At 27.6% G+C, this 115343-nt stretch carries 115 protein-coding genes, 5 tRNA genes, 1 other RNA gene and 1 pseudogene (1 of these 122 only partly in view); 43 read left to right on the forward strand and 79 right to left on the reverse strand.

Features of this window, described 5'->3' with window-relative positions; all coding sequences use genetic code 11:
• A protein-coding gene (locus tag JRV97_RS07260) for a response regulator (RefSeq protein WP_280997597.1) crosses the window boundary here: on the forward strand, positions 1–188 show its 3' portion. Its footprint begins 94 nt before the window's first position; 188 of the gene's 282 nt are visible here — the last part of the coding sequence; the start codon falls outside the window, past its left edge; it ends in the stop codon at positions 186–188.
• Positions 189–309: 121 nt separating this feature from the next.
• Here JRV97_RS07260 and fabD read toward each other — a convergent pair whose 3' ends face one another.
• From fabD to fabF, 6 genes are read right to left on the reverse strand one after another with little or no spacing between them, the layout of a single operon-like run.
• Positions 310–1197, reverse strand: coding sequence for an ACP S-malonyltransferase (gene fabD, locus JRV97_RS07265; protein ID WP_280997599.1), 888 nt, complete (start codon positions 1195–1197; stop codon positions 310–312).
• A 4-nt stretch (positions 1198–1201) separates the two neighbouring features.
• Positions 1202–2116, reverse strand: coding sequence for a nitronate monooxygenase (locus tag JRV97_RS07270; RefSeq protein ID WP_280997601.1), 915 nt, complete (start codon positions 2114–2116; stop codon positions 1202–1204).
• Positions 2109–2990, reverse strand: a complete 882-nt coding sequence (locus JRV97_RS07275; RefSeq protein ID WP_280997603.1) for a 3-oxoacyl-[acyl-carrier-protein] synthase III C-terminal domain-containing protein — start codon at positions 2988–2990, stop codon at positions 2109–2111. The genes JRV97_RS07270 and JRV97_RS07275 overlap by 8 nt, the downstream gene beginning before the upstream one ends.
• 1 nt (position 2991) lies before the next feature.
• The gene (gene fabZ, locus JRV97_RS07280; RefSeq protein ID WP_407081578.1) at positions 2992–3411 is read right to left on the reverse strand and encodes a 3-hydroxyacyl-ACP dehydratase FabZ; all 420 of its coding nucleotides are present in this window, start codon (positions 3409–3411) and stop codon (positions 2992–2994) included.
• Entirely contained in the window at positions 3411–4256 is an 846-nt protein-coding gene (locus tag JRV97_RS07285; protein ID WP_280997607.1) for a DegV family protein, read from the reverse strand. The genes fabZ and JRV97_RS07285 overlap by 1 nt, the downstream gene beginning before the upstream one ends.
• A gap of 14 nt (positions 4257–4270) precedes the next feature.
• Positions 4271–5500 (reverse strand): beta-ketoacyl-ACP synthase II, encoded by a 1230-nt coding sequence (gene fabF, locus JRV97_RS07290; protein ID WP_280997609.1) that lies wholly within the window; start codon positions 5498–5500, stop codon positions 4271–4273.
• Between the two features lie 290 nt (positions 5501–5790).
• On the opposite strand from fabF, the gene JRV97_RS07295 reads away from it, so the two are divergent.
• Genes JRV97_RS07295 through JRV97_RS07350 form a run of 12 tightly spaced genes read left to right on the forward strand, consistent with a single transcriptional unit; the run spans position 5791 to position 18971 of the window.
• Positions 5791–6468, forward strand: a complete 678-nt coding sequence (locus JRV97_RS07295; RefSeq protein WP_280997611.1) for a PilZ domain-containing protein — start codon at positions 5791–5793, stop codon at positions 6466–6468.
• On the forward strand, positions 6465–7682 hold the full coding sequence (locus tag JRV97_RS07300; RefSeq protein WP_280997613.1) for a hypothetical protein: 1218 nt from the start codon (positions 6465–6467) through the stop codon (positions 7680–7682). The genes JRV97_RS07295 and JRV97_RS07300 overlap by 4 nt, the downstream gene beginning before the upstream one ends.
• Complete coding sequence (locus JRV97_RS07305; protein WP_280997615.1) at positions 7669–8613, forward strand: hypothetical protein; 945 nt, start codon at positions 7669–7671, stop codon at positions 8611–8613. Before JRV97_RS07300 ends, JRV97_RS07305 begins: the two co-directional genes overlap by 14 nt.
• Before the next feature lies 1 nt (position 8614).
• On the forward strand, positions 8615–9202 hold the full coding sequence (locus JRV97_RS07310; protein ID WP_280997616.1) for a hypothetical protein: 588 nt from the start codon (positions 8615–8617) through the stop codon (positions 9200–9202).
• Between the two features lies 1 nt (position 9203).
• Positions 9204–10610 carry a GT4 family glycosyltransferase PelF gene (pelF, locus tag JRV97_RS07315; RefSeq protein WP_280997617.1) on the forward strand — a complete coding sequence of 469 codons (1407 nt, stop codon included), beginning with the start codon at positions 9204–9206 and terminating at the stop codon, positions 10608–10610.
• Position 10611: 1 nt separating this feature from the next.
• A complete protein-coding gene (pelG, locus tag JRV97_RS07320; RefSeq protein ID WP_280997618.1) occupies positions 10612–12030 on the forward strand; it encodes an exopolysaccharide Pel transporter PelG in 1419 nt (472 codons plus the stop codon).
• Positions 12027–14333: a DUF2194 domain-containing protein gene (locus tag JRV97_RS07325; protein WP_280997619.1), complete on the forward strand. Its 2307-nt coding sequence runs from the start codon at positions 12027–12029 to the stop codon at positions 14331–14333. Before pelG ends, JRV97_RS07325 begins: the two co-directional genes overlap by 4 nt.
• Entirely contained in the window at positions 14330–14875 is a 546-nt protein-coding gene (locus JRV97_RS07330) for a 5-formyltetrahydrofolate cyclo-ligase (protein WP_280997621.1), read from the forward strand. Before JRV97_RS07325 ends, JRV97_RS07330 begins: the two co-directional genes overlap by 4 nt.
• Positions 14872–15654 (forward strand): nitrilase-related carbon-nitrogen hydrolase, encoded by a 783-nt coding sequence (locus tag JRV97_RS07335; RefSeq protein ID WP_280997623.1) that lies wholly within the window; start codon positions 14872–14874, stop codon positions 15652–15654. The genes JRV97_RS07330 and JRV97_RS07335 overlap by 4 nt, the downstream gene beginning before the upstream one ends.
• 11 nt (positions 15655–15665) lie before the next feature.
• Positions 15666–16571 carry a carbohydrate kinase family protein gene (locus JRV97_RS07340; protein WP_280997625.1) on the forward strand — a complete coding sequence of 302 codons (906 nt, stop codon included), beginning with the start codon at positions 15666–15668 and terminating at the stop codon, positions 16569–16571.
• Positions 16572–16581: 10 nt separating this feature from the next.
• On the forward strand, positions 16582–17511 hold the full coding sequence (locus JRV97_RS07345; RefSeq protein WP_280997627.1) for an MJ1477/TM1410 family putative glycoside hydrolase: 930 nt from the start codon (positions 16582–16584) through the stop codon (positions 17509–17511).
• Positions 17508–18971 carry a glycosyltransferase gene (locus tag JRV97_RS07350; RefSeq protein ID WP_280997629.1) on the forward strand — a complete coding sequence of 488 codons (1464 nt, stop codon included), beginning with the start codon at positions 17508–17510 and terminating at the stop codon, positions 18969–18971. The genes JRV97_RS07345 and JRV97_RS07350 overlap by 4 nt, the downstream gene beginning before the upstream one ends.
• Before the next feature lie 30 nt (positions 18972–19001).
• Here the strand turns inward: JRV97_RS07350 and ssrA are convergent.
• The 7 genes from ssrA to JRV97_RS07385 form a co-directional block, all read right to left on the reverse strand.
• Positions 19002–19362: a transfer-messenger RNA gene (gene ssrA / locus JRV97_RS07355) on the reverse strand.
• Positions 19363–19436: 74 nt separating this feature from the next.
• Positions 19437–20696, reverse strand: coding sequence for a hypothetical protein (locus tag JRV97_RS07360; protein WP_280997631.1), 1260 nt, complete (start codon positions 20694–20696; stop codon positions 19437–19439).
• 13 nt (positions 20697–20709) lie between these two features.
• Positions 20710–25776 carry a fibronectin type III domain-containing protein gene (locus JRV97_RS07365; RefSeq protein WP_280997633.1) on the reverse strand — a complete coding sequence of 1689 codons (5067 nt, stop codon included), beginning with the start codon at positions 25774–25776 and terminating at the stop codon, positions 20710–20712.
• Positions 25777–25828: 52 nt separating this feature from the next.
• A complete protein-coding gene (gene pgl / locus JRV97_RS07370; protein WP_280997635.1) occupies positions 25829–26524 on the reverse strand; it encodes a 6-phosphogluconolactonase in 696 nt (231 codons plus the stop codon).
• A complete protein-coding gene (gene zwf / locus JRV97_RS07375; protein WP_280997637.1) occupies positions 26521–28023 on the reverse strand; it encodes a glucose-6-phosphate dehydrogenase in 1503 nt (500 codons plus the stop codon). The genes pgl and zwf overlap by 4 nt, the downstream gene beginning before the upstream one ends.
• Before the next feature lie 4 nt (positions 28024–28027).
• Entirely contained in the window at positions 28028–29005 is a 978-nt protein-coding gene (gene gnd, locus JRV97_RS07380) for a phosphogluconate dehydrogenase (NAD(+)-dependent, decarboxylating) (protein WP_280997639.1), read from the reverse strand.
• 297 nt (positions 29006–29302) lie between these two features.
• Positions 29303–30022 carry a hypothetical protein gene (locus JRV97_RS07385; RefSeq protein ID WP_280997640.1) on the reverse strand — a complete coding sequence of 240 codons (720 nt, stop codon included), beginning with the start codon at positions 30020–30022 and terminating at the stop codon, positions 29303–29305.
• 62 nt (positions 30023–30084) lie between these two features.
• Here JRV97_RS07385 and JRV97_RS07390 point away from each other — a divergent pair, with 62 nt between their 5' ends.
• From JRV97_RS07390 to JRV97_RS07405, 4 genes are read left to right on the forward strand one after another with little or no spacing between them, the layout of a single operon-like run.
• Positions 30085–30972, forward strand: a complete 888-nt coding sequence (locus tag JRV97_RS07390; protein WP_280997641.1) for an RluA family pseudouridine synthase — start codon at positions 30085–30087, stop codon at positions 30970–30972.
• A gap of 4 nt (positions 30973–30976) precedes the next feature.
• Positions 30977–32248, forward strand: coding sequence for a DUF5693 family protein (locus tag JRV97_RS07395; protein ID WP_280997642.1), 1272 nt, complete (start codon positions 30977–30979; stop codon positions 32246–32248).
• Complete coding sequence (locus JRV97_RS07400; protein ID WP_280997644.1) at positions 32232–33032, forward strand: RMD1 family protein; 801 nt, start codon at positions 32232–32234, stop codon at positions 33030–33032. Before JRV97_RS07395 ends, JRV97_RS07400 begins: the two co-directional genes overlap by 17 nt.
• A 15-nt stretch (positions 33033–33047) precedes the next feature.
• Entirely contained in the window at positions 33048–35222 is a 2175-nt protein-coding gene (locus JRV97_RS07405) for a TIM-barrel domain-containing protein (protein WP_280997646.1), read from the forward strand.
• A 27-nt stretch (positions 35223–35249) separates the two neighbouring features.
• Here JRV97_RS07405 and JRV97_RS07410 read toward each other — a convergent pair whose 3' ends face one another.
• Both JRV97_RS07410 and yfcE read right to left on the reverse strand, forming a co-directional pair.
• Positions 35250–37031 (reverse strand): 5'-nucleotidase C-terminal domain-containing protein, encoded by a 1782-nt coding sequence (locus JRV97_RS07410; RefSeq protein ID WP_280997648.1) that lies wholly within the window; start codon positions 37029–37031, stop codon positions 35250–35252.
• A 67-nt stretch (positions 37032–37098) separates the two neighbouring features.
• Positions 37099–37656 carry a phosphodiesterase gene (gene yfcE, locus JRV97_RS07415; protein ID WP_280997650.1) on the reverse strand — a complete coding sequence of 186 codons (558 nt, stop codon included), beginning with the start codon at positions 37654–37656 and terminating at the stop codon, positions 37099–37101.
• Positions 37657–37819: 163 nt separating this feature from the next.
• Between yfcE and JRV97_RS07420 the strand changes: the two genes are divergently transcribed.
• Positions 37820–38641 (forward strand): MBL fold metallo-hydrolase, encoded by an 822-nt coding sequence (locus JRV97_RS07420; protein WP_280997652.1) that lies wholly within the window; start codon positions 37820–37822, stop codon positions 38639–38641.
• Positions 38642–38673: 32 nt separating this feature from the next.
• Here JRV97_RS07420 and malE read toward each other — a convergent pair whose 3' ends face one another.
• From malE to JRV97_RS07445, 5 genes are all read right to left on the reverse strand, one after another.
• Positions 38674–39882 (reverse strand): maltose/maltodextrin ABC transporter substrate-binding protein MalE, encoded by a 1209-nt coding sequence (gene malE / locus JRV97_RS07425; RefSeq protein ID WP_280997654.1) that lies wholly within the window; start codon positions 39880–39882, stop codon positions 38674–38676.
• Positions 39883–40030: 148 nt separating this feature from the next.
• Entirely contained in the window at positions 40031–41083 is a 1053-nt protein-coding gene (locus JRV97_RS07430) for a hypothetical protein (protein WP_280997655.1), read from the reverse strand.
• 2 nt (positions 41084–41085) lie between these two features.
• Positions 41086–42063 (reverse strand): DNA-processing protein DprA, encoded by a 978-nt coding sequence (dprA, locus tag JRV97_RS07435; RefSeq protein ID WP_280997657.1) that lies wholly within the window; start codon positions 42061–42063, stop codon positions 41086–41088.
• On the reverse strand, positions 42050–42409 hold the full coding sequence (locus JRV97_RS07440) for a DUF1622 domain-containing protein (RefSeq protein WP_280997659.1): 360 nt from the start codon (positions 42407–42409) through the stop codon (positions 42050–42052). Before JRV97_RS07440 ends, dprA begins: the two co-directional genes overlap by 14 nt.
• A gap of 79 nt (positions 42410–42488) precedes the next feature.
• Positions 42489–43217: a WecB/TagA/CpsF family glycosyltransferase gene (locus JRV97_RS07445; RefSeq protein ID WP_281001047.1), complete on the reverse strand. Its 729-nt coding sequence runs from the start codon at positions 43215–43217 to the stop codon at positions 42489–42491.
• 221 nt (positions 43218–43438) lie between these two features.
• On the opposite strand from JRV97_RS07445, the gene lon reads away from it, so the two are divergent.
• Complete coding sequence (lon, locus tag JRV97_RS07450) at positions 43439–45802, forward strand: endopeptidase La (RefSeq protein WP_280997661.1); 2364 nt, start codon at positions 43439–43441, stop codon at positions 45800–45802.
• Positions 45803–45804: 2 nt separating this feature from the next.
• Entirely contained in the window at positions 45805–46383 is a 579-nt protein-coding gene (yihA, locus tag JRV97_RS07455) for a ribosome biogenesis GTP-binding protein YihA/YsxC (protein ID WP_280997663.1), read from the forward strand.
• Between the two features lie 79 nt (positions 46384–46462).
• On the opposite strand, the gene JRV97_RS07460 is transcribed toward yihA, so the two are convergent.
• The 13 genes from JRV97_RS07460 to JRV97_RS07520 all read right to left on the reverse strand — a co-directional run bounded on the left by JRV97_RS07460 (position 46463) and on the right by JRV97_RS07520 (position 56997).
• The gene (locus JRV97_RS07460; protein WP_280997665.1) at positions 46463–46888 is read right to left on the reverse strand and encodes a Fur family transcriptional regulator; all 426 of its coding nucleotides are present in this window, start codon (positions 46886–46888) and stop codon (positions 46463–46465) included.
• 104 nt (positions 46889–46992) lie between these two features.
• Positions 46993–48018: a transcription termination factor NusA gene (nusA, locus tag JRV97_RS07465; RefSeq protein WP_280997667.1), complete on the reverse strand. Its 1026-nt coding sequence runs from the start codon at positions 48016–48018 to the stop codon at positions 46993–46995.
• An 11-nt stretch (positions 48019–48029) separates the two neighbouring features.
• Positions 48030–48494: a ribosome maturation factor RimP gene (locus JRV97_RS07470; protein ID WP_280997669.1), complete on the reverse strand. Its 465-nt coding sequence runs from the start codon at positions 48492–48494 to the stop codon at positions 48030–48032.
• A 106-nt stretch (positions 48495–48600) separates the two neighbouring features.
• Entirely contained in the window at positions 48601–50895 is a 2295-nt protein-coding gene (gene dnaE / locus JRV97_RS07475) for a DNA polymerase III subunit alpha (RefSeq protein ID WP_280997671.1), read from the reverse strand.
• A gap of 90 nt (positions 50896–50985) precedes the next feature.
• Entirely contained in the window at positions 50986–51180 is a 195-nt protein-coding gene (gene rpmB / locus JRV97_RS07480; protein ID WP_072862122.1) for a 50S ribosomal protein L28, read from the reverse strand.
• Between the two features lie 116 nt (positions 51181–51296).
• Complete coding sequence (gene lysS / locus JRV97_RS07485) at positions 51297–52811, reverse strand: lysine--tRNA ligase (RefSeq protein ID WP_407081544.1); 1515 nt, start codon at positions 52809–52811, stop codon at positions 51297–51299.
• Positions 52798–53298, reverse strand: coding sequence for a transcription elongation factor GreA (gene greA, locus JRV97_RS07490; RefSeq protein ID WP_280997680.1), 501 nt, complete (start codon positions 53296–53298; stop codon positions 52798–52800). The genes lysS and greA overlap by 14 nt, the downstream gene beginning before the upstream one ends.
• Positions 53299–53310: 12 nt before the next feature.
• Positions 53311–53769 (reverse strand): transcriptional regulator NrdR, encoded by a 459-nt coding sequence (nrdR, locus tag JRV97_RS07495; RefSeq protein WP_280997682.1) that lies wholly within the window; start codon positions 53767–53769, stop codon positions 53311–53313.
• Positions 53766–54686, reverse strand: coding sequence for a DNA-binding protein WhiA (gene whiA / locus JRV97_RS07500; protein WP_280997683.1), 921 nt, complete (start codon positions 54684–54686; stop codon positions 53766–53768). Before whiA ends, nrdR begins: the two co-directional genes overlap by 4 nt.
• 4 nt (positions 54687–54690) lie before the next feature.
• Entirely contained in the window at positions 54691–55563 is an 873-nt protein-coding gene (gene rapZ, locus JRV97_RS07505) for an RNase adapter RapZ (protein WP_280997684.1), read from the reverse strand.
• Entirely contained in the window at positions 55557–56336 is a 780-nt protein-coding gene (gene murI / locus JRV97_RS07510) for a glutamate racemase (protein WP_280997685.1), read from the reverse strand. The genes rapZ and murI overlap by 7 nt, the downstream gene beginning before the upstream one ends.
• Before the next feature lie 20 nt (positions 56337–56356).
• Positions 56357–56626: a hypothetical protein gene (locus JRV97_RS07515; protein WP_280997686.1), complete on the reverse strand. Its 270-nt coding sequence runs from the start codon at positions 56624–56626 to the stop codon at positions 56357–56359.
• A gap of 29 nt (positions 56627–56655) precedes the next feature.
• Positions 56656–56997 carry a hypothetical protein gene (locus tag JRV97_RS07520; RefSeq protein ID WP_280997688.1) on the reverse strand — a complete coding sequence of 114 codons (342 nt, stop codon included), beginning with the start codon at positions 56995–56997 and terminating at the stop codon, positions 56656–56658.
• Between the two features lie 144 nt (positions 56998–57141).
• Here JRV97_RS07520 and yajC point away from each other — a divergent pair, with 144 nt between their 5' ends.
• The 3 genes from yajC to secF are packed head-to-tail and all read left to right on the forward strand — an operon-like array spanning position 57142 to position 59863.
• Positions 57142–57525 (forward strand): preprotein translocase subunit YajC, encoded by a 384-nt coding sequence (gene yajC, locus JRV97_RS07525; protein ID WP_280997690.1) that lies wholly within the window; start codon positions 57142–57144, stop codon positions 57523–57525.
• A 20-nt stretch (positions 57526–57545) separates the two neighbouring features.
• Positions 57546–58958, forward strand: coding sequence for a protein translocase subunit SecD (gene secD, locus JRV97_RS07530; RefSeq protein WP_280997692.1), 1413 nt, complete (start codon positions 57546–57548; stop codon positions 58956–58958).
• Positions 58955–59863, forward strand: coding sequence for a protein translocase subunit SecF (secF, locus tag JRV97_RS07535; RefSeq protein ID WP_280997694.1), 909 nt, complete (start codon positions 58955–58957; stop codon positions 59861–59863). The genes secD and secF overlap by 4 nt, the downstream gene beginning before the upstream one ends.
• 117 nt (positions 59864–59980) lie before the next feature.
• Here secF and JRV97_RS07540 read toward each other — a convergent pair whose 3' ends face one another.
• The gene (locus tag JRV97_RS07540; protein WP_280997696.1) at positions 59981–61183 is read right to left on the reverse strand and encodes a flagellin N-terminal helical domain-containing protein; all 1203 of its coding nucleotides are present in this window, start codon (positions 61181–61183) and stop codon (positions 59981–59983) included.
• 120 nt (positions 61184–61303) lie between these two features.
• On the opposite strand from JRV97_RS07540, the gene JRV97_RS07545 reads away from it, so the two are divergent.
• Positions 61304–62086 (forward strand): alpha/beta hydrolase, encoded by a 783-nt coding sequence (locus tag JRV97_RS07545; RefSeq protein ID WP_280997698.1) that lies wholly within the window; start codon positions 61304–61306, stop codon positions 62084–62086.
• A 2-nt stretch (positions 62087–62088) separates the two neighbouring features.
• Here the strand turns inward: JRV97_RS07545 and JRV97_RS07550 are convergent, their stop codons facing one another.
• Positions 62089–62955, reverse strand: coding sequence for a hypothetical protein (locus JRV97_RS07550; RefSeq protein ID WP_280997700.1), 867 nt, complete (start codon positions 62953–62955; stop codon positions 62089–62091).
• A gap of 14 nt (positions 62956–62969) precedes the next feature.
• A complete protein-coding gene (locus JRV97_RS07555; protein ID WP_280997701.1) occupies positions 62970–64382 on the reverse strand; it encodes an Rne/Rng family ribonuclease in 1413 nt (470 codons plus the stop codon).
• 120 nt (positions 64383–64502) lie between these two features.
• Between JRV97_RS07555 and JRV97_RS07560 the strand changes: the two genes are divergently transcribed.
• The 14 genes and pseudogenes from JRV97_RS07560 to csrA all read left to right on the forward strand — a co-directional run bounded on the left by JRV97_RS07560 (position 64503) and on the right by csrA (position 77776).
• Positions 64503–65372, forward strand: coding sequence for a hypothetical protein (locus tag JRV97_RS07560; RefSeq protein WP_280997703.1), 870 nt, complete (start codon positions 64503–64505; stop codon positions 65370–65372).
• A 131-nt stretch (positions 65373–65503) separates the two neighbouring features.
• Complete coding sequence (gene fsa / locus JRV97_RS07565; RefSeq protein WP_280997705.1) at positions 65504–66163, forward strand: fructose-6-phosphate aldolase; 660 nt, start codon at positions 65504–65506, stop codon at positions 66161–66163.
• 1 nt (position 66164) lies between these two features.
• The gene (locus tag JRV97_RS07570) at positions 66165–67079 is read left to right on the forward strand and encodes a methyltransferase domain-containing protein (RefSeq protein ID WP_280997707.1); all 915 of its coding nucleotides are present in this window, start codon (positions 66165–66167) and stop codon (positions 67077–67079) included.
• A 13-nt stretch (positions 67080–67092) separates the two neighbouring features.
• Complete coding sequence (locus JRV97_RS07575; RefSeq protein ID WP_280997709.1) at positions 67093–67683, forward strand: hypothetical protein; 591 nt, start codon at positions 67093–67095, stop codon at positions 67681–67683.
• Positions 67680–68477, forward strand: a complete 798-nt coding sequence (locus tag JRV97_RS07580) for a hypothetical protein (RefSeq protein ID WP_280997711.1) — start codon at positions 67680–67682, stop codon at positions 68475–68477. The genes JRV97_RS07575 and JRV97_RS07580 overlap by 4 nt, the downstream gene beginning before the upstream one ends.
• A 34-nt stretch (positions 68478–68511) precedes the next feature.
• Positions 68512–69486 (forward strand): phenylalanine--tRNA ligase subunit alpha, encoded by a 975-nt coding sequence (pheS, locus tag JRV97_RS07585; RefSeq protein WP_407081579.1) that lies wholly within the window; start codon positions 68512–68514, stop codon positions 69484–69486.
• Between the two features lie 13 nt (positions 69487–69499).
• Entirely contained in the window at positions 69500–71860 is a 2361-nt protein-coding gene (pheT, locus tag JRV97_RS07590; protein WP_280997715.1) for a phenylalanine--tRNA ligase subunit beta, read from the forward strand.
• Positions 71861–71935: 75 nt separating this feature from the next.
• The gene (gene flgM, locus JRV97_RS07595) at positions 71936–72226 is read left to right on the forward strand and encodes a flagellar biosynthesis anti-sigma factor FlgM (RefSeq protein ID WP_280997718.1); all 291 of its coding nucleotides are present in this window, start codon (positions 71936–71938) and stop codon (positions 72224–72226) included.
• Position 72227: 1 nt separating this feature from the next.
• A complete protein-coding gene (flgN, locus tag JRV97_RS07600) occupies positions 72228–72710 on the forward strand; it encodes a flagellar export chaperone FlgN (protein WP_280997720.1) in 483 nt (160 codons plus the stop codon).
• A 9-nt stretch (positions 72711–72719) separates the two neighbouring features.
• Entirely contained in the window at positions 72720–75644 is a 2925-nt protein-coding gene (flgK, locus tag JRV97_RS07605) for a flagellar hook-associated protein FlgK (protein WP_280997722.1), read from the forward strand.
• A gap of 5 nt (positions 75645–75649) precedes the next feature.
• On the forward strand, positions 75650–76546 hold the full coding sequence (gene flgL, locus JRV97_RS07610; protein WP_280997724.1) for a flagellar hook-associated protein FlgL: 897 nt from the start codon (positions 75650–75652) through the stop codon (positions 76544–76546).
• Positions 76547–76560: 14 nt separating this feature from the next.
• Positions 76561–76971 (forward strand): annotated as a pseudogene (gene fliW / locus JRV97_RS11640) (flagellar assembly protein FliW); the annotation flags it as partial.
• Positions 76972–77025: 54 nt separating this feature from the next.
• A complete protein-coding gene (gene fliW / locus JRV97_RS11645) occupies positions 77026–77541 on the forward strand; it encodes a flagellar assembly protein FliW (protein WP_407081580.1) in 516 nt (171 codons plus the stop codon).
• A 1-nt stretch (position 77542) separates the two neighbouring features.
• Positions 77543–77776 (forward strand): carbon storage regulator CsrA, encoded by a 234-nt coding sequence (csrA, locus tag JRV97_RS07620; protein ID WP_280997726.1) that lies wholly within the window; start codon positions 77543–77545, stop codon positions 77774–77776.
• A gap of 15 nt (positions 77777–77791) precedes the next feature.
• Here csrA and tsaB read toward each other — a convergent pair whose 3' ends face one another.
• On the reverse strand, positions 77792–78469 hold the full coding sequence (gene tsaB / locus JRV97_RS07625; protein ID WP_280997727.1) for a tRNA (adenosine(37)-N6)-threonylcarbamoyltransferase complex dimerization subunit type 1 TsaB: 678 nt from the start codon (positions 78467–78469) through the stop codon (positions 77792–77794).
• 28 nt (positions 78470–78497) lie between these two features.
• On the opposite strand from tsaB, the gene JRV97_RS07630 reads away from it, so the two are divergent.
• Positions 78498–79037 (forward strand): metal-dependent hydrolase, encoded by a 540-nt coding sequence (locus tag JRV97_RS07630; protein WP_280997730.1) that lies wholly within the window; start codon positions 78498–78500, stop codon positions 79035–79037.
• Here the strand turns inward: JRV97_RS07630 and JRV97_RS07635 are convergent.
• The 7 genes from JRV97_RS07635 to rsmG all read right to left on the reverse strand — a co-directional run bounded on the left by JRV97_RS07635 (position 79022) and on the right by rsmG (position 86746).
• Positions 79022–80404 carry a tetratricopeptide repeat protein gene (locus tag JRV97_RS07635; RefSeq protein WP_280997731.1) on the reverse strand — a complete coding sequence of 461 codons (1383 nt, stop codon included), beginning with the start codon at positions 80402–80404 and terminating at the stop codon, positions 79022–79024. The genes JRV97_RS07630 and JRV97_RS07635 overlap by 16 nt on opposite strands.
• Before the next feature lies 1 nt (position 80405).
• On the reverse strand, positions 80406–81419 hold the full coding sequence (locus JRV97_RS07640; protein ID WP_280997732.1) for an AI-2E family transporter: 1014 nt from the start codon (positions 81417–81419) through the stop codon (positions 80406–80408).
• Position 81420: 1 nt separating this feature from the next.
• Positions 81421–82407 (reverse strand): asparaginase, encoded by a 987-nt coding sequence (locus JRV97_RS07645; RefSeq protein WP_280997734.1) that lies wholly within the window; start codon positions 82405–82407, stop codon positions 81421–81423.
• A gap of 17 nt (positions 82408–82424) precedes the next feature.
• On the reverse strand, positions 82425–83696 hold the full coding sequence (locus tag JRV97_RS07650) for a transcription antitermination factor NusB (protein WP_280997736.1): 1272 nt from the start codon (positions 83694–83696) through the stop codon (positions 82425–82427).
• 278 nt (positions 83697–83974) lie between these two features.
• A complete protein-coding gene (locus JRV97_RS07655; protein ID WP_280997738.1) occupies positions 83975–85123 on the reverse strand; it encodes a type III PLP-dependent enzyme in 1149 nt (382 codons plus the stop codon).
• Positions 85124–85253: 130 nt separating this feature from the next.
• Entirely contained in the window at positions 85254–86042 is a 789-nt protein-coding gene (locus JRV97_RS07660) for a lipoate--protein ligase family protein (protein WP_280997740.1), read from the reverse strand.
• Complete coding sequence (gene rsmG / locus JRV97_RS07665; RefSeq protein WP_280997742.1) at positions 86042–86746, reverse strand: 16S rRNA (guanine(527)-N(7))-methyltransferase RsmG; 705 nt, start codon at positions 86744–86746, stop codon at positions 86042–86044. The genes JRV97_RS07660 and rsmG overlap by 1 nt, the downstream gene beginning before the upstream one ends.
• Positions 86747–86781: 35 nt before the next feature.
• Here rsmG and JRV97_RS07670 point away from each other — a divergent pair.
• Positions 86782–86870 (forward strand) — tRNA-Ser (locus tag JRV97_RS07670).
• Between the two features lie 36 nt (positions 86871–86906).
• Here JRV97_RS07670 and lepB read toward each other — a convergent pair.
• From lepB to ffh, 8 genes are read right to left on the reverse strand one after another with little or no spacing between them, the layout of a single operon-like run.
• Positions 86907–87839 (reverse strand): signal peptidase I, encoded by a 933-nt coding sequence (gene lepB, locus JRV97_RS07675; RefSeq protein WP_280997744.1) that lies wholly within the window; start codon positions 87837–87839, stop codon positions 86907–86909.
• Positions 87840–87845: 6 nt separating this feature from the next.
• Positions 87846–88193, reverse strand: coding sequence for a 50S ribosomal protein L19 (rplS, locus tag JRV97_RS07680; RefSeq protein ID WP_280997746.1), 348 nt, complete (start codon positions 88191–88193; stop codon positions 87846–87848).
• A gap of 31 nt (positions 88194–88224) precedes the next feature.
• Positions 88225–88788, reverse strand: coding sequence for an RNA methyltransferase (locus tag JRV97_RS07685; protein WP_280997748.1), 564 nt, complete (start codon positions 88786–88788; stop codon positions 88225–88227).
• Positions 88778–89542, reverse strand: a complete 765-nt coding sequence (gene trmD, locus JRV97_RS07690) for a tRNA (guanosine(37)-N1)-methyltransferase TrmD (RefSeq protein WP_407081581.1) — start codon at positions 89540–89542, stop codon at positions 88778–88780. The genes JRV97_RS07685 and trmD overlap by 11 nt, the downstream gene beginning before the upstream one ends.
• The gene (rimM, locus tag JRV97_RS07695) at positions 89514–90080 is read right to left on the reverse strand and encodes a ribosome maturation factor RimM (protein WP_280997751.1); all 567 of its coding nucleotides are present in this window, start codon (positions 90078–90080) and stop codon (positions 89514–89516) included. The genes trmD and rimM overlap by 29 nt, the downstream gene beginning before the upstream one ends.
• 4 nt (positions 90081–90084) lie before the next feature.
• Entirely contained in the window at positions 90085–90315 is a 231-nt protein-coding gene (locus JRV97_RS07700; protein WP_280997754.1) for a KH domain-containing protein, read from the reverse strand.
• Between the two features lie 17 nt (positions 90316–90332).
• Positions 90333–90608 carry a 30S ribosomal protein S16 gene (gene rpsP, locus JRV97_RS07705; RefSeq protein ID WP_280997756.1) on the reverse strand — a complete coding sequence of 92 codons (276 nt, stop codon included), beginning with the start codon at positions 90606–90608 and terminating at the stop codon, positions 90333–90335.
• Between the two features lie 49 nt (positions 90609–90657).
• Positions 90658–91986, reverse strand: coding sequence for a signal recognition particle protein (gene ffh / locus JRV97_RS07710; RefSeq protein WP_280997759.1), 1329 nt, complete (start codon positions 91984–91986; stop codon positions 90658–90660).
• A gap of 905 nt (positions 91987–92891) precedes the next feature.
• On the opposite strand from ffh, the gene JRV97_RS07715 reads away from it, so the two are divergent.
• Positions 92892–93314 (forward strand): hypothetical protein, encoded by a 423-nt coding sequence (locus JRV97_RS07715; RefSeq protein WP_280997761.1) that lies wholly within the window; start codon positions 92892–92894, stop codon positions 93312–93314.
• Here the strand turns inward: JRV97_RS07715 and JRV97_RS07720 are convergent.
• Entirely contained in the window at positions 93294–94442 is a 1149-nt protein-coding gene (locus JRV97_RS07720) for a CD0519/CD1768 family membrane protein (RefSeq protein ID WP_280997762.1), read from the reverse strand. The two genes, JRV97_RS07715 and JRV97_RS07720, sit on opposite strands and share 21 nt — an antisense overlap.
• 191 nt (positions 94443–94633) lie before the next feature.
• Here JRV97_RS07720 and JRV97_RS07725 point away from each other — a divergent pair.
• Both JRV97_RS07725 and JRV97_RS07730 read left to right on the forward strand, forming a co-directional pair.
• Positions 94634–94724, forward strand: a tRNA-Ser gene (locus tag JRV97_RS07725).
• Between the two features lie 30 nt (positions 94725–94754).
• Positions 94755–96785: an alpha-amylase family glycosyl hydrolase gene (locus tag JRV97_RS07730; RefSeq protein ID WP_280997764.1), complete on the forward strand. Its 2031-nt coding sequence runs from the start codon at positions 94755–94757 to the stop codon at positions 96783–96785.
• A 119-nt stretch (positions 96786–96904) separates the two neighbouring features.
• Here the strand turns inward: JRV97_RS07730 and JRV97_RS07735 are convergent.
• The 26 genes from JRV97_RS07735 to JRV97_RS11650 all read right to left on the reverse strand — a co-directional run bounded on the left by JRV97_RS07735 (position 96905) and on the right by JRV97_RS11650 (position 115235).
• Positions 96905–96980: transfer RNA gene (locus tag JRV97_RS07735), tRNA-Phe, on the reverse strand.
• A gap of 11 nt (positions 96981–96991) precedes the next feature.
• Positions 96992–97067: transfer RNA gene (locus JRV97_RS07740), tRNA-Val, on the reverse strand.
• A 9-nt stretch (positions 97068–97076) separates the two neighbouring features.
• A tRNA-Glu gene (locus JRV97_RS07745) sits at positions 97077–97152 on the reverse strand.
• Between the two features lie 85 nt (positions 97153–97237).
• Entirely contained in the window at positions 97238–97843 is a 606-nt protein-coding gene (gene rdgB / locus JRV97_RS07750) for an RdgB/HAM1 family non-canonical purine NTP pyrophosphatase (RefSeq protein ID WP_280997766.1), read from the reverse strand.
• The gene (rpe, locus tag JRV97_RS07755; RefSeq protein ID WP_280997768.1) at positions 97840–98499 is read right to left on the reverse strand and encodes a ribulose-phosphate 3-epimerase; all 660 of its coding nucleotides are present in this window, start codon (positions 98497–98499) and stop codon (positions 97840–97842) included. The genes rdgB and rpe overlap by 4 nt, the downstream gene beginning before the upstream one ends.
• Positions 98490–99389: a ribosome small subunit-dependent GTPase A gene (gene rsgA, locus JRV97_RS07760; protein WP_280997771.1), complete on the reverse strand. Its 900-nt coding sequence runs from the start codon at positions 99387–99389 to the stop codon at positions 98490–98492. The genes rpe and rsgA overlap by 10 nt, the downstream gene beginning before the upstream one ends.
• Positions 99386–99898, reverse strand: coding sequence for a PASTA domain-containing protein (locus tag JRV97_RS07765; protein WP_280997773.1), 513 nt, complete (start codon positions 99896–99898; stop codon positions 99386–99388). Before JRV97_RS07765 ends, rsgA begins: the two co-directional genes overlap by 4 nt.
• On the reverse strand, positions 99895–100935 hold the full coding sequence (gene rlmN, locus JRV97_RS07770) for a 23S rRNA (adenine(2503)-C(2))-methyltransferase RlmN (RefSeq protein ID WP_280997775.1): 1041 nt from the start codon (positions 100933–100935) through the stop codon (positions 99895–99897). The genes JRV97_RS07765 and rlmN overlap by 4 nt, the downstream gene beginning before the upstream one ends.
• 12 nt (positions 100936–100947) lie before the next feature.
• Positions 100948–101757 carry a radical SAM protein gene (locus JRV97_RS07775; protein ID WP_280997776.1) on the reverse strand — a complete coding sequence of 270 codons (810 nt, stop codon included), beginning with the start codon at positions 101755–101757 and terminating at the stop codon, positions 100948–100950.
• On the reverse strand, positions 101747–102469 hold the full coding sequence (rnc, locus tag JRV97_RS07780) for a ribonuclease III (protein ID WP_280997777.1): 723 nt from the start codon (positions 102467–102469) through the stop codon (positions 101747–101749). Before rnc ends, JRV97_RS07775 begins: the two co-directional genes overlap by 11 nt.
• A complete protein-coding gene (locus tag JRV97_RS07785; RefSeq protein WP_280997778.1) occupies positions 102462–104354 on the reverse strand; it encodes a transketolase in 1893 nt (630 codons plus the stop codon). Before JRV97_RS07785 ends, rnc begins: the two co-directional genes overlap by 8 nt.
• A gap of 39 nt (positions 104355–104393) precedes the next feature.
• On the reverse strand, positions 104394–104615 hold the full coding sequence (locus tag JRV97_RS07790; protein WP_280997779.1) for a DUF2905 domain-containing protein: 222 nt from the start codon (positions 104613–104615) through the stop codon (positions 104394–104396).
• 1 nt (position 104616) lies between these two features.
• Positions 104617–105450 carry a PSP1 domain-containing protein gene (locus JRV97_RS07795; RefSeq protein ID WP_280997780.1) on the reverse strand — a complete coding sequence of 278 codons (834 nt, stop codon included), beginning with the start codon at positions 105448–105450 and terminating at the stop codon, positions 104617–104619.
• A gap of 2 nt (positions 105451–105452) precedes the next feature.
• Complete coding sequence (locus JRV97_RS07800; protein ID WP_280997781.1) at positions 105453–106454, reverse strand: hypothetical protein; 1002 nt, start codon at positions 106452–106454, stop codon at positions 105453–105455.
• 4 nt (positions 106455–106458) lie between these two features.
• Complete coding sequence (locus JRV97_RS07805; RefSeq protein WP_280997783.1) at positions 106459–106920, reverse strand: YaaR family protein; 462 nt, start codon at positions 106918–106920, stop codon at positions 106459–106461.
• An 80-nt stretch (positions 106921–107000) separates the two neighbouring features.
• The gene (jag, locus tag JRV97_RS07810; protein WP_280997785.1) at positions 107001–107651 is read right to left on the reverse strand and encodes an RNA-binding cell elongation regulator Jag/EloR; all 651 of its coding nucleotides are present in this window, start codon (positions 107649–107651) and stop codon (positions 107001–107003) included.
• A 20-nt stretch (positions 107652–107671) separates the two neighbouring features.
• Positions 107672–109015 (reverse strand): membrane protein insertase YidC, encoded by a 1344-nt coding sequence (gene yidC, locus JRV97_RS07815; RefSeq protein WP_280997787.1) that lies wholly within the window; start codon positions 109013–109015, stop codon positions 107672–107674.
• Positions 109012–109275 (reverse strand): membrane protein insertion efficiency factor YidD, encoded by a 264-nt coding sequence (yidD, locus tag JRV97_RS07820; RefSeq protein WP_280997789.1) that lies wholly within the window; start codon positions 109273–109275, stop codon positions 109012–109014. The genes yidC and yidD overlap by 4 nt, the downstream gene beginning before the upstream one ends.
• Positions 109272–109622 carry a ribonuclease P protein component gene (gene rnpA, locus JRV97_RS07825; RefSeq protein WP_280997791.1) on the reverse strand — a complete coding sequence of 117 codons (351 nt, stop codon included), beginning with the start codon at positions 109620–109622 and terminating at the stop codon, positions 109272–109274. The genes yidD and rnpA overlap by 4 nt, the downstream gene beginning before the upstream one ends.
• 1 nt (position 109623) lies before the next feature.
• Positions 109624–109758, reverse strand: a complete 135-nt coding sequence (gene rpmH / locus JRV97_RS07830; protein ID WP_072863658.1) for a 50S ribosomal protein L34 — start codon at positions 109756–109758, stop codon at positions 109624–109626.
• Between the two features lie 128 nt (positions 109759–109886).
• Positions 109887–111563, reverse strand: coding sequence for an HD-GYP domain-containing protein (locus JRV97_RS07835; RefSeq protein ID WP_280997797.1), 1677 nt, complete (start codon positions 111561–111563; stop codon positions 109887–109889).
• On the reverse strand, positions 111556–112272 hold the full coding sequence (locus tag JRV97_RS07840) for a LysM peptidoglycan-binding domain-containing protein (RefSeq protein WP_280997799.1): 717 nt from the start codon (positions 112270–112272) through the stop codon (positions 111556–111558). Before JRV97_RS07840 ends, JRV97_RS07835 begins: the two co-directional genes overlap by 8 nt.
• Before the next feature lie 44 nt (positions 112273–112316).
• Positions 112317–113051: a Nif3-like dinuclear metal center hexameric protein gene (locus tag JRV97_RS07845; RefSeq protein WP_280997801.1), complete on the reverse strand. Its 735-nt coding sequence runs from the start codon at positions 113049–113051 to the stop codon at positions 112317–112319.
• A gap of 61 nt (positions 113052–113112) precedes the next feature.
• A complete protein-coding gene (locus JRV97_RS07850; RefSeq protein ID WP_280997803.1) occupies positions 113113–114216 on the reverse strand; it encodes an ABC transporter ATP-binding protein in 1104 nt (367 codons plus the stop codon).
• A gap of 14 nt (positions 114217–114230) precedes the next feature.
• The gene (locus JRV97_RS07855) at positions 114231–114494 is read right to left on the reverse strand and encodes a type II toxin-antitoxin system Phd/YefM family antitoxin (protein ID WP_280997805.1); all 264 of its coding nucleotides are present in this window, start codon (positions 114492–114494) and stop codon (positions 114231–114233) included.
• A gap of 438 nt (positions 114495–114932) precedes the next feature.
• A complete protein-coding gene (locus JRV97_RS11650) occupies positions 114933–115235 on the reverse strand; it encodes a cupin domain-containing protein (protein ID WP_407081582.1) in 303 nt (100 codons plus the stop codon).
• Positions 115236–115343 lie beyond the last annotated feature (108 nt).

A 115343-nucleotide genomic window follows, 5' to 3' on the forward strand; every position in this document is an offset into this window, starting at 1 on the left:
CAGAAAATGGGAAAGAAGCTATAAATATGTACTTTAAAATATATCCGGATATTGTATTTATGAATTTAATAATGCCTGTGATGGATGGACTAGAAGCAATGAAATTTATATTGGAAAATGATCCAGAAGCTAAAATAATTGTGACCTCTTCATATTCGGAAAAAAATACGTTAAAGAAGCTATATTAAATGGCGCTAAAGATTTTCTAGCTATTCCTATAAAAAAAGAAAAATTAATAGAGATTTTAGAAAAAATATAATCCCAGAAGCTCTGGGATTATATTTTTGGCTGTCTTGTGATTTTGTATATTTATACTTTTAATATATTTTTTGGATTTAAGCTTTTATCTATTCTTTTTACTAAACCAGTAAGAACTTTTCCTGGGCCAACTTCGTATACTTGAGTAACCCCAATTTTCTTCATTTTTCTAATGCTATCTACCCATTTTACTGTTCCAGTAATTTGCTTAATTATATTTTCTTTTATTTTTTCTGGATCATATTCTAAGTCACCAATATAATTTTGTATAATTTTGTATTTTGGGTTATTAAATTTAATATTTTCTAATTCATGTTTCATTTTTTCTTGAGCGGGTTCAACGAGTTTTGAATGAAATGGTCCACTCACGTTTAATTCAACAACTTTTTTTGCACCTTTTTCTTTTAGTACTTCAAGGGCTTTTAAAACTTCTTGTTTTTCACCACTAATTACAATTTGTTCTGGGGAATTATGATTCGCAATATTAACATTATTAAATTGAGATAAGACTTCTTGTATATTTTCTATATTTAATCCAATTACTGCTCCCATGCCACCAATTCCAGGGGGGCAAGCTTCACTCATATATTTACCTCTAAGGCGGACTAATTTTACAGCATCTTCAAAAGAGATAACTTCTGCCGTTGTTAATGCTGTCCATTCGCCCAAAGAATGACCAGCAACAACATCAGGAATAATATTTAATTTTTCAACTGCATACATATACATTATATATGAAATAGTCAATAATGCAGGTTGAGCATTTTCTGTTAGAGTTAAAGTTTTTTCATCATCTCCAAAAATAATAGATTCTAAATTTACACTAATGGTTTCAGAAGCTTTATCTAAATACTTTTTATATTCAGGATATTTTTCTAAAATTTCTTTTCCCATTCCAAGAGATTGAGATCCCTGACCTGGAAAGACAAATGCTATCATTTTATCACCTCTCAAAATATTTTTTGAGTTCTTCGCCAAATTCTTCAACAATTTCTTTAACGCTTTTTATTTCATTGATCAATCCAGCACTTTGTCCAGCCATGAAAGATCCATTTTCTAAGTCTCCATCCATAAAGGCTTTTCTCAAACTTCCGACAAGCATTTCTTCTGCTTCTTCTGGTGAAGCAACTTCGAGTTGCTTTATCTTCTTAGCAAATTTTGTTTTTATGACTCTTGCTGGATGCCCAATTGATGCACCAGTAACAATAGCATCTCTTATGCCAGCTTTTAAAATTAATTTTTTATAATTTTCATGTGCCTCACATTCATGAGTAGCGACAAATCTTGTTCCCATTTGAATTCCTTCAGCACCCAATGCTAAAGCAGCTCTTGCACCTCTTAAATCAGCAATACCTCCTGCTGCAATAACAGGAATATTTAAAACATCAACGAGCTTTGGTATTAAAACCATAGTAGAGACATCACCTATATGTCCTCCACATTCCATTCCTTCACCAATAATGGCATCAACTCCAGTTTTTTCTAATCTTTTAGCCAGATTTTCTGATGAAACTACAGCTAAAACTTTTATATTTTTTTCTTTTAATTGAGGAATGTATTTCCCTGGATTACCAGCTCCAAAAATTACTACAGGAACATTTTCTTCTTTTACTATTTCAACTAATTGATCGGCATAAGGGTTTACTAATATAATATTTACAGCAAAAGTTTTATCAGTTAATGTTTTTATTGTCTTAATAGATTCTTTTAAAATATCAGGGGTCATACTTCCAGCACCAATGGTTCCAAGGCCACCAGCTTCAGAAACTGCTGCGGCTAATTTTGCTGTTCCAACCCATGCCATTCCACCTTCTAAAACAGGATATTTGATATTAAGTAGTTCTGTTACTCTATTCATTGTTGCACCTCCAGGTTATTGCTGATGTTGTCATTCCTCCACCAACTGAAATAAGTAAATGATCTTTTAATGAAATTTTGGTATTTCCATAAGTTTTAAATAAAGTCAAAGGAATGCTTGCAGCGCCAGTATTTCCATATTTTTCTATAATATCTAAAAATTCAAAATCATTAAAGTTTTTTTTGACGCTTTCTAATATTCTCTTGTTTGCTTGATGGGGGACAATAATTTTTTTACCATAATCATTAATATATTGTGATAACATCTTTTTCATATTATTTACAGCAAATTTATATACTCTTTTACCATCCATTATAATTTTTTTATTTTCATTTATATTTAAAGCATCTAAATATTCTGAATCATACATAACTCTATGATCGCAAATACATTTGTCATGATTTTCCAAAATCATAGCAACAGCAGCATCAGAAAATAAAATTGCAGTATTGATATCATTTTCTTCGACAAGATCTGATAATTTTTCTGAAACTATTAATAAAATTTTATTTGCAATATTTTCTCTGAACATGACATCTGCAATATGTAATGAGGTTACAAAACCCACAAATCCATTTGATACGTCAATACCATAACGTGAATTTTTAATCTTCAATTTTTCAAATATTCTGACATAAAAAGGAACATAATGTGCTCCTACAGAAGAAACGAATAGTACAGTATCAACTCCATCAATATCTAAAACTTCTGCTGCTTTTATTCCCATTTGAAATACATCTATTTCAGATATATACCTATTTTTTATACCAGTTCTTTTATATATCCAATCTTCAGAGACATTGAATTTTTTGGCTAAAATTTGATTATCCAATTTTTTTTCTGGGATAAAAGCATTAATTTGTGATATGTGCATATTATCCCTTCTTTATTCCAACCATTAATTCTGCACTGGTAACGGTTTTATTTTCAACCTTAGCATTCGCTTTTAATTTGAACATACCCATTTTTTCTTGAATTACTTCAATTTCATATATTAATTTATCTCCTGGTCTAACTTCCCTTTTAAATCTTGCTTTATCAATTCCAAGAAATAAAGGTATAGAATTTTCTTTTAAATCTTTCATCAATAATAATCCTGCAGTTTGTGCCAATCCTTCTATTATTAATACGCCCGGCATAATAGGATAATCCGGGAAATGACCTTGAAAATGAGGTTCGTTTATACTAACGTTTTTATATGCAATTATTTTATTTTCAGTTATTTCGATAACACCATCGACAAGCAAAAATGGATATCTATGTGGTAGTATTTTCATTATTTCATCAATATTCATTATTCCCATTGTGTAATCACCCCCACAGCATCTGGACCTAAATGAGTACCTATTACAGGATCAAGTAGAGAATATATGATATCATCATCATGAATTCCTTTATTTCTGAGTTCTTCAATTATTAATCCACCATACTTTAGGTTGCTTGTATGAATAACAGCAATTTTTTTTAACCTTAAAGTGTCTATTCTGGCGAGAGATTGATTTACTACTTCTTTTATCATTTTGTTAATTCCTCGAGAGTTTTTTACCGGTATTATTTCACCTTCCTCCAAAGAGAGAATAGGCTTCATATTTAATAAACCGCCCATTAATGCTTTTGCTTTTCCAATTCTTCCGCCTTTATATAAATAATCAATGTTGGTTACACTAAAAATAGTTTTCACTGTAGTATAAAAATTTCGTGCATATTCCAATAATTGTTCTATTTCATAAATTCCAGATTCAATTTTATTTTTTAATTCTAATACTAAAAATCCCAAGCCAAAACTGGTTAATTTGGTATCAATAGTAAAAATTCTTTTTTCATCTACTATAGATGCCGCAAGTCTTGCTGAGTTTAAGGTTCCGCTTAATTTTTCTGAAATAGTGAGCGTGATCAAATAATCATATCTTTTTAACATATCTCTATAAACTTCTTCGAAGTCCTTTACAGATGGTTGAGAAGTTAAAGGTACATATGAACCTACTTTTAGTTCTTCGTAAAATGTAGTAGGACATAAATCTACAGCTTTTATATGTTTGCTTTCTCTCAAAATATAAAGAGATGCATATCCAATGTCATTTTTTTCTAAAAAATCTGTAGGTAAATTACAGGTATTATCAGTTACAATTCCAATTTTCATTTCGCATCAACTCCTTATAAACCCCTATACACAATTGAAACATTATGTCCTCCAAATCCAAAAGCATTTTTAATTGCATATTTTGCTTTAAAATCAATAGTTTCTTTGGGTATTTTTAAATCTTTTAATTCATCATTTGGTTCTACTAAATTTGGCATACCGTGTATGAATCCTTCTTTCATTTGTAAAACAAGTCCAACAAATTCAATTGCAGCTGCTCCACCAAGTGCATGTCCAAATAGTGTTTTAGATCCTTGAATAAAAATATCTTTAGCGTGTTCACCTAAAGCATTCCTTAAAGCTCTGGTTTCTGCAATATCTCCTGCTGGGGTTGAAGTTGCATGACAGTTTGCTAAATCAATTTTTTCTGGTTCAACATTTGCATCCTTTAAAGCTAATTTTATAGCTTTAGCAGCTCCAGTTCCCTGTTCGTCAGGTGCACTAATATGATATGCATCACCACTCATACCGAATCCTTCAATATATCCATAAATATCTGCATTTCTTTTTTTAGCATGTTCTTCAGATTCTAAAATAATTATACCGGCTCCTTCACCCATAACAAATCCATCACGTTCTTTATCAAAAGGCCTTGAAGAACCCTTTGGATCATCATTTCTTGTAGATAAAGCTTTCATATTAGCAAAAGCTGCTATTGGCATTGGGTCTATAGTAGCTTCTGCTCCACCAACAATAGCAACATCAATATATCCATGTCTAATTAACATACTTCCCATTGCAATTGCATGTAAAGAAGAAGCACATGCGCTTACTGTATTGAAATTAGGTCCTTTTAAACCAAATTCTATTGAGACAACTCCAGACGCCATATCCGAGATCATCATTGGTATTAAAAATGGACTTACAACTTTTGGGCCCTTTTTTTCCATTTTTTGGAATTCTTTATATAATGTTTTAAATCCACCAATTCCAGAAGCCACAATTACAGCGGCATTTTCTTTCCATTCTTCACCTTCAAGATTACTATCTTCTAAAGCTTCTTTAGTAGCTGCTATAGCGAATTGTAAAAATCTATCATATCTTCTGGCAAGTTTTTTATCCATATATAAAACTGGGTCAAAATCCTTTACCTCGCCTGCAATTTTAACTTTATGGTCTGTTGTATCAAATTGAGTTATATGGTCTATACCAATAGTCATCTTTTTTAAATTCTCTTTAAACTCATTTTTTGATTTTGCTATTGAATTAATGGTACCCAACCCTGTTACTGCTACTTTATTCATTTTTCTACCTCCTAAAATTTTTTATTTTAAATTAAAATAATTGAATGCCATAATTACATATAAGCAACACTATGCCAACCGTATTTATATAGAACATATGTTCCATGTAAGTATAAAAATTATACTCATAACAAAAATTCAATTAGGAATGAGTATAAAATTTGTACTCTAAAAATATATTCAACAAAAAATGTTAATAGTAGTCACATACTTTTTTAGCACTTCCTGGAAGGATATGTTATAATATTATATATATAACTTTGAAATTAAAGATAAAAAGGAGAAGAATTATGAAGCATAATGAAAGTGTTTTTATAGAAAAAATAAAAGTAAAGAAGATATTATCTATTGGCGATTTGGTTGATGTAGAGCTACCGCATCAACATATTATTGGTAATAGTCGAGTGATATTATTAAATTTTTTAGGTAAATATGCACAGATACTGCCTCCTATATATAGAAATTCAAGGATTAAATTATATACAGGAGAAAAATTGAATATACGAGTATATGAAAATGGTTCAAATATAATGATAAAATCCAGTGTGTTGAAAATTGAAAAAGAAAAAATAACAGTTTTTTTACCTAAAATTGCTTTTAAAATTCAGAAAAGATTATTTTTTAGAATACCAATAATAAGAGAAGGAATATTAATAGATAATGAAGAAAATAAGTTAATTCCTTTTGAAACAAGGGATTTTAGTGCTGGTGGAATGCAGATTGTTGTAAAAGAATATCTGGCTGAGGAAAGAGAATATATTATAAAGACTTTAATTATGGATGATAATTTAATATTAAAAGAAATAAATACAAGGGCTGTTAGACTTGTAGGTGAAAATATATATGGTGAAAAAATATATGGAATGAAATTTATGAATATAGATTATAAAACAGAGAAGAATATTGTTCGATATGCTAACTTATATTCTATAAAAGCAAAACATGGAATTTTGGGGGATGGAAAATGAAAAGCACTAAAATTTATGCAGTTTTTGAAATAATAATAATTTTAACTTTGTTGTTTATTTTGGATTTAAATAGAAAATATTTTGGTTATATTTATATTTATCCAAATCCATATTTTATATTTTCGATTTTTATTGCAATAAGATATGGTATTAATTTTTCTTTGTTTACAGGCGGATTGAGTGCTATTTATATTTTTTTATCAATATTTTTTAATGTTAAAGAGGATTTTTTTAAAATAATAATTTCGTGGGATGTTTTAAAAGTTCCTCTTTTTATTTTTGCTTTTGGATTTATTATAGGATTTTTTAGGGATATGTATGTTCAAAAAATAGATTCTCAGAAAGAAGAAATAGATTTATTAAAAGAAAAAATAAAATCTCTTGAAGAAGATATACGAAAGTATAAAAACATTACGGATGACCTTGAACATAAATTGGTTTTGGAAAAACAAGGGGTGTCACTATTAGTTGAAAAACTAAAAGATATTGAATATAATAGTTCAGAAGATATATTTAATGAAACAATAGATCTTATATCAGAATTTATTTATGCTAAAACAGTATCTATTTATACTTTAGGAAAAAATAATTTTTTAAGATTAAAAGTGAGAAAAGGTTCACAGTTTTTGCCTAATTCATTTCCTATGGAAAAATCAATTGTTATTTCAATGGCTAAAGAATTTGGAAGTGCAAATGCTAATGTTTTATATTTAACAGAGATGGAATATGATTTTGAATATGAACCTGCTATGGCAGTAAGTGTAAAACACAATGAAGAAATATTGGGTTTTATAATAGTTGAAATAATAGATCCGGAAAAAATAAATAAGAATACTGAAATTTATTTGAAAATTTTAGCAAATTGGTTAAGCACGCTTCTTTTAGCATCGAGTGATTTAACAGAAAATGAGAATATGATTTTTAAACCAATGGAAAAATTTAATAGTATATTAGATAAGATAGAGGAGAGAAAGGAAAGATTTAAAATTCCATATTCAGTGATAATTGCTGAATATAATAATGATATTTCAATAGATATATTAAAATCATTTATAAGAGACACTGATTTTCTTTTTTTAGATGAAGAAAAAAAAGAATTTAGAATTATTTTAACTTCCTGTTCTGAAAAAGGTTTAAAAAGAGTTTTAAACATTATTTCTAAATATTCTGGAATAAAGATTTTGGAGGCATATTCGAAAAATGAAAATGAATAAATATATTTATTTTTTTACAATATTAGCTTTAATATTAGGAATAATTGATATATTTTTATTTATATTTCATCATTATAATCTAGGATTTATTGTATTGGCGATATATTATCTTATTTTATTTATATTTAATTATTTAAGTGAGAAAAAACTTTTTACTGCTTTGATAAAAACTTTTTTAGCTTTTATCTTATTTCCTTTTTATCCTTTGATTTTATTATTACAATATAAAAGGATTGAACCATTATATAAACCTATTAATTTTTATGAACATAAATTGGTAGATACAAGTAATATCGGATTTTCTTCTGTTGATTTAGCTCCGTTTAATATCATATTAAAATATGGTGACCCCAATCAACGAAAATATGTTGTAAGACTGGTATATAATTCTATAAAAGAAGAAAAAATAGACTTTATTGGAGGTATAAATTTAATCAGGAATGCTATTAAAGAGGATACACACCCAGATGTTATTTTATATGCTTCTGATGCTTTGACAAATTTGGAAAATCATTTAATTAGCAAGATTTCTCACTATATGGGAAATTTAAATACACTAGAAGATTATATTAATTATGCTAAATATTCATATTATTATGCTAATTCAGGATTTCTTGCAGGGGAACATAAATTTGAGGTCTTATGGCAAAGTTCTATAATTTTACGAACAGCAATAGAAATGTTTCCGGAAAGTCCATTGTTAATTGTTTATACGTTAAGAATACTTGAGTCTTTGAATGAATATGAAAATTTAGAGGAAGTGCTAAATGAAAAAATCAATAAAATTAGAGCGCAGGAATTATATGAATATGCTATTATGTATTATATAAAAAGAAGAAAGCCAAAAAGTGTTCAAAAATTGGTTTCTGAATTTATAGATCTGGGGTTTTCTCCGGAGCATGAGTCGATAAAATTTTTATTGGGGGGATAAAATGAAATTCAAAATAAAATTGTTTCAGCCATATTATTTATTATTTGCATTGACTTTATTATTAATAGCTGTGATTATAATTGTCAATTATAATAGTAATTATAGTTTTGATCCAGATTATGTAAAAAATCTTCCTTGGAACAAAAGGTCTTCATATATAAGACAAAAAGAAATTTTAACAAAATTAGAACATAAAAAAAGCTATACAGATAAAGATTTACTCTTAATAAATCAGTTAATTTCTATTTCATTTGCTTTAGAAGATATAGATACGCTTGAATATGCTCAAAAACTAAAATATGAATATTTGATAACTTCTTTTAAGCAACTATCTAATGAAAAAAAATTTGAAGATTTTATAGATAAATTAAATTTTAAAAATAAATTGGGCTTGTATTTGCTTTCTGATAATGAAAAGTTTTTAATTAAATTAATAAGAAAGTCATCTAGAACTGAGAAGCTGCAGATATTGTTTATATTAAATCTTTTTTATCCAGAAAAGTTGAAAAAAGTATCTTATTTATTTAGTAAAAAAGATATAGAAGATGTAAGGTTAATAGTTGAATATCTTAAATTAAAAGGTGAATAATATGAGAGTGGGAATAATATTTGAAGGGACATATCCATATGTTACTGGAGGAGTTTCAAGTTGGGGAAATACTTTGATAAAAAACATGAAAGATGTTGAATTTTGTATAATTCAGATTGGTGATGTACCAAAAATAAGAATACCCAAATATACCTTTTCTGAAAATGTAGTAGATTATTTTGAATATTTTTTATTTGCTAAATATAATTTTTCAAAAAAGCAAAAAATAACAAAAGATTTTGGTAAGAAATTACAGGATATTTTAAAATATCCATTTGATGAGAAAGTTATGTCAGATAAATTATATAAACTTTTTCATGATTATTTTAATTATGATTTTACGAGTATTTTAAAATCAGAAATTTATTGGGAAGTTATGCTTGAGTTTTATAAAGCATATATACCGTATGAAAATTTTACCAATTATTTTTGGACGCTACAGTCGATGCTTTTGCCTTTTTTAAATTCAATGACAGTAGATTTTCCAAAATGCGATATTTATCATACAATAACTACTGGTTATGCGGGTATATCTGCTATTATGAATGGAATAAAAAATAATACGCCTGTAATATTGACGGAGCATGGTATATACCATAGGGAAAGACAATTAGAAGTATTAAAAGCTGGATGGATAAAAGATGAATATAGATTGGCATGGATTAAGCTATTTAATACAATTAGTTCTTTGGTATATAAAGGATCAAAAAAAATTACAACATTGTTTTCTAAAAATCAAATATTTGAAAAAGAATTATGTGACGATGAATCTAAAATGTATGTAATACCAAATGGAATTGATTATGAAAAATTTTCAAAATTAGAATATAGAAAAGAAAAAGAACCTTATGTAGTTGGATTAGTTGGAAGAGTTGTTGAAATTAAGGATATAAAAACAGCAATTAAAGCTGCAAAAATGGTGAAAGAGAAAATACCGCATTTTAAATTGCTTATAATAGGGCCTACAGATGAAGAACCAGAATATTATAAAGAATGTCAGGAAATGATAAATATATTCAGACTTGAGGATACAATAGAATTTACTGGAAAAGTAAATGTTTTGGAGTATTATCCAAAACTAAACGTGTTGTTATTATCCAGCGTTAGTGAAGGGCAACCACTTGTGATTCTAGAAGCATTTGCAGTGGGGATTCCAGTGGTAACTACTGATGTTGGAGCATGTTCAGAAATGATACATGGTTCAAAAGAAGATATTATAGGAGAAGCGGGAATAGTTGTAAAACCTAAAGATTTTGTTGGATTAGCAAATGGTATGATAAAATTATATGAGGATGATGAGTTTAGATATAATGCATCAAAAATAGCTAAAATTCGTGTGGAAAAAAGATATAAACTTGAACAGATGATAAAAAATTATCGTGACTTGTATCTTTCGGTGGTGAAATAAATTGGCTGGAGTTGGTTTTAGATTAAATAAAATGTTCCATAAAGGTGGTGTATCTACAGATTTATTAGCTATTGCCTATTCTGTGGTGGTTTCATCTGGCCCATGGATAATTACAACGATCTCTTTATGGATAATATTAAATTTTTTTAAAATTACAAATCTTTATTTTAATATAGCTATAGTATATTCTTTTGTATTTTCTATAATAATTTCAGGATTATTTATTATGTTTGAATCAAGGCGAATCTCTGATCTGATTTATATGAAACAGTATAAAAAAATTATACCAGAAGTGATGGGAATGCTGGTATATGCTATTTTATTTACAATTCTATTTTTACTTGTGTTTTTTCTATTCAACAAACATGAATTATGGTTTGTTTTATCCTTTGCCTATTTGTTCATTTCTTTATTAACATTGTGGATAATTTCTATAGCTTCTGTTTCTACAGATGCAGTAAATTGGTATATAATGGCATATTTGATTATGGGGTTTTTCTCTATAATACTTTCTAATTATTTTGGATCTGAGAATAATCCATTGGGATATATTTTGGGATATGCGTTTGGGGTTAATATTGGGACGTTCGTTCATTATATGATAACTTTAATTTATTTTGGAACTGAAATGAATATAACTTTCGAATGGATGAAAGAGATAAAGAAGTATTGGCAAAATATTTTTATAGGATTTACATATTATTTGGCATTGTGGATTGATGATTTTATCACATGGCATTCTAAGAATTTTGGAGAAATTCCATTAAAAGGTTTTCATTTTTCTTTTATTTATGATAGTCCGATGTTCTTAGCTTACCTGACAATAATTCCTACAGCTACAATGTTTATACTGGTTTTGGAAACAAGATTTTATAAAACATATAAATTATTTTATGATTCACTTATAGAAGGTTATAACTATTCCGAAATTCTTATTAGACAAAAAAATATGGAAAAGGAATTAAAATTCGATATAAATTTAACAGTAAGAGTTCAGATAATTATTACCCTTATATTATTTTTTTTGAATGAAATGAATTTATTACCTTTTGTGTCAGAAATGTTTAAACCAGTTTTAAGACTTGGATTGATTGGTGCTATGATGAATTCGTTTTACTTAATGATTATGTTGTTACTTTTATATTTTGATTTTAGAAATATAGCTTTATATTTGAATATAGGCGTTTTTTTGATAAATTTTCTTTTAAGTATAATATTTATTAATAAATTTGGGTATTATACATTAGGAGCAAGTTATTCCTTTGCATTTGCAATAGGGACTTTTATAGGCTATAAAATATTAATTAAAAATGTTCAAAACTTAATTAAAATAGAATATTATAGACAAAAATTAGCAGTTGAAGAAGGTTTTTACATTAAATATAGTGATATAAAAAAAATAATGGGGGAAGAGAGATGAAAAAAAATATTTTGATTTTCTTGATATTTCTTATGACAATAACTTTATTTGGGCAAAAGGATTTATTATTATTGTATAAAAAATCAGAACAATATGGAGAATTTATGTTTAAATACCATATAATACCTATTTTAGAAAAATATCATATAAATTATGAACTAAAAAATATAGAAGATATGAACTATTATAGGATTGATAATAGTAAATATTTTGGTGTTATTACATGGTATTATTCTCCAAATTTAAAAAATTCACATTTATATTTAAGGCAATTATCGAGTTTTGTAGAAAATGGTGGTTTTTTCTTTTTCTTTAATAATTTAGGTGTAACATCAGACATTAGAGAAATAAATAATTTATTAAATAAAATCGGAATTCATTATATGTATGGATATCGTGAATTAAAAAATTACACAGTTAATTATAAAAAAGAGTATTTTTTAACTAGTCCACCAACTTCATTAAAAGAACCTGTTGAAAGATATGTTGTTTTTGGTAATAATGATGAAATTTTATTATCCTATAAAGCAAATAATAACATGGAATATCCTATGATAATATTATCAAAAAATGGTGGTGGTGCAATATTTGGAAGTTTTATAAATGAGAAAGGTGATATTATTTTAAATATTGAGAAAATAATATCAAGTTTAATTAATCAAAAAGTTGGTATTGAGGATAAGGTTTTAATTATAAAAACAAAGTTTGATAATATGCAATATTTAAAATCACAGCAAGAATTGTATAAAATATTTGAATATGCAAAGATAAATTATGAATCTATTAATGTAAATGAATTTTATAACCTGTCTTTAATAGATTTAATCCCATATAAATATATTATATGGGATACAGATGCCGAATATGTTGAAACTCGAACAATAAAAAATTTTATTGAAAATGGAGGAACTTTTATATTTACAACACTCCTTTCCAATACACCATGGAAAGAAGGAATAAAAAATGAATCTATTAGTATATCTAAAATAATATTTGTAAAAGATTTATTTCCTATTGGGAATATGAAAAATGGAGAAAGCATCATTGAAAGATATTTTAATATCTCTTTTAATATAGACCTTTCTAAGGAAAATATAGTTTTAGCTTATTTAGGTGGTAATGATATAAAAGTTCCAGCAATATGGTATAAAAAAGTAGATTCTGGATATATGGGGTATATATATCCGGGAATTATTGTGAAAGAATTAAGAGGGTTAATTTTACAATCAATTTTAGAAATGCAGGATGTTTCAATTGCTGGTATATTAAATTCATTCATTTTTTATATAGATGATTTTCCTTTACCTTCATATAATGTAAAAAAAGCAAAAGTTGATAATAAAATGATTACAGATGATGAATATTATTACAATATATGGTGGCCATCTATAAAAGTATTTGCTGAAGAATATAATATAAAATATACGTTTGTTACGCCATTGAGTTATAATGGTTCAAGTACTCCGCCTTTTGAATTTACAGAGTTTTTTGTCAGTAAGAACAATAATCCTTATAAAGCTATGAGGGAAATTGATAAATCCGATTTTGAGCTTGGACTTCATGGGTATAATCATAATTCCTTAACTAAGGATAGATGGGCCAATCCTGAAAATATTATATCAAGTTTGAATGCGGCGAAAAGATTTATAAGTGAAATACTTGGGCACCCTGTAGTTATAAGCAGTTATGTGGCACCAAACAATATTATAGATGAATTTGGAGCAAAAAATTTATTAAAAGCAATACCAACAATAAAAACAATAGGTACATCATATGAAGGGAAAAATGAATTTTCTGAATATAGAATCACAAATAATTTTGTGGTGGTTATTCCACGATCGACATATGGTTATTATCCTTTAAAAAGAATATATTTATCAACTATAAATACCTTGGCGAATTTTGGAACATTTCAACATTTTATACATCCAGATGATTTATTTGCAACAGATAGAAATCCTGAGAATAGATCATGGGATGAAATGTATAATAATTTGAGAACATTTTATGATACAATAAAACAGAAGTTCCCATGGTTAAGAAATCAAACGGCTTCTGAAGCGTATCCATATTTTTTTGATTATTTAATTCAGACTGTAAAATATTATTGGAAAAATAACGGATTAAATGTGATATTACCTGATTCAACTATATTTCCAAAATATTTTATGATAAAATCAAAAAAGATAATAAAAAAAGTTAATGGTGGAAAAATAGTTAAATACTATAGAGAAAATAGATTATATATAATTGAAATGAATAAAAGCATTATGCACATTGATTTTATGGATGTGAGAAAATGAAAGATGGGATAAGGAAAAAGATATTAGAAAAAAGATTAAATTTGGAGGAAAAGTTGTATAATGAATATAATTTTTTAATTATAAATAAAGTTTTTAATTTTATTAAAGATTTTGAATTCCAAAGCATAGCTATGTATTATCCATTTAGAAAAGAAGTAAATCTTTTGAATTTGGTTGAATTATTGAAAAACAGAGATATATTATTTCCAAAAATAAAAGGTAAAAGTATGCAATTTATAAAAGTTAGAAATTTTGATGAATTTAAAAAAGGAAAATTTGGTATAATGGAACCAATAGGTGAATATTATGATAAAGAAATAGATATATTTTTGGTACCTGGAGTAGCTTTTGATAAAAAACTATATAGGTTGGGGTATGGTGGAGGATATTATGATAGATATTTTTCAAATCATAAAAAAGGTTTTTTAATAGGAGTGGCTTTTGATTTTCAAATTTTAAACGAACTTCCAATTTTTGAACATGACATAAAAATGGATGTTATAATTACAGAAAAAAGAATTTTGAAGGGTGAAAAAATATGAAAATAGGATTAGTTCAATTTAGGCCAGAACTTTTTCAAGTAAAAGAAAACGTTGAAAAAGGAATAAAATTAATAGAGAATAAAGATGCAGAATTATTTGTTTTCCCTGAATTAGCTTTTACAGGATATACTTTTAATACAAAGAATGAAGTTGAATGGGTTTCCGAAGACAAAAATGGTTTTTCGGTGAAAATGTTCAAAGATTTTGCAATTTCTAAGAAAACCAATATTGTTTTTGGATTTGTTGAAAAGTATGAAAATAAATATTATAATTCTTCTATACTTATTAAATATGATGGAAGCTATAAAATATATAGAAAAACACATTTGTTTTATGAAGAAAAATTATTTTTTGAGAAAGGAGATACCGGTTTTTGGGTTGAAGATGTTAATGGTGTTAAGATTGGTTTAGCTATTTGTTTTGATTGGTTTTTTCCGGAATCATTTAGAACGCTTGCATTAAAAGGAGCACAAATTATTGCACATAGTGCAAATTTGGTAATGCCTTATTGCCAGGAAGCAAATAAAATACGATCTCTTGAAAACAAAGTATTTATAGTAACCTCAAATAGATGGGGAGAAGAGGTAAATCTCTTAAACTCAAATATCTTTACAGGTATGAGTCAGATTACCAATCCGAAAGGTGAGGTAATTATAAGATTTCCTCAAAAAGGGGATAAAGTAAAAGTTGTTGATATAAATCCCGATGAAGCTCTTAATAAAAATATTAATAAATATAATAATATATTTGAAGATAGAATAGAAAAATTTTATAAATAGGAGAGGAGAGAATGTTTTTATCAATAGGAGAAGTATTAATAGACATGATAACAGAATCTGATTCATTATATAATGCAACCGTTTTCCAAAAATTTTTTGGCGGGTCACCAGCAAATATTGCTATAAATGTGGCTAGGCAAGGAATTGAAAGCCATTTGTTATCAACTATAGGAAAAGATCCTTTTGGCAAGTTTATAGAAGATTTCTTATTAAAGAATAATGTAAAAATAGACTATTTAGTGGAAAGAGAAGATATATATACTGATATTGTTTTTGTCAATAAATCAAAAAAAACACCTGAATTTAAGGCTTATAGAAATGCATCATTAAAATTAGAAATTCCTGATAATTTAGATCTGGAAAAAATTAGAATTATCCATATATCATCATGGGCAGTATCTGAAACGAAACAATTTGAAAAGATATATGAATTGGTAAAAGAAGCAAAGAAAAAAAATATTTTAATAGGATTTGATCCAAATTATAGAAAAATATTATGGAATAATAAATATAGCATAATTGATGTTTTAAAAGTGTTAGGGCCTTATATAGATATATCTAAACCATCATTTGATGATGCAGAAAATATTTTTGGAAAAGACACTATTAAAAATTATATAAAATATTTTGAAGAAAATGGAATAAAGAATATTATATTTACACTAGGGAAAGATGGTGCTTTGATACATAATAAAAAATATGAAGAAAATATTCCAACTTTTGCTACAAAAGTTATTGATGTAACAGGTGCTGGGGATGCTGTTTGGTCTGGAATATATACAGGATTGTTGAATGATCTTAATATTATTGAATCAACAAAATTAGGACTGGCTTTTGCAGCGGAAAAATTAAAATATATTGGTGCAATTACACCTATCGAACATTGGGAAATATTAAAAGATAAATATGAAATATAAGGTGAAAATTATGTCAAAAGAATTAATTATTATAACATCAGTATTTATATTACTTATATCTTTCTTTTTTATACCTAAAAAGGAAATTATTGAAGTTCCTATGATCTATCAAATAAATGGCCCTAATATTGATAATATAATTAGCAATTATAAACCCAAATTTGCAATTTTAGATTATTCTAAAGATGGAACAGAGGAAAAAAAATTTACGCATGATGAAATAAATAAATTAAAAAATATGGATATAATTCCTTTAGCATATTTAAGTATAGGCGAAGCTGAAGATTATAGATATTATTGGAAAGATTCATGGAATGAAAATCCACCATCATGGCTAGATGGTGAAAATCCCAGGTGGCCTGGAAATTATAAAGTGAAATATTGGTATAATGAATGGAAAAATGTAATTTTTGATTATTTAGATAAGATTATTGATCAAGGATTTATGGGAGTATATTTAGATTTGATTGATTCTTATAAATTCTGGGCAGAAAATGGATATGATATTGAATCAACAGCTTCTGAAATGATTAAGTTTGTAATTGAAATTGCTGAATATGCTAGAAAAAAGAATCCTGTATTTTTAGTAATTCCTCAAAATGCAGAAGATATTTTAAAATATGATAAGAATAATCAATATTTATATTCCATATCAGGTATAGGAGTAGAAAGTTTGTTTTATAAAAAAACTAGAAAACGTTCTGAAAAATATGTAAATAACAGACTTAAATACATATTAAAAATTAAAAATGTTGGAAAGTTTGTGCTTGTTACTGATTATGTGTATGATCAAAAAAATCCCAGCGAAAAGATAATTCTTGACTTTATAAATTTATGTGAGAAATATGGTTTTTATGGTTATCCCGCGAATGTAAACCAAAAATTAAATGATATATCTGGTGCATTAAAATATTATAAAGTAAAAGAGGTGAAAAAATGAGAATAGCATTTTTTAATCCCCAGGGAAATTTTGATAAAAACAGTTCTAGATTAACAGAACATCCTGATTTTGGAGGTCAGTTAATATATGTAAGAGAGGTTGCTATGGAATTATCAAAATTGGGAATTGAAGTGGATATTTTTACAAGAAAAATAATTGATGAGAATTGGCCAGAGTTTAAAGAAACTTTTGATTATTATGAAGGATATAATAATTTGAGAATTATAAGAATACCTTTTGGCGGAAATAAATTTTTGAGAAAAGAGTTATTATGGCCACATTTAAAAGAATTTGCAGAAGGCATTTTAAAATATTATGATTCTATAGGTAAAATGCCAGATTTTGTAACAACACATTATGGAGATGGGGGGATTACTGGAGCGATATTTGAAGATATTACTCATATCCCATTTTCTTTCACAGCACATTCTTTAGGAGCGCAAAAAATGGATAAATTAGGAGTAAATAAATTTAATTTTGATGGATATGATGAAGAATATAATTTTTCTATAAGAATAAATGCAGAAAGAGTTTCCATGAATCGTTCGGCATTTAATATAGTAAGTACCAATCTTGAAAGATTCGAGCAGTATGGGCATCAACTGTATAATGGCGCTATAGATATAAATGATGACTCTAAGTTTAAAGTTATTCCACCTGGAGTAAATGTTAAAACATTTTCATCAGAAAATAAGGAATTAGATAATGATTTTTGGAATGAAATAGAAAAATATTTAATTAGAGATATAGAAAATAGAGAGAAGCAATATATAGTTGTTTCCAGTAGAGTGGATGAAAAAAAGAATCATCTTGGTGTGGTTAGAGCATATGCAAGGTCTAAAGAACTTCAAAAAATGGCGAATCTGGTTATTTTTGTTAGAGGTTTAAAGAATGGTTTTAAGGATATGGACAAATTATCTGAAAAAGAGCAAAAAATAATAGGAGAAATAAAAAGAATAGTTGAAGATCATCAATTATATGGTAAAGTATCATTATTTGATGTGCCTGGACAAGAGGAATTAGCCAGCGCTTATAGATATTTTGTTAGAAAAAAATCTGTTTTTGTTTTGCCTGCTTTTTATGAACCATTTGGATTAGCTCCTATTGAGGCAGCAGCAGTGGGGCTTGCTGTTGTTGCAACTAAAAATGGCGGTCCTATGGAATCATTTGATAAAGGTAAATATGGGGTATTGATAGATCCATTTGATATAAAAGATATAGAAAAAGGTATTTTAGATGGATTGAAAAATTTTGATAAATATTCTGAATTAGGTAAAAAGAGAGTTTTAGAAAATTATACATGGGAAATTACTGCTAAAAGATATCTTAAAAGTATAGAAGAATATTTAAAAAATCCTATTAGAAAAGAGAATTATTTGAAGATACCTGGATTCTTTTTTAATGAAAAAAATGAAGTAGATAAAAGCTTGATATTAGAATATTTGAAAAGTACAAATTAAAAGGAGCCGGAAGGCTCCTTTTAATTATGATGGTGGAGACGGCGGGAGTCGAACCCGCGTCCGAAAGTAAAGTAAGCCGGACATCTCCGAGCGCAGCCTGTGTTTTAAATTTTGCCTTTTCTTCTCCCACAGGCAGGATAAAAAAAGGCTATCTCCCTGAGATTTCCCCAAAAACCCGGGAGAAAGGTTTTTAGGTAAGGGTCATAATTATGACGTCCTATTTAACCATTTGACCCAGAACGGTTAATAGGACGGCTGCTAATTAAATTAAGCAGCTAAAGCGTAATTTTCTTCGGCAACTCTCTTTTTTGACCGATTATTTAACGTGGTAACAGTCTTCCACGGCTCGCTTTCCGACTTACTCTACCCCCGTCGAAACCGTTTCGTCCCCAGCGCTATACATTATAACATAAATGATTTTGTTTTTCAACTCTTTAGACGATAAAAATTTAAATGAGGTTTTAATTATTCTTTAATATTTATTGTTTTTTTGATTATTGAGTTGTAATTATAATACGTACATTCTATTTCAAATATATATGTTTTAGGAAAGTTTTCATTTATAGGAACTTTAAATTTATTCTTATATATTTGAATTTTTTCTTTATTATAAAAAATCCCAAAATTATTTATAATTTTTTCCTGTGCATTAGAAAATAAAATTTTTGGATTTTTTATTTCAAAAATTGCATAATTTCCTTCTTTTCCCAAATAATTAATTTTTACATCTATTTTTTTTATATTTTTTGGATTATTTTTTATTTCTATAGTTTTTATGCCATTAATATATTTATCATTAACTTTAGTTTCAAAATATAAATCATAAATTCCTGCATTTTTAAATGGCACCAAAATTAATGAATTATTTAAATAAGAATAGTTAATTTCCCTGTAATCACCTAAGATTTTAAATTTCCAGAATTTAATATTATATTTTTTTATTTCATTGGAATATTTATCATATACTTTTATATTTTTAAGTTTTAAAAGATATTCGTTATCTGTGAAAATAACATTTTTATCAAAGTCAAAAGAAACTTTTGAAGGCTCTTCTGGTAATATATTTAGCTGTATTTCCTTTACTTTATTATTATCAGCAAAAATAGACAAACTATATTTACCAGCTTTATATATAGCAGGAATAGTTATTTTTATCTCTCCAAATTCATTTGTTTTTCCTGCATAAACTTTTTCTTCATCATTTATGCTGTAAAAAATATTGACATTTTCTGAAAAAAGATTGTTATATGTGGCGATTAATTTAATATTTTCTTTTTTCCCAGCAGGTATTTCTAAATAATTTGGACCGTTAATATAAAAAACTTTATCTTTTCCGAATTTTATAATAGGCATAGATAAACCAATACCGAAATACTGAATCATGTTTTTATTTAAATTATAGTTCAAGTAAAAATTATATAATCTTGCCATTACACCAATTGAATACATAGAATCATATTTGATATATGGTTCTATATAAAGTTTTCCAAAACGGGCAAAAGTGGAAATAATACCTGTGGGTTGTAAGTTTGAATAGCTTCCAACCTGTAATTTTAAAGGTACATTACCAAAATCATATCCGGCATAGAATGAATGTATGTTTGTAGGGATAAAAGAATTATCATATTTGAAAAAATCATAGTTATAATTAATAAAAATATTATTTAAACGACCAAAAGAAATTATTGAAAAAACTATCATTATTAGAGTTAAGATCTTTTTCATATTATCCTCCATTCTATTCTGGTGTATTCCATCCTATAAGATTTGAATCTGTTTTTATTAAATAGGCATTGCCGTTTTCAGTATCGCTAAATGATTTAGTTGATCCAAAAATAATGTATCCATTATCAGAAGCTTTTATTATACCATTTGCAATATCTTCATTTTCTCTGCCAAATGTTGATTTTTTTATGACATTAAGCGATTTATCAGTTTTTATAACTTCTATATCTCCGTTGTTATTATTTAAAATTATTATATATCCATCATCATTTTTTAATATTTTAGCAAAATTGTTCTTGAAGTTATTTTCATAAATAGGAGTCCATTCTTCATTGAGTCTATAACTATATTTTTTAATAATCAAATTATTATTCTTAAATCCTGACACTATAAATCCATCTTTTGTATCTTCAACATCAAATAGAGCATCTATATCATCAAGTGTTTTTTCAGATTCTTTGTTGAAGTTTTCATCTGTTTTTAATATATAACCTTGATTGTTTGAAGCTCCAATAATAATAAATTTTTTATTACTATCTTCATCTGTTATTCCTATAATAGCATTTAAAGTAATGTCGCTATAAGAAACAGTATTTAATAATGTTGAACCGTTGGATAAATTAACTTTCGAAATAAAACTATTTCCAGAATTATTTCCGATAATAATATATGAACCATCAGATAATCGCAAATGATCTTTTATAGACGTAGCATCAATATTAGTTGGAGTAGCATTTTTTAATGTTAAAGAATCATTATACTCTTCAAAAGAAACTTTGCCAGAATTAATTCCTGTTACTATAATATTAGAATTATAGTAATCAAGTAATTTAGGATCAATACCGCTTAAAACTGAAGAAGTTTCAGTTCCAGAGGAATCGAATTTTATTAAAGTATAATTTGAATTATCTTTTTGTATAGCGATGATCTCGTTATTTATATCAAGAGCATTAATTATTTCATTTTTTTCAGATGTGTTTCCTCTTTCGATTGTAAAGATGTTCGTATCTGATTTTTCTGTTTTAAATGAAATAATGTTTTCGCTTTTGCTTTCTTTTGAATCTATAGCTCGAAGTTTCCAATAGTATGTAGAATTTGGTTTTAATCTTTTTGCGTAATATTCAAGCTGTGTTGTATTATATAACACTGTACTATAGTCAGTTCCATTTGAAGAAATTAATAAATCATATGTTAAATTTTGACCTTCTGGGTCATAAGCCTTCCAGGAAATTGTTGATTCTAAACCGTTTTGTAAAACATATGTTATATTTGGGATGCTTGGCGCTTTGTTAACAGTAAAGCTCATAATATCTGATACAGCATAACCATCATAATAATCTTTTGCAATAACCTTCCAATAATATGTAAGTCCTTCAGTTAAAGAGCTTAAATTATAAGAATTGTAGATATAATCAGTTGCGATTTTGGTTAAATTAAGTTTATTAGTTCCAAAATATAAATCATATTTTAAAGTATCATTATCATTATCGCTGGCATTCCATTTCAAAGTAACGTTTTTTTCTACTCCAAGAGCATTATTAGAAGGATAAAATTTATCTTCTTCGAAAACGGGAACTGCGTTAGTTTTAAATGATTTTATTTCAGATTCGGTTTTTCCTCCTTTATCATCATAAGCAATAATCTTCCAATAATATGTTTGATTATATTCTAGATTAGTTAATGAATATTCCGATAAAGTAGTAGAGCCAATCAAATTTAAATTGTTTTTAGAGGTTCCTAAATATACTTCATAGGTTAGATCATCACCATCTTGATCATAGGCATTCCAATAAACATTATTACCATTTTTCATATGATCTAAGCTATCTGAACGTAATGAATCATTATAGATTATAGGTGCTTTAGTTGTTGAAAAAGTTATTTCTGTTGAATCAGAAGAACCTTTATCATCTTTAACTGTGATTTTTAATATATAATTTGAATTAGATAATAACTTTAAAGAATAATCATTATTAGATGTAGTGGCTTTTAGAGTTTCATATCCATTTCTACTTAAATTAATATCAAAGGTTAATGGATCACCATCATTATCAGTAGCATTCCAAGTTATATTTGTATTTAAAGAAACATTAGTTGAACCGCTGGATAAATTTATAAAAGTTATATGTGGTTTATAAGTAGTGGTGAATTTTCTAAAATTAGTTTCTGTAACACCATGCATTTCATCTTCAAGTTTTAATTTCCAATAATATGTAGTTCCTGGTTTTAATATTTTATTAATTGTATAATCATTTGTTCCATTTGCATTAGAAATATATTCACTGTTTAAATTATTAACAGTTTCTCCAAAATAAATATATATGTTAAAAGTAGAAGAATCATGATCATCAGCGTTCCATATAATTTTTGGTGTTAAAGGTATATTTGTTTCATTGTTTTGTGGTGAAAAATCTAATAAAATTGGTGGTTCATTGATATTTAAAGCAATAGAATTTCCTTTTAAATAAAATCCCTTATTATTGAATGCTTTTACATAAATATTATAAATCCCGCCTTCTGGGATATTGATAGTTGTATAATTTTCTGTAACATTGGTAGCAATGGGGGTTTCTATACCATCTTTCTCTTTATATACATTATAATATATGGCATTTGAGCTGGTTAACCATTTTATTTTCATTTTGTTAGGATATTTATTTTCATTAAATGTATATTCTTTTGAAGGATCATAATAATCGTAAATATTTGTAATATCAGGATTATTAAATGGATTGGAATCAGTAGTGAATGTTGATTCATCAGAAATGGATGTTGCAAAATTACTATCTATTGTCATAACTTTCCATATATATGTTTTATTTGCAGTTAAATCAGTTAGTGTATAATTTGAATTTGTTGTTGTTGCGATTTCAGTATCATCAAGATAAATTTTATAATATAAATTATCATTATCTGGATCATAAGAATTCCATTTTAGAGTAACTGTAGCCCCTAAGTTTTCTTCAGAAATAGGATAAGTTAAAGTGATTGTTGGCTGATGTGTTGTTTTAAATGTTTGCGTTGCTGAAATTATTGTGGCCATATTGCTATCTCTTACTAAAACACTCCATGAATATTCTGTATCTGGTAACAAAAAACTATCATACTCTAAAGATGTAGATTTTGTTGTTTTAGTTATCGTTTTATCTGGAAATACCAGATTTAATGTATATTCTAATTCATCATTATCTGTGTCTGTTGAACTCCATGTAAATACTGGTTTTAAAGACACATTATTTCCTTTTGGAGATTTTAATTCTATTTCAGGAAGTGACGTTGTAGTGAAATAACTTATTTTACTTGTTGCTGAGGCATTTTTGCTATCATAAGCGACAACTTCCCACTTATACGTGGTTTGAGGAAATAAATAATAATTAAATTTATATCTATTTTCTGTTAATGTAGCTATTAAAGATAAACTTTCAGAACTTTTTGAAAAGTATAGATTGTAATATAAAATTTCATCATCGGGATCCTCAAAATTCCATTTTAATTCTGGCATCAAATTTATATTTTTTTCATTATTTTCAGGGGAAATATCTTTGAAAATAGGTTTTTCATTTGTCATAAAGGTTGCTATATCACTTATAGATGTAGCATTATTTGAATCAATTGCTTCAACCTGCCAATAATAAATTTTACCATAATCAAGATTGTGAAGTATATAATAATTATGGTTAATATTTTCTTTAAAAGCTATATTATCCGCGCTATTCCCAAAATAAATATTATAAGTTAATTTATTATTATCTATATCATATGATTCCCAGGTTAAAGTAGCAATGTCCGTTGGAATATTTATTTTATTATTCGGATATAAATCATATGGTTTGGCAGGATTTGAATTTGTCCTGAATTTTATAATGTTGCTTTTGGCTATATTTCCTTTGTTATCATCGGCCAATATTTGTAAGGCATAATATTGATTCTTTTTTAGTTGAACATCATAAAAATTATTTTTAATTTTTTCATCAATCAATAGATCTGTGGAAAAATCTATGTTTTTAATATCAATTTCAGGATTTTCTGAAATGTTTTTTAATTTAATGTTATAGGTTAAATCATCATCATCAGCATCGGTGGCATTCCAAGTTATTTTTGTATCAACAGGTATGCCAATGGCATAATTTTCTATTTCTGTATTTTTTATAGGATAAGTTATTTCAATTTCAGGTTTATAAGAGGTTGTAAAAGTTAAAATAGGACTTTTGAAACTATTGTTTTTATCAATAACTTCCCAATAAAATGTGGTTCCTGGAGGCAAATTTTTAATAGTATAAGAGTTTTTTGAAGTTTCTATTTGCTTATAATATTTACCATCGTCAAATGAACTGCTAGTAGAAAATAATAAAATATAATTTGAATTAATTGTATAATCCCATTTTAGTGTAACTTCATTTATAGGCACACTTTTTTCGTTATTTGAAGGATAAAAGTTGTAAAAACCGAAATCAGCCACATTAATTACTAATACTTTTTCACTACTTTCATCAATATTATCAAAAGCTATTAATTTAATATAATAAGTTTTTCCGTAAGATAGATCTTCTAATCTGAAACTTGTATCTTTTCCAGAATAAGAAAGCTCCTTATCCGAAAAATCGGGAGTTGTACTTTTATATAATTCGTATTTTTTAATTCCATCTTTGTCATATCCACTCCATCGTAATTCTACATAATTTTTATAAATAGTAGTTTTGTCTATAATAAAAGATATTTCAGGTTTATCAGTAGTTTTAATTTTATAAATTTCAGAATCAGTGTATTCATTTCCTTTAATAGTTCTGATTTTTATGTAATATTCATTTTCAGGTTCTAAATTTTCAAGTCTAGTAAATGTATTAGAGGTAGATATTTTATTGTCAAATGATGTTTCAGATTTGCCATAATATATTTCAAAGTTGAAGTCATCATTTTTTTCACTTCCTTCCAGTGTCCAGAATAAATCGATGCTTGTAGGAAGGTTATTGAAATTTGTTGGATATGTTAAAATAGCCTTTGGAGGCCTAACTTTAAAAACACATGAATTTAATAGCAAAAATAAAGATATTAATAATATATAAAATAATAATTTTTTCATTATATCACCTCGTTAGATTATTCTATACGAGGGAGAAAAATTCTTAAAGTAATTATTTTTTTGAAATAAAATACAACAAATTTTCTTTTGGTTTTACAAACCTCGTTGGATAATCTTTGCCTTCAAAAATTTCTTTTAAAATTTTTATCTTTTTTTCTCCAGATAGTAGAAACATAACATTTTTGCTGTTATTAATGGTCTTGTATGTGAATGTTATTCTTGGGATTTTGGGGGTTGCATTTTTGGGATAAGTTATATCAACGTATTTATCGTCTGAAACCGGGGTATCTGGGAAGATAGAAGCTGTATGTCCATCATTTCCCATACCCAATAGGATTAAATCAAAAGAAACATCTTTCTTTTTCGACTTGAAAAAGTCTAGTATTCTGTTTTCATAATCTTTTGCACATTTTTCTATAGGTAAAATTTCTGTTTTAACTCTATATACATTAGTTTTCGGAATATCAATTTTTGAAATCAATGTTTCCGTTGCCATGTTATAATTGCTATATACATCATTTTTATCAACGTATCGTTCATCACCAAAAAATAGGTGTACATCATTCCAATTTATTTTATTTTTATATTCAGAAGATAAAATCCCATATAATAATTTAGGAGTATTTCCACCTGCTAACACCAGTGTGAAATAATTCTGTTTTTTTATATAATAATTATAAAAATTATAAATCGTTTTTGCAGCATCATAACTCATTTCATTAATATTATTATATTCAAATATCCTCATAATTTCCTCCACTTTCTTCCATCCTTTTCAATTAAAATATCCGCTTCTTTAGGTCCCCAACTTCCGGAAGGATAATAATATATTCCATCGTTATTGTTCTCCCAATACTCTAATACAGGAGTTACTAACTTCCAGGATTCTTCCATAACATCATTTCTTACATATAAAGTTTGATCGCCTAATAAGGCATCTAATATTAATCTCTCATATGCGTCTTGTGGCTCATAGTCAAAAAAGTTTCTGTATTTAAACTCCATACTTAATGTATTTATACATATTTTTGATCCGGGCTGTTTTGCTTGTAATATAAGATTAAAACCTTCATCTGGCTGTATCCTAATAACAAGTGCGTTGGGTTCTATCTTTACAGGATAAAAGTTTGAAAAGATTGAATGAGGGACATCTTTAAAGACTATTGCAACCTCTGATACTTTCTTTTTTAATCTTTTTCCTGTTCTAATATAAAATGGAACTCCACTCCATCTCCAATTATCTATAAGCAATTTTGCAGCCAAAAATGTTTCAGTTGTTGAAGTTTTTCCAATCTCTTCAATATAAGATGATTTTTCTTCATTGTTAATAATTCCTTTTGTATATTGTCCTCTAATTATAAAATCATTTAAATTTTCAATATCAAAAGGTCTAACAGATTTTAAAATTTTTATTTTTTCATCATGTATCATATCTGCATCAAGTGAGGCTGGAGGTTCCATAGCTATTAAAGTTAATAGTTGTAATATATGATTTTGAAACATATCCCTTAATAGTCCGGTATTTTCAAAATATCCTACTCTATTTTCTACACCTAAATCTTCTGCAACAGTAATTTGAATGTGATCTATATATTTATAATTCCATATAGGCTCAAATACTATATTTGCAAATCTCATCATTAATATATTTTGTACCGTTTCTTTACCTAAGTAATGGTCTATCCTATATATCTGATTTTCGTTTAAATATCTATGCAATTCAAAGTCCAGTTTTTGGGCAGTTTCTAAATCTCTACCAAATGGTTTTTCGATTATAATTCTGGAATAGTTTTCATTTTCTTTTGTTAATTCAAATTTCCCTAGATGTCTAATAATAGACAGATAAATATTTGGTGGTGTTGCAAAATAAAAAAGTTTATTATCTTTTGTATTATGTTTATTGTTTAAATTTTCTAATCTATTTTTTAAGTTTAAATACAATTCATCATTATCATAATTACCAGATAAAAAATATACGTGGTTTAAAAATTTTGATATTAATTCATTATTACCCAACGATTCCCTTATTTTTTCTCTAAAATCTTCATCGCTATAATTCGTTCTGCCGACACCTAATATATAGAAATTTACTAACTTTCTATTTTTAAACAATTTAAAAATTGAAGGGAAAAGCTTTCTAAAACTCAAATCTCCAGAGGCACCGAAGATAATAATTCCTGCAGGATCTGGAGTGGGATCTTCGCAAAGCTCCACGATAGATCCTAATTTATTTTCTACAAATCCCATTATATCACCTTCTAAACTTTTCATCAGGATTTGCAGCTTGAACTTTTCCTGCGCCAGCTATATTTTTTTTCACTTCTTCAGATTTTTTGTATACAGCATGACCACCAAATTCCCTTCTAAGAGCTGCAACTACTTTATCAGAAAATACATCTTTTTGCCTTGATTGGAATCTTTTAAATAATGAATTAGAAATTATTGGAACAGAGACACCACTTTCTACAGCTTCTAATACTGTCCATCTTGCTTCTCCAGAATCTTCTACATAACCCTGAATTTCTTCTAAGTTTCCATCTTCTTTAAATGCATTTTCTAATAATTCAAGTAACCAGGATCTAATTACACTTCCTTGGTTCCATAAATGAGCTACTTTATGTAAATCTAAATTTTCTCCATATTTTGATGCTTTTAAAAGTTCAAACCCTTCACCATATGCTTCCATTAAACCATATTCAATACCATTATGTACCATTTTAACAAAATGTCCAGCTCCAGTTGGGCCACAATACAAGTAACCATCTTTTGGTGCTAACGTTTTTAAAATAGGTTCAATATAATCAAAAATTTCTTTCTCTCCACCGATCATTGTACAATAACCTTCTTTTAACCCCCATACACCACCTGAAACTCCAGCATCCATATAATGAATACCATATTTATTTAATTTCTCAGCTCTCTTTAAATCATCTTTATAATAGCTATTTGCACCATCAATTATGATGTCACCTTTATCTAATAATGGAATTAAATTATCAATATTATTATCTGTTACTTCGCCAGCAGGTAACATAAGCCAAATAACTCGTGGTGTATCTAATTTTTCTATGAATTCTTTCAAAGAGTATGCACCAATAAGTCCTTCCTCTTGCATTTCTTTAACTTTTTCTTTGGTTCTATTATACACAACAACATCATGTCCGCCTTTAAATAATCTTCTGGCCATATTTTTACCCATTCTACCTAAACCAATAATGCCTATTTTCATACTATCACCTCTCCCATAATTTATAATAAAATTTATAGTAAAATATATAATAATAAATTTCAGTTTATAGACAAAGGACAAAATAAAATATTCAAAATAATATTTGTTCATCCGGTGAAAATTCTTATTCCTCAAAAATTCTTATTCTTGCCTGTCGCTCAAACTCACATCCATGTTCGGTTTCGCTCAATTTTGCATCCATGCAAAATTGTCAGGCTCCATTCGCATTTTTTCGGGAATTTTCAAGGATTCTCTCATATTATTTTTTCATATTTTATTTTGTCAACAGTCCGAAATTTATAATAATAAATTTTTTAATATTTCTCTATATCTTTCATTAATAATAATTTTTCCTTTTTCTCCAAAAATAATTTTTTCTTTATTTTCTGGTGAATTTCTTGATATTGCACTGGTAAACGCAGAAACAGATCGAGTATCTTTTAAACTTAAATTTTTTATTAAATCATCTTTAGTACTTTTGCCATTTATTACAATATATTTTAAAAATTCCTTGGTAGAATCAGTTAATGAATTAATTAAACTTTTTAATTCTTCTTCAGTCCATTTTTCCTCTGTTATATTTGAGCCATATATTAATTCTTTAAAATATTTAATACGCTTTGAAATATCATCAGATAATATTCCAAAAAGATATTCTGTTGGTAAATTTCCATAATCAATTAATTCAATTAATTCTTTTAATATTGGTTCCATATATATTATACCTTTATTAAGACCAAAAATATCCAAATTAATCTTTTCATTACCATATATTAAAATTCTCTTTTCAATATCAATAGATATTCGTAATCGGTTAAATAATGATATAATAAACAAAGAGAGGAATTTTTCTTCAACTTTTTGGGAAAAAGTCTCAGATTTTAAAAATTCTAAAACTTCATAAAAATCATTTTTAGAATTTAATTTGCCAAAAATTTCGTTTTTTAGTTTTTCTTCTTCATTTATGATATTGTCACCGAGAAAAGAATATAATGTTTTGAGTATTTCTTTGTACAAAATTATCACCTCTTTATAATTTTATATGATTATATATATTATATCAAAAAGGGAGTGTTTATATGCAAAAGGTTATAATTGTAGATGAAAAAAATTATTATAAAAGATTGGATAAGTTTTTGAGAAATTATTATAGTAATTTAAAATTAGGATTTATATACAAAATGCTTAGAAAAGGATTTGTCTATGTTAATAATAAAAAAGTAAAAAAGCAAGATTTCGAATTGAATATAGGAGATACTGTTGAAATAAGATATAATGGCCCATTAGATGAGAGGAAAAAAGAAGAAAAGATATTACCAAGACCTTTAGATTTAGATATTGTTTTTGAAGATGATAAAATAATAGCTATAAACAAACCGGCAGGTATTTCAGTTCATCCAGGTAGAAACGAAGAAAAAGTAACTGTAATAGAAGGATTGTTATATTATGCGAACGGAAATTTTGAACCACATTTAGTACATAGACTGGATAAACATACTTCCGGAGTGTTAGTGATAGCAAAAAATAAGATTGTTTCAAGAGAATTGACAGAAATAATAAAGGGAAGAAATATAACAAAGAAGTATCAGGCATTGGTTGTAGGTAAATTAAAAGGGGAAAAAAATAAATTAGAAAGTGTTTTAGAGGATAAAAAAGCACTTTTATATTATGATGTTTTAGGAAATTATAAAGTGAAAAATATAGATTTAACATTGGTAGATATAGAATTAAAAACGGGAAGAAAACATCAAATTAGAAAGCAATTTTCAGAAATCAATTCTCCTGTTGCAGGGGATAATAAATATGGGAATTTTGAAGTGAATAGAATATTAAAAAAATCAATTGGTCTTAAAAGATATTTTCTGCATTCGTACTTTTTAGAATTTGAATATAAGAATAAAAGATATACATTAATTTCAAATCTAACGCCTGATTTGAAAAAAGTTTTAAATAGATTAGGAGAGTGATTCTTTGAAAAAAATAAAAAAGTATATATTTTGGATTTCAATATTATATGCAGTTATAGTATTTATATATATATCTTTTAATGATTATAATTATTTAAAAAGTGGATATCATATCATAGACAATAATAATCTAAAAAAACAATCAATTATGATTGATAATAAGGTTATTGAATATTATAATTATGAAGGATATGCATTAATAAGTGAAAATTCTACTAATATTGAATTAGATGATTTTAAAAAATTTATTCAAAAATTTGATTATATTATTGTAGCAGAATTTTCTGATTTTGGATATTTATTTGATAAATATAAGGTATTTCTTAGTAAAAAGGAATTAATGAAAATAAGATATGCCCATTATATTAAACCAAGAGAAATGGATAAATATAATATTTCTCAAATAGTACAAAGGTTTTGGAGAGCATTTAATGAAAGAAGAATAAATATATTTTATATTCCAGATCATGTAAAAAGGAATGAAATAATAAAAGCAATAAAAAAAAGGATGATAAACTATAATGAAAAAATACCTGTAATAAAATCTCCACCTATAAATATTAGAGTAATTTCAGTTGCTGTAATTTCAATATATATGTTAATGATAAGTCCTGCAATATCATTGTTAAATATATTGTTGTATATATTCTTAAATTCATGGTCGTATGTATTTATTGCAATAATTTTTTCCTTTATATCCTGGATGAAATGGAAGAAGTATAAACAGATTTTCAAAATAATGTTATTAAATATTATGTATGGAGTTTTAATTTATTCTACAGGATATACTTATTTTTATATTTATAAAATATCTGTAATCAGAGGAATAAAGTTATTATTAGTATCCTTACCTTTTATTTTGTTTATTGTTCAAATTAAAAATTTTAAATTAAAGAAAAAAGATATATTTTTATCAGCAATATTTCTTGGAATTATAGCTGTTTATTATATTTTAAGAAGTGGTAATTTTGGATTTTCAACGATGTTTGAAAGAAATATAAGAGATTTTCTTGAAAAAGCATTAATAGCAAGACCAAGATTTAAAGAATTATTTGCTTATATTTTTGTTTTTACAAAATCACCAACGATATTTTTTGAAATATTCTGGAATATTGGGCAATCTATACTTTTTGTATCAATTTTAGATACATTTTTACATTTTCAAACACCTTTATATCTTGGAGTATTAAGAACCATAAATGCATATATGCTAGCATTTATTATTTATAGGGTTATATCTTTAATATGGAGGAGAAAAAATGGAAAAAGAAATTAAAATAAAAACTCTAGATGCAGGTGGAAATATTGACATACAGATGATAGCTGCCAAATTACAATTACCAATAGCAACAAAGTGGGAAATGCCATTAATTTTAAATTATAATCAAAAGGATGTTCATATATATCAATTTGGTTCGTTTGTTTTTTTTAATTTTCTCGATAAAGAGATAAAAGAATTTATAAATTATTTGGAAAAATTATTGGAAATAGAAATTAAAACAAAATTTGAGGATGAATTAACTATAAATATAGTAGAAGACATTGATAAAAATTTTTATATGGATAATAACAATGAAATTTTGTTTATAAAAAAAGAAATTATTTCAAGTGAAATATATGCTTTAATATCTCTTTCTATATCTCAAAGTGTTGCATTGGAGAGATATGAACAATTATCAGACGATTTAGAAGAAGATATAGAAAAAATTATAAATAAATATAATAAATATAAACATTTTTTACCAATTATGAGAAATGTTGCTATAGGAAAAGCATTAAATTTGATAAAAACAAGGCACGAAATTATCTCTGATATTATGATTTTAGATAAACCTTCTATAACATGGGAATGGAATGTTTATGATGAATTATATGAAATTCTTGCAAGATTTTTTGAATTAACCAGGAGATATAAGATACTTTCGCATAAATTAGATAGTGCGTTAGAGAGCTATACAGTTTTAAATGAAATCAATGAGGGAGCACGTGCAAATTTTCTTGAATTCTTAATAGTTGTTTTAATTGTATTTGAAATTATAATGGCATTTTTTCATATATAAGAAAGGAGCGTGGCAATGCGTTTTACAAGATTGTTGAATTTTACTAAATTATACAGATTTGGGAAACCATTTGCAACTGATGCAACGGTAATAAAACCTGAAGAAAAAGATTTGAAAAATTGTGAAAAAGTAAATTATTTTGATATCAAAGTAAAAGAAAATAAAACTGTATTAACCTTAAATTTGGATTATGAAGATAGAATATATGGATTAGGCGAAACATTAGGAGGATTAAACAAAAGAGGAAAGATATATAAATTATATGCTACAGATGATCCTGTTCATAGTCCGGAAAAAGAGTCATTATACAGTTCTCATCCATTTGTAATTATAGATAAAAAATTTGGATTTTTTATTGATTATCCATCAGAAATAATTTTTGATATTGGATATACCAAATTTGATGAGATGATTATAACTATTAATTCAAAAGATTTTGACTTATATATATTTGAGTCAAAAAGAGCTTTAGAAGTCATTCGAGAATATTTGAGGTTAACAGGAATACCCTATATTCCTCCAAAATGGGCTTTTGGATATCAGCAATGTAGATGGAGTTATCCAGATGCAAAAACTATAAAAAATATTGCTAATAATTTTAGAGAAAAGGGCATTCCATGTGATGCCATTTACATGGATATAGATTATATGAAAGATTATAAAGTTTTTACCATAGATGAGAATAAATTTCCAAATTTTCCAGAATTCGTATCAGAAATGAAAGAAAAAGGGTTTAATTTAGTTCCTATAGTAGACCCTGGTGTAAAGATAGAAAAAAAATATGATGTGTATGAAGAGGGAGTGGAAAATAATTATTTTTGTAAAGATGAAAAAGGGGAAGAGTTTGTAGCAACGGTATGGCCAGGTTTTACTCATTTTCCAGATTTTTTAAATCCAGAAGTTAGAAAATGGTGGGGAGAAAAATATAAATTATTTACAGATTTAGGAATTAGAGGTTTTTGGAATGATATGAATGAACCTTCTATATTTTTTGTTCCTGAAAGGCTTAAAAATTATCTTGATAAGATATATGAATTAAAAAATAAAGAAGTAGGATTAGAATTTTTTATGATAAAAGATAAAATATTATTGTTATCAAATAATAGAGATGATTATAAAAGCTTTTATCATGTAACACCATATGGAAAATATTCAAATGATCAATTACATAATTTATATGGTTATTATATGGCGAAGGCTACTGTTGAAGAAGGATTTGAAAAAATAATTCCTAATGAAAGATATTTATTATTATCCAGGAGTAGTTATTCTGGGCACCATAGAATAGCTACGATATGGATGGGAGATAATATGTCGTGGTGGGAGCATATGCTTGTTAATATAAGAATGCTTATGTCATTAAACATGGCAGGATTTTTCTATACAGGTGCAGATATAGGTGGTTTTGGAGCAAATTCATCACCAGAATTAGTTGTAAGATGGATGCAATTAGGTATATTTTCACCTTTGTATAGGAATCATTCGGCATTAGGAACGAGAAATCAGGAACCATGGGTATTTGATGAAAATATAGAAAAAATATTAAGAAATACAATAAAATTAAGGTATGCTCTTATTCCATATCTTTACTCGGAATTTTTTAATTCAATAAATAATCTAAAACCATTCATTTCTCCATTATTTTTTCATTTTGATGATAAAATTTCTAAGGAAGTTGAAGATCAATTTATGATAGGAAATTCCATAATGGCAACGCCTATTATTCAACCTAATGCCAGAGGAAGATATGTGCATTTGCCAGAAGCAAAGTGGTTATATTGGAGCGCATCAAACTTTAAAGAAAGAAATATGAAAATATATGAGCCAGGAGATTATTATATAAAAGCTGAGTTAAATGAGATTCCTATATTCATAAAAGAAAATTCTTTAATCCTATTAAATGAAGAAGAAATAAATTATGTAAATGAAAAACCGATAAAAGAATTAACAGTAATTGGTTTTGTTACTGGTAGTGCGGAATTTACATATTTTGATGATGATGGAGAAACATATAATTTTAAAAATGGAAAATATGTAAAAATAAATATAGTGGTAAAGAAAACAGAAAATGGATATAATTATGAAATAGAAAAAGATGAGTCTGAAGATTTTGTAAGTACAGTAGAAAGAATTAAATTTGAAATATATGATGAAAAAGGAAATAAACACACACAAATTTTTGAGATATAGAAAATCCCCCTTTTCAGGGGGATTTTATTAATTATTAGAAATTATTGGTTTATAAATTATCAATTTTTGACCAACAAAGATTAAATCAGGATTTTTAATATTATTCCATTTTGCAATAGTATAAGGATTTACATTATACATTCTACCTAATTTAAATAATGTATCTCCAGATTTGACATTATACATAACATCTGTTGCAACATACCAATTATGATCAACTTTTGCTTCTATAACTTTATGCTCCATAATATAATCAGCCATCAATTCTGAAACTTCCATCATAACTTCTTTTACAACAGGTTTTCCGGCGAACATTGAGTATCCACCACCGCCACCTGCTCTATAATTATTTAATACAATATCATATTCTTTATCCATTTCAACAGGTTTTCCCTCATATTCTAACCAAACAACTCTTTCTCCAACAGGTTTTTCAACATCAATAATGTAATTGATACCTTCCCACATATCATAATTATAATGCCTTGGTTTTGGTTCTACCCATGATTTGTTTACATCTACTTTACCATTTTTATATACAAAGTAATCTGCGCTTTTTTCTATAGCATCTTTTATATCTTTTCCTGTAACTCTTAATACTTTTAATGTGTTTGGATAAATATATACACCATTAATATCTCTTAATGTAATAGGACCTGACTTCCAACCTTTTATATCATTGTTAAATAATGCAGTTGAAGAAATTTTAACTCCGGAATATGTTTGTTGAACTGTGTTTACAAATTCAATTAAAGGGTGATCTGCCAATCTGACTTTTAATGGATCATATACATAAAAATCGCCTTTAGCTGTACCTACTGGTTGATCTAACCATTTTTGAACTTTATCTTCATAATCTTGCACAAGAGCTAATACTTCTTTATCTGATTCTACTGTTTTTGAATCTAATAATTCAGCTTTTTTAGAAACTACTTTCCATTTACCATCAGAATTGTCAAGAGTTAATTCAATTCTACCAACCTTTTTTCCCCAACTACTTGGCATTGTAACTGCTACATTATTATATACACCAGAAATAGATCTGTGTTGGTGCCCTGTTAATAATACATCAATACCTGGAACTTCCATTAATAACTGATAACCTTCATTTTCTCCGGTTAATTCTTCAGTTGGTTCTCCTGTATTCAAATCTCTTTCAAAACCGCCATGATATCCTACAATTAAAACATCAACTTTTTCTTGATCTCTTAAGATTTTTACATATTTTTTTGTGACTTCAACCGGATCATAAAAATCTAAATTTCTAATATTTTTTGGATCTTCCCAGTGAGGAATATACTTTGTGGTTAAACCTAGTATCCCGATTTTTACACCTTTATAGTCTATAACCATATAAGGTTTAAATATGGGCTTTCCAGTGTCTCCATCTACAATATTCGCGCTTAAAAATGGGAAATTGGCTTCTGAAATAGCCTTATTTAATACTTTTTTTCCATAATTAAATTCATGATTTCCTATAACAGATGCAATATATCCCAGATGATTCATAACTTTAACCATAGGATCTATAGGTTTATTGTCTATCCTTGCATGGTAGTATTCGAGTGGAGTTCCCTGAATGAGATCACCTGTATCAATTAAAAGAACATTAGGATTTTTCTCTTTTTCCATATTATAGAAAGTAGCAACTCTACCCAAGCCAACATAATAAGGTTTATTTGTTGCATAGTTAACAGGAAAAATATTACCATGTAAATCACTTGTGTGGAGAATAACTAAGTTCATCTGTTCAGCAAAAACAAACAAACCGAGAATTAAAATACTAAACAAAATAAGCACTTTTTTCATTTTTACACCCCCTGTTTTTTTAGTGCAAATTTATTATATCACTTTTTACAAAATAATAAAATATATATTAATAATATATATGTTTATATATTTCATCTTTTATTATATCAATAAATTTGAAATTAATTTTGTTTTCGAGTATATCAATTATTAAAATACTATGTGGAGTATTTTCTTTTGGAATAGAAACACTTCCTGGGTTTATTATGATTAATCCATTTTGTTCTTTGTATTTAGAAATATGCGTATGTCCGTGAATTAAATATTGACATTTATATTTTTTTGCTAAAGAAATAGAATCCTCTAAGTTAGGATCCCAACCATGTGTGAAGAAAAAATTATATGGACCATAACTTTCTACAACATAAGGTGTAGGTTCTGGAATGTTGACTAATTTTAAATCAATAGGAGAGTCACAGTTTCCAGTTATAAATGTCCTTTTTTTAAAGTTTTTCAATAATTCAGCTAATTTCATAGGATTATAGCCTTCGGGCAAAGGATTACGGGGGCCATGATATAAATAATCTCCTAAATGGATTATTCTATCAACATCTTTTAAATAATTAAAGGCTTTTTTAAAATAAAATAGTGATCCATGAGTATCGCTTAAAATTCCAAGTTTCATTTTTGTACCTCCTATTATATAAATAATATTGTTGATAGTCAATAATATTTTATCATAAAAACAGAATATAATAAATTACACTAAATTTTTTTAAGATTTAGTGTTTTATATATGTAAAATATGATATAATTAAGAAAAATCATAATTTTGAGGGGGAAATGGTATGGAAATTTTATTTTTGGGTACAGCAGCATCTGAAGGGTTTCCAAATCCTTTTTGTTCATGCGAAAATTGTACAAAAGCACGAGAAGAAGGGAAAAAAAGTATTAGGTTGAGATCAAGTGTATTAGTTGATGAAGAGTTATTGATTGATTTTGGCCCTGATATTGTTTCTTCGACAAATAGATTTGGAAAAAATTTATCAAATATCAAGCATATATTAATAACTCATGGACATTCAGATCATTTGTTTTTAAAGAATTTCGAGTATCGAAACCCTATTTTTTCAGGTACATTTGAAAACTTATATCATTGTGATTTAATTGTTCCAGATAAGTTAGGAACTGTTATTAAAGAAAAAATAGAACTTCCCAAAGTTAGTTTGATGTCTGTTGAACCATATAAAACACTGCATTTGAACGGTTATGTTATTCATACATTAAAGGCAAACCATACATCGGAATATGGAGAAACCCCGTTAAATTATATTATTGAAAGGAATGGAATTAAGTTATTATATGCAGTTGATTCTGGGAAAGTATTACCAGAAACATTAGAATTTATAAAGAATAATATACATTATTTAGATATTGTAATATTAGATGCAACAATGGGATTTAATAAAAAATATGAATTCCACATGGGATATGAAGAAGTTTTAGAAACTAGAAAAATATTGCAAAATGAAGGAATTACCGATAGTAATACAAAATATATAGCTACACATTTTTCTCATTTACATAATCCTGTTCATTCTGTACTTGAAGAAATATATCTTAAGGATAATATAATAACAGCTTATGATGGATTAAAAATAAAGAAATGACGACTCATTACGAGTCGTCATTTCTTTATTAATTATTTTGAAATTGATGATTTTATTTTTTCAACAGCTTCTTTTAAAGCTTGTGCTGGTTCTAATTGACCATTAATGATTTGTGATAATGCATCACCCATTGGTCCCCATACTGAACCCATTTCCGGTACATTAGGCATTGGTTCTCCACCAGCTGCACTTTTTACAAATGCATCAACGATTTCTTTAGGAACAGGTCCACCTTTTTCTTCAATTATTTGGGCAACATCTGTTCTTGCTGGTAATCTTGGATCTGCTAAATAGAATTGGTAAATTCCATCTTTTGTAGCTAAATAATTGATTATAAATTCTTTTGCTAATGCTTTGTTTTCACTTCTTGCATTAACCATTAAACCTTGTACTCCAACAAATGGTTTTCCATGATGACCATTTCCTAAATCTAATTCTGTTAAAGGTAATACGCCAAAATCAATACCAGCATTGATATAATCTTTTACTGCCCAAGGGCCATTGATAATCATTGCTGCTAAACCATCTTTAAACATTGAATCCATTGTTCCATAATTTGCGCCTTGTGGAATTAAACCTTCGTCAAAGAATGATTTAATCAATTCAGCACCTTTAATTGCACCTTCGTTTGCTAAACCAATGTTGTTTACATCATAACCATTTTCTTTTGTCCATTTAAATACATAACCACCATTTCCTGCAATAAATCCGTATGAGAAATAGAAGTTTCCTGCATCATATACAAATCCTAATGTTTCATCTGTAGTGTATTCTGCTGCAACTTTTTTTAATTCTTCAATTGTTTTAGGTGCTTCTTCAACATAATCTTTATTGTATAATAATGCTACAGCTTCAATAGCATATGGAACACCATATAATTTTCCATTTACTGTAAATGCATCTAAACCTGATTTAGCAAATTTGCTTGTTTCAATAGCAGAGAATGGGATTGAATCGATTAATCCGTTTTCTACCAATTCTCCAACCCAGTCATGAGCACCAACGATAATGTCTGGTCCTTCACCTGCTTGTGCTGCTGTTAAGAACTTTGCTTTGATGTCGCCAAAATTTACTTGTTGTACTTCTACTAAAATACCAGTATCTCTTGTAAACTTTTCACCAAAAGTTTTCATGAAATCTACTTGTTTTTCTGAACACCATACAACTATCTTGTTTGAAACAGCGAAGATAGAAGTGAAAGTAAGTAATACCAATAATACTAATACTGCAACTTTTTTCATCTTTTTACCCTCCCTTAACTATATTTATAAAAAAACTGTTACAAGAAAATTATAACACAAAAAATTTTATTTTTCTATCTATTTTTTTGTTTTTAAAAGTATTTACGTATGATTAATAGTATTTATTAGTAATTACATATTAAAAAATTCATTTTATAACCAAATATGTTATGTTTTGGGTAACAAGTTTATAGTCTTTAAAGTATAGGTTATATATATCATCAGTGAATTTATTTGATTCGATTTCAAAAACAGCTTTTCCGTTAGAATAATTATATGAAAATACTTTAAATGTAGTTTTAATTTTATTAGCTATATTTTGATATTCATTATTGGATAAATCCAGTACTACAATTTGAATAGGAATCCCATTGGCCAGATAGTCCATCCAGGTTTTTAAAATTTTTTTAGCCAGTTTTTTTCCAGCAATTTCTGAACTTTTTTTTATTGCGGTTTTAATAGCATTTAGTTTTGTAACATCTGAACCACCAGCTTCAGAGGTTACGCTTGCAATTAATTTTCCAGTAGATGCCCAATAAGCTTTTAAGTCTATTTTACATCTGGCAGTGCTTAATCCATAGTATTCACCAGAATACTCTGCATAAGCATTACCTGTAATCAGAATATCCAGCCCTTCATTTGCTAATTTTGTCTTATCAGATATTTCCTTTATCCTTTTTGAGTCGAATAAATTAAAACCATATTTGCTTAATTCTGATTCAACAGAAATTTCAGATATTTTGTCTTTTGATAAATCAATATCTGAAGATAATGAAATAGAAACACCTATTTTTGGTTTCTTCATTTGTTGTAAAATATAAAAGAAATCATCATCACCAATATCTTTTGATACTTTGTATTTTACCTTTACAGTGTATATTCCGTTATTGTTATGTGTTTCTATTATTTGAGCCCCTTTTATGAATCCATATGTTTTTGATAAGATGGTTTTATCAACTAACTTAAAATTTTTTACAGTTGTTTGATTATATATCCTCATTCCTACTATATTTTGAAGTGCTTGAATTCTTGCGTTACTTTCAGCATCTTCTAATGTTACACCTTTACCTTCAGTAACAATTTCAGTATAGTTATTATCTTGAGGAGAGAAATATTCATAAGGTTCTTGGTTAGTTTGTGAAGAACAGGAAAATAGTGCAAGTGTTAATAAAAAAATAATAAAATATGATATCTTTTTCATAATCATCCCCCTTTATAATAATAAATTCCATTAGTTTCTATGATTAAATCTTCCATTGTTAGAATTGTCAAACGTTGCAAAATTATTGAAGGATTTTCGTTTGTGTAATATATAATCTTTTCAAAGGAATTATATCCGTTTGTTATTGCAGAAACTATTTTAATATCGATTGGACTCTTTAGTTTTATATTTTTATTTTGTTTTATGTTGAATAAATCTTTTAAATGTTTTTCAGAAACAATAGGGGTAGCCCCATTATATATTAAGTTATTTGTTCCTTCTGAACTTTTTTTATTTATATCTCCTGGAACGGCATAAACATCTATTCCAGATTCTGCTGCTAATCTTGCAGTTATTAAAGAGCCACTTCTTTTTGCGGCTTCCACTACAATAATTGATTTGCTTAATCCTACAATTATTCTATTTCTTTCAGGGAACCTAAATGGTTGTGCAGGAGTACCTGGAGCATATTCTGAAACAATACATCCATTGTTATTTAATATTTCATAATAAAGATTGGCGTTGGAAACAGGGTAAGGAATATCTACCCCACTACCTAATACGGCAACTGTTCCATTTTTTATTGCGCCTTTATGAGCATAAGAATCAATGCCATATGCCATTCCGCTTACAATAACATATTCTTTAGATAAAATTTCTGAAAAGGAAAGGGTTATATTTTTGCCGTATGATGTGCATTTTCTAGAACCTACAATACCTATTGATTCTCTTTTTAATAATTCGCTGTTACCCTTAATATATAGCATTACTGGTGGATTATATATTCTTTTTAATTTTTCTGGATATTCATCGTCAAAATAGGTAATTACCTTGATATTTTTTTCTTTAAGAAATTCAAGATATGAATTTAATTGTTTCTTTTCAATTAATGGAATTTTATTATTTTTAATATTATTTATAATATTTTTATTTGATTCCTTTAAAAATTCTTTCATCCATATTATATTATCTCGAACCATTTGCAACATCCTTTTTATGTTCTTTTATTTCTTTAGTTAAAAAATAATTTAATGTTGTTCTTATTGCAATTATTGTAGCTAGTTGTCCGATATCATTCCACGTTGGAGCAACCGTTGTTTTTAAGATGCTGGAGCCTATTAAGAAGCCTAATCCTAAAGAAAATGAATGGCCTAATTCCAACCTACTTTCCCAAGTAGCTTCTTCAGATTTTTTGCTTAATAATATATCTTTTAAAAAGATGGAAAATCCTTTTAACATACCAAAAAAGATTACTATAATAGCCATAATATAAGATATATCTGATATATAACTTACTGTTAATTCGACGATATGATGAAGATTCATTTTATCCCTCCTGGCACTATTTACAATAATTTTACCATAAAACATATAAAAATAAAAGGACAATCTAAAAGATTGTCCTTTAAAGATTTATTACTTCTAAATTTACTGGCATTTCTTTTGAACGATAAATTTTAAAATAAAAATTCATTAAATCTGGTAATTTTTTGAATCTCTTTGGTTCTCTTAACATTCTATATAGCCATTCAAGGCCAAATATTTGAAATACCTTAGGTGCTCTTGGAATCTTGCCAGAGATTACATCTATACTTCCACCAACTCCCATAGCCATTTTTACATTTAACTTGTGTATATTTTTATAAATAAATTCTTCTTGTTTTGGAACTCCCATGCCTACAAAAAGAATTTCGGCGCCGCTGTTATTTATTTTTTCTATCACTTCATTATGGTTTTTGAAATATCCATGATGGGTTCCAACTATGGAAATTTGTGGGAATTTTTCTTTTAAATGATTTTTAGCTTTATCAGCAATACCTGGTTGAGATCCTAATAAAAATATCTTATGTTCCTGCCATTCGCATATTTTTAGCATAGTATCTATTCCTGGACATCTCTCAGTAGCATATCCCCATTTTTCCAAATATTTAACAACACCAATTCCATCTGGTATTGAAATTGTGGAATTTTGTAATTCATATTTATATTCAGTATTTTTAAAATATTCCAGGAACATTAAAGCATTAAGTGTAACAACCCAGGTTTTTTCATCTGAGTTGATTTTTCTCTTTATAAAATTCCACATTTCCTCTTTCTTACCTGATAAGAGTTTTAGTCCAAACAATTCAATCATTTGAGTCACGCCATTCCCACCTTTTAATAATCGCTTCTATTTATTTTTTCTTTATTTTTACCATAAATACCTAATAAATTACAATTATATGTGTTAAAATATAAATCGGCTTATATTTATTTCATATTAAAAAGTCTATTTCAATTGTATATTTTACCATATTTCCGTCTTAATTTATTAATGTATATGTTAAATTTAGAATAAAAATGGAGGTTGAGTATATGGATAATAAAAAAAGTGCTATAGATAGATTTATAGATCAATCTTTTAAAGAGAGTATTCCAGAAGAGTTACCTGTAATTGCTACTAGAGCAAAATTGGTTATTTTTCCAAATTCAATTCTACCTATGCTAATTGGAAGAAAAAAATCTATTAAAGCATTGGAGGAATCTCTTGAGAAATATAATAATTTATTGTTTTTTGTTTCGCAAAAAGATATTGAATTAGAAAATCCTACTATAGAAGATTTGTATAAAGTAGGAACAGTTGGTAGAGTGGTTCAGATTGCTAAATTACCTGATGGAGAATATAAGATTCTTGTAGAAGGTTTAAAAAGGGCAGAGGTAAAGAAAGTTATAGAAGAAAAAGATATGTTTAAGTTTAAAATATTCCCTTTAGAAAGAAAGTACAAAATAACAAAAGTATTAGAAGCACTTGTAAGAAAAGTTAAAGGATTGTTTGAAAAGTATATAGGGTTAACGAAAAAATTTCCACAAGAAGCAATAATGGTTTTAGAAGATACTAATGATCCGGAAGTTATAAGTGATTTAATTGCTTCCGTATTGCCTCTTGAACTTGAAGAAAAACAGGAATTGTTAGAGGAATTACATCCAAAGAAAAGATTAGAATTAGAATTGGAAATTTTAACAAGAGAAATAGAATTGTTAGAAATAGAAGAAGTATTAGAATCAAAAGTAAGAGAAAAAATTGAAAAGGGACAAAAAGAATTTTATTTAAGAGAAAAACTAAAAGCAATTCAAGAAGAGCTTTCAGGTGAAGTTGATGAAGAAATGAAAGAAATAAAAGAAAAAATAGAAAATTCAGATTTACCAGATTATGTAAAGGAAAAAGCCAAACATGAGTTATCACGACTTGAAAAAATGTCACCATATTCTCCTGAAGCTAATGTTGTTAGAACATATATAGATTGGATTATAAATCTTCCATGGAATAGAAAAACAACAGATAGATTGAATATTAAGGATGCGGAAAAGTTATTGAACAAAAATCATTATGGATTAAAAGAACCTAAAGAAAGAATTTTAGAATTTTTAGCGGTGAGAAGACTATCTGATAAACCAAAGTCACCAATACTTTGTTTTGTTGGGGCTCCTGGCGTTGGTAAAACATCTCTTGGGAAGTCTGTGGCAGAAGCATTGGGAAGAAAGTTTGGTAGAATATCTCTTGGAGGAATGAGGGATGAGGCTGAAATAAGAGGTCATAGAAGAACATATGTTGGAGCAATGCCAGGAAGAATTATACAGCTAATTAAAAGATTGAATGTAAAAAATCCTGTTATAGTTCTTGATGAAATAGATAAAATGGGAATATCTTATCAGGGAGATCCTGCTGCAGCTTTATTAGAAGTTTTAGATCCTGAACAAAACAATAGTTTTATAGATCATTATCTTGAGATTCCTTTTGATTTATCTGAAGTAATATTTATTACTACTGCAAATGTATTACATACAATACCGACAGCTTTAAGAGACAGGATGGAAATTATACAAATCCCAGGTTATACAGATGCGGAAAAATACTATATAGCAAAGGATTATATAATTCCAAAACTATTGGAAGAACATGGTTTAAATAAAACACAGGTTAAGATAAATAAATCAGCTTTGCAAAAGATAATTTCTGAATATACAAGAGAAGCAGGAGTAAGATCATTAGAAAGAATTCTGGCAAAACTTATGAGGAAGATAGCTTTAAAAATAGCAGAAGGAGAAGAAAAGATAAATGTTAAGGTAAGCAATGTAAGAGACTTTTTAGGCACTCCACCTTATTTTAGATCAGATAAGTTAGAAAAACCAGAGATAGGTGTGGCTACTGGAATGGCATGGACGGCATATGGTGGAGAAATATTACAGGTTGAAACACTTATAACTTCTGGAAAAGGGAAAATAATAATTACAGGAAAACTTGGCGATGTGATGAAAGAATCAGCTCAAATAGCTTTAACATTATCTAAGTCGTTGATAGAGGAAATGGATGAATCTCTTATTGAAAAATTTAGTAATTGTAATTTTCATATCCATGTTCCAGAAGGTGCAGTACCTAAAGATGGACCGTCTGCAGGTGTGACATTAACAACATCAATAGTTTCGTCTTTATTAAAAAAACCAATAAATAACGAAATAGCAATGACTGGTGAAATTACATTAATGGGAAAGGTATTACCAGTAGGAGGAATTAAAGAAAAATTGCTTTCTGCATATAGAAGTGGTATAAAAGAAGTAATAATACCTAAAGATAATGAAAAAGATTTAGAAAAAATTCCAGAAGAAATATTGAAAAAAATTAAAGTTCATAAGGTAAGTAATATAAAAGAAGTGTTAAAAATAGCTTTATTGGAGGAATAGATATGTTTAAAAAAGTGGAGTTAATAAAAACTGCATATATGAAAGGTGATTATCCACCACCATTAAATGCCGAAATAGCATTTGCAGGTCGTTCGAATGTAGGGAAATCGAGTTTGTTGAATAAATTATTTGGTATTAAAATAGCTAAAATAAGTTCTAATCCTGGAAAAACAAGATCTATAAACTTCTATAATGTAGATAATAAAGGATATCTTGTTGATTTACCAGGATATGGATTTGCAAGTGTTTCAAAAGAAGAAAAGAAAAAATGGGCAAATTTATTAGAAGATTATTTTGTTAATAGATATTCTTTGCAAATGGTTTTTTTATTGATAGACCATAGACATGAACCGCAGAAAAAAGATATAGAAATGATTCAATGGCTAAGAGAATTAAAAATACCATTTATGATAGTTCTTACTAAATTAGATAAAGTAAAAAAGTCTGAAAGACAGAAAAAATTAAATTTAATAAAATCTGTTCTATCAGGATATGGAGAATATTTATACTTTCCAGTATCTTCAAAAACTGGTGAAGGTATAGGGCTTTTGAAAAATGAAATAAGTAAATTCCTAAAATAGCGGGTAATTATTACCCGCTATTTTATATATTTTGGATATGCAATATTAGTAAAAAAAATACTGCACATTAAGTGCAGTATTATTTGCATTCTGAGCACATTCCATATATCTTTAAATCAAAGTCTTTAATTTCGATATTTTCGTAAGGTAATATGCTTTTAATTTTATCTTTATCAAGGTCAAGTTTCACAGCTTTTCCACAATTTTCACATATGAACAATACTTTTGGTTCATTTTCTATTTCTTCTATTAACTCATATCTGGGTGTTCCGTCTTCAAAATTGACTTTTCTTATAATTCCTAATTCTTCTAAAAGATCAATACCCCTTTTAACAGTCATTTTACTTGTTTTATGGTTTTTTCTTTTTCTAATATTCATATAAACATCATCTAAACTCATTAATCTTCCTTTTGATTCCATAAATATTTTTAAAATCAACTCTCTTTGTGCTGTCATTCTTTGTTTTTTATCTCTGAGAACTTTTTTCAAAACCTGTTGGGACATAGTGTTAAATCCGCCTCCTCATTTTTTAGTTCGATTCAATTTTACAGCAAAAAGAAGACTTTTTGATTTAAGTATTATTAAAATTGTGTTCCTTTTTAATTAATTCAAACAGTGTGTATATCTATTTTCCAACCGGTAATTTTGGCAGCAGCTCTTGCGTTTTGACCACCTTTACCTATTGCCAGAGAGAGTTGATTTTCTGGCACATGAACCAGAGCCATTTTGTTTTTCTTATCTAATTTTATATTTAAGACCTGAGCGGGAGCAAGTGCGTTTTTTATTAATTCTTCAATATTATCAGACCATTTTATAACATCTATTTTTTCTAAGTTTTTTAAATCTTCTAATATTTGACTAATTCTAACACCATTTTCACCAATACATGCTCCAACTGGGTCTATTTTTGGATCTTCAGAATATACAGCTATTTTACTTCTAATTCCGGGTTCTCTATAAACTTTTTTAATTTTTACAATACCATCTTCAATTTCTGGAATATTCATTTTAAATAATTCTTCAACAAACTCTGGAGCACTTCTTGTTACCAAAATTTTTGGACCTTTTGTAGTTTTTTGAATATTTTTTATATATACTTTTATAATATCTCCAGAATATAATGATTCATTTGGAATCCATTCTTTTTTAGGTAATTTTGTTTCTAATTTGCCTATTCTTATATCAGCATATTCATTTGTTACTAACAATACCTCGGCAGTTGTAATTTTACCTTCAAGTGGAGAGTATTTATGATATAAGTTTTCTTTTTCTATTTCTCTTATACTTTGTTTAATTACTTGTTTTGCAGTTTGAGCCGCTATTCTTTTGAATTCTTTTTTAGGGTTAATTTTTTTCTTTACTAAATCACCTATTTGGACTTTTGAATTAATTTTTTTTGCATCTTCAATAGATATTTCCTCTCCTTCATTTTCAACCTTTTCAACAACCTTTAATATCTGATATATACTGATTTCACCATGATTTTTGTCAACTACTACTTCAACATTTTCCATTTCATAATTATTTTTATAAGCCTTTTCAATGGCTTTTTCAATAATTTCTAGCAACACTTCTTTTTTTATATCCTTTTCCCTTTCTAATTCTTCTAAAGCTTCAATTAAAACAACATTCATTTTATCACCTCCTATAAATCTATTTCCAGATTTGCTCTAAGTATTTTAGCATAAGGTATTTTTATCAATTTTCCGCCATCTTTTTCTTTTACGAGAATAATATCATTTTCAATATTCACAATATAACCTTTTATAGCAGTTCTATTTTCGATTCTCTCTCTTAATATAATTTTTGCAAGGTTACCTTTAAAACGAATATAATCGTTTAAATTTCTTAAAGGTCTATCTAATCCTGGAGAACTAACTATTAAATCATAAGAAGTTTCTATAAGGTCTTTTTCGTCTAAATAAGATTCAATTTCCCTGGAAAAAATTTCACACTCGTCTATTCCAACATAACCATTTAATTTATCTATTATTATTTCTAATTTCAACTTTTTTCTCACTTTCTTTAGAGAAATGTCAAAAATTTCTAAATCCATTTTTTTAGCGATTTCATCAGCTTTTTCTTTTATCAGGTCTTTAATATTATTCATATGTCTTACACCTCCTTATTTTAAATAAAAGAGAGTTCGAGGGCCTAGCCCTCGAACATCTTAATGTTTTATTTCAATTGGATTATATCATATTTTTTTTATAAAATCAAGACATACTCTGTATAGAAATACTAAAACCGAAAACTTCTTTTTCAAAATTAATTATATCTTCTTTTGAGGTTGTGATTTTCTTATCATTATTTTCAATATTTTCTCCAAAAACGTTGGATAATATTTTTTTAGAATCTTCACTAGCATACATTTCAATTTCTGAAATTTTTCTAAATAATTTTCTTCTATTTTTATCAAATATATCAAAAGTTCCACCTTTAATCATTTGTTCAATAATATTTCTTGTTATCCCAATATTTTTTGACCTTTTTATGAAATCTTCAAATGATATATATTTCCCATTTTTTTGAATATCTTCTAAAATACGCTTTTCTGCGAATTCTCCTACACCTTTTATTATTCGTAGAGGTAAAGTTATATGATTTTTTTTAGTTAATCCTATAGGATGGTTTATAGAAGGAATATCTAGGTTTATATTCATAAGTTTTATTTCATTAAAAAGCTCAAAAGAAAAACCTTTATATTTAATGTATTCAAGATAAAATTTTTCTGGATGTAAACTTTTTATTTCAGTAATCCAATAGCTTAAATGGGCATAAGCAACACTATGAGATTTATTAAATGCATATTGAGCAAAATTTTCAATTTTAGAATACAATTTTTTTGCTTCATTAATACCAATTATTTTAGCAGCGTTAGAAATAAATTTTGATTTTAAATTTTCAATTTTTTCAACATTCTTTTTAGCAATAGCTTTTCTAAAATTATCGGATTCATAAGGAGTTAATCCGCCCAATTTTTGAGCTAAATACATAACTTGTTCCTGAAATATAATAACTCCCTTTGTTTCCGATAGAAGTTTTTTTAAATATTCTTTACTGTTACCTTCAAGATATTCATCGAACATTCCAGAATTTAATGGACCTGGCCTATTTAATGCTAGAAGAATATACAACTCATCAAAATTTTTTGGCTTTAACTTTTTAGCTAATTTTTTAGCAAGATTGGATTCAAGTTGAAATATTCCTTCAGTTAAACCTTTTGATATTATTTCATAAACTTTTTTGTTATTTAAATTTTGAAAATGATATTTTGAATATTTAAAATCGAATTTTTTTAGTAGAGAAAGGGTATCAAGGGATAATAAATCGAATTTTTCTATACCAATTTCTTTTAATTCATCCATTTCCCATAAAGTTATAGAGACTTTTCTCGATAAATCAAGAGGAATATGATCTTTTAGAGGTTTGTCAGATAAGATTATTCCGGCAGCATGAACGGATTCAGCAATTTCTAATCCTTCTAAATAGAATGCAAGAATATAATAGTCTTTAAATTGGGGATTTTTATATAAATGAATATTTTCAGGAGATCTTATGGGTTTTTTAAACCTATTTGAGTAATCGACCTCTAAAAATTCTTTTAATTTTTTGAATACACTTTTGCTTTTCATTTTTACATATGTTCTAACCTGAGCTATTTCAAATTCCCTTGAAAGATTTTCTATAATTAAGTCTCTTTTTTCTGACTCTACATCAATATCAATGTCAGGAAGCTCTTGTCGGGAAACATTTAAAAATCTTTCAAAATATAGATTGTATTTTATCGGATCTATAAGTGTTATTCCTAACAAATAAGCTACGAGAGATCCTACAGCAGAACCTCTTCCAGGTCCAACAAGACTGCCTGTTTTTTTTGCTATATCTATTATTTTTTTTACTGATAAAATATAATCAGATACATTTAATTTTCTTATAACTTCTAATTCGCTTCTTAACCTTTCAACATAATTATCTGGTAATTTGCTTATTAAAGGCAAGATTGTTTCATATAATTTTTTAAAACCTCCCATTTTAGGAATACCAATGTAAAATTCTGAGATTTTATAATCAAATTTTGTTTTTATAATATAATTATATAATCTCTTATCTACATAATTTTCTATTCCATAATCTTTTTTTATATAATCACCTTCGATATCATTTGTCAATTCTGAAAATCTTTTTGTTGGATAGACAATCTTTTTTAAAATATAATCTTTTTCAATAGATGGAAATTTAATTTCAATTCCGTTATAAAATTTGATTAACTTTTTTAGATCATTAGAATTTTTAGGAACATAAATCCTATCCCCTTTTTCAAATAGTATGATAGGTTTTAGTTTGTATTTATTGCACAATGAAATAAAACTAATCCATGATTTTGGATGATCTTCAAATAATGCGATTCCATCATAATGAAATTTTTTTGCTAAAGGTATTAAATCCCTTAATTGTATATACGATTTTCCTATTGATTTAGAGGTAACAACAGGACCTAATATCTTCAAAATACCACCCTCATTTTTGTATGCAATTTCTAATTGATTATTATCTATATTATAACATAAAAAGCGCCCTACGGCGCTTTTTATATGTTTTTATATAGCTCTTTTAACTTTTCCAGCTTTTAAACAGCTTGTGCATACATTCATTCTTTTAACAGTACCATCTTCTAAAACAACTTTTACTTTTTGGATATTTGGTTTCCACCATCTTCTTGTTGTTACTTTTGAGTGAGCAACACTATTTCCAGCTGTTGGTCTTTTACCACACACTTCACATACTCTAGCCATTTCAATCATCCTCCTATATTTTATTATTATATTATTTATTTTTATAAGATTAAATAACAATAACCTTTATATATTATATACATAAAGATGAATTTAATATTTAAAAAAGGTTAATTTTATTCGTCGGATTCCATTAATTTTTCTTCGTCTTCAAATTTCATAGGTTTAACTATTGGGTAAGCTATAACATCCCTTATTGTTTCTGCATTTGTAAGGAACATTACAAATCTATCAATTCCAATACCTAAACCGCCAGTTGGTGGAAGACCATATTCTAAAGCTCTAACAAAATCTAAATCCATCATCTGAGCTTCCTCATCACCTTTTTCTTTTAATTCCACCTGCTTTTTAAATCTTTGCATTTGATCAACAGGATCATTTAATTCGCTAAAAGCATTAGCTAATTCTCTTCCATATATAATTAATTCAAATCTTTCTGTAACTCTTGGATCTTCCCTATGTCTTTTTGCCAATGGTGATATTTCTACAGGATGTTCTAATACGAATGTTGGTTGAACAATCTTATCTTCTACTAAAGACCATAATTCATCAATATAATGACCTTTATCTTCAACCATTACCTCTACACCATTTTTTTCTAAAACTTCAACTAATTTTTCATCAGGATCTTCTAATATATCAACTCCAAGATGTTCTTTGATAAAATCTCTCATTTTTACTCTTTTAAATGGTGGTTTAAAATCAATTTCAACACCTTGATAATTTATTTTTGTTGTACCATGTATTTTTTCGACAACATAAGACAAAACGTCTTCTGTAATTTTCATCATATCAGTATAATCAGCATATGCCTGATATAATTCCATCATTGAAAACTCTGGATTGTGTTTATAAGATACTCCTTCATTTCTGAAATTTTTTCCAATCTCGTAAATTTTTTCCATACCACCAACAACTAATCTTTTTAAATATAATTCTGGTGCAATTCTTAAATACATATTAGTGTCATAAACATTTAAATGTGTAATAAAAGGTCTTGCATTTGCTCCTCCTAAAATAGGATGTAAAATAGGAGTTTCTACTTCGATAAAACCTTTTGAGTTTAAGAACTCTCTTATATATCTAATAGCTTTAAATCGTGTAACAAATGTTTTTAAGCTTTCATCATTTGCTATCATATCAACATATCTCTGTCTATATTTTACTTCTTTATCCTTTAAACCATGCCATTTTTCTGGCAAAGGCCTTAATGCTTTAGAAAGAATTTCAAAATCAAGTACTAATAATGTCAATTCGCCTGTATGAGTTTTAAAAGGAAATCCTTCTATTCCAATCCAATCACCAATATCCATATATTTTTTAAATTCATCAAATTTTCCATCTTGAACCTTATCTTTTCTTATATAAGCTTGAATCCTACCTGTATCATCTTTTAAAACAATGAAAGCGGATTTTCCATGTTTCCTTATTGACATTACTCTTCCTGCAAATTTAAATACTTCATTTTCTAATAATTCACCGTCAGAAATATTGTTATATTTCTCTTTAATCTCTTCAACTTTCATATCCTTTTCAAATCTATAAGGATATGGATTTCTTCCTTCTTTTCTTATCTCTTCAATTAATTTTAATCTTTGTTCTCTTAAATCGCTCAAATCAAGCACCTCCATATTTTAATATAGCTAAAATTTCAAGTTCTCTTTCTTTATTTAGTGGCGTTTTAAACTTAATTCTATCACCAATTCTCTTTTTTAATAAAGCCCTTCCTAGTGGCGATTCGGAGCTAATTTTTTTAGGTTCTGAAAAAATATCTGCTTCTTGAGAATTAACAATTTTATAGGTTTCTTCAATATTCTTTTTTAAATCTTTAACTATAACAGTATTTCCTAAATTTACCTCTTCATTATTGCTTTCCGATTCATCAATAACTTCAGCATTTTCCAGGATATAATCTATTTCTTTAATTCTTGAATCTATTTTACCTTGTTCGTTTTTCGCTTCTTCATATTCACTATTTTCAGATAAATCTCCGAGTTCTCTTGCTTCTTTAATTCTTTCAGCTATTTCTGTCATTAATTTATTTTTTAGTGCTTCTTTCTCTTTTATTAAACTTTCATAACCTTCTCTGGTTAATTGTATTTTCTCACCTGGAATCATATTTAAACCTCCTTAATTTTCTTTTTTTCTTAAGTCATTTATTATTTTTACGAAATGATCTAAATCCCCAAACTCTTTGTAAACAGAAGCAAATCTAACATAAGCAACATGATCTATTTTTTTTAATTCGTTCATGATCATATCACCAATTTTAACGCTTTCAATTTCTGATGTTCCCATTTTTCTAATTTTTTCTTCTATTTCGGCTACTAAATTTTCAATTTGTTCATAACTTATAGCTCGTTTATGACAAGCCTTTATGAGACCATTTAAAATTTTTTGTCTATCGAAAATTTCCCTTTGCCCGTTCTTTTTAATTACAAAGATTTTATGAGTTTCGTATCTTTCATAAGTTGTGAATCTGCTATTACATCTTAAACATTCACGTCTCCTTCGCGTCACAGTACCTTCTGCAATTGTTCGAGAATCTAAAACCCTGGTTTCTTCGAAACCACAATAAGGGCATTTCATGGCAATTCACCTCTTTTTAAATCATTTGCGATTTTTTCTAATTTTTTCATTTTATAATATAAGGTGGATTTTGATATATTTAAATTTTCAGCCATTTCACTTAAACTATCACTTTCGTTTTCAAGTCTATATAAAGCTATTTGTTTTAAATCGTCTGGTAAATTATCCAATCCAATATTATTTAAAATTATAGTTATATTTTCAATTTGTTTTGAAGCACTTTCAGCAGTTTTTGTAGCATTTGCTGAGATAAAATTAAATGTTCGCGACACATTGCTTTTTAATTCGCGAACTTTGATAATAGTTGATATTTTTTCCACAGATTTATGAGCTCCAATTAATTCTAAGACATTTAAAATATCTTTAGATGATTTTATGTATATTTTTATTTTATTATTTTTTGTTATATAATTAGCTTTGATTCCTATAAGATTTTGTAAATTTTTTATTATCATTTGAGCAAAGAGTTCTGTGAAGTCTGAGAATATTTCAAAATGATAATTTTTAGTAATAGAAACAGATCCACAACTTAAAAATAAACCTCTCAAAAAAATACCAAATAAATAAGGATCTTTAGCGATATAATTTGGGACACCATCTGAGAAAATATCGATATTTCTTTCTTCAAATATAATTTTTGCATGCATTAGATTAAAATATAATTCTCCCATTCTTCCAAGTTTAAGCCTTTTTTCAATTTTTATATATGTAGTTATCCATTCTTCAAATAATTCTTTGGAAAGTTTATAAACCCTTTTTAAGGTATTCATAGAAGAAATTGATAATTTTAAGAAATGATTATCTTCTTCTATAACAAAACTTCCTTTTCCTTTTATAAATCCAAATAATTCAATTTCAGGGTAATCAATCTTTGAATTTACCAGTTCTAATTTAACTTCTTCGGAAAATACAGACATAATATCACCTATTGATATCTCTATGATAAATAGAAACATTATAATTTTTTGATTTTAATAAAGCATATAATTTTTCAGCAACATATACAGATCTATGTCGCCCACCGGTGCAACCTATGCCAACATTTATAGATACTCTTCCTGTTATAGAATACCATTTTTGAATTTTTATCAAAATTTCAAATATTGAGTTAACAATCTCTTTGGACTCTTCGAAATGTTCCAGGTAATCTATAATCTCCTTATCTTTACCAGTTTGTACAAACAATTCTTTTATATAATAAGGATTTGGAAGAAACCTTACGTCAAATAGATAATCTAAATCATTTGGTGATGAATATTTAAAACCAAAACTAATTATTTTTATTTTTGTATTATTTTCTTTTTGTTCGTCTAAAATTTCAAATATTTTTTCTCTAAATTTTGAAGGTTCAAGATTTGTTGTATCAACTACAATATCTGATATTTCTTTTATAGGGTTCATCAATTCAATTTCTTTGTCTATAGATTCATCAAGTGTTAAATTTGAATTTTGTAAAGGATGTCCTCTTCTTGATTTCATAAATCTTATTTTTATTGTTTCTATAGAAGAATCTAAAAAAATTACTTTGAAAGTAATATCGGTGTATTTAAAACGTTTTCGTATTTTTAGGATTTCTTTTTTTAGTTCTTTTGGATTTTTCCATCTTATATCACTAACAAACGCAATGTTATCAATATCAGAACTATTTAATAACATTATTAAAAATTCCTCAATCAAATGAGGCGGAATATTATCTATTGTGTAATAATTGATATCTTCTAAAATCTTTAAAATTGTAGTTTTTCCAGCGCCAGATAAACCGGTAATTAACAATATTTTTCTTTTTTTTACCATAAAACCACTCCGTTTTCCCCAAGGATTAAGGAGGAATATTTTACATTATAATTGTTTCTTCCTAAAATTCTTTCGGAATTATGTATAAACTTGTGTAAATCTCCTGAAATATAAAATTGGATTTCAGGTGATGAATTTATAATTGGCAAATGTAACTTTAATGATTCAACAATTCCATCAGCAGGATCTATTATTTTTCCTTTGACAACTTTTTTTATGTGTTTTTCTAATATTGGATAATGTGTACAACCTAAAATTATTTTATCATATTTTCTTTGTTTTTTTAGATAAAAATTTACAATAGATTCAGCTATAGGGCCATGCCATATTCCTTCTTCGATAAGAGGTACAAACAAAGGACACGCTATTTCAGTTAGTTTTGTATTTTTGGAGATTAATAATTCTCTATATGTACCTGTTTTCACTGTATTTTCAGTAGCTAATAACAATACATTTTCCTTTTCTTTTATTTGGGAAATGGCGTTTTCTAAGATGCTAATATATTTAAAGTTATATGAACCTATATCTATATAATTTCTTAAAATTATTGAATCAGATGTATTACAGGCCGCAACAACGATGTCTATTCCAATTTCTTCGTAAAATAGGAATAGATTCTTTAGTATATGTATGATTTTTTTAATTGGTTTTGAACCATAAGGAACATTTAAAGTATCTCCGAAATAAAAATAGTGGTGGCCTTTAAAGGTATCGACCACCTTTTTTAAAACGGTTAAACCACCTATTCCGGAATCAAAAAAGCCTATTTTCATTTTCACACCACCAAATTTCTTTATACTTTATTATGGGAGACAAAAGAGACTTTATCTATTAGTTCTTTTAAGCCATTTTTTAATTCTAATTTTTCCAGATTTTCATTTAAAAGAAGAAATAACAATATATGAACCAGATCTGGATTGTTCATTTTAGAATATATTTCTTCTACATTCCTTTTTATATTTTCTAAAATTTCACTTACAACTTCTTCTGGTTCATCGGTAATAAAATCGTATTTTTTTCCAAGTAAATCAAAATATATATGTTTTTGTCTCTTGTCTCCCATAATTTCACCGCCTCTATACTATAACTATATTACCATTTAGGCTCTTCGTGGGAAGTACCCTCTATGTTTGAGGAATCATTTGAAATTGTTTCATCAGGAATATAAGTTTCTGATGTTGCCTCAGAATTTTCTTCTCCTAAAATTTCTTTCAATTTATAATTGATTTCTTGAATGTATTTTTCCATTTCTTCTTCATTCTTTTTAAATTCATCAATTTGGTTTTTTAACATATCCCTTTCTCTTGTAAGATTTTCATATTCTGCATAAAGCTCTTCACTTTCTTTTTTTAATGCGTCTCTTTCTTCTTTGACTTTGTTGTATTTTTCTGTAAGGTTGTTTATAATACTTTCAAGTTCTTTTAAAAGTTCCATTTTCATACCCCCTTGATTGTTTTTCAATCATTTTTTCCACAAAAATGATAAAATTCCCTTTTAATTATATCATAAAAATTTCCATAAATCACAAATCTGTGTTATAATATTCTAAGAAAAAATTAATTTGGAGGTGAAGTTATTATGAATTTTCACAGTATAACAAATTTTTTATTTTTTGGCCCACCTGAGTCAGCTGCTCCTCAAACAAGCGCTGGTGCTGCTGCATCAACTTCAGCTACGGGAAGTATTTGGAGTTTATTATTTCCATTTATTTTGATTTTTGGGTTAATGTATTTCTTAATTATAATGCCACAAAAAAGGCAGGAAAAAAAGCACAAAGATATGTTATCTAAGCTAAAAAAAGATGATAAAATTTTAACTCAATCAGGAATAATAGGAAAAATAGTGAATATAAATAATGATTTTGTTAGAATTAGAACAGCGGATAAAACAGAATTAGATATAACTAAAAGTTCAATAGTGGCAATTCTTTCTAAATCAAATAAAGAAGAAAATAAAAAGTAATTTTCAAGGGGGTTGGTTTTGTGAAGTCACACAAAGTTAGAGTAATCATTTCGGTAGTAGTTATACTAACAGCATTATTAATGTTTTTCTGGCCATCAAAAACAGCCAGCGAAAATACAGGAGTTTTTAAGTATTTTTCTAATATTAAACTTGGATTAGACATTAAAGGCGGAAGTATGTTGGAATATAACATGAAACTGGATGAAGGAACAGATCCAAATGAAATTATTGATAATGTTATTTTGGTTTTAAGAAAGAGGTTAGATGCTGCAGGATATACAGAAGCTGTTGTATCCAAAGTAGTTAGTGGTAATAAGATAAGAGTTCGTGTTGAAATACCAGGAATTACAGATATCGAAACTGCAGAAAAATTGATAGGTAGCAGAGGTAAATTATATTTTGCTGAAGTAATAGATGTACAAACATCTGATACCAAACCAGTAATCAGAAGAAATAAATATGTAGTTATCAATGGTAAAGAGGAACCCATATATGATTATGTGAGAGATTTATATGATGAAACGACATGGTATAAAGTTCAAAAATACTTTACATTTGGAAAAGAACCTTTTGAATTTACAGGAACAGAAGTTGTTGATGCTAATGCCGATATTAATACAAGAAAAAAAGGCTTTTTGGTAAATTTAAAATTTAGTTCTCAAGGAAGCAAAAAATTTGAATTGATAACTGGAAATTTGGTTGGAAAAAGATTGGCTATTATTTTGGATAATAGAGTTATTATTGCGCCAGTTGTTAATCAGAAAATTACAAGTAGTTCAGCTGTAATTGAAGGTATCCAAACCATTGAAGAAGCAAGAAATGTAGCAGCTTTGATAAAAGCAGGAAATTTACCAGTTGATTTAGTAAAATTCCAGGAAAGAACAACAGGTCCAACATTAGGAAGAGATGTTGTTGAAACAATAGTAAAAGCAGGATTATTAGGTTTATTAGTTGTTATGGTTTATATGATAGCTTTTTATGGATGGATGGGTGTTGTTGCAGATATTGCATTGCTATTTAATTCAGTATTATTATTAGGAGTTTTAGCCGGTACTCATGCTATTTTAACTTTACCTGGTTTAGCAGGTATTATATTAACTTTTGGTACAACTGTTGATGGTAATGTAATTATTTATGAAAGAATAAAAGAGGAATTAAGACATGGAAGACCTCCTTTGACAGCCGTTAGATTTGGTTTTGACAAAGCATTTTGGACCTTATTTGATGCAAATTTAACTACAGTGTTAGCAGGTGTTGTATTATATTATTTTGCTACAGGTACTGTAAGAGGATTTGCAATTACATTAATTATTGGTGTTTTAGGTAGTATGTTTACAAACTTAGTTGTATCAAGAGCAATTCTTGAATCCACAAGTCATCTAATTAATGTGAAAAAATATCAAAGTGCGGCTGTAGAGGAGGGGAAAAGATGATTGATTTTGTTGGGAAAAGAAAAGTATTTATTCTTTTATCTTTATTATTAGTAATAACAGGTTTAATATTTGTTTTCACCAAAGGTTTTAATTTAGGTGTGGATTTTGCAGGAGGAACAGAGTTTGTAATCTCCTCTGATAAAGAAGTAAGTATTAACGAAATAAGAAATATATTGAGTTCAATAAAATCAGATTATGCTACAGCAAAAATTGCTAAATTAAAAAATTTAAATGTTAAAAATTCTGAATTGTTTCAATATTCTGTAGTGTTAAAAGAATCATTATCAGGTTCTACAGCATTAAAAGAAGAATTAATAAAATCTATGAAAAGTAAATTTTCAGAAAAAGATATAAAGATTGATTTTTTGGAATTTAACGATGTTTCTGGTTATGCTGCAGAAGAAATTAAATCATATGCATGGTATGCAGTTATTATTTCTTTAGTATTATTATTAGCTTATATAACATTAAGATTTAAATTTTCATTTGGTATAGGTGCAATTATAGCTTTAGCGCATGATATTATTATTACAATGGGATTTTATTCTATATTTGGTATTGAAATTAATGTTGCTGCAATTGCTGCGTTTTTGACATTAGCAGGTTATTCGCTAAACGATACTATTGTTGTATATGATAAAATAAGGGAGAATATGAAAAAATTAAGAGGAAAAAAGAGTATTGAAGAAATTGTTAATACAAGTATCAATGAAGTTATAGTTAGATCAATAAATACATCACTTACAACATTTTTAGTCGTATTGCCAATATTGATTTGGGGTGGAAGAGCAATTGCACCATTTGCTTTTGGATTAGCAGTAGGTGTTGTTGTTGGTACTTATTCTTCATTGTATATTGCAAGTCCTATTGTTATTGGTTGGATAAAAAAGACAAAAGTACTTTAATATATCAAAAAACTCCTCCATTTTTGGAGGAGTTTTTTGATATGAAATAGAACAAAATATTAATAATAAAAAAGGATAATAAAAAAGGGCGAATCCATTCGCCCTTTAATAGAATTATTATCTTAGTAATTGTAATACTTGTTGAGGTAATTGATTAGCTTGAGATAGCATAGCGGTACCAGATTGCATAAGTATCTGTTGTCTTGTATATTCTGCCATAACCTTAGCCATATCAGCATCTCTAATTCTTGATTCAGCAGCTGTTAAGTTTTCAGAAGCAACACCTAAGTTTTTAATAGTATGTTCAAGTCTATTTTGAGCAGCACCTAATTTAGCTCTAAATGCAGAAACTTTATAAACAGCAGCATCTATAGCACTAACAGCAAATTCAGCACCACTTTGTGAATCGATTTTTACACCTGATGTAATTCCAATATCATCAGCTTTCATACTCTCAAAACCAAGATTGATAACTTGTCCTTCATTAGCACCTATATGATAATTTAATGGATTTACACCGGTTGAACCAGCTGTAACCTGTCCATATACTGCAACTGCTGCACCATCAACTTTTGTTCCAGAAGCCAGTGTTCCACCGTAGTCACTGATAGTTGCAATTTGATTTGAATCCCATGTAATTCCGACAGTAGCGGTTCCTCCACTTAATGTAGCAGTAACTCTTGAACCAGATAAAGTTACACTTGTAATTGTAACTTGTGAAACCCCATTAGAATCAATTCTTGAAATTTTGATATCTAATTGAGAAGTAGCTCCGCCTTTGAATTGACCGACTTCAATAATAAAGTTTCCGCTTGAAGTAATGTTAGATGAATAAGCACCAACAGCAAAATGAGCTGAACCAGGTGAAACTAATTTTGCTTCTGCATCTCTTGTTTCCTTTAAAGAACCATCCAATAGGTTTTTAGTGTTAAATTGTGTTGTTTTAGCAATTCTATCAATTTCATCTCTTAATTCAGAAAACTCATTTTGTAGTTGAACTCTATCAGCATCAGTGTTTGTGTCCGTAGATGATTGAACAGCTAATTCTCTCATACGCTTTAATATTGAATGGATTTCATCCATTCCGCCTTCAGCAGTTTGAATCATAGAAATAGCATCTTGTGCATTTCTTACAGCAGTGTCAAGACCTTTTATTTGGTTTCTCATTTTTTCAGAGATTGCCAATCCAGCTGCATCGTCTGCTGCTCTGTTAATTCTTAAACCAGAAGAAAGTTTTTCAAGAGATTTACTCATCTCACCTTTAACAGAATTAAGGGTTCTCCATGCGTTTAAAGCTTCCATGTTGTGATAAATTCTCATAATTTCACCTCCGTGTGAAATGTAATATATTTTTCAACCGTTATATATTTCGTCGCTTTTTTTTGAAACTTTAATAAAAAAATGATAAAATTAAAAAAATAAAAATTAAAGGAGGATATTATGTTTTTAGACAATATTCCGGAAGAGATTAAAATAGGTTATGAGAAATCATTTCCTTTATTTTTAAAAGGTGGAGAAATTGCGGTTTTGCTTATTCATGGATATACAGGAACACCTCATGATATGTATTATTTAGGAAAGAGATTAAATAAAGAAGGCTTTACAGTGTTTATTCCCCGATTACCTGGTCATGGGACAAATTCAACTGATTTTTTAAACAGTCACTGGAGGGATTGGGTAAGGAGAGTTTTAGATTCTTATATTGAGTTAAAATCAAAATATAATAAAGTTTATGTTTCTGGATTGTCGATGGGTGGAGTTTTAACTTTGTTGTTAGCAGCACAATTTAATCCGGAAAAAATAGCTTTGGCAGCTCCTGCTCTCGAAGCTACAGATTGGAGATTAAAGTTAACTCCTATAATAAAAATATTTACTAAAAGAATAAAGAAAAATAAGAAGTTTGAATATGAGGAAGATGGATTAAATAAATTGGCAAGAGAATATTGGGATTATGATTGGCCATCAAAAGCAGCAGATTTATATAAGTTGCAACGTTTGGCTAAAAAAAGGCTGAGTAAAATAAAAAGTGACACATTAATAATAGTTTCTAAAAAAGATAAAACAGTTCCTTTAAAGGTTGCGGATGAAATAAAAAATAATATTTCATCAAAAATAATTAAAACAATAGTTCTTGAAAAAAGTCCACATGTTGTAGTTAATGACATAGAAAAAGAAAAAGTAGCAAATGAAATAATCAAATTTTTTAAAGGAAATGAGAAATAATCTCATTTCCTTTTGTAATATTCTTCAAATAGTAAATTTTTAGGTATCATTTTTCCTTTATTTTCTAATGTATACGAATAAGCAATATTTCCTAAAAGTAATGAATCTCTAATATTTTTACCATCAAATAAAGAGTTAATTATTACACTTTTAAATGCACATTTTGCTTCAAATAAATGCTCTTTTTTATTTGAAAGAGGTTCTATTTCCCAGGAATCCTGCGAAAATTCAAAATTAATATTTCCATTATTTAAAAAAGTCACTTTATATATATACTTAATATTTTCATTTAGTATAATATTTTCATTGGTGAAGATAAAATCTCCAAATATCTCTTTTTTTTCAGGTATATATATACTTTCTTCAAAGTCTAAGAATAAAAACTTTCCCATTAATTTTATATTTCTCGCCAATGAGGTATTCCAATTTTGCAAAATCAAATAAACACTTTTTACTTGATTATATATTTCAGATAAATTGTTTATAGTAAAATTATAATCTAATTTTTCGATGTTTCTATAATCTTTATAAACTTTATAACCATTTTCTTCGAATAATTTCAATACACGTTTTGAACCATATGGCTGTCTGGCGAAAAACAACATGATTTCATGTTTTTCAAAATATTTAGTAATAAAATCTAAAAATTCATCGTTACCCAAATAATCAAATATTACAGGAGATAAACCTAATTTTCTTAAATGAAGGGATAATTTTGTTCCTATTCCATTTATCTCTAAAGATATTTGTGGAATAGATAATATAGATTTTATTAATACTTCTATTCCTCCAATAATTAGTATATCTTGTTTTTTTTCTATTTCAAACATGGGGAGCATTTTCTCTTTTATCTGGAATTGTATCCTCATAATATACTCATCCCCTATTTTCTATATCTAATATTATAGGAATTTGGATCAGGCCAATTAAAATCTATTTCTAATTTTATATCGAATTTTTTTTCTAATTCTTTCTTTTTTTCTTTTGTAAAATATCCAGATAAGTTATGGTAAACACTGGTATAAACCTCTTTTATATTATGTTTTTCTTTTAAATCGATTAGAGATTCCTCTAATTCTTTTAAAGCTCTTCTAAAAACAATTCTCGGAGAAGCTATTTTACCAGTTCCCTGACAAATTGGACATTGTGTAAATAATAATGCATCAATTGAAGGAGTGGTTCTTTTTCTTGATAATTCAAGTAATCCTAATTTAGTAAATCCAGAAATTGAAATTTTTGCTTTGTCTTTTAAAGTTTCTTCACGAAAAATATTTATAATTTCCTCTTTATGATAATTATCTTTCATATCTATAAAGTCAATAAGTATTATACCTGCAATATTTCTAAGCCTTAATTGCCTTGCAATTTCTTTTGCAGCTTCTAGATTTGTTTTAAAAGATGTGGTTTCGACATCTTTTTCAAGAACGTTACTTGCAGAATCGACATCAAAAACAGTAAGAGCTTCAGTTTTATCTATAGTAATCATTCCGCCACTTGGAAGTTCAATTTTTCTAGCAAAAAGATCATCTAATTGCTCATATACTTTTGCCCAACTAAAAGCATCAATATCAACTTTCCTAACTTTTAAACGTTGATATTGAGATTTTAAATTATTGAAATTTTTAAACAATTCAATATCATCAGTTATTATTTCGTTAGTATTATTATCTAATTTTTCTCGTAAAATATATTGGACAAAATTTTCTTCTTCAAATAATAATGTTGGTTTATTGTGTGATTTTGCTTTTTTTAAAATGTTATTCCAAATTAATTTTAAATTATCAAATTCGTTTTTTATACTTTCAAAATCAACATTTTCGCTGTTTGTTCTGAAAATTAAACCTTCCCTTTCAGTTTCAATTAGGATTTCACCAATTTCTCTTAAACGATCTTTTTCTGATAAAGAGAAAATTTTCTTTGAAATTCCTATACTGTTTTCGCCGTAGGGCATATAAACTATATATCTTCCAGGAATATCTATTCGCATTGTTAATTGAGGCCCTTTTCTGGTATTTCCATCTTTTTTTACCTGAACAATAATGAAAGAACCTCTACGTAAAGAATTAGGATCTACCGTAGTATCTTTAAACCGTAGAAAACCATTTTTTTTAGTCCCAATATTAACAAAAAAAGATTCCAATGCAGGGACAACGTTTTCTATTCTACCAAGAAATATTTTTCCTGATAACTTTCCAGCTTCTAAATCTTCGAAAAAAATCTCCATTAATTTATCATTTTCAAGTAAGGCAACACGAATTTCTTCAGAATGTTTGCTAAAAACAAGGGATTTTTTCATATTATCACCTACATATCTTTTTTTCAATTTATTATATCACAATCTTTTTCAAAATATAAAATTAAATATCTTTAAAATTTGGGCGATAAATAATTTAGAATTTCTCAAGGAGGGGATAAAATGAAAAAAGGATTTTTTATTTTATTATTATTACTACCATATTTGATTTTTGCTGAGACATATTATGTTATAGGAAATACAGTGTATAAAGGTTCTAAAAATTCTGAAAATGAAAAAAATTATAATGTGGAAATTATATATCCTGAAAAAAATTTAAATGATTATTCAGATAAAAAAGTAATTGTTATAAAAGATAATACAAACGAAGTACTAAACGAAATTTATTCTCAAAGTGGAAATATAAATTCTTTACAAATGGATAATATAAAATTGGTAGGAAATGTACTTGAAAAGAAAAAAATGAAATTATTTGAAAAATCACATATTTTTTCATATTTTTTACCAAAGGATTATAATTATTGGAAAGTTGGGGGGAGAAGAGAGGATAAAAATTATATGGATTTAAGTACTCTTGATAATACGATATGGTTTAGAATTCATAAAGAAGGGTATTCTGAAAATAATTTGTATAAGGATTTTGAGCTTCCATATGGTGAAAATTCATTTGTTGATTTTTACGTTGAAATTGCAGGATTAGTAAGTAAAAGCAAAGTTTTACCAGAAAATGCATATAGTTTAGCAGGTATTATTTTTTCATTTTTAGATGAAAATAAGAAAAGTATTGATAAATTTTCATTCGTTTGGAGTTCATCAGAATATCCTTTTAAAGAATATGTGTGGATAAATCCTATGCCATTAACGAAATCCAAAGAATTTTCTATAGCTTTTAACGTAAGAGATATTATAGACAATAAAAATGTGAAATATTTAAGAGTTACTTTTTGGACTTATGGTAATGAACATTATAAAACATTAACTTCTGATTTATGGATTAGGAATATTAAACTAAGTTTATCGAAAGCAAAATAAATAAGATAAATGAGAAATTAAATAAAATAATTTCGCTGAGACTGAAAAGTCTCAGTTTTATGATATAATTGTATTATAGAAAATTGTTTAATGTCTTTAATTATATAAGCAAAATCAGGAGGCGATATTTTATGAAGATTTTCTTAGATACAGCAAATTTAGAAGAAATAAAAATGGCTAAAAATTGGGGAATTATTGATGGTGTAACAACTAATCCAACATTGGTTTCAAAAGAAGGAAATATTGATTTTGAAACGAGAGTAAAAGAAATTTGTGAGGTCGTAAAAGGTCCAGTAAGTGCAGAAGTAGTTTCCATGGATTATGAAAATATGGTTAAAGAAGCAAGGCATTTAGCATCATTAAGCGAATATGTAGTAGTGAAAATTCCTATGACACAGGATGGAATAAAAGCTGTAAAAACATTGTCTTCTGAAGGAATAAAAACAAATGTTACTCTTGTTTTTAGTCCATTGCAGGCATTATTAGCAGCAAAAGCTGGTGCAACTTATGTAAGTCCATTTATTGGAAGAATAGATGATATAGGTAATCAAGGATTAGAATTAATAGAAGAAATTTTACAGATATATTATAATTATGATTTTGACACACAAATTATAGCTGCAAGTGTAAGGCATCCATATCATGTTGTTGAAGTAGCTAAAATGGGATGTGATGTAGCAACAATTCCATTTGGAGTTTTACAAAAACTTTTCTTTCATCCTTTAACGGATAAAGGAATCGAGAGATTCAATGAAGATTGGAAAAAATATTTAAATTCTATAAAAAAATAAAATGTTAAGAAAATATCTTGCTGAAATTATTTCAAGGAGAGTAGAAGGATTAAATAACAGAATAATAAAAGCTTTTGAAAAAGTCCCACGTGAAAAATTTGTTTTTAGTGGGATTTCACTTGATTCAATATATTCTGATCAAGCTATTCCGACTTTTTATGGAAAGGATTTTCTTTCTACTTCAAGTCAACCATCTTTAATGGCTTTATTTTATAAAGAAACTATCTTAAAAGAAGGAGATAGAGTTTTAGAAATAGGAACAGGAACAGGATACAATGCTGCAATTATGGCAGAGATAGTGGGGAAAAGTGGGATTATTGTCACAACAGAGCCAGAAGCAGAGATTTTTCAAAAAGCTAAAGAAAATTTAAGTGAATATGATAATATTAAGGTATTGAATAAAGATGGTTATTATGGTTATGATGAGGAAAAATTTGATATAATATTTTCAACAATAGCAGTTGATGCAATACCAGTAACATGGATCAATCAATTGAAAGAAAATGGAAAGATTATATCTCCAATAGTTTTAGGCGATGATTTGACTGATTACACATTTTTAATTGAAAAAAGTAGAAAAGAAATAACAGCAAGATTCTTGATACATACTTCTTTTTTGAGGGCATTAGGGAAATTATCATTTAAAAATAAAATAAAATTAGAAAAGCATAATTTTAATATAGAGATGAAGTTAAACATACCAGAAAAGTTATTCGAATTTTGTGTAACTTATTTTAATCCACAAAATGGAAATATTTCAATAAATTCTGAATATGGATTATACAGAAAAGGTTTGTTAAAATTTAAAGGTGAAAATTTGTTAAATGTTATTGAGAAATTAAAAAATGTAAATTTGTTTTCTACACGATTTAAAGGTAAAATTATTTATGATTTTTTGAATTTTATTCCATACTAATGGGGATGGTTATATGTCTGATATTATGTTTAAAATAACACATTCAAAAATTATGTTTCCAGATGTTGAGATGACTACAGGAGAAAAAGTGGGAATATATGCAAATAATCCGGATGAACTATTTCATAATTTATTAAAAATAATAATCAAGCCAAAGAAATATACAGAAGAATATGTTTTAGAAGGTATGGAAGCAGAGAATTTGTCTTATTTTAGTAGAAGGATTTTTCATGTTGTATCTGCAGATTTATGGAATGAAAAAAATATATATAAATTAATAAAAAACAAACCTGAAAATAGAAAAATAATGATTCTATTAATAAAAGAAAATGAAATCGATTTGAAAAATATAGTAGATATTTCGATATATATAGAGAAGAATTTATCTCAGGAAAATATTTTAGTAATAACAAATTCAAAAGATTTTCTTGAAGCAGTATGTGATAGAGTAATTGATATAAATGGAAATGCGATAGAGTTAGAAGAAGGAACATTTATTAAACGTTTAGATAATATGGAAGAAATTGAGAATATAAATGAGATTGAGGAGAAATATGTTCCACTAATATTAAAAAAGAGAGAATTAAACGTGAGGGGAATATGAAAGTAAAAAAGATAAGTATATATATATTATTAGTTATATTTTTTTCTATCTTTTTGTCGTTATCTCAAATAATATTCGATTATATATTTCAAAAGGAGCCATATTTATACTATGGTTCTTTTCCTATTGAAAGTAACAATTTAAAGTTTTCAAAAGAGTTTCCACAACAGGCTAAGGCTGTTCTATCATTAGAAGGGAATATATTAAAGGTATATTTACCCAAAAATAGCAAGTATTTTGATTTAATTTTAAAAGATTTAAAAGTATTTTTATATGACACATCTATTAAATTAAACAAAATAGTAAAACCATATTTCATTGAAAAAGAAAATTTAAAAACTCCAGAAGTATATAATTATTATATAAAAATAATAGGATTGGTATTTTATTTCACAATTTTTATTAGTGGACGAGTATTTACTATATTTGATAAAAATAATTTGATTTTATTTATGTTGCATTATTACAAAGAATTTTTTAAAAGATTTATTTTTCTTTTGTTTAATGTTTTTTCGTTTATTGCAATTGCGCTTTTGGTTTTGCATAATATTGATGAATTATATGTATTTTTTATTTATGCATTATTATCTATGTTAATAGCTTCGGTTTTTGAAAATATTTATTTAAATATATTAATTTCTTTAATTTTTTCAATAATTCCTTTATTTTTGAATGATATTATAATTTCCTTGTTTGTTTTAATAGTAGGATTTATTATTTGTATTATATATAATTATATATCGATTTTTTATAATAAAATAATTAATGTTAAGGAGGAAAAGAAAGTTGAATGAAATAAAAGATAAAATCTTAAAAGAATTAAAAGAGATGGTTAATGAAGCAAAAAATATTCAGGAATTTCAGATTTTAAAATCAAAATTTCTTGGAAAAAAAGGTGAAATATCAAATTTAATGAAACAAATATCTAAAATTGAAAAAGAAAAAAGAAAAGAATTTGGTGCATTTGTAAATGGGATTAAGAAAGAAGCAGAAGCAATATTAGATGAAGCCTTTCTAAATTTAAAGAAAAAAATAAAAGAAGAAGAAGAGAAGAAAAATTGGGTTGATATTACTTTACCAGGTGCAAGAAGAAAAATAGGATATGAACATATATTAAAACAAACAATAAGAGAAGTATATGATATATTCTCAAATATGGGATATAAAATTGTTGAAGGACCTGAAATAGAGACAACATGGCATAATTTTGATGCTTTAAATACTCCCGAATGGCATCCTGCAAGGGATATGCAGGATACATTTTATATAGAAGATAATATTATATTAAGAACGCATACATCTCCTGTTCAGGTAAGAACAATGCTGTCCCAGAAACCACCTTTAGCAATAATTTCTCCAGGTAGAGTATATAGAAAAGATGAACCAGATGCAACGCATTCACCAGCGTTTAACCAATTTGAGGGTTTATATATAGATAAAAATGTAACTGTAGGTCATTTAAAGGCTACACTTGAAAGGTTTTTAACGATGTATTTTGGAGGTTCTAGAAAAGTTTTATTGAGACCTAGTTATTTCCCTTTTGTTGAACCCGGGTATGAAGTTGATGTTGATTGTATGTTCTGTGGAGGTAAAGGATGTAATGTATGTAAAGGTACTGGATGGATAGAAATTTTAGGTGCAGGGTTAGTTCATCCAAATGTATTAAAGAATGTAGGATATGATCCAGAAGAATGGCAGGGGTTTGCTTTTGGTACAGGTATCGAAAGGATAGCTATGTTAAAACATGGAATTGCTGATATGAGAGAATTCTATAGAAATGATATGAGATTCTTAGGATTATAAAGGAGGAATAGTAGTGAATATATCAAAAAATTGGCTTTCTGAATATATAGATTTAAAAGTTGATACAGATGAATTGGTTAATAAAATAAAATTACATTCTACAAATGTTGAAGGCGTAGAGAAATTAGGTGAAAACATAAAGGGAGTAATAGTTGGAAAAGTTTTAGAAATTACGAATCATCCAAATGCAGATAAAATAATTATTTGTAAAGTTGATGCTGGAGATAAAGTACTACAAATTTTAACTGCGGATAGGACGGTTAAAGTTAATGATCTTGTTCCTGTTGCGATAGATGGTGCAGTTTTAGCAGGAAATTTTAAAATAAAGTCAAGAAAGATGAGAGGTATAATGTCTGAAGGGATGATGTGTTCATTAGAAGAATTAGGGTTGGAAGAAAAATCAGAATATGTATATAGAATACCCGAAGATATTAAACCAGGGACAGATTTTATTGAATATTTGAAATTAAAAGATGACATTATTGATATAGAAATATTTCCAAATAGGCCAGATTTACTCTCTTATTTAGGTGTAGCAAGAGAATTTGTAGCTATTGAAGCTGCAGAAAATTTAGGATATCCAGAGATTATTAAGGTGGAAAAAGGTAAAGGATTTCCTGTATATATTGAATACGAAGGATGTAAACGATATTCAGCATTAGTAATAGAAGATGTTGAAGTAAAACCATCACCATCATGGTTAGTAAAAAAGTTGGCTACAGCAGGTATAAGAAGCATAAATAATATTGTTGATATAACAAATTATGTGTTATTGGAGACAGGACATCCCGTTCATGCTTTTGATATGGATTTAATTGGAGATAAGATTGTTGTTAGAAAAGCTGAAAAAGGAGAAAAAGTTGTATTATTAGATGAAAAAGAGTATGAAATGAATGGTACAGAAACATTGATTACTGATGGAGAAAAAATATTAGCTCTTGGTGGCATAATGGGAGGTCAGGATTCTGGAATAAATGAAAAAACTAAAAGAGTGCTATTAGAAGTTGCTTATTTCGATCCTGTAAATATAAGAAAAAGTGCTCGATACCATAAAATATCATCAGATTCTTCATATAGATTTGAAAGAGGCGTAGATCCTAATGATACAGAGTTTGTAATGGGAAGATTAGCATATTTAATTGAGAAATTAGCAAATGGTAAAGTATCTTCTGTTATGACTGATGTTTATCCTGAATATATTAAACCGAAAAATATTTTTGTTAGAAATAGGTATATAAGCGAGAGATTGGGAATAATTATTGAAGATAATAAAATAGAAGAAATTCTAAATAGATTGGGTTTTGAAAATAAAAAGGTAGAAAATGGATTCGAAGTTACAATTCCAACACAAAGGCCAGATATAGTTGAAGAAATTGATCTTGTTGAAGAAATTGGAAGAATATATGGATATCATAATATACCATCGGTTTTACCTATGAATAATTTAGTAGGAGAAATTTCAGATTATATAAAATTTAGGGAAAAAGTTTCAGAGGTTATGAGATTAAATGGTTATAATGAGGCATTTACATTTGCTTTTATGGATAACTCAAGAATGTGGTTGAAAAAAGGTGAAGTATTTTTATCAAATCCAATATCTTCAGAGCTTGAAACAATGAGACCATTATTAGTTTATGGGATTTTAGAATCAGCTTCATATAATTTCAGAAATCAAAGTAGGAATATAAAGTTATTTGAAATTGGAAAGAGTTTTTTAAAAGACAATTCATCAGAAACAAAAGTGAAAGAAATCGAGAAATTGGCTTTTGTTGGTGTTGGTGAAGAAAATCCATATGATTATACAGATAAAAGAAATATAAATTTTTATACATTTAAAGGTGTGTTAGATAATTTATTAAATTATTTTGGGATTGAAGCAGAGTTAAAAAGAGATGAAATAGAAGGTTTATCCTATGCTCAAAGTGCTAAAATTTTTATAAATAATGAAGAAGTTGGTTTTATTGGAAAAGTAGATAATGATGTAGCAAAAGAAATTTATGATATTAATCAACCGGTATACATTGCTGAACTCGATATAGAAAAGATGTATAAATTTAAAAATGATAAGAAGAAAAAAATGTTATCTATGGATTTTCCATCAATGAGAAGGGATTATTCCATGTTAATAGATGACAAAATTACATTTTTAGATATAAAGAATGTAATACTAAAAGCGGGCAAAAAACTTGTAGAAGAAATTAAAATATTTGATGTATATAAAGGTAAAAACATTGAAGAAGGTAAAACAAGCATTACAATAACAGTTACATATAGAGCTAAAGATAGAACATTAACAGACGATGAAATAAATAGAGTATCTGAAAAAACAATTGATATGTTGAGAAATGAATTAGGAATAGAAGTAAGAAAGTAAAAAAGAAAAAATATTAATATCTGGCAAAAAATAGTCGATATGTATTATGATAGGAATTTTATGGAGGTGCTTGATATGGATATAAATAAATTGAATAGGGTATATCAACAATATGTAAAAAATGAAACGTTAAAAAAAGAAAATAAAATAGGGAAAACCTCCAGTGAAGATAGAATAATTAAACAGGATAATTCTCCTGTAAAAGTTTCTGTTGACGGTTCTTCAAAAAAATATATAGAAATGGCCAGGAATGAAATCCCTGAAATAAGGGAAAACCTCGTGGAAGAGTTGCGCCAGGCCATTGAGCAAGGGTTATATAAAATAGATGCGGATAAAATAGCTGAAAAAATGCTTGGAGGTTTCTAATATGCCAGATATTAATATAAAATCAATAATCCACGAGGAGTTAAATATCCTCGTGGATCTTTTTTATTTTATGGAAAAATTAAGAAAAGGAATTTTAAATAGTGATGATGTAAAATCATTAAATTTTGTTGTATCAAAAATAAGTGAAAATGCTTTGAAATTATCCCGTATTGAAAAACAAAGAATTGAACTTTTTGAAAAAATTGCGATTGAGAGCAAAATAAAAAATACATTAAAAGATTTTATAAAGTATTTCTCATCTGTAGATAATGAGTTTGTTGATATGTTAAGAGAATTAGAAAAAAAATTAGTAGAAGTATCTTCTCTAAATAATATTTTAAAGGATTTATTAAAGGCAAAATTAGAATACAACGATATATTAATAAAGTTATTTATTGAACCAAAAAATAACGTGCCAGTTTATAATAAAAATGGATTATATAATAAACCAATTGAACAGGGTAAAACAAATTGGCGGGGTTGAGGTGGTAAAATGTCATTATTTAATACGTTACATACGGGTGTTTCTGGTATTTTTACAAATAAAATGGCAATGAATGCAGTATCCCAAAATATTGCAAATGCAAATAACACTGATTATTCAAGAAGACAGATAAATATGACAACGAATAACACCATAAATTATGGTGGTTTTGAATTGGGAACTGGATCTAAAATTGAATCAATAGAAAGGGTTAGAGATAAATTTTTGGATATACAATATAGAAAATATAATAGTAATTATGGTTATTGGAAAACAATGAATTCTAATTTAAACTATATCCAATCACTTTATGGCGAACCATCAGAAGATGGTTTTAGAAGGTCATTTGATGATTTTTGGGGATCAATACATAAAATTTTATCTGAACCTACAGTTCCTGAAAATAAGAGAGAGCTTGTTTATAAAGCACAGGAACTTTCGAATAAAATGAATAGTTTATATTCAGATATTGAAAGTGTTCAGGAAAACTTAAACAACGATGTAGAAAAAAATGTAAAAGATATAAATTCTAAATTAAGTGAATTAGCAGAATTAAACAAACAGATAAAAGAATTAAAAGCACAAAATATAGATGCTAATGATTTATTGGATAAAAGAGATAAAATTTTAGATGAATTATCTGAAAAAATGGATTTTACAACTAATGAGAAAAAAGATGGGCAAATAAGCATAATATTAAAAAATCATGAAATCTTAAATGGAGAAATATATAAAAAATTAAGTGTAAAAGAGGTAAATAATAAAAATTATGTATTTGTAGATAATGGAATGTTGGATATAAAAAAAGGTTCTTTAGGAGCAACTATAGAATTAAGAGATAATATAATAAAGGATCATTTGAATAGATTAAATGAACTGGCAGCTACATTTTACGATACATTAAATTTAATTCATGAAGAAGGATATGATGTAACAGGAACAATAAGAGGGATGAATTTTTTTAATGAACTAGAATCGGGTAATTTAGAAACAGATAAATTGAGAAGGATTTCTGGAAATATTTTATTGAGCGGGGAACCGAAAAATTATGTTGATAGTTATATAAAATTTAATCAAAATACAATAAGCGATATAAAAGTTAATTTTGACATAAATTCTGGTGAATTAATCAATATTGAAGATGGTTTTGAAGATAATAGTAATTATACCGCAACAATAAACTCTGGTGAAACACTTGATAATTTAAATGTAGGAAATAAATTTAGAGGTAACTTTAATTATAAATATAGTACCCAAAATGGTGGATTACTGACGTTTGATAACGAAGGTGGAGCTTCGCTTGATAATCGATTAATTATAGACTTTAACAGGAATATTTTCAAACAATTAGGAATGCCAACGAAAGATATTAATGCATTAAAATGGACAGATGTTCCTCCAACAACAATGCAGGGAATAATGACATTTAAAGGTCCTGGAAACTATTCGGAAACTCTAAATTTACAGGGAGTTACTACATTAAACGAAATTGCGCAGAGAATTAATACCGATGCAGATGGTGATGGGAATAATGATGGAGGATTAAAATTAGTAAGAGCTTTTGTAAGGGATAATGAATTATATATAGTTCCAACTGATAAATCTTATTTAGATATGAAAAATGTAATAATAGACGACCCAAATGGTATGCTTCATGAAATGAATTCTAATACAGTAAGTTTATCTGTACTTGACCCTTCACAAAATTCTTTAAAAAATTCATTTGGGTTATATGCTTATAAAACTAAGAGTTTTGATTTATCCTCTTATTCTGCAACGGATAATGTAAATATAACAATAAATTATAAAGATAGTACTCCACAATACACCGCAACAATAGCAAAGTCAGGTTTAAATGGAAGCACAATAGGAACTAATAATGAATTTCAAATTGTACAAAATGGAGAAGAGTTTGAGGTTTTGCCAGGTGCTGATGGAAATACATTTAGTTGGGATAACGTTGATAATATTGAAATAAAAGTTGGAACCGACACAATAAAATTGGAGAATTTTTATTATGATGAATCATCTGCTTCGACCAAACTTGTTAATCAAGGATGGGCTATTGATACACAGAGTGCAAAATTGAAACTAAAATCTGATCAGGATTTAAAATGGAGAATGGATTTTCTTGATTTTGGATCATTTATTTCAATTCAAGGTAAGAAAGTTCAAATAGATTTTCACAGAGATACTTTAGAAAGTTTAGCGGAAAAGATTAATCAAACAAATACAGGTGTTTTATCATATTTCACCCCTGGTGGAAGGTTTGTACTGAAGGCGGATAAAACGCTTAATTATGATTTAAAAAATGCTGAAATTAAAGGCCCTGAGAGATTATTTGAAATGCTTGGATTATGGAAACATGAGGATTCTACACAAGCATATTCTGAAAACTTTACACTATTAAACCCGGATTATGACGCAGCAACATTAGAAAATAAATTAAAATACACCTCAAAATTTATATTATCAGATAATGTAAAAGTTGCAAAAAATTTAAGAGTAAAAGATTTTCTTTTAAACAATCCAGATATGCTTGCTATGGATATAGGAAAAAAAGTTGATACTGATAATGATGGAGATGTGGATACAATTCTTCCAACTGGAGAACATTCATCTTCATTGTGGGAAGAAGGGTATTTATTAAAAAGTGCTAAAATTTTTTCAGATGGAAGACATGATTTTGAAGATTATATTTCAGATATGATTACTGATGTTGGTTTATCAGGAGAAAAAGCAAAAAGAATGGAAATCAATACAGATAGTTTAAGAACAGAGTATCTTAACCAGCGAGAAAGTGTAAAAGGAGTTTCATTAGATGAAGAAATGGCAAATATGATAAAATATCAACAAGCATTTAATGCAGCAGCAAAAGTAATCAATGTAGTGGATGGAATGCTTGATAGGATAATTAATGGATTGATGAGGTGATTAATATGAGAGTTACTCAAAGCATGATAGCAAATAATGCTATAAATAATATTAGGAATTCAATGTTGAGGAGAGAAGAATTGAGTGAAGAGATATCAACAGGTAAAAGGATTACTAAACCTTCAGATGATCCTGTTAATGCAGGAAAATCCAGTTATTTAATGAGTAGAAATAGATTATTGAATGGATATATAGAAGATATAAAAAACACAAGATCAGTGCTTGTTTATTATGATACAGCATTACAGGAAATGCAAAATGTTAACCACAGAATAAAGGAATTAACAGTTCAAGCGGCTAATGATACGCAAACAGTTGAAGATAGACATCATATTGCTCTTGAACTTAAGCAATTAAAAGAACATTTGTATAAATTAGCCAATACGCAAATTGGTGGTAAATATATTTTTGGTGGTGCAAAAACCAATGTCCCACCAGTTAGAAAAGAAAATGAAACAGTTATAATTAATACCCCTCAGGAAGCAAATATAAGGGCTAAACTTCCTATAGAACATATAGACATTGAATATGGAGTAACAGTATATGATGTATTTAAAACAGATTCTGGAGAAACAGTTTTTGGAATATTAGATAGACTTATTAATTCTGCTGAAAGTGGGAATGATAATGATATTGAAAGGGATTTAGGTTCTTTAGATAGTATTTTAAACAAAGTTAATGCAAATCTGGCAAGAGTGGGAAGTGTTGATAATATGCTTGAATCAATGGAAAAAAGGTTTGAAAAAGTTGTAGACAATAATACAAATATTATCAACGATTTAGTGGGGGCAGATTTGCCAAAAGCATTGAGTGATTTGTCTCTTGAACAAACAACATTACAAGCGGCATTAAAAACAACTGCTCAGATATTACCACAATCCCTTGTGGATTTTATTAGATAGGGAGGAGATTGAAAGTGGCACTGAAAAGCTATAAAACAAGAGTAGGAGAAATAGAAGTAGATGATAATGAGATCATTATTTTTGAAGAAGGGATTCCTGGATTTGAACATTTAAGAAAATTTGTTATTCTCACGCTTGAAGAAACATATCCAATAATGTGGTTATTATCATTAGAAGATGAACTTGTTTCATTACCTATTATAGAGCCAAAGTTAATAAAAGTAGATTATCAATTTAAATTTCCAGAAAAAATTGCGAATACTCTTGGTATAGAAAATGTAGATGATGCGGCTGTATTTGCGATAATGACAATACCACATGAAAATCCTGAAGATGCAACTGTGAACTTAAAAGCGCCTTTAATAGTTTCCAAAAAAACCAATAAAGGAATTCAATATATATTAGATGACGAAAATTTATCAATAAAGCATAATATAAGAGATGAAATAATAGTTAGCCAACATATATTGGAAAAACAAATTAAAGAGGTTTCAAAATTATCTCAAAATAAGAAAAAATATGAAACTAAATTTGGAGAAATAGAAATTGCGGATAGTGAAATAATAACATTTGAAAACGGAATTCCTGGATTTGAATATTTAAAGAAATTCTATATTTATTTTTCTAAAGAAACATTTCCAATTCAATGGCTATTATCTTTAGAAAATCCCGAAATTAGTTTTCCTGTAATTGATCCATTGCTTGTAAGAGTGGATTATGCATTTGAACTTTCAAAAGATATAGTTGAATATCTTTCAATTGAAAAGCCAGAGGATGTAAAGATATTTACAATAATGACAATACCACACGGTGATCCTGATAATATTACAGTAAATTTAAAAGCTCCTCTTGTAATTTCAAAAGTGAATAATAAAGGGATTCAAATAATTTTGGAAAACGAAAAATATCATTTAAAGCATAATGTAAAAGAAGAAATTAAAAGAAGTGATGAAATATTAAAAAAGCAAGCACCTGAAAAAGAAAGGGGTGCATGATATGTTAGTACTTTCAAGAAAAAATGATGAAGGTATAACAATAATGATTGAAGATAAAATATTAAAAATAAAGGTTTTATCCATAGAAGGTAATGCAGTAAAAATTGGATTTGAAGGTCCAAAAGATTTTAAAATATATAGAGAAGAAGTTTATGAAAGTATAATGAAGGAAAATATTTCAGCAACTAAAGTAGAAGATATTTCACATGTGAAAAAGTTATTTGAAAAAAAATAGCCCTCAGGGCTATTTTTAATTATATACGTCTTTATCTATTTTTATATTGTTTTTTTTCTCAAAGTTTTCAACTGCTAAGGGTTTTTGAAGATATAAAATCTTAAGATCTTTTGCCGGTATAGCTTTATCTTTATTTTTTTCAATATATTCGATAAACGATTTTACCGAATAATCAACAGGTAATATTTTATTTTTTAAATCCAACTTTTCTTTAAAATAAAGGCTTTCTTCACCAAGTAAATATGAATCTTGAATAACATCTTTTAAATTGTTAATAGAAATTAAATTAGGTGAAAATATAGTTTTTTCATTTTCAAAAATATGTACATAAGCAGCATCAACACGAGCACGTTTTAATATAGCTATTTTTTCCTTTTTAAAAGGGCCATTATAACTATCAAATAGTATCTCAGTAGAAATGACAGGAACAACTGTTTTAGTTTTGTTAAAAAGCATTCCCTGCAAAGAAGCAATGGAAATTCTAATTCCTGTAAAAGACCCAGGCCCTATGGTACAACCGAATAGATCAATATCCTCTATATTTATATTATTATTTTTTAAAAGTTTATTTATTAAAGAAACAATATAACTTCCTGAATTTTTTTCGAAGTTGTTTTCATAATAAATAGAATTATCTTTTTTTAAAGCTATTAAAAGTCCTTTATTAGAAGCATCTATACCCAAAATATTCAAAATATCACCACCTGAAAGGAGAATGTATATGCCCAATTTTAAAACACATATAATAACGGGAATATTATTTTATCCTACATATTTTTTATTATATTCATTTATTATGGATATGATAAATATAAAATTTTATCCAGATGAATCACTTATATTACTTTCATTTTTTTTCTTTGTTTTGGGATCTGATTTACCAGATGTAGATCATAATTTTTCTTTAATAAATAAGTTTTTTCGAATACTATTAGTTGGTCTTGGTATATATTCTATATTTAAATTAAAAATGTATTATGATTTTCTTTCGTTTTTACCACTGAAAGCTTATATTTTAAAAACATTATATATAATAATAGGTATTGTGGTAGGCGGAATTATAGGATTTTTATTTAATTATATAACAAAACATAGAGGGAGATGGCATAGCCCTTTAACAGGTTTTTTACTCGGCATAATCACGTACTATTTAAAATCAAATAATTACTATTTATTTGATAGTGAAGCTTTATTTTTAGCTTTATCTTTGACAATAGGATTTTATGTTCATTTATTTCTTGATTTTCATTTTAAATCCTGAGATTGTCTTTTTTTATGTGCCGTTTTATATGCCATCATAGCTTGTTCAACTTCATTTAATTCTTCTAAAATACGTGCCATTAAGATATATGTCTTATAATCATCTGGATCTTTAACCAAAATCTTTTCTGTTAGTTTTAATGCAGGTTTATACAGTTTTAAATTCATATAAAATTCTACACTTTTACGAGTAGGAACAAAATAAGGAATAAAGAATATAATTAATATTGAAAAAATCAGTAACCCTATAATATAAAATATCAAATTATTATTTTTTGAATTTTTTTGTGTTGTAGCAATATTATTTGATGTTGTACTTTTTGATGAACTGCTTTGATTATTTTTGGAATTTGATTTTAAAGATGATTCGAAAATGGTATTTTTCAGTTTTAATAATTCTTCTTTTAATGGTTCAGGTGATTTGTCTATTAAAGTTGTAAGTTTGGCTGGTACACTTTTAAATATGATTTTATTAGAACTTTCAATTCTAATATTAATAGTTTTTATTATACCTGCAAGTAGAGTATATAAAGTACCTTTTTCTATACCTAAATTTAATGTTTGGTCAGTAATATTCAAGATATTTAATGTAAAGCTTTCTAATTTTTCTGGTTCGATTATATATATATTTGAAGAAAGTTCTCCGATTTCTGTTTTAAGATCAAAATATTTTTTTAATAAAGAATAAGTTTGTAATTCCTCTGTATTAATAATTCCTAGACGTTTTAAAAAATCTAAAAGTTTATATGCCCCAAGATAGTTGTTTTCATCTAAAAAATAAGTGGAATTGTTTAAAATGGTATTAATTTCATTAATTTTTGATTTTGGTACAAACTTAGTAACAAAATTTTCCATATCTTTATCCAGGAACACAGGTGATTTAATAGATTTGTCTACAAATATTTGCAAAAATCCTTGATATGAAAAAGGGGATACATATTTCTCCAGACCATTTAGTTTATAAAGGTATTTATATGAGTTTAATTCAATAATTCCAGTTTCAAGTGTTCTTTTTACAACTAAAGGAATTTGAGGAAAAATTTTAAGAATTAATTGAGTTTCGTTCTCACTTAAAGTGCTATTATATAATCCAAGAGAATTACAAAATTTATTAAAATTTTCCTGAATTAATGGTTCAAAAAAGGGTGCATTTTTATAATTTTCATAAAAATACTTTTTTGCAGATAGAATTTCACCTAAAATACCAATAGAAGGATTATTAGGGTTTTCAGCAATAAACTTTACAAACTCACCCCATGATTGGTTTAATGTATTTGGCATTTTTGAAAGGTTTCTAATATCATCTATAGTCATTGAAAATGACAGAATAGTGATTATTAAACTAATGAAAACAAAAAATCTTTTCATCTTAACTCCTCTCAAGTTCTGGTTTTATATATATTTGCCAGAATACTTTTATAATCATTGCAGTTGGAACAGCAATTAATGCACCAGTTAAACTTATAATAGAGCCAAGAATTAAAAGAGAAAATATAGTAATTACAGGGTTAATTCTTCCATAATCTTTCATTATTGATATAAATATAATAAAAGCTATTCCATGTATTATAGACATAATAAGTAAAAAAAGAAGCATTGTGGTCAACCCGCTCGAAATTCCTACTACAATCATAGGAATAAATTCAAGAACAACACCAATTACTGGAATAAAATTAGTGACAGCAGCCCAAAAACTCAACAACAACTGATATTTTATTCCTAAAAAAGACATAGCTAAAAAGGCAGAAACTCCAACAAATGCTGAAGCAAATAATGTTGCAACGACATAATGTTCTATTTGATTAAAAGATTCATCATAAAAGATCTTTGCCGAATTACGTAAAGATTTAGGATACAAATATTGTAATTTCTCTTTAAATTGTTCAAAGTAAAAACTCAAATAAATAGACCCAATTGTTAAAAAGAATAAAAAGGTGAAAGCTTTTTGTCCATATGATGGAATTAACTCAATAAAATTAGAAAGCATTTCTATTAATTTAGGTTGTAGTGAATTCATAAAATTTTCTATATTATTAACAATATTCTCAGGTTGATTTTTCAACAAAATTTTCCATGAGCCTTTTTGGAAGAAATCATTAAGGAAAACAACGAAATTGCTGATTTCTCTTATTACAGTTGGTATTAATAATACTAATAATAAGTATAAGAAAAATAATGAACTAATTAAAGAAAATATAGTAGCAATTTTCATTGGGATTTTTAGTTTGTTTAATCCTTTAGCGATTAAATTAATTGCTAAGACAAATCCTATTGTGAATATAATTATAGTAAAGACATCTCGTGAAATGAAAGTAATACTTATGAAAAGTAAAAAATATAAAGCGGAAAATAAAGCGCCTTTTAAATTAGGGCTTAATTTCATTTTAATCAACTCCATTAAATTCAAAATATTTTCTTAACTCATCAATTTTATTTGTAACTCCTAAAGCTACAGTTAACTTGATTCTTGCCTTTTGCCCTGAAACTTCATTTCCAAGAATAGCCCCTTTGTTTTTTAGATCAGCTCCACCACCATGATAACCATATACACCTAAAACTCTTCCCTTAAAGCATCTTGAAACAACAATAACAGGTAATTTTTTCTCTTTAACAAGCCATTCAATTTTATCAGCAACCTTTGGTGGAACATTTCCACGTCCAAAACCTTCAACAACGACACCTTTAAATCCTAAATCTGGCAGAACACCCAAGATAGAACCATCATCACCAGTATACGTCTTTATTAGAGCAACTTTATCTTCAACATCTGCTGCATCAATGTGCATTCTTAACAGTGATTCCCTATAAAATATTATAGCATCTTCGTCAACAATACCCAATGGTCCATATCCAGGGGAGTCAAAAGTAGCAACATTACTTGTATATGTTTTGGTAACTTCTCTAGCTGAATGAATTTCATCATTTAAACACACGAGAACACCTTTATTAATAGCTTTTTTAGAAGACGCAACCCTTACGGATGAAATTAAATTAGCAGGGCCATCAGTGCTTGGTTCATTCCAATTTCTCATAGCTGCAGTTAGAACAATAGGTTTTTTTTCATTTAAAACAAGTTCTAGAAAATATGCAGTTTCTTCTAAAGTATCGGTTCCATGTGTAATTACAACACCATCGATATCATCTCTTGAAATAACTTTTTTAACAAATTTTGAAAGTTCAAACATAATTTTTGGAGTCATATGTGGGCTTGGAATATTGGTAAATTCAATTAATTCAGTTTCTGCAATATTTCGTAATTCTGGAATATCGTTTAAATGTTTGTTTCGCTCCTCAGAAGGGATAACACCAAGTAAAGGATCGTGAACCATTGCTATAGTGCCGCCTGTTGTGATGATTGCTATCTTTCCCATATTTATCCCCTTTCTTTTTAATTAATTTTTATTTTTGCCACATAAAAAGGAATTAACGTTTCATCAGGATAAAAATAATATCCAAAACCATCAAAGTAACTTTTAATTCCAAATTTTCCTAAATCTATTTCTTCAAACTCAACGTTTGAATATTTTTCAGAAATATGCTTCATATTTAAGGTATTTTCTTCTCTGGAAATAGTACATGTAGAATAGACAATAGTTCCATTCTCTTTTATTAAATTATTAATAGCATTATCTAATAATTGTTTCTGAATATCAGAGTAAGTATTAAAATCTTTTTTAGATACTCTATGCAATACTTCAGGGTGTATTGATGATGTTCCTAATGATGTGCAAGGGGCATCAATTAGTATTTTATCATATTTTTCGTCATTATATTCAATTCCAGAAATTAATTTTGTTTGTATAATATTTATTCCCAATCTTTTAGCGTTATTTTTTACTAATTCCAATCTATCGATATCTATATCCAGAGCCATAATTTCTCCACTATTTTTCATTATTTGGGCTAATTCAGTGGTCTTCCCACCAGGTGCAGAACACATATCCAAAACCTTTTCTCCAGGATCAGGATTTAAAATTAAAGGAATTATCTGAGAACTTTCATGTTGTATATAAAATAATCCACTTTTATAAAACTCACTAACTTCTATAGGAGATTTTGGATTTTTTACAATAATTCCTAAAGGAGAATGTGATGAAAGTTCTACATCGTAATCGTCATTTAGTTTCTCAAACAACTCTTCTCTTGTGATTTTTAATGTATTTGTTCTTAAAGTGAGAGGATTAATTGAATAACTTTTTTTCATAAAATCTTTAACATAATCTTCTGGAAAAACTTCAATCATATAATCATATAACCATTTTGGTATAGAATATTCGATCCACTCAGGTAAATTAATCTCATCTTTTTTCATTAAAAGATTTTTCAAAGTAGCATTAACAAAACCTCTAACTTTTCTGTTTTTTGCTACTTTCACGGTTTCATTGACAGCAACATAAGGTTTAAAGTCATTAAGAATTTGATAAGCTCCCAATCTGAGAATCCATTTTGAAGCAGGAGGAGTATTTTTATAATTTTTAATTAATTTTTTTAAATAAAAATCTATTTTTACTAGGTTTCTAATAGTTCCCCATACCAAATTTTTTAATAAAGCCATATCCTGATTAGAATATATTTCATTAAAATATTCGAATGATTTTTGAGGAATATAATGTTTCTTATCAAATTCTCTTAACAACAAATAAGCATCTTTCCTTACCATAGAAATCACCTCTTTTTCTTATTATATCAGAGGTATATTACAAGAATTCTATAATGTTCAAATAAATAAAAACTCCTTTCGCTTTGCGAAAATTTAAAAATTATATTTTAATGAAGACTTTTAATAAAAATCTTTTTATTTATTATTAATGTATATTATTCGTATCGCGAAAGAATAAATACAAAAAATAAAAATCTTTATTTTTAAATATTTAGTTTGTCTACAAACTAAAGCTCCCGGAAAAGTCCGGGAGCTGATAAGTGTTTCTATTAAATTTTTTAATCATTATAATTTAAAATTTCTTTTAATTCATCCATAGTATATACCTTTGGAGGTTCTATACCGTTGAAATGAGCTGCATATTCAACCGTATATGCACCAGCATTAATAAAATAAACAATATCATTATAATCAATATCAGCAGGCAAAATATGGTCTTCATAAATAGTATCAACGCTATCACATGTTGGACCTGCTAAAGTAAAAACATCAGTATTATCATAATTTTTTCCTTCAACTTGAATTTCATATTGAAAATTCTCTATTGTTTCCATTAAACCATGGAACACACCAACGTCCAGATAAATCCATTTTTTTGATCCTTTACGGCTTTTTAAAATAACCTTTGAAACGAGTATCCCGGCATCTCCAACCATAGATCTTCCTGGTTCTGTAACAATCATTAAGTTTTTATGTTTCCATAGATATTCTTTAATAGAATCATCTACTACTTTTCCAATTTCTTCAACGGTTGGAATTGGTTTGGTGTGTTGGACAGGTATTCCTCCTCCAAGATTGAGCATTTTTAATTCAATACCGTTCTTTGAAAGTTTATTAAACACAACACTTGCTTCAAGAATAGCTTGTTGCCATTTATATTTATTATATGATTGCGATCCAACATGAAAACTTACTCCATAAGGTTTTAAACCGTGTCTATTTGCCCAATTTAAAATAGTTATAACATGATCTATGTCAGTTCCAAATTTTCCAGATAAAGGCCAGTCACTATCAGACGAACTGGTGGCTATTCTTGCATATACTTTTGAGCCGGGAGCATTTCTTGCAACTTTTTCAACTTCCATTTCACTGTCTACAGAAAAATACTCAATACCAACATCCCATGCATAAGCTATATCTTTTTCTTTTTTTATTGGATTACCAAAGCTCATTTTTTTAGGGCTAACTCCTAAAGATAATAATTTATTAATTTCCCCAACAGAAGCTACGTCAAAAGATGACCCTAAATCTATTAATGCTTTTAAAATTTCAATATGAGAATTAGCTTTTACAGCATAAAAAATCTCAACATTTTTCATCGATTCTTTCAATCTGATATAATTTTTTTTGACCTGATCAATATCCAATACTAAAAATGGAGTTTCTAATTTTTGAGCGGCTTTCCTAATTAAATCATTAACTTCCATCTTTCTCCCTCCCAATAAAGGTTAATTATTATGAAAGTATGATAAACTATAAATGTTACTAATACTAACATTTTTGTTTAACAAAAAAAGCATTTTATATTAAAATAAAAAATCCCGTTTAAAACGGGATTTATAAGTTTTCAATATCAATATCAAATTTTTCAACAATTTTCTTTGTTAAATCATATTCTGAATCAGAAAGTTCTCCAATAACAACTTCTTCATTAAAAACTTCATAAAAACCAACTTTTAATGCTTCAGCCAATTCTTCGAAAGAAATTGTTCTATTTAAAACAGATTTTATATCAATAACTTTATTTTTAAGATGATTAAATAATTTTTCTTTTTTATCTTTGTCTAATTTGAAGCTATTAACATAATTTTTTAGCGGGAACTCTATTGGTATAGCACCATGTTGCAAAATATAATATTCATTTCTATATTGGGCACTTCCAATAAACTTTTTTTTGTCTATTGTAATTTCATATATAGACGGTGCATCATAGCATGCAGGAGTGTTTAAATGCTTATTTTTATTCTTTTCCACATCACATTGAATATTTAGATAATTCAGACTTTTTATTAATGCTTCAGCAATAACTTTATAACTTCCAATTACGCTTTTGGGAAGTAATGGATGATTTGTAGATGCAGAAAATAAATACGTAATTTCTTTATGATGTAATACAGCTCTTCCTCCAGTAGGCCTTCTGACTATATCAATGTTGTTATTTCTTAAAAAATCTAAATCGATGTCTTCCATTTTTTGAAATCTTCCTAAAGACAATGTTGGTAAACTCCATCCATATAATCTAATAGTAGTTGGTTGATATCCCTTTCCAACATGCTTTGCTATTGCTAAATCACATGCCATATTCCATGATCCCATATGATATGTATCAACAATTAGACGTATCATCAAATACCTCCCAATGGTTTTTTTAAAGCCATTCCAACTTTTCTTGGAAAACTTGAAGGAGTTTTTCCAGTTTTCTTTAATACAATAAAATGTCTTTCTTTTCCAAATAGTTCATAATAATGTTCTTCGATGATTTCAAAATAGATTTTTTCCATAGCTTTTTTTAAGTACTCTCTTTCTTCTGAACGATAAGTAGGACCTTTATATAAAAACAATAGACCGTTTATCTTCAATAATGGAGCAGCATATTCTAATAATACATCACTTCTCGAAACTGCTTTTGCAGTAACATAATCAAACTGTTCTAAATTTTTCTTTGAAAAAATTTCTACCCGCTCATTAACTGGAATAACATTTTTTAAGCCTAATTCTTTTAAGAAAAAATTAACAGCTTTTATTTTTTTTTCAATGCTATCTAATAGAGTAAAATTTACTTCAGGAAAAATAATTGATAAAGGTATTCCTGGTATACCACCACCAGTCCCAATATCTAAAAAACTTGCATTATTTTTTAAATTTATGAATTTCATAAATGGATAAATACTATCTATAACCAGGGATTTTGAAGCTTCTTCAAAATCTTTTATTGCTGTTAAGTTAACTGGGTAATTTATTATTAACTCAATAAATCTATTTAATTGATTATATGAATTTTCGTTCAAAAAAAATTCATATTTTTCAAGAAGTCTCAATAAAAAATTCATTGACAAGTACCTCCTAATATGATATAATACTCCTCGGAGACGTAGCCTAATTGGCTAAGGCGTCGGTCTTGAAAACCGATGGGGTTGACGCCCCGTGTGGGTTCGAGTCCCACCGTCTCCGCCAATATTTAAACCGCCCGATTTAAGGGCGGTTTTTGGTTTATTTTACAGAACCGAATCTGTTATATGGCCAAATTCTTAAAAATGGTCTTCCTATAATATTTCTTTCAGGGACAATACCAAAATATCTACTATCAAAACTTTCAGTAGTATTATCACCCATAAAGAAGTAGAATCCTTTAGGCAAAACAATCTTTACTCTTCCATTTTCTTCTATAAAAATTTTATCCACATCAAGTTTTGCTAAATATTTTTCATAATATTTTGTATAGTCGAGATTTTTATTATAATATCTAAAAGCCCCTAAATCAAACATAGGTTTTCTAATTTCATTATAAGTTCTATAAATATCACTGCTATATTTTTCTGGATAAGCCATAAACTTATAATAGTCTTTTGAAGCAAATATCCCATCAATATAATAATACTTATCTTCAAATCCTTTAGGAATTTTTCCGTTTACATAAAGTTGAGCTACGGAATTCTTTACACTAGAAGGTAACTTATCAACATCACCATAATAGTCTATTACTTTTTGAAGCCAATATGGTGTTTTGAAATTTTTATCATTTTTAATTCTATCCCAAATTTTGCTATCTGGTATTAATTCTAGAGTATCTCCTGGAGTACCAACCAATCTTTTTACATATTTTACATGTCCATCAAATTCTTTTGGTGCAAATAAATCCATAAATTTATCAAATGCCCCAAGCTGTTTTTGGGCAGTTTTATCAACAAAAGGTGTCCAAAATACTATTATATCTCCTACTTTTGGTTTATTGTAATCATATGTTATTTTTTCAATGAACAAACGGTCCAACACCTGTATGGTAGGCACCATTGAAGGTGTTGGAACCATCATTGTTTCGAAAACAAAAAGCCTTATTATAGTACCAAATATAACAGCATATATAAGGGCGTTGATCCATTCGTAAGTTTCTTTTTTTATTTTGTTTTTTAGGTTATTAGACAAAAAGGATCAGTCCCTTCTCTCCTTGATCTTAATTTTACCTCTTACATTTCTTAAATAGTAAAGTTTAGCTCTTCTTACTTTACCTTTTCTAACAACCTGGATTTTTTCAATAGATGGTGAGTGTACAGGGAATATTCTTTCAACACCTATACCATTAGCTCCAATTCTTCTAACTGTAAAAGTTTTTCCTAATCCACCACCTCTTATTTTTATAACGATACCTTCATAAGCTTGTACTCTTTCTCTTCCACCTTCAACAACTTTAACATAAACTCTTACTGTATCACCAGGTCTAAATTCTGGAATGTCTTCTCTCATATACTCTTTTTCAATGGCTCTAATGTATTGATCCATGTTAAACCCTCCTTGAGAATATTTTTATTTATTATTTTTCTCCAAATAACCTATCCAATGTAATGGCAACGGCAGCTCTAACTGATAAATGATTAAATTCTGCATTTCCTCTGATAGGTTCTAACTCATAATCACATATTAATCTAATTTCTTCAGGCATTCCCCATCCTGTTCCAAATAAAATTAAATGTGGATCATCATTTTCTACAATTATTTTACTAATTTCTTCAAAAGTTTTAGTTCTTTCTCTGATTTTAGCAGAAGTAAAAATTAATTTAGGTTTTTTACCTTCTATTTTTTCAATATCTTCTATAACATCTTCAAGATAAGGTTTTAATTTTGCTATAGATAAAGCATCATGCCTATTAGGATTATATTCTTTTCCAAAACCTTCAGTCCAATATTTCAACACATTTTTTACTATTTGTTGTTGAGCAGGGAGGTTTGAAACAATATAATAATTTTTTATATCATATGTTCTCGATGATCTAGATATATCATGAATATCTAAATTTGTTATAGCAGTTGAAATAATCTGTCCTTCTCTACCTAATATTGGATAATGAATCAAAGCTAAATAAACATTATTTCTCATTTAAAATCAGCTCCCTGATTATATTAACAATAACCTTTTTCTCCATTTCATCCAGATCATGTTTGATAAATAAATCTGGACGTTTCAAGATAGTTCTTAATATACTTTCTTTTTTTCTATATTCTTCAATTTTTTTGTGATTTCCACTTAATAAAACCTCTGGAACTTTCATCCCTCTAAATTCTCTGGGTTTTGTATAATGTGGGTGATCAAGTAATTGATTATAAAATGAATCGTTTTTTACACTGTTTATATCACCAACTACTCCAGGGACAAATCTACATAAAGCATCAATCATTAACATAGAAGGTAATTCCCCACCAGTCACTACAAAGTCACCTATTGAGAATTCTTCATCAACTAAATTCATAACTCTTTCATCAATGCCTTCGTATCTTCCGCAAAAAAATACGATATTTCTTTTTTTTGCTAATCTTTCTGCATCTGTAGAATCAAAAGGCTTTCCTTGTGGAGATGGCATAATCACATAAGGTTTTTTTTCTTTTTTCTCGATATAATAATCATAAAAATCGAAAAAAGGTTCAGGTTTCATTACCATCCCTGGGCCGCCACCATATGCATATAGGTCTGTAACCCTATGTTTATCTCTGGTGTAATCTCTTAAATTATGTGCTTTAAATGCAACTATATTTTCTTTGATAGCTCTTGATAAAACGCCATATTTCGTTATAGCTTCAAACATTTCAGGGAATATTGTTACTACATCAATCTCTATCTTCGGTGTCATCTTCATACCATTCCAATCTCTTAACAACTATGTCTTCTTCTTCTTTATTAAACTTAATAATATTTTCTTTTATAAGAGGATAAAGAATTTCAGATTTATTAAATCTATCTATTTCTTTTTCGATGATTAATACATCGTTTGATCCTGTTTCTAAAATATCTACTATTTTTCCAATGTATGTACCATCCTCATAGAAAACCTTTTTTTCCAGTAATTGAAAATAATAGAATTCTGAATTATCTAATTCTGGAAGAACATCTTTTGATACATAAACAACAAAATCTTTATATCTTTGTGCGGAGGATATGTTTTCAACACCGTATATTTTTACAATATATATTTTATTTGCTTTTCTTATAGAATCAAATTTAGCATATAAGAATCTTTTTGTTTTAGGATTATAAAGCAATACATCTATTAAATTATTAAAAACTTTTTTTTCGTTTGTAAAAGGAAAAAGTTTCAATTCTCCATTTAAACCATGAGTATTAGAAATTTTCCCTATCGCTACTCTATCTTTCAAGAGGTCATCTAACCTCTTCATTCTATCACCTGATTACCTTTAATAAAAATTTTGTATTCTCATCTTTTTTAGCTGCGGTTAATAGTGTGTTTATTGATTTAATTGTTCTTCCATCTTTTCCTATTATTTGCCCTACATCATGTGGATCAACATGAATTTCAAAAACAATCTCATCATCATTTGTGTATTCTACAATTTTTACTAAATCAGGATTTTTAACAATTCCTTTAATAATGTTCTCTAATAATTCTTTCATTCATATGCCTCCTGGCATTAAGCTTTCTTTTCAAATTTTATTTCATGAACTCTTTTCATAACTCCAGCTTTGGATAAAATTGTTCTTGCAGTTTCTGTTGGTTGAGCGCCTTTTAAGATCCATTCTACAGCTTTTTCAATATTTACCTGGAATGTATCATTTTCTCTTAGTGGATCATAAAAACCTAATGATTCTATGTATTTACCACTTCTCTTTTCTCTTGAATCAACTACTACAATCCTGTAAAAAGGTCTGTGTCTTCTTCCCATTCTGTTTAATCTGATTTTAACCATGCTAATAATACACCTCCTAAGATTTTTAGTTTTTTATATAATGTTTTTATTAAAATCCAAACGGCATTTTTCCAAATAACGATTTTTTATTTTTCATCTTTTTCACTTGTTTCATCATTTTTTTCATTTGTTCATATGACTTGATCAATTTATTTATATCTTGCAAAGTAGTTCCACTACCTTTAGCGATTCTTTGTTTTCTTGAATAATTTAATATTCTTGGTTTTTTTCTTTCATCTTTTGTCATCGAATTAATTATAGCTTCTATTTTTTTCAATTCTGCTTCACTTTTGTTTACATCTATACCCTCTTTTGGAACACCTGGTATCATTTCTAAAATTTTAGATAAAGGACCAAGTTTCCTAATTTGTTTAATTTGTTCGAGAAAATCATTAAGATCAAATTTTCCTTCTAAAAACTTATTTGCTGATTCTTCAGCTTTTTCTTTGTCGATTTCAGATTCGACTTTTTCGATAAGTGATAGAACATCGCCCATTCCTAATATTCTACTTGCGTATCTTTCAGGATAGAATAACTCTAAATCATTAACCTTTTCTCCAATACCAACGAATTTGACAGGTTTTTGGGTAATTTGCCTGATCGATATGATAACTCCACCACGAGCATCACCATCAAGTTTTGTGACAATAAAACCATCTAGTTCAAGCCTATTATTAAATTCTTTAGCAGAATTAACAGCATCCTGACCAATCATTGCGTCTACAACCATTAAAATTTCTTCTGGTTGAGCTATCTTTTTAATTTCTTCCAATTCTTGCATCATTTGTTCATCTATATGTAGTCTTCCTGCGGTATCTAATATAACAATATCATGTAAAAGTTTTTCGGCATAGTTCATAGCTTCTTTAACTATTTTGACAGCATTTTTTCTATCACCAGTAAATACTGGAACTCCTATTTGATCACCTAATTGAACTAGTTGGTCAATAGCTGCAGGTCTGTATGTGTCTGCTGCAACCAATAAAGGAGCTTTACCCTGTTTTTTGAAATAATTAGCTAATTTAGCAGCGTGAGTGGTTTTACCGCTTCCCTGCAACCCAACTAACATAATATAACCAGGTCTTTTTGAAATATTTAATTTAGGTTTTTCATTACCACCCATCAATTCAATTAACTCATCTCTAACAATTCTAATAAATTCTTGGTCTGGTGTTAAACTTTCTAAAACCTCTTTTCCAAGCGCTTTTTCCCTTACTTTTTCGATAAATTCTTTAACAACTTTATAGTTTACATCTGCTTCTAATAAGGACATTTTAACAGTTCTAACTGCGTCTTTTATATTTTTTTCAGATAATTTTCCTTGCCCTTTTAATGATTTAAAAGCTTTTGCCAATTTTTTTTGGATATTGTCAAACATGTACACACCTCCGGTGAGGAATAAAGAAAATTGAAATCAAAACTAAAGATAAATAAACAACAAGTTGTTTAACCTCCGGTGAGGAATAAAGAAAATTGAAATCAAAACTAAAGATAAATAAACAACAAGTTGTTTAACCTCCGGTGAGGAATAAAGAAAATTGAAATCAAAACTAAAGATAAATAAACAACAAGTTGTTTAACCTCCGGTGAGGAATAAAGAAAATTGAAATCAAAACTAAAGATAAATAAACAACAAGTTGTTTAACCTCCGGTGAGGAATAAAGAAAATTGAAATCAAAACTAAAGATAAATAAACAACAAGTTGTTTAACCTCCGGTGAGGAATAAAGAAAATTGAAATCAAAACTAAAGATAAATAAACAACAAGTTGTTTAACCTCCGGTGAGGAATAAAGAAAATTGAAATCAAAACTAAAGATAAATAAACAACAAGTTGTTTAACCTCCGGTGAGGAATAAAGAAAATTGAAATCAAAACTAAAGATAAATAAACAACAAGTTGTTTAACCTCCGGTGAGGAATAAAGAAAATTGAAATCAAAACTAAAGATAAATAAACAACAAGTTGTTTAACCTCCGGTGAGGAATAAAGAAATTTATAGAATATTAGATAAAAAACAAAATATACTCAGATTATAGTAATCTGTATTTTACTACAATCTGTAGATATTACTTCTATTCATCAATGTTTAATGAATTAACATAAAAATACAAGTCTAGTATACTATAAAAATTCTTTTTTTTCATGAATTCTATTGAACAAAATGTGAGAAGGTGGAAAATTTAAAGTTACAATTTAATTACGGTAATAGAAAGAAAAATTTAATTCATTCTCAAAGAAGAATTTACATTGAAAGGGTGTATAATTAAAATGGGGGGTGAAATTATGCCGTTTTTATTTCTATTTTCTATATTTATTGTATCTATATTGATATCCTGGATCATTGCAAAGGTTTTTAATTCACCAATAAAAAAGATTCTTGAAAAAATTATAAATGATCCAATTAGTGACGCATGGAGAAAATATTTAATATTTGCAATCTACATTACAGGAATATCTTCTGGTGTAAGAATTTGGGAAATAGAAAGATATTTTGGAGTTTCAGAAGTAGCAAGAGAAGGTGGAGAAATAATACAAAAAGCCATCTCTCTGACGCCAGAAAGATGGACTCTTGAAATTTTAAGAACCATTATAGAAGCTCTACAGGGTATTTCGGTAATGCTATTAATATTCTTTATATTTGCTTTAATTGCTTTTGTAATAATGAAAGCTATTGAAAGCAAGCATTCAGAAAAAAAGAATGTATAATAAATGAGTTATAAATCCAGCAATAATACCTGCAACTGTGTGGGAAAGAATGGCTTTACTTGCTAATTTCCTGGCCTTTAAAGAATCCATCATGGCAATATGAGTGGATAAATAACCACTCCATGTCATCCCAATTGCAGTTAAAACAGCTATATCATTAGGAGTAATAGATTTAGTTTCTATAAATTTAGGAATTAAGGCTAATGCAGCACCAGTTGATCCTAAAGAAGTTAATGGAAATGCAATTAACTTTGGAGATTTAAAACCAAAAAGAAAGTTTAATATAAAATCTAGTTTTGCACCTATCCATTGTAAAATTGGAACACCTTCATATGGAAGTCCTTGATAACCTATTGAAGGATCTTTTGGACCGTTTGTAAACATCATAACTATTGTACTTATAATTAAAACACCTGGTATAATGGATAATCCTAAATCAACACCAATCTTTCCACCTTCTAATAATCCATCGATTAATCTGGAAATAACACTACCTTTCGTAGCATTCCAGTATTCTATATCTTCTGGGTGATCAACATGTTTTATATTCTTATAATGTTTTTTAGTATAATATGAAAATATTCTAACGCTAATAATACTTCCGATAACGGCTCCGAAATTTCCAAGTAAAACAGGAAAAAATAGATTTTCTCCCATTGCAGATGATTGAGCTATCATAAATGTTGTAACAATTAATCCCATTCCGAAGGATGTTCCTAAATTACATAATAATGGGATTTGCCATTTTTCAAAATATTTTGTGAATTGTTTATCTTGTGCCAAAGATAAAATAGCAGGATTATCTGATAAATAGGTAGTTAATATTCCAAGAGCAGAAGCTCCGGGTAAGTTATATAATGGTTTCATTAATTTTGAAAGAAGTTTGTTTAATAAGTAGACAACACCAAATTCTGAAAGAACATTACCAAATGCACTTGTTAAAACAGCCACAGCCATAATAAAAAACACAGTATTTAATAACAAATCATGAGCTGTAGACATTAATGTTTTAAAAAAATTACTAACCCCCATATAATTCATTACAGGTAAAAATATTGCTGATGAAAGAATTAAAAAAAGGAGAGGTTCTCTAATTTTATTTTTTTTAACAATTTCTTTTTCTTCCATAATATACCTCCAGGATATTGAAATATTAAACAAAATATATTATAATAAATATGAAAAAAATTTCAAACATTAAATTAAGTGATTTTTGGTTTTTGAAGTCAAATAAATATGTTTTTAGATAAATATGCTTTTAAATTTAATTAAAGCTTCAAAATTAAATAACTTACTTTTGTTAAAATATATTTACAAACGGAGGCGTGTTCCGAATTGGCTAAGGAGCCGGTCTCGAAAACCGGTGAGGGTTACACCCTCGTGTGGGTTCGAGTCCCACCGCCTCCGCCATTTTTATATATTCTGGTGGGAGGGTTTTTAATGAAAAATTTAAAAAATGTATACGAACATTTAAAAAAGAATGTTGAAAAGGGGAAAACAAATTATGCCGTTCCAAAAAGATGGATGCCGGATGATTATGAGGGAACTGTAAGATTAAAGGGAAGAACATTTGTTGTTAATCCCTATGAATATTTTACAAAGATAGTAGAAGGCATTATGAAAAACAATGATGAAACAAATGATTATTCAAAGCCACTATCTTTTACAACCAATGAAAAAACAACAGAATGGTTAAAAAAATCAATTATATATAGCGCTCATGTAAGAATGACAGCAGCTTATCAACACGATGTAAATGCTGCTTATTTTAAACCAGATGACGATTTAGGCTATAGAGAGAGTGGAACGTTTTTAAAAATGATCGCACTATTGCCTTATTTAAAAAAATTCAATGTAAATGCTATTTATTTACTTCCTATTACTCAATCAAGCAATAAATTTAAAAAAGGTGAAGTAGGTTCACCATATGCAGTAAAAAGTTTTCACCATGTGGAAAAGGATTATCACGATCCATTATTAGAAGGATTTAATGCAGATCAAGAATTTTCAGCGTTTGTAGAAGCTGCGCATATGATGGGAATGAGAGTTATCTTAGACTTTATTCCAAGAACAGCGTCAAGAGATAACAATTTAATATTAGAACATCCTGATTGGTTCTATTGGATTGATATAAATGAATTATCATCATATAAACCACCAAAAATAGAAGAATTGGATTTTGAACAACCATCAACAGAAAATTTGCCTATACTGTATTCAAATCCAGAAGTAAAAAAACATTTGAAAAAATTTAGATGGGCACCTAATATTACAGATCCTCAAAAATGGGAAAACTTTGTAAAGAAAAATAAAAACAATCCAGATTTCTTAGAAGAAATAGTAAAGGAATTTAAAATAATTACAGTTCCAGGATTTTCCGATTGGATTAACGATCCACAACCAACATGGGATGATGTAACTTTCTTAAGATTATTCTTAAGCCATCCAATGGAATCAGAAAAATATTTAGAAAACCCCGAAGAACAACCACCATATGTATTATATGATGTCGTTAAATCAAGTAATTTCCCTGGTAAAGTAAAAAATGAAGAATTATGGAGTATGATAGCAAATATAATGCCTTATTTCCAAAAAAATTATGGAATTGATGGTGCAAGATTAGATATGGGTCATGCTTTACCAAAAGAATTGGAACATAGAATAATATCTAACGCTAAAAATTATGATCCATCATTTGCTATTATTGCTGAAGAGCTTTCTATGGATAATCATAAAAAGGCGAAATTGAGCGGATATGATGCAATTTTAGGTAATACATGGTGGGCAGAGCCAAGACATAAAGAAAGTTGGTTTATAAAAACAGTTAGAGATATAATGCCAAAATTGGAAGTTCCATCAATGGCTACTGCAGAAACTCCAGACTCACCAAGAGCAGTAACAAGAGATGGTGGAGAAGTATTTGCAAAACTTTCAGCAGTTGTGAATACATTTATGCCAAATGGTTTAACCGTAATCAACTCAGGAAGTGAAATATTTGAAAAGCAACCAATGAATTTAGGACTTGATTTTGAAAAACCAGAAGAAGAAAGATATAAATATTTAAAACCTACAGATCAATTCTATGGTAAATTAGCATTTTTTGATTATTACGCATTACATTGGGATGTAGACAAACATATGGTAAAACTATTAACAGTATTAGGGAAAATAAAAAAGGAATATGTAGATTTGATAAGCAATATCAGTCATTATAGATATACAGAACATATGGATAAAGTATTTTCTATTTTCTATTGGAATGGTGAAAAAGGACTATTAATTCCAGTAAATTTGAATTTCGATAAAGCTGTAAATTTTGGATTTGATCTTGGTTATCATACATGGAGAGGCCATCATAAGATAAGTTTATTGCTTGAAAATTATAGAAGATGTGATTTTAAATGGGATGAAGGAGCATGGTTAAATATAAATCTAAATCCTGGAGAAGCAAAAATATATCTTGTAGAATAAATAAGAAGCTGGCTGTAATTAGCCAGCTTCTTTATTGTAAACATAAAAATCTATCAAAGTAATAAGATAAAGTAATAAGATATAAACAAAAAACTCCCCGAAAAACCGGGGAGTTTTTGTGGTGGCCAGGGACAGAATCGAACTGTCGACACCTGGATTTTCAGTCCAGTGCTCTACCAACTGAGCTACCTGGCCATCTAATAAAATGGTGGGTGCTGCAGGGATCGAACCTACGACCTTCTGCTTGTAAGGCAGACGCTCTCCCAGCTGAGCTAAGCACCCACTCGTTTCTGGCGCCCCCAACGGGATTTGAACCCGTGCCTTTGGCGTGAAAGGCCAATGTCCTAGGCCGCTAGACGATGGGGGCAAATTTGGTCACATTTCCCTTCGCAACCGAAATATATATTACCAGAAAAATCATTAAAAGTCAAGAAAACAATAAGTTAAAAACTTTAAGAAATGATTTCTAATTTCGGAATATTGAGCAATATAGAAAAAAGTTTTTGAAAAGCACGTTTTCTATGACTAATTGTGTTTTTAACTTCTTTTCCTAATTGCCCAAATGTTAGAGTTTCACCTTCAGGGATAAATATAGGATCATAGCCAAAGCCATGTTTTCCGAGTATTGAATATGCTATTTTCCCTTTTACTTCACCTTCAACGGAAAAAAGTATATTATTTTTAGGATCGTAATATGTTGCTGCACATACAAAACGTGCATTTCTTTTTTCAAAAGGGACATTTTCTAATTTTTTCAATATGTATTTCATTTTTTCTATATATGTTTTATTTTCCATAAATCGAGCAGAATATACTCCTGGGAATCCATTTAATATCTCTATTTCAAGTCCAGAATCATCAGCGATTACAGGAGTTCTTAAAACTCGAGCAGTTTCAATGGCTTTTTTTATAGAATTTTCTATAAATGTTTTCCCATCTTCGTTAACTTCAAAATTTTTTAATATTTCAAACATCCCTTTGATTTCAAATTTATCCGGTTTAATTTCAGTAACTTCTTTTAATTTATGCTTATTATTTGTCGCCAGATATATCGTCATATTCCCAAACCAACCTCTTTTAATTTTTTTGCTGCTTCTGAAGGATTTTCCTGATGAAACACACCAGCACCTACAACAAATTCAGTTGCACCAGAATTATATAAGTCTCTAATGTTTTTTAATCCAACACCACCATCAACTTCAATAGCTACATTTACTCCTTTTTCATCAATCATATTTTTTAGTTTTTTAATTTTATTTAATGTTTCTGGAATAAATTTTTGACCTGTAAAACCGGGATTAACACTCATTATCAGAATTCTATCAACGAATGGCAATATTTCTTCCAGTAGAAATACAGGTGTATGTGGATTTAAAGAAACTCCAGCATCACATCCCATATCTTTTATTTTTGAAATTGTTCTGTGTAAGTGTGTAACAGCTTCATAATGAACAGTAATTCCATTTACACCCATTTTAGCGTAATCTTCAATATATCTATCAGGATCTATAATCATTAAATGTGCATCGAGGTATTTTTCAGTTATATTTCTAACAGATTTTATTATAGGTGTTCCAAAAGAAATATTTGGAACAAAAAGCCCATCCATGATATCTAAATGAATACCTTCTATATTATTTTCTACATTTTTAATCTCTTCTCCTAATTTTGAAAAATCAGCAGCTAAAATTGAAGGATAAATTTTCATTTCCATCTTTTCCTCCTTGTCTTTTTTTGATATTCGCTTACCTCATTATATATCTTCAAATAATTTTTATATCTAATTTCTGAAATTTCTCCATTTTCAACGGCGTCTTTAACTCCGCAATGTGGTTCATTGATATGAACACAATCATTAAAAGCACAATACATAGAATGTTCATGGAATTCAACAAAGAAATTTTGAAGTTTATCGGGTTCAAAATCATAAACTTCAAATGCAGCGAAACCTGGTGTATCAGCTACAAATCCTCCAAAATCAAATTTCAATAATTCTGTATAGGTTGTAGTATGTTTTCCTCTCTGAAGTTTTTCAGAGATTTCTCCAACTCTTAATTTAAGCCCAGGATTAATAGCATTTAATAGAGAAGATTTTCCAACACCAGACATTCCGGCAAATGTGGAAATCTTATTTTTCAGATAAGGTTTAATTTCTTCTATTCCAATCTTCTTTTTAGCACTTGTTAAAACAACAGGGTATAAAGGAGAATATATTTTTAAAAACTCGTCAATTTCATCTTTTTCCAATAAATCTACTTTATTTAATACTATAACACAATCCAGATTATTTTTTTCAACTTGAACAAGAAATTTGTCTATTATTAAATAATCCACTTTAGGGCTTTTTAAACATGTAACTAAAACAGTTTGATCTACATTTGCTATTTTTGGCCTATATAGCAAATTTTTTCTTGGCAGGATATTTTCTATTTTTGCGGTGCCATTTTCTATTGAATATTCTACATAATCACCAACTATTGGAGTTATTTTTTGTAATTTAAATTTTCCTCTTAAAAAAGCAGTAATTTTTTCTCTGGTATTCAGGTCTATTAATTCCAACGTATTTGAATGAAATCGAGTCACTATTCCTTTTTCTATCTTCACTTATTCACCTCCGAAGATGATATTTTTAATAATATTGTATCTCTTTTTTCAACAATAGTTCCAGGTTTTGGATCCATGTCTATGACTGTTTCGATTTTTTCATCAGAGTTATAAATTTTTATTATTTTATAATTTAAATTATAAGAAGTGAGGAATTGTTCAGCAACTTCCACAGGAACGCCAATTAAATCAGGAACCTTGAGCGACTCTATCTTTCCCAATTGAACAAAAATATGTCGTCCCTTTTTTACCCGTTCCCCTGCAGAAGGTTCTGTGTATAGTACTTTATTTCCAATTCCTTGAATTAAGGGGATTAATCCAATTTCTTTTAAAGCTTTAATAGCAGTATCTTTGCTTTCTCCTTTAACTTCAGGTACAATAACATATGAAGAGCTATTTACAAAAACAAACACAGATAGGAGCAAAATTAATCCTCCTGAAATTGCTCCTAAAATAAACATAATTGTATTGTAAGTCAGCTTTTTCATTATTTTCTTTAAATCTTTCATTTTAATTTTATACCCTTTTTCCTTAACTTTAATTGTCCACATGCTGCATCAATATCAGTACCCTTTTCAACACGTAAGGTAGCTTCAATTCCAAGTTCTTTTAGTTTATTCACGAAATTTGTTAAAAATCTCTTTGATGGTCTTTCGTAACCTGCAGGATTTGGGTTTACTGGTATAATATTAACCATAACCTTTAATCCTTTCAACAATTCTGCTAACTCTTCAGCATGCTTTTCTTCATCATTTAAACCTTTTATTGCAATATATTCAATAGTAACCCTGTTTTTGGTTTTCTCTTGGTAAATTTTACAAGATTGAATAACTTCTTCTATTGGATATTTTGCATTGATAGGCATTATTTGGTCTCTTATATAATTGTTTGGTGCATGTAAAGAAACAGAAAGTCTTATATCCATATCAAAATTTGCCAATTCTTCGATCTTATCTGCAATGCCAGCTGTTGAAATTGTAATTCTTCTTGCACCAAGGTTTTTCATCTTTTTATTATTCCAATTTCTAATAGCTTTTAAAACATTGTCATAATTTAATAATGGTTCTCCCATCCCCATTAAAACAATATTGTTTATATTTACATCTTTTAATTTTTCTATAGCTAAAACCTGAGCGACTATTTCACCAGCACTAAGATTTCTTTCAAAGCCACTTGCACCTGTAGAACAAAATTTACACTTTAGAGCACAACCTACTTGCGTTGAAATACATGATGAAACTCTATTTGGATAGAAAAGTAATACTGATTCAATAGTTTTTCCATCTTCTAATTTCCAGAGAAATTTAGTAGTACCATCTTTCTTTGATTCCTGAATATCTATTGGTTCGGGAATATAGATATAAAAATGTTCATCTAATAATTCTCTCTGAGATTTAGAAAGATTTGTCATTTCAAAAAAATCAAAAACATGTTTCTTGAATATCCAGTCTAATACCTGATCTACTCTAAATTTTTGTAATTTTATATTTTTGAATTCTTCAATTAATTCATCATAACTAAAATCTAAAATATTCTTTTTAACCATTTCAATTACCTCCTAAAACACGCAACATTCATAGCTCCATGTTATTTCAAAATTTAAATTTTCTGCCAAATCAACAGTGTGTTTAACAGGTTGAACTATTTTATCACTTATAAATAATAGTTTTTCCTGTAAATCTTTTCTATATTTTCCCTTTGGATGCATACAACCGAGAGTGAGTTTAATATGAGGGAATTTATCTTTTGTATATTTGAAGATATTATATACTTCATCAATTGATGGTGGAGATTCGTTTTCAAAATATGATCCTTTTGTAGGAATAAAAACCAGGAAAATAATCTCATCTATATTATCGTAACTTTTTAGTTTGTTTATAGCATCATATTCATGGGTTAATTTACCGCCGTTAAGTCCAATAGTAATATGCGGTTTAACGTTAAATTTCAGTTCAAGTAATGTATGGAATGTTTTCCACATTTCATCAAATTTATCAATACCATAGACATATAACATAGTTTCTCTATTTCCAACTAAATCAAAAGAAATAGCATCACTTATATCTTTAATTTTTAATAGTTCATCATAATTCATAAAGCCTGTATGAAGATTATACTTGAATTTATATCTTTCCTTATAGGCTTTTAATTTCTCAACAAATTTATATACAGGAACTTTTATTTCACTATTCATTCCGCCACTTAATAGTAAAGAAGTCTTATCAGATAAAGAATCTATATCATTAATTGTTGCCATGTTTTCAAGATAATGTTTATTGCAATGCTTACAATTAAGATAACAATAATTACCAGTTAAAGATATAGATTTAGTATCTCTCATTTTTACGAAATGTATCTTATTTTTCATTCATCTCACCACTAAATCTTTCGCATGCTTCTCTTGCAGCAAGCTGTTCTGCTATTTTTTTAGATTTCCCTATGCCTCTTCCATATGTTTTTCCATTTATTTTAGCTTCAATTATAAATGTTCTATTGTGTGGCGGCCCTTCTTGCCTTATTAATTTATATTCAGGCCTTATTTTAAGATCTTTCTGGGTTAATTCTTGAAGTCGTGTTTTATAATCTAGGAATAATTTTCCAGCTATTGCTTCTTTTATATAAGGATTTAAATTTTTTAATGCAAAATCTTTTGCTTTCTCAAAACCCAAGGATAAGTATATTGCACCCAATATCGCTTCAAAAAGATCTGATATTATCGAATGTTTTTCTCTTCCACCAAATCTTTCCTCGTTTTTACTGAGTAAAATATAATTACCCAAATTTAATTTTTTAGCTGCTTCAAATAATATTAACTCACTACCAACAGTTGCACGAACTCTGGCCATATCTCCTTCATTCAAATTATAATTTAAAAATAAATGTTCGGCAATTATTAAATTTAATACAGAATCCCCAAGAAATTCAAGTCTTTCATTAGAATTTATTTTTCGTCCTTTAGAAGTATAATCATTTGAATAAGAAGAATGACAAAGAGCTTCAAAAAGAAGCTCTTCATCGATATTATCAATACCAATAATTTTTTTAACCTTTTTTACAATTTTTCTCTCATAATCATTCATTTATTTTCTCCTTAACAATTGAATATAACGATTCTTCATCTAATTTAAAGATTTTAAATAATGAAGCATTATTTCCAGATGGTGAGTAATTATCTACACCTAGTGATTCAACAGTTAGAGGATTTAATTTATTTTTTACTACTGATTTTGAAAATTCTACTATTAAACCGTTATATTTGTTATGGTCTTCATATATGATTACATGTGAGTTATCTATATATTCGCTTATTTTTGCAGCATTAAATTCTAATGGAGCAGAAACGTTAATAACTGTGATGTTTATACCTTCTTCTTTTAATTTGTCTGCAACCTTAACAGCCTTATATGCTACACTTCCATGAGTTAAAATAGTTACTTTTTCACCTTTTCTGAGGACATCCATTTTTCCATATTCAAATTCGTAATTTTCGCCAAAGAATGGATTTCCATTTTCATCTAATATTACAGGGATTTTTGATCTACCCATAGCAATTACAACATTTCCCAATGTTGATGCTGCAAATCTAACGGCTTTATCTGTTTGGTTTGGATCTGCAGGTACTATTAATTTTGTGTCGAAGAAGCTTCTTACGATGCCAATATAATTAATTTCATGATGAGTTTTTCCATCTTCACCAATATCAATTCCACAATGTGTAACTGCTGTTTTTAGATTTGTATGATTAATATCGTTTAATCTTTGTTGGTTAAATGTTTCATCGAGTCCAAATACACCAAAATCTGCAAAGAAAGGAACGACGCCACAAACAGACATAGCACCTGCAATAGTAGCTGCGTTGTGTTCTTGAATGCCGATCTGTACATATGTTTCTGGGCTTACTTTTTCAAATTTTCCTAATTTAACAGAAGGCTTTAAATCACAATCAACTGCTACAATAGGAACTTTTCCTTTGTTAACTTTAGCGAGATCAGCAATAGCATTTCCAAAAGCGCCTCTGTTATCAATTTTATCATCTTTTGTATAAACAATAGGAGTACCTGGTTCAGCAGTAACCACATAATCTTCAAAATTTAATTTTTCCCTTAATAATGGTAAATTTTTTCTCATTTCTTTATATTTTTCTATATCGTTTTCTAATCCTAATTCTTTTAAGGCTTTATCTAATTCATCTTCTTTTAATGGAGCACCATGATATTCATGTCTATTTTCCATAAATGAAACGCCTTTACCAATAATTGTTTTAGCGATAATAACAGTTGGGCCTAATTTATAATTTTTTGCTTCTTCAATAGCATTAAATAATTGTTCATAATCGTGGCCATCAACTTCAATAATATTCCAGCCAGCAGATTCATATTCTTTAACAATATCAACATACAAAACATCTCTTGCTCTACCAGAAATTTGTATATCGTTATAATCTACTAATACAGTTAAATTGTTTAAATTTTCTTTTTTAGCAGTTCTTCGTGCTTCAGCAATTTGACCTTTTGGAGATTCTCCATCACTATGTAAAACAAATACATGATAATTATCTCCTGTTATTTTGGCAGCTAAAGCCATTCCAACGCCTGCAGATAAACCCTGTCCTAAATTACCTGTTGTCCATTCAACACCTGGAATTCCTCTGGTTATATGTCCTTCAAAAATTGAACCAGCATGTCTAAAACCTGCTATTAATTCATCAACATTGAAAAAACCAAGTCTTGCTAAAGCAGAATAAACACCAGGTGAAGTATGGCCATGGCTGATAACAACCCTATCTCTTTTAGGATCAAATGGATTTTCTGGATCTATATTTGCCATATTAAAGACACTTAAATACATATCAATTGAAGACATTGATCCACCGGGATGACCAGATTTTGCAACAGTAGTCATTTTCAAAATATCGCCTCTACATAATCTTCCGAGTTCTTTTAATTCGTTTAATGATTTCTTCATCTAAACTCCTCCTCCTTCTGTATTCTTATCATAAAAAAATTATTTTATTTTTCTTATAATTAATATAATCACGTTTAGTATAACACTAATTAATATAGCTGATGTTAAAGGAAAATAAAAAGTAAAATTTTCTTTTTTTATTAAAATATCTCCTGGTAGTCTTCCAATTTTAAAAGGAATTTTATCAAATAAATATATTAATAATCCAATAATAATTAAAACAATACCAATGGAAATTATATATTTCCCCAATTCCTGCATATTAATCACCTAAAGGGCAATTTTTTTTGAAATATTCAAAAGGTAATTTAACCATTACAGGTTGATTATTTTCTATAATTTGTAAAGTTACTTGTTTTAAAAAAGCATTAACTGTTATAACTCTTGCAGGAACATTTTCGTATTCAATAGTTGAACCTTCATTTGGAATACATTTCAATTCATTTTCATAAAACTCATTTTCATATGCCAGACAACACATTAAACGGCCGCATCTTCCTGAGATTTTTGCTGTATTTATAAGCATTTGTTGTGTTTTAGCCATTTCCATTTTTATAGAATCAAATTTTCTTAAGAATCTGGAACAACAGGTAATCTGACCGCATAATCCAATAGCTCCAATCATTTTCACTTCATCTCTAATGCCAATTTGACGCAACTCTATTCTTGCCTTAAATTCTTTTGCCAGACCTTTAACCAGTTCTCTGAAATCAACTCTTGTATCAGAACCAAAATAAACAATAATTTTAGATCTATCAAAAACAAATCTTGCTGATAAAATTCTCATAGGTAAACCTAACTCTTTAGCTTTGATTTCAGTTACCTCTTTAGCTTTGCGAGCCATTTTTTTATTTTCTTCATATTTTTTTAAATCGTCATCATCTAACTTTCTTAAAATAGAAGTTACTTCATATCCAATTTCTTCGAAAGTTAATTCCTTTGGTCCAATTACAACCTTCCCTACATCTAATCCCATATCCGTATTTACCAATACTAAATCCCCTATTTTAATATCTTCTCCATTTCCTGCATAATATAGTATAGGAGATAATTTAGTAATTTCTACTCCATATACTAAAGCTTTTAAATTAATCATGTTTATTCCTCCTTATTTTTGAAAAAAGCCTGGATAAACCTTAAAAACATAGTTTGAATTGTCAAATCAAAATTAAAATTAGAAATAGAACTCTTTGAAATTTTTTCACACCATTGAATATTTTCATATATTTTCTGAAAATTCAATTCAAAATCAGCCAAACCAAAAAACTTAACCATATTTAAAGAATAAAATTCTTTCCAATAACTTGTTAGGCCAAAAATGAAAGCATCATGATATAATGCCAGAAATAATTTTGAAAATAACTTTAAAAGCTGAAGTTTATTGTTTATTTTATTTTTATACGATAATATTTTATCAATTATATTTTGAATTTCTATTAAATTTAGTTTTTCAAATCTTTTTATTAATTCAAAAAACGCTTCATATTTAAAAAATTTATTTTCTATATCTTTGTTCTCATTCATTAAATATTTTATAAGAGTTGAAGTGTTCATTTCTGGAAAACGCTTTATAGTATCTAATATAATTTTTGAAGCATCAGGATTTTCAAGAATATAGTATGCACATTCAAAATCTGTTTTTATTGAAAAAGATAAATATATGTAATATTCTAAATACTCATTTTTTATTTTATCAATTAAATTAGGATTTGGCAATAAAAATTTATATAGTCTACTTCTTATAGTGGGTAAAAGATGATACCATCTTGTAGTTGTTCCTATAATGATAGCAAATGATGGAGGTTCTTCAAGAATTTTTAAAGCGGCATTGGCAGCTTGAATATTCATTTTATCAATTTCATGTATAATCACCAGTTTATAATCAGAAAAGTTGGGTTTATACATTAAAAATTCTTGCATATCTCTGATATCTGAAATCTTAATATTACCATCTTTTGGCAATATTTCCAGGATATCGTTGATATTAATATTTTTTTTCAATGTATTTATTGTATTATAAAGTAAATATGTGTCTTGATTGACAAGACATATGGAATTTCCTTTAAAATTTGAAATTTTATCCAGTAAAATCTTAATCACCCCATCATTTATATAGATCAAGAAGTAAACCATTTATAGAATCAATTTTTTTAGCATAAATAAATGCTCCAGCTTCATTCTTTAATAAATCATCAGTTAAGGACTTAAGTTCATTATTAATTTTTTCAGCAACGATATAAAAATTTTTTTCTTTGAAATTCATTTTAGAATTTAATTTATATAAGTTTTTTTCAATTTTTTTTAGAAAGCTCTTCACACTCTTTTTATACTTTTCTAAATTTCTTTCTATAGGCGATCTTTTAAATTCTGCCCCATATTCTTCGATTTTTTCAAGGAGTTTATTTAAATCTTTTTTGATGATTTCTATTTCATTTAAATCCATGATTTCTGTAAAAGAATTTTTTTTTCTATGAATAGATTTATGTGATTTAGAAGATTTTTTATTTTTTACTTTTTTCTCTTCTGGTTTTTGAGAAGAGTTTCCAGATAAAGGGTTAATAAACACATTACTCACCTCCGGTGAGAAATTTATACACCTCTTACTTTTATTATACTACAAAAAAGAAAAAAGGGGATATCCCCTTTTTATGCTTTTATGTGAGATTTGGTTAATTTTATTATAACTTTTCTATATGGTTCTAAGCCAATAGATTCAGTTTCTAAATGAGGATATTGCCTTCTTACATATTCATGAACAATTCTTCTTTCATAGGAAAACATAGGAGCTAATTCAATTTTTTCGGTTTCTTCGTTTAATCTTCTAATAGCATTATCTACAATTTCATATATTTTTTCTTTTTTCTTTCTTCTGTATTCTCCTACATCAAGATTGACATCTATTTTGGTGCTTGAAAGTCTATTAATAAAAATTGATAAAATATGTTGCATTGCGCCAATTGTTCTTCCATATTTTCCAATTAGTTTTCCTAATCCGTCTCCTTCCATTCTAATCAATACGTTTTTACCCTGAAAATTTATAGAGTAGTTGAAATCTCCATCAAAATGTTCTAAAATAGAGTTTAAGAATTCGTTTAACTTATTCATTAAATATTTCTCATTTAAAAAAGCACTAATTATAGCAGATTTGTTACCGATCCCCAAAAATCCCTTTTTAGGTTGCTGAATAACTTCGAAATTAATTTCTTCAGGTGAAACACCATAGTATTTAACCGCTTCTTCGAATGCCAGGTCAATACTTTTTCCTTCAAATTGTTTTTCTCGAATCTTAATGTTCATTTGAACACCTCCTAATGCGACTATTTTGATGTTTTATAGGGTTTTGGACCCAAGCCTAAAAATTCTCTTAATGTTAAACCTTTTACGTTGTTTTTCTTATTAACATAATAAGTAATGAATATTTGTAAAACTGCGTTAGTTACCCAATAAATAAATATTCCGGTAGGTAATCCTATGAATAAAAATGGGAAAACAACCATCATAATAGATGTATTCCATGCTGTTTTTCTATCAGTTGCTGATTGTAAAGCGTTGTATAGATATGCTAAAACACTTAATAGTACTAAAACAATATTTTGGCTAAAACCACCTTGAGATAAATCTGACCATATTAAAAATTGTGGATTATAAGCAAAAGTTCCTTGATAATAGTTAATTGCACCATATAAAACCCAGAAAATTGGTAATTGAATAAAAGCGGTTAAACAACCACCGGCAGGATTAATTTTATGTTCTTTGTATAATTCCATTAAAGCTTGTTGTTGTCTTTGAGGATCTTTATATTTTTTCTTTATTTTTTCTATTTCTGGTTGTAATTTTCTCATTTCTATCATTGATTTTGTTTGTTTATGATATAGAGGATATAATATTAATCTTATAACAACAGTAAATATCATTATAGCCCATCCAAAATTACCCGTAAATCTATATAGCCACCACAAGAAAGTTACAAAACCATAGTTTATATACCATAGCCAGTTTATTGCTCCAACTGATTTTGCCAATGTTTTTATTCGTTCATATTTTTCAGGGAATATTTGTTTTATAAAAATAAATTTTGAAGGTCCCATATAAGCTTTAAACGAAATATCTTTAGAAATAGTAATACTTTGATTTTCGATTTTTAGATTTCCTGCATCAAAAACGAACATTGATTTAATGGGATTATTTAGATAAGAGATTAGTAATTCATTATCAGTTGAAACTGTATTTGGGTAAGAAATAGTAGGAATTACAACTTTTCCGCTTAAGTTTTTAAAAGAAATGTCAAAGTTGTAGTATGGATCATTATAAAATCTATAACTTTTTATTCCACCATTATCAAAATAATATTTTATTTCAATAAAATTATTAGCATGATCTTCTGAAATATCAAAAGATGTTGGTAAAATTTCATTACCATTTTCATCATATAAATCAAAGCTATCATTATAATAACTATAGATTTTAATAAATAGTGTATTGCTTCTGTTTTGTAAAATTTCAAAACTTTTCATATGTCCATAATTATCCAATGAGACTTTATACAATCTCATATGTAAATCTATTTCTGTTGATGATGATGTAATGTTATATTCTGGAGTTTGAGAGAAAACAAAAACCCCTAGGACAATCAGTCCTATAATTAAAATTAACTTTTTCAATTTTTTACACCCCTTTGTTTATTTTTTGTAGATGGTATGAATACAAATTTTTCTGGGACTGGATCGATACCACCTTGATGAAAAGGATTGCACCTTAAAATTCTCAATATGCCTAAATACAGACCTCTTAAAACACCAAACTTTTCTATAGCCTCATAAGTATAGGTGGAACAAGTAGGATAATAAATACATTTTGAAGGTTTATAAGGCGAAATAAATCTTTTATAAATTTTGATAAGTCCCAAAAATATTTTTTTCATTCTAAGCGCTCCGATATATTTAAAATAATATTTTTAACATCTTCAAAAGACATATTATCAAAATCCTTTGAAAGTTTTTTTCGAGGCAAAAAAACTATATCATAATCTTGTGGAAAGAGACCTTTGTTTCTTCTATATATTTCTCGGATATAGCGTTTTAATTTATTTCTTTTATGAGCTTTTCCGAATTTTCTTTTTATTGTAATACCTATTCTTGAAAAATTAAGATTATTTTTAGTATATACAACTACAAAATAATCGTTAATGTGTCTCTTTCCACAAGAAAAAACTCTGTCAAAATCATTTTTAAAATGAATTCTTTCTCTTTTCTTTAAAGTTTCCCTCATATTAAACAGCTAATCTTTTTCTTCCTTTAGCTCTTCTTCTTCTTAATACAGCTCTTCCACCTGGAGTTTTAGTTCTTGCTAAAAATCCATGTGTTCTTCTTCTCTTAGTTCTGGAAGGTTGGTATGTTCTTTTCATTAAAATTCCTCCTTTTTCAAATTTTTCTATATATACCTTCACCTATTATACCCTTAAAATATTTTTTATGTCAATAAGAAAAGTTACAATTATTTTTTTTTTAAGAAAAAATTCGGGGAATCCCGAATTTAACGTAACGTTTTTAATTGTTCTTTTCTTAAATTTATGATTTGAATTAATTTTGTATATTCATCATTTGTAATTTCGCCTATTTTAAAATCGCAATGATAATATCCTCTGAATATTTCCTCTTTATATATAATCTCACCAATCAGATTAATTTTTAAATTCATGGCTTCAAAAGTAATTAAGAGCTTCGTATCAGCCATATTATTTATTTTATCTTTCAAAGCATAGAAAATAATATTTTTATTTGAAATACTCTCAATGTTTAATTTAAAAGCTTTTTCATTATCGAGACGCCATACGTATTTATTTACAAAAACAACTCTTTTTAGAGGCACTCCTATTCCATTTAAATTCCATTTTACAGAAGTCATCTCATTTTCATTTATTTCCTTATTTACTTTTAATATATATCCCATCTTGTTTTTTCCCATAATAGTACAACTTTTATTAAATGAATTGTTGTTTGAATAATATTCAATAGAAATAGTATTTCCAAGTTTTAAGAATTTCTCGCAAATATTGATTACTTTTCCATTAATTTCAACGCTCTTTTGTGGAATAAAAATATTAATATAATCTCTTTTTGAGTTAAGAACTTTTGCTTCTACTCTAACTATTTTTTCATTAATATTAAAATTAATAAATACATCATTGTATTTCATTAAAGTATTTTGTAAAAGCCCACCATAAAATTCTGGTATGATTTTGATTACAGCATCGACAATAGTTTTATCCAGTTTACCATTTTCAACCATTTTTAGTAATATTTTTGGAGCATCTTCTATTTTAAGAGCTTTTCTCCATGGCCTATTTGAGAGCAAAGCGTCTGTAACTTCTGCTACTGCTAAAATCCTTGATAGTAATGACAAATCGTATTTATTTTTACCAGAATACCCACTGCCATCTAAGTATTCATGATGATACTTAGCTATTTCAACATATTCGGAAAAATAATCATTTCCAGCAAATAAGAATTCTAATTTGCTAGTATGTTGTTTTATTTGTTCTAACTCCACGGGAGTCAATTTTTCTGATTTTTGAAGTATATCTTTTGAAATCCATATTTCTCCTAAATCATGTATTAAAGCAGCGTAATATAATTTTTCTATTTTATCCTGATTTAATTCCAATTTTTCTGCAATGAGTACAGAAAGATCAGCAATTCTTAAGGAATGATAATAAGTATATGCGTCATGAGCTTTTAATATGTAAAATAATGAATTTATAGTTTGTTCAATAGCATATTCCCTTAAAACAGAATCTTTTACGTCAAGAATTATAGTTAAAAAATTTTTTAAATGTTCATAAAAGAGTTCTTTTAAAGTATTAATATTATCATATTTTGTTGTTTTATCCATTAGAATATAAATAAAACCTACAACTTCATTTCTAAAAATAATGTTTTGTCCCAAAGCAAAATAATCTTCTATTCCATCAAAAAAATGCTTATTAATTGATTCCTCATATAACACAGAATCGAAATTATTAATACGAAATTTATCTTCTACGGAAAAATACATATCATTCATTGAAAGATCAAAATCCATTTTTTCAGAATCGAAGTAAGATATAATTCTGAAAAGATTATCGGAAATTTTAATACCTAATATTAATCTGAAATTGGTAACTGGTATATTGGCAATTATAGAATTTATAGAATTATAGTGTTTATTCATTTATGTCACCTTTACTTTTGAAATTTTTTGAGGTTCCAATAATTAAATACATTCCATCTTTTAATAATTCAGGTGATTTAATGTTGTTGATTTTTAATAAATATTCAACGGAAACTCCAAAAATTCTGGAAATGTTATATAAAGTATCGCCGTTTTTTACCTTATAATATATGTAATTATCTTTTTTAGGTTCCTCTCTATAAAATTTTTCAAAAACAGAATTATCCAGAGAATATATTTCCCTTGGAAGGGTATCTTCTATTACAAGGGAAAAATTATTTACATTTAAATTAGTACCTTCCTGACTAACCTTTATGCCATGGATAGAAACATTTTTATATAAAATTAATATGGATATATTTGCATTTTTGATTTCATTGGAGTATTTTTTTATAACCTCATTGGTGTTTAATACTTTGAAATCATTACCGGAATAATCATCATATCTTTCAATTAAACCAATTACAAAAATTTCATTATTATTATATAAATATTTTGTGTAAGGCATATAATAATCTTTTCCTTTATATTCTATATTAGCCAATAAGAAAGGAGTGTTTATATCAAAAAGATTTTTATTTAATTTAAATTCTAAAAAAGGTTTATATGCAGGAATTTCATAATACCCGCTATTGCTTTTAGAAAAATTTGTTGAAAAAGCCAATATTCCGTATATAAAAATAGAAATTATAATTATAATTTTCTTCATAATAATCCCTCCTGATTTCTCAGGATAATTATATCATAAAATGATTAAATTTCATTATAAATATCAATAAAAATAGTTTCTAAATCGAAATTTTTTTCTAATAATTTAGAAATAGCTTTTACACCAAAAGTTTCTGTAACATAATGTCCAGCGTTAATATAAGTTATTCCCATTTCTTCAGAGATATTTCTGATGTGTTCTTTTATCTCACCAGTAATAAAAGTATCTACTTTTCCCTCTAAAGATTCCAGTGCATACGAAGCACCGCCAGAAATAATAGCAACTTTTTTAACATAATCATTATTTTTATATATTAATAAGTCTTTCCTCTGAAAAACATCATATAAAATATTTTTAAATTCATCAAAAGGTTTTGGATCAATGTATTCGCCAATATATCCAACATCAAAAGGTTCTGTTATTTTCAAATTTAGTTTTTTTGCAATTTGAGCGTTATTCCCATATTCATTATGAGCATCAAGAGGTAAATGATATCCCATTAATGTAATATCATTTTTTATAAGATTTTCTATGCGCTTTTTAAAATATCCTCTTATTTTAAAAAAGTCTTTTCCAAAAATCCCATGGTGTACAAAGAGCATATCAACATTATTTTTTAAAGCTTCATCAAGGAATTTTTTGTTAAATGACACTCCAATAGCAACTTTTTTCACTTCATGTTTTCCTTCTATTTGAATTCCGTTAAAACAAAAATCATTAAATTTATCAACTTCTAACAAATCATTTAAAAATTTCTCTATTTCAAAAATATTAGCCATAATTCCACCTCCACTTTTATTATAGCATAAAAAAAGGTCTCCATAATCGGAGACCTCATTTTTATATAATTGCTAATTCTGTTTCTTTATCAAATACATGCATTGTTTCCATTTCTAAAATTAATTCTACTTCTGTTCCTTCGCGTGCGGTTGTAGTAGGATCAACCTTTGCAACTAAATATTGTCCTCCAATTGTAACATGTAATAACGTTTCACTACCAAGAGGTTCTGCAACATCTACTTTTCCTTTAACAATATCGTTTGTATGTTCTCCTTTATAAATTGATTTATCGTGAATATTTTCTGGCCTAATGCCAAATATTATATCTTTATCTATATAAGCATCTAATTTTTCTTCAAATTCTTTAGGTACTTTAACTTTTAATTCTTCAGCAGAAATCCATAAACCGCCTTCACCTCTAACAATCTTTGCTTCTAAGAAATTCATAGGAGGTGTTCCAATAAATCCAGCAACAAATTTGTTTGTAGGTTTGAAATAAACATCATATGGGCTTCCTATTTGTTGAATAACCCCATCTTTCATAATAACAATTTTATCTGCCATAGTCATAGCTTCAACCTGATCGTGAGTAACGTAAACTATTGTAGCGTTTAATCTATGGTGTAATTTTTTTAATTCAGATCTCATTTGAACCCTTAATTTAGCATCTAAGTTTGATAAAGGTTCATCAAATAAGAAAACTTTTGGGTCCCTAACAATTGCCCTACCAACTGCAACCCTTTGTCTTTGACCACCGGATAATTGTTTAGGTTTTCTATCCAACAAATGAGCAATATCAAGGATTTTAGCAGCATTTTTAACTCTTTGATCAATTTCTTCTTTTGGAAATTTTCTTAATTTTAAACCAAAAGCCATATTATCATATACAGTCATGTGTGGATAAAGAGCATAGTTTTGGAAAACAAAAGCAATGTCTCTATCTTTAGGTTCAACATCATTAACTACTTTTCCATCGATCTTTAAAGTTCCTTTAGAAATTTCTTCTAATCCTGCAATCATTCTCAATGTTGTAGTTTTACCACAACCTGAAGGACCTAATAAAACACAAAATTCTTTGTCTTCAATAGTAAAACTTGCACTTTTTACAGCATGAAATCCATTAGGGTAAATTTTATCAATATTTTCCAATACAACTTGTGCCATTTAATACACCTCCATTAATCTTCGAGATTTTCTATTTCTTTAAATATATCTTTAATTTCATTATATTTGGATGGGTCACCTATTTCCATTAGATATAAATCTCTAATTTCATCTATAAAATTCATTAATTTTTTGAATTTATCAAACCCTATTAACACGAATTCTGGTTTTCCGTTTTTTGTGATAACTACAAATTTATTTTTTGATTCTTCAGTAACCTGTGAAAATTTTGCTTTAGCTTCAGCAACACTATAGAATTTTAAGTTTTCAATATCCATTCAATTTCCTCCTTGACTATAATTATAGTCATATTAATAAAAATAAAAAAGTCTGAATACACATAACTATATAAAAATAATAAGTAATATAAATAATTATGCTATAAATTCTCTTGTTTTTATACAAATGAATTATAACTTTCGCTTCGCGAAGATTAAATATTATAAACTAAAATAATTGCTTTATTTATAACATATATTAATTATTATATTTTTTTAATATATAAACCTTTATTTATTTTTAATGCTTCGCATTAAACTTTCGCTTCGCGAAATTTTAAACATTATAAATTAAATATATCATAATAAAAGTTTTTATCTATTTTTAGCACATATAATTAAAAATATGCCTATGAGAGAATATTATTTTTGAGTATTTTTAATACTTTGTCTGTAAATATAATTAAAAATCTCCCTGAAAATCAGGGAGATTCTTAATTATATGTCTATTCCAAAATTATAATGTTTTTTAATGTCCTTTAAAATTTCCCATTTACATGAAAGTCCTTTTTTAAACCTTACAAGATCGCCTTTTTTAATTTTGTATTTATGATTTTTAGTATGAACAACCACTTCACCTTCAAGAATATAACATACCTCTGAATCGTCGTAATACCAATCGAATGTTGAAGCTTCTTTTTCCCAAATTGGCCATTTTTCAACATCTAATTTTTTTAATAAATCTTCTGAAGGATTTTCGATAATTTTAACTTCAGGTTCATTATCTAAAAGAGTTCCCATAGGATCTCTTAAACCTCCTTCAGCACTTAAAATAGCTTCGCCCAACATCCCAAAGTATTCTTCAACATCTTCTTTTTTAAAATTATCATAAAGAAATAACTCCAGAGT

Origin of the sequence: Marinitoga aeolica, assembly GCF_029910535.1 — a bacterium.
Taxonomy (GTDB): domain Bacteria; phylum Thermotogota; class Thermotogae; order Petrotogales; family Petrotogaceae; genus Marinitoga; species Marinitoga aeolica.

Coding starts and splice junctions, on each gene's coding strand:
- fabD (WP_280997599.1), bottom strand. CDS start 1,197: ATGATAGCATTTGTCTTTCCAGGTCAGGGATCTCAATCTCTTGGAATG.
- JRV97_RS07270 (WP_280997601.1), bottom strand. CDS start 2,116: ATGAATAGAGTAACAGAACTACTTAATATCAAATATCCTGTTTTAGAA.
- JRV97_RS07275 (WP_280997603.1), bottom strand. CDS start 2,990: ATGCACATATCACAAATTAATGCTTTTATCCCAGAAAAAAAATTGGAT.
- fabZ (WP_407081578.1), bottom strand. CDS start 3,411: ATGAATATTGATGAAATAATGAAAATACTACCACATAGATATCCATTT.
- JRV97_RS07285 (WP_280997607.1), bottom strand. CDS start 4,256: ATGAAAATTGGAATTGTAACTGATAATACCTGTAATTTACCTACAGAT.
- fabF (WP_280997609.1), bottom strand. CDS start 5,500: ATGAATAAAGTAGCAGTAACAGGGTTGGGTACCATTAATTCAATAGCA.
- JRV97_RS07295 (WP_280997611.1), top strand. CDS start 5,791: ATGAAGCATAATGAAAGTGTTTTTATAGAAAAAATAAAAGTAAAGAAG.
- JRV97_RS07300 (WP_280997613.1), top strand. CDS start 6,465: ATGAAAAGCACTAAAATTTATGCAGTTTTTGAAATAATAATAATTTTA.
- JRV97_RS07305 (WP_280997615.1), top strand. CDS start 7,669: ATGAAAATGAATAAATATATTTATTTTTTTACAATATTAGCTTTAATA.
- JRV97_RS07310 (WP_280997616.1), top strand. CDS start 8,615: ATGAAATTCAAAATAAAATTGTTTCAGCCATATTATTTATTATTTGCA.
- pelF (WP_280997617.1), top strand. CDS start 9,204: ATGAGAGTGGGAATAATATTTGAAGGGACATATCCATATGTTACTGGA.
- JRV97_RS07325 (WP_280997619.1), top strand. CDS start 12,027: ATGAAAAAAAATATTTTGATTTTCTTGATATTTCTTATGACAATAACT.
- JRV97_RS07330 (WP_280997621.1), top strand. CDS start 14,330: ATGAAAGATGGGATAAGGAAAAAGATATTAGAAAAAAGATTAAATTTG.
- JRV97_RS07335 (WP_280997623.1), top strand. CDS start 14,872: ATGAAAATAGGATTAGTTCAATTTAGGCCAGAACTTTTTCAAGTAAAA.
- JRV97_RS07340 (WP_280997625.1), top strand. CDS start 15,666: ATGTTTTTATCAATAGGAGAAGTATTAATAGACATGATAACAGAATCT.
- JRV97_RS07345 (WP_280997627.1), top strand. CDS start 16,582: ATGTCAAAAGAATTAATTATTATAACATCAGTATTTATATTACTTATA.
- JRV97_RS07350 (WP_280997629.1), top strand. CDS start 17,508: ATGAGAATAGCATTTTTTAATCCCCAGGGAAATTTTGATAAAAACAGT.
- JRV97_RS07360 (WP_280997631.1), bottom strand. CDS start 20,696: ATGAAAAAGATCTTAACTCTAATAATGATAGTTTTTTCAATAATTTCT.
- JRV97_RS07365 (WP_280997633.1), bottom strand. CDS start 25,776: ATGAAAAAATTATTATTTTATATATTATTAATATCTTTATTTTTGCTA.
- pgl (WP_280997635.1), bottom strand. CDS start 26,524: ATGAGGATATTTGAATATAATAATATTAATGAAATGAGTTATGATGCT.
- zwf (WP_280997637.1), bottom strand. CDS start 28,023: ATGGGATTTGTAGAAAATAAATTAGGATCTATCGTGGAGCTTTGCGAA.
- gnd (WP_280997639.1), bottom strand. CDS start 29,005: ATGAAAATAGGCATTATTGGTTTAGGTAGAATGGGTAAAAATATGGCC.
- JRV97_RS07390 (WP_280997641.1), top strand. CDS start 30,085: ATGCAAAAGGTTATAATTGTAGATGAAAAAAATTATTATAAAAGATTG.
- JRV97_RS07400 (WP_280997644.1), top strand. CDS start 32,232: ATGGAAAAAGAAATTAAAATAAAAACTCTAGATGCAGGTGGAAATATT.
- JRV97_RS07405 (WP_280997646.1), top strand. CDS start 33,048: ATGCGTTTTACAAGATTGTTGAATTTTACTAAATTATACAGATTTGGG.
- JRV97_RS07410 (WP_280997648.1), bottom strand. CDS start 37,031: ATGAAAAAAGTGCTTATTTTGTTTAGTATTTTAATTCTCGGTTTGTTT.
- yfcE (WP_280997650.1), bottom strand. CDS start 37,656: ATGAAACTTGGAATTTTAAGCGATACTCATGGATCACTATTTTATTTT.
- JRV97_RS07420 (WP_280997652.1), top strand. CDS start 37,820: ATGGAAATTTTATTTTTGGGTACAGCAGCATCTGAAGGGTTTCCAAAT.
- malE (WP_280997654.1), bottom strand. CDS start 39,882: ATGAAAAAAGTTGCAGTATTAGTATTATTGGTATTACTTACTTTCACT.
- JRV97_RS07430 (WP_280997655.1), bottom strand. CDS start 41,083: ATGAAAAAGATATCATATTTTATTATTTTTTTATTAACACTTGCACTA.
- dprA (WP_280997657.1), bottom strand. CDS start 42,063: ATGGTTCGAGATAATATAATATGGATGAAAGAATTTTTAAAGGAATCA.
- JRV97_RS07440 (WP_280997659.1), bottom strand. CDS start 42,409: ATGAATCTTCATCATATCGTCGAATTAACAGTAAGTTATATATCAGAT.
- JRV97_RS07445 (WP_281001047.1), bottom strand. CDS start 43,217: ATGATTGAATTGTTTGGACTAAAACTCTTATCAGGTAAGAAAGAGGAA.
- lon (WP_280997661.1), top strand. CDS start 43,439: ATGGATAATAAAAAAAGTGCTATAGATAGATTTATAGATCAATCTTTT.
- yihA (WP_280997663.1), top strand. CDS start 45,805: ATGTTTAAAAAAGTGGAGTTAATAAAAACTGCATATATGAAAGGTGAT.
- JRV97_RS07460 (WP_280997665.1), bottom strand. CDS start 46,888: ATGTCCCAACAGGTTTTGAAAAAAGTTCTCAGAGATAAAAAACAAAGA.
- nusA (WP_280997667.1), bottom strand. CDS start 48,018: ATGAATGTTGTTTTAATTGAAGCTTTAGAAGAATTAGAAAGGGAAAAG.
- JRV97_RS07470 (WP_280997669.1), bottom strand. CDS start 48,494: ATGAATAATATTAAAGACCTGATAAAAGAAAAAGCTGATGAAATCGCT.
- rpmB (WP_072862122.1), bottom strand. CDS start 51,180: ATGGCTAGAGTATGTGAAGTGTGTGGTAAAAGACCAACAGCTGGAAAT.
- lysS (WP_407081544.1), bottom strand. CDS start 52,811: ATGGAGGTGCTTGATTTGAGCGATTTAAGAGAACAAAGATTAAAATTA.
- greA (WP_280997680.1), bottom strand. CDS start 53,298: ATGATTCCAGGTGAGAAAATACAATTAACCAGAGAAGGTTATGAAAGT.
- nrdR (WP_280997682.1), bottom strand. CDS start 53,769: ATGAAATGCCCTTATTGTGGTTTCGAAGAAACCAGGGTTTTAGATTCT.
- whiA (WP_280997683.1), bottom strand. CDS start 54,686: ATGTCTGTATTTTCCGAAGAAGTTAAATTAGAACTGGTAAATTCAAAG.
- rapZ (WP_280997684.1), bottom strand. CDS start 55,563: ATGGTAAAAAAAAGAAAAATATTGTTAATTACCGGTTTATCTGGCGCT.
- murI (WP_280997685.1), bottom strand. CDS start 56,336: ATGAAAATAGGCTTTTTTGATTCCGGAATAGGTGGTTTAACCGTTTTA.
- JRV97_RS07515 (WP_280997686.1), bottom strand. CDS start 56,626: ATGGGAGACAAGAGACAAAAACATATATATTTTGATTTACTTGGAAAA.
- JRV97_RS07520 (WP_280997688.1), bottom strand. CDS start 56,997: ATGGAACTTTTAAAAGAACTTGAAAGTATTATAAACAACCTTACAGAA.
- yajC (WP_280997690.1), top strand. CDS start 57,142: ATGAATTTTCACAGTATAACAAATTTTTTATTTTTTGGCCCACCTGAG.
- secF (WP_280997694.1), top strand. CDS start 58,955: ATGATTGATTTTGTTGGGAAAAGAAAAGTATTTATTCTTTTATCTTTA.
- JRV97_RS07540 (WP_280997696.1), bottom strand. CDS start 61,183: ATGAGAATTTATCACAACATGGAAGCTTTAAACGCATGGAGAACCCTT.
- JRV97_RS07545 (WP_280997698.1), top strand. CDS start 61,304: ATGTTTTTAGACAATATTCCGGAAGAGATTAAAATAGGTTATGAGAAA.
- JRV97_RS07550 (WP_280997700.1), bottom strand. CDS start 62,955: ATGAGGATACAATTCCAGATAAAAGAGAAAATGCTCCCCATGTTTGAA.
- JRV97_RS07555 (WP_280997701.1), bottom strand. CDS start 64,382: ATGAAAAAATCCCTTGTTTTTAGCAAACATTCTGAAGAAATTCGTGTT.
- JRV97_RS07560 (WP_280997703.1), top strand. CDS start 64,503: ATGAAAAAAGGATTTTTTATTTTATTATTATTACTACCATATTTGATT.
- fsa (WP_280997705.1), top strand. CDS start 65,504: ATGAAGATTTTCTTAGATACAGCAAATTTAGAAGAAATAAAAATGGCT.
- JRV97_RS07570 (WP_280997707.1), top strand. CDS start 66,165: ATGTTAAGAAAATATCTTGCTGAAATTATTTCAAGGAGAGTAGAAGGA.
- JRV97_RS07575 (WP_280997709.1), top strand. CDS start 67,093: ATGTCTGATATTATGTTTAAAATAACACATTCAAAAATTATGTTTCCA.
- JRV97_RS07580 (WP_280997711.1), top strand. CDS start 67,680: ATGAAAGTAAAAAAGATAAGTATATATATATTATTAGTTATATTTTTT.
- pheS (WP_407081579.1), top strand. CDS start 68,512: ATGGTTAATGAAGCAAAAAATATTCAGGAATTTCAGATTTTAAAATCA.
- flgM (WP_280997718.1), top strand. CDS start 71,936: ATGGATATAAATAAATTGAATAGGGTATATCAACAATATGTAAAAAAT.
- flgN (WP_280997720.1), top strand. CDS start 72,228: ATGCCAGATATTAATATAAAATCAATAATCCACGAGGAGTTAAATATC.
- flgK (WP_280997722.1), top strand. CDS start 72,720: ATGTCATTATTTAATACGTTACATACGGGTGTTTCTGGTATTTTTACA.
- flgL (WP_280997724.1), top strand. CDS start 75,650: ATGAGAGTTACTCAAAGCATGATAGCAAATAATGCTATAAATAATATT.
- csrA (WP_280997726.1), top strand. CDS start 77,543: ATGTTAGTACTTTCAAGAAAAAATGATGAAGGTATAACAATAATGATT.
- JRV97_RS07630 (WP_280997730.1), top strand. CDS start 78,498: ATGCCCAATTTTAAAACACATATAATAACGGGAATATTATTTTATCCT.
- JRV97_RS07635 (WP_280997731.1), bottom strand. CDS start 80,404: ATGAAAAGATTTTTTGTTTTCATTAGTTTAATAATCACTATTCTGTCA.
- JRV97_RS07640 (WP_280997732.1), bottom strand. CDS start 81,419: ATGAAATTAAGCCCTAATTTAAAAGGCGCTTTATTTTCCGCTTTATAT.
- JRV97_RS07645 (WP_280997734.1), bottom strand. CDS start 82,407: ATGGGAAAGATAGCAATCATCACAACAGGCGGCACTATAGCAATGGTT.
- JRV97_RS07650 (WP_280997736.1), bottom strand. CDS start 83,696: ATGGTAAGGAAAGATGCTTATTTGTTGTTAAGAGAATTTGATAAGAAA.
- JRV97_RS07655 (WP_280997738.1), bottom strand. CDS start 85,123: ATGGAAGTTAATGATTTAATTAGGAAAGCCGCTCAAAAATTAGAAACT.
- JRV97_RS07660 (WP_280997740.1), bottom strand. CDS start 86,042: ATGATACGTCTAATTGTTGATACATATCATATGGGATCATGGAATATG.
- rsmG (WP_280997742.1), bottom strand. CDS start 86,746: ATGAATTTTTTATTGAGACTTCTTGAAAAATATGAATTTTTTTTGAAC.
- rplS (WP_280997746.1), bottom strand. CDS start 88,193: ATGGATCAATACATTAGAGCCATTGAAAAAGAGTATATGAGAGAAGAC.
- JRV97_RS07685 (WP_280997748.1), bottom strand. CDS start 88,788: ATGAGAAATAATGTTTATTTAGCTTTGATTCATTATCCAATATTAGGT.
- trmD (WP_407081581.1), bottom strand. CDS start 89,542: ATGAAGATGACACCGAAGATAGAGATTGATGTAGTAACAATATTCCCT.
- rimM (WP_280997751.1), bottom strand. CDS start 90,080: ATGAAGAGGTTAGATGACCTCTTGAAAGATAGAGTAGCGATAGGGAAA.
- JRV97_RS07700 (WP_280997754.1), bottom strand. CDS start 90,315: ATGAAAGAATTATTAGAGAACATTATTAAAGGAATTGTTAAAAATCCT.
- rpsP (WP_280997756.1), bottom strand. CDS start 90,608: ATGGTTAAAATCAGATTAAACAGAATGGGAAGAAGACACAGACCTTTT.
- ffh (WP_280997759.1), bottom strand. CDS start 91,986: ATGTTTGACAATATCCAAAAAAAATTGGCAAAAGCTTTTAAATCATTA.
- JRV97_RS07715 (WP_280997761.1), top strand. CDS start 92,892: ATGCCGTTTTTATTTCTATTTTCTATATTTATTGTATCTATATTGATA.
- JRV97_RS07720 (WP_280997762.1), bottom strand. CDS start 94,442: ATGGAAGAAAAAGAAATTGTTAAAAAAAATAAAATTAGAGAACCTCTC.
- JRV97_RS07730 (WP_280997764.1), top strand. CDS start 94,755: ATGAAAAATTTAAAAAATGTATACGAACATTTAAAAAAGAATGTTGAA.
- rdgB (WP_280997766.1), bottom strand. CDS start 97,843: ATGACGATATATCTGGCGACAAATAATAAGCATAAATTAAAAGAAGTT.
- rpe (WP_280997768.1), bottom strand. CDS start 98,499: ATGGAAATGAAAATTTATCCTTCAATTTTAGCTGCTGATTTTTCAAAA.
- JRV97_RS07765 (WP_280997773.1), bottom strand. CDS start 99,898: ATGAAAGATTTAAAGAAAATAATGAAAAAGCTGACTTACAATACAATT.
- rlmN (WP_280997775.1), bottom strand. CDS start 100,935: ATGGTTAAAAAGAATATTTTAGATTTTAGTTATGATGAATTAATTGAA.
- JRV97_RS07775 (WP_280997776.1), bottom strand. CDS start 101,757: ATGAAAAATAAGATACATTTCGTAAAAATGAGAGATACTAAATCTATA.
- rnc (WP_280997777.1), bottom strand. CDS start 102,469: ATGAATGATTATGAGAGAAAAATTGTAAAAAAGGTTAAAAAAATTATT.
- JRV97_RS07785 (WP_280997778.1), bottom strand. CDS start 104,354: ATGAAGAAATCATTAAACGAATTAAAAGAACTCGGAAGATTATGTAGA.
- JRV97_RS07790 (WP_280997779.1), bottom strand. CDS start 104,615: ATGCAGGAATTGGGGAAATATATAATTTCCATTGGTATTGTTTTAATT.
- JRV97_RS07795 (WP_280997780.1), bottom strand. CDS start 105,450: ATGATTAATTTAAAAGCTTTAGTATATGGAGTAGAAATTACTAAATTA.
- jag (WP_280997785.1), bottom strand. CDS start 107,651: ATGAACATTAAGATTCGAGAAAAACAATTTGAAGGAAAAAGTATTGAC.
- yidD (WP_280997789.1), bottom strand. CDS start 109,275: ATGAAAAAAATATTTTTGGGACTTATCAAAATTTATAAAAGATTTATT.
- rnpA (WP_280997791.1), bottom strand. CDS start 109,622: ATGAGGGAAACTTTAAAGAAAAGAGAAAGAATTCATTTTAAAAATGAT.
- rpmH (WP_072863658.1), bottom strand. CDS start 109,758: ATGAAAAGAACATACCAACCTTCCAGAACTAAGAGAAGAAGAACACAT.
- JRV97_RS07835 (WP_280997797.1), bottom strand. CDS start 111,563: ATGAATAAACACTATAATTCTATAAATTCTATAATTGCCAATATACCA.
- JRV97_RS07840 (WP_280997799.1), bottom strand. CDS start 112,272: ATGAAGAAAATTATAATTATAATTTCTATTTTTATATACGGAATATTG.
- JRV97_RS07845 (WP_280997801.1), bottom strand. CDS start 113,051: ATGGCTAATATTTTTGAAATAGAGAAATTTTTAAATGATTTGTTAGAA.
- JRV97_RS07850 (WP_280997803.1), bottom strand. CDS start 114,216: ATGGCACAAGTTGTATTGGAAAATATTGATAAAATTTACCCTAATGGA.
- JRV97_RS07855 (WP_280997805.1), bottom strand. CDS start 114,494: ATGGATATTGAAAACTTAAAATTCTATAGTGTTGCTGAAGCTAAAGCA.
- JRV97_RS11650 (WP_407081582.1), bottom strand. CDS start 115,235: ATGGGAACTCTTTTAGATAATGAACCTGAAGTTAAAATTATCGAAAAT.